This is a genomic window from Bradyrhizobium septentrionale, assembly GCF_011516645.4.
Lineage (GTDB): Bacteria > Pseudomonadota > Alphaproteobacteria > Rhizobiales > Xanthobacteraceae > Bradyrhizobium > Bradyrhizobium septentrionale.
Genome location: NZ_CP088285.1, coordinates 56,399 through 168,625, shown reverse-complemented (window position 1 = coordinate 168,625; position 112,227 = coordinate 56,399). Strand labels below are relative to the sequence as shown.

At 64.8% G+C, this 112,227-nt stretch carries 107 protein-coding genes, 1 other RNA gene and 1 pseudogene (2 of these 109 only partly in view); 68 read left to right on the top strand and 41 right to left on the bottom strand.

Going from position 1 to position 112,227, the window contains the following annotated elements:
* The 5 genes from ftsZ to ligA all read left to right on the top strand — a co-directional run.
* A protein-coding gene (gene ftsZ / locus HAP48_RS02740) for a cell division protein FtsZ (RefSeq protein ID WP_029078899.1) crosses the window boundary here: on the top strand, nt 1-39 show its 3' portion. 1,743 nt of this gene lie to the left of the window's left edge; the window shows 39 of its 1,782 coding nt (coding positions 1,744-1,782); its start codon lies beyond the left edge, outside the window; its stop codon occupies nt 37-39.
* Nucleotides 40-387: 348 nt separating this feature from the next.
* A complete protein-coding gene (gene lpxC, locus HAP48_RS02735; RefSeq protein ID WP_166214961.1) occupies nt 388-1,350 on the top strand; it encodes a UDP-3-O-acyl-N-acetylglucosamine deacetylase in 963 nt (320 codons plus the stop codon).
* 244 nt (nt 1,351-1,594) lie between these two features.
* The gene (locus HAP48_RS02730) at nt 1,595-2,503 is read left to right on the top strand and encodes an outer membrane protein assembly factor BamD (protein WP_420869848.1); all 909 of its coding nucleotides are present in this window, start codon (nt 1,595-1,597) and stop codon (nt 2,501-2,503) included.
* Between the two features lie 13 nt (nt 2,504-2,516).
* Complete coding sequence (gene recN / locus HAP48_RS02725) at nt 2,517-4,187, top strand: DNA repair protein RecN (protein WP_166214963.1); 1,671 nt, start codon at nt 2,517-2,519, stop codon at nt 4,185-4,187.
* Between the two features lie 8 nt (nt 4,188-4,195).
* On the top strand, nt 4,196-6,349 hold the full coding sequence (gene ligA / locus HAP48_RS02720; RefSeq protein ID WP_166214966.1) for an NAD-dependent DNA ligase LigA: 2,154 nt from the start codon (nt 4,196-4,198) through the stop codon (nt 6,347-6,349).
* A 151-nt stretch (nt 6,350-6,500) separates the two neighbouring features.
* On the opposite strand, the pseudogene HAP48_RS02715 reads toward ligA, so the two are convergent.
* Together HAP48_RS02715 and HAP48_RS02710 are read right to left on the bottom strand one after the other, a co-directional pair.
* Nucleotides 6,501-7,793 (bottom strand): annotated as a pseudogene (locus HAP48_RS02715) (multidrug effflux MFS transporter).
* Nucleotides 7,794-8,086: 293 nt separating this feature from the next.
* Nucleotides 8,087-9,916, bottom strand: coding sequence for an aminopeptidase P family protein (locus tag HAP48_RS02710; RefSeq protein WP_166214969.1), 1,830 nt, complete (start codon nt 9,914-9,916; stop codon nt 8,087-8,089).
* A gap of 238 nt (nt 9,917-10,154) precedes the next feature.
* On the opposite strand from HAP48_RS02710, the gene HAP48_RS02705 reads away from it, so the two are divergent.
* Nucleotides 10,155-10,340, top strand: a complete 186-nt coding sequence (locus HAP48_RS02705; RefSeq protein ID WP_166214972.1) for a hypothetical protein — start codon at nt 10,155-10,157, stop codon at nt 10,338-10,340.
* Between the two features lie 7 nt (nt 10,341-10,347).
* Here the strand turns inward: HAP48_RS02705 and HAP48_RS02700 are convergent, their stop codons facing one another.
* The 3 genes from HAP48_RS02700 to HAP48_RS02690 all read right to left on the bottom strand — a co-directional run bounded on the left by HAP48_RS02700 (nt 10,348) and on the right by HAP48_RS02690 (nt 12,086).
* Nucleotides 10,348-10,617 (bottom strand): hypothetical protein, encoded by a 270-nt coding sequence (locus tag HAP48_RS02700; protein ID WP_166214974.1) that lies wholly within the window; start codon nt 10,615-10,617, stop codon nt 10,348-10,350.
* Between the two features lie 79 nt (nt 10,618-10,696).
* Nucleotides 10,697-11,200, bottom strand: coding sequence for a hypothetical protein (locus HAP48_RS02695; RefSeq protein WP_166214976.1), 504 nt, complete (start codon nt 11,198-11,200; stop codon nt 10,697-10,699).
* Between the two features lies 1 nt (nt 11,201).
* Nucleotides 11,202-12,086: a 50S ribosomal protein L11 methyltransferase gene (locus HAP48_RS02690; protein WP_166214978.1), complete on the bottom strand. Its 885-nt coding sequence runs from the start codon at nt 12,084-12,086 to the stop codon at nt 11,202-11,204.
* Nucleotides 12,087-12,259: 173 nt separating this feature from the next.
* Here HAP48_RS02690 and HAP48_RS02685 point away from each other — a divergent pair, with 173 nt between their 5' ends.
* The gene (locus HAP48_RS02685) at nt 12,260-12,424 is read left to right on the top strand and encodes a Flp family type IVb pilin (protein WP_166214980.1); all 165 of its coding nucleotides are present in this window, start codon (nt 12,260-12,262) and stop codon (nt 12,422-12,424) included.
* A 207-nt stretch (nt 12,425-12,631) separates the two neighbouring features.
* Nucleotides 12,632-12,865: a hypothetical protein gene (locus tag HAP48_RS02680; protein WP_166214982.1), complete on the top strand. Its 234-nt coding sequence runs from the start codon at nt 12,632-12,634 to the stop codon at nt 12,863-12,865.
* Nucleotides 12,866-13,009: 144 nt separating this feature from the next.
* Here HAP48_RS02680 and HAP48_RS02675 read toward each other — a convergent pair whose 3' ends face one another.
* The gene (locus HAP48_RS02675) at nt 13,010-14,611 is read right to left on the bottom strand and encodes a phytoene desaturase family protein (RefSeq protein ID WP_166214984.1); all 1,602 of its coding nucleotides are present in this window, start codon (nt 14,609-14,611) and stop codon (nt 13,010-13,012) included.
* Between the two features lie 177 nt (nt 14,612-14,788).
* Between HAP48_RS02675 and HAP48_RS02670 the strand changes: the two genes are divergently transcribed.
* Nucleotides 14,789-17,053: a fused MFS/spermidine synthase gene (locus HAP48_RS02670; RefSeq protein ID WP_166214986.1), complete on the top strand. Its 2,265-nt coding sequence runs from the start codon at nt 14,789-14,791 to the stop codon at nt 17,051-17,053.
* Between the two features lie 17 nt (nt 17,054-17,070).
* Here HAP48_RS02670 and HAP48_RS02665 read toward each other — a convergent pair whose 3' ends face one another.
* Nucleotides 17,071-17,658, bottom strand: coding sequence for a TetR/AcrR family transcriptional regulator (locus tag HAP48_RS02665; RefSeq protein WP_166214988.1), 588 nt, complete (start codon nt 17,656-17,658; stop codon nt 17,071-17,073).
* Between the two features lie 138 nt (nt 17,659-17,796).
* Here HAP48_RS02665 and HAP48_RS02660 point away from each other — a divergent pair, with 138 nt between their 5' ends.
* Nucleotides 17,797-18,357, top strand: a complete 561-nt coding sequence (locus HAP48_RS02660) for a DUF308 domain-containing protein (RefSeq protein ID WP_166214990.1) — start codon at nt 17,797-17,799, stop codon at nt 18,355-18,357.
* Between the two features lie 94 nt (nt 18,358-18,451).
* Here the strand turns inward: HAP48_RS02660 and HAP48_RS02655 are convergent, their stop codons facing one another.
* Both HAP48_RS02655 and HAP48_RS02650 read right to left on the bottom strand, forming a co-directional pair.
* Nucleotides 18,452-19,303 carry an alpha/beta fold hydrolase gene (locus tag HAP48_RS02655; RefSeq protein ID WP_224496890.1) on the bottom strand — a complete coding sequence of 284 codons (852 nt, stop codon included), beginning with the start codon at nt 19,301-19,303 and terminating at the stop codon, nt 18,452-18,454.
* 260 nt (nt 19,304-19,563) lie between these two features.
* Entirely contained in the window at nt 19,564-20,358 is a 795-nt protein-coding gene (locus tag HAP48_RS02650; protein ID WP_166214992.1) for a L,D-transpeptidase, read from the bottom strand.
* Nucleotides 20,359-20,660: 302 nt separating this feature from the next.
* Here HAP48_RS02650 and HAP48_RS02645 point away from each other — a divergent pair, with 302 nt between their 5' ends.
* Complete coding sequence (locus HAP48_RS02645; RefSeq protein ID WP_166214994.1) at nt 20,661-20,990, top strand: hypothetical protein; 330 nt, start codon at nt 20,661-20,663, stop codon at nt 20,988-20,990.
* A gap of 155 nt (nt 20,991-21,145) precedes the next feature.
* On the opposite strand, the gene HAP48_RS02640 is transcribed toward HAP48_RS02645, so the two are convergent.
* From HAP48_RS02640 to HAP48_RS02620, 5 genes are all read right to left on the bottom strand, one after another.
* Nucleotides 21,146-21,907 carry an ABC transporter permease gene (locus HAP48_RS02640; RefSeq protein ID WP_166214996.1) on the bottom strand — a complete coding sequence of 254 codons (762 nt, stop codon included), beginning with the start codon at nt 21,905-21,907 and terminating at the stop codon, nt 21,146-21,148.
* Nucleotides 21,904-22,827: an ABC transporter ATP-binding protein gene (locus tag HAP48_RS02635; protein ID WP_166214999.1), complete on the bottom strand. Its 924-nt coding sequence runs from the start codon at nt 22,825-22,827 to the stop codon at nt 21,904-21,906. Before HAP48_RS02635 ends, HAP48_RS02640 begins: the two co-directional genes overlap by 4 nt.
* Nucleotides 22,828-22,976: 149 nt before the next feature.
* A complete protein-coding gene (locus HAP48_RS02630; RefSeq protein ID WP_175612366.1) occupies nt 22,977-23,657 on the bottom strand; it encodes an OmpA family protein in 681 nt (226 codons plus the stop codon).
* Nucleotides 23,657-24,070, bottom strand: a complete 414-nt coding sequence (locus tag HAP48_RS02625; protein ID WP_029078878.1) for a hypothetical protein — start codon at nt 24,068-24,070, stop codon at nt 23,657-23,659. Before HAP48_RS02625 ends, HAP48_RS02630 begins: the two co-directional genes overlap by 1 nt.
* Nucleotides 24,071-24,146: 76 nt before the next feature.
* Nucleotides 24,147-26,684: an ATP-dependent helicase gene (locus HAP48_RS02620; protein WP_176399256.1), complete on the bottom strand. Its 2,538-nt coding sequence runs from the start codon at nt 26,682-26,684 to the stop codon at nt 24,147-24,149.
* Nucleotides 26,685-26,977: 293 nt separating this feature from the next.
* Between HAP48_RS02620 and HAP48_RS02615 the strand changes: the two genes are divergently transcribed.
* Nucleotides 26,978-27,151, top strand: coding sequence for a DUF1328 domain-containing protein (locus tag HAP48_RS02615; RefSeq protein WP_021077209.1), 174 nt, complete (start codon nt 26,978-26,980; stop codon nt 27,149-27,151).
* A gap of 14 nt (nt 27,152-27,165) precedes the next feature.
* On the opposite strand, the gene HAP48_RS02610 is transcribed toward HAP48_RS02615, so the two are convergent.
* Entirely contained in the window at nt 27,166-27,654 is a 489-nt protein-coding gene (locus HAP48_RS02610; RefSeq protein WP_166217039.1) for a thioesterase family protein, read from the bottom strand.
* A gap of 160 nt (nt 27,655-27,814) precedes the next feature.
* Here HAP48_RS02610 and HAP48_RS02605 point away from each other — a divergent pair, with 160 nt between their 5' ends.
* The 3 genes from HAP48_RS02605 to HAP48_RS02595 all read left to right on the top strand — a co-directional run bounded on the left by HAP48_RS02605 (nt 27,815) and on the right by HAP48_RS02595 (nt 31,303).
* The gene (locus HAP48_RS02605; RefSeq protein ID WP_166215004.1) at nt 27,815-29,239 is read left to right on the top strand and encodes an FAD-binding oxidoreductase; all 1,425 of its coding nucleotides are present in this window, start codon (nt 27,815-27,817) and stop codon (nt 29,237-29,239) included.
* A gap of 159 nt (nt 29,240-29,398) precedes the next feature.
* Nucleotides 29,399-30,754, top strand: a complete 1,356-nt coding sequence (locus HAP48_RS02600; RefSeq protein ID WP_210292786.1) for a Spy/CpxP family protein refolding chaperone — start codon at nt 29,399-29,401, stop codon at nt 30,752-30,754.
* Nucleotides 30,755-30,904: 150 nt separating this feature from the next.
* Nucleotides 30,905-31,303 carry a hypothetical protein gene (locus tag HAP48_RS02595; protein ID WP_166215008.1) on the top strand — a complete coding sequence of 133 codons (399 nt, stop codon included), beginning with the start codon at nt 30,905-30,907 and terminating at the stop codon, nt 31,301-31,303.
* Here the strand turns inward: HAP48_RS02595 and HAP48_RS02590 are convergent.
* From HAP48_RS02590 to HAP48_RS02580, 3 genes are all read right to left on the bottom strand, one after another.
* A complete protein-coding gene (locus HAP48_RS02590) occupies nt 31,300-32,985 on the bottom strand; it encodes a SulP family inorganic anion transporter (RefSeq protein ID WP_166215010.1) in 1,686 nt (561 codons plus the stop codon). The two genes, HAP48_RS02595 and HAP48_RS02590, sit on opposite strands and share 4 nt — an antisense overlap.
* A 93-nt stretch (nt 32,986-33,078) precedes the next feature.
* Entirely contained in the window at nt 33,079-33,810 is a 732-nt protein-coding gene (locus HAP48_RS02585; RefSeq protein ID WP_175612367.1) for a cytochrome c biogenesis CcdA family protein, read from the bottom strand.
* A gap of 754 nt (nt 33,811-34,564) precedes the next feature.
* Nucleotides 34,565-35,311, bottom strand: coding sequence for a FadR/GntR family transcriptional regulator (locus HAP48_RS02580; RefSeq protein ID WP_224496888.1), 747 nt, complete (start codon nt 35,309-35,311; stop codon nt 34,565-34,567).
* 161 nt (nt 35,312-35,472) lie between these two features.
* Here HAP48_RS02580 and HAP48_RS02575 point away from each other — a divergent pair, with 161 nt between their 5' ends.
* The 8 genes from HAP48_RS02575 to HAP48_RS02540 all read left to right on the top strand — a co-directional run bounded on the left by HAP48_RS02575 (nt 35,473) and on the right by HAP48_RS02540 (nt 47,403).
* Entirely contained in the window at nt 35,473-36,504 is a 1,032-nt protein-coding gene (locus tag HAP48_RS02575) for a TRAP transporter substrate-binding protein (protein ID WP_166215016.1), read from the top strand.
* A gap of 9 nt (nt 36,505-36,513) precedes the next feature.
* Nucleotides 36,514-38,370 (top strand): TRAP transporter large permease, encoded by a 1,857-nt coding sequence (locus HAP48_RS02570; protein ID WP_166215018.1) that lies wholly within the window; start codon nt 36,514-36,516, stop codon nt 38,368-38,370.
* A gap of 12 nt (nt 38,371-38,382) precedes the next feature.
* Nucleotides 38,383-39,366: an NAD(P)-dependent oxidoreductase gene (locus tag HAP48_RS02565; RefSeq protein ID WP_166215020.1), complete on the top strand. Its 984-nt coding sequence runs from the start codon at nt 38,383-38,385 to the stop codon at nt 39,364-39,366.
* Between the two features lie 162 nt (nt 39,367-39,528).
* Nucleotides 39,529-40,725, top strand: coding sequence for an ABC transporter substrate-binding protein (locus HAP48_RS02560; RefSeq protein ID WP_224496887.1), 1,197 nt, complete (start codon nt 39,529-39,531; stop codon nt 40,723-40,725).
* A gap of 19 nt (nt 40,726-40,744) precedes the next feature.
* The gene (locus HAP48_RS02555; RefSeq protein ID WP_166215022.1) at nt 40,745-41,602 is read left to right on the top strand and encodes a branched-chain amino acid ABC transporter permease; all 858 of its coding nucleotides are present in this window, start codon (nt 40,745-40,747) and stop codon (nt 41,600-41,602) included.
* Nucleotides 41,602-43,401 carry a branched-chain amino acid ABC transporter ATP-binding protein/permease gene (locus tag HAP48_RS02550; protein WP_166215024.1) on the top strand — a complete coding sequence of 600 codons (1,800 nt, stop codon included), beginning with the start codon at nt 41,602-41,604 and terminating at the stop codon, nt 43,399-43,401. Before HAP48_RS02555 ends, HAP48_RS02550 begins: the two co-directional genes overlap by 1 nt.
* The gene (locus tag HAP48_RS02545; RefSeq protein ID WP_166215026.1) at nt 43,382-44,128 is read left to right on the top strand and encodes an ABC transporter ATP-binding protein; all 747 of its coding nucleotides are present in this window, start codon (nt 43,382-43,384) and stop codon (nt 44,126-44,128) included. The genes HAP48_RS02550 and HAP48_RS02545 overlap by 20 nt, the downstream gene beginning before the upstream one ends.
* Nucleotides 44,129-44,271: 143 nt before the next feature.
* Nucleotides 44,272-47,403: an adenylate/guanylate cyclase domain-containing protein gene (locus HAP48_RS02540; protein ID WP_166215028.1), complete on the top strand. Its 3,132-nt coding sequence runs from the start codon at nt 44,272-44,274 to the stop codon at nt 47,401-47,403.
* Here the strand turns inward: HAP48_RS02540 and HAP48_RS02535 are convergent.
* Both HAP48_RS02535 and HAP48_RS02530 read right to left on the bottom strand, forming a co-directional pair.
* Nucleotides 47,324-47,995, bottom strand: a complete 672-nt coding sequence (locus HAP48_RS02535; RefSeq protein ID WP_166215030.1) for a class I SAM-dependent methyltransferase — start codon at nt 47,993-47,995, stop codon at nt 47,324-47,326. The genes HAP48_RS02540 and HAP48_RS02535 overlap by 80 nt on opposite strands.
* A 13-nt stretch (nt 47,996-48,008) precedes the next feature.
* On the bottom strand, nt 48,009-48,485 hold the full coding sequence (locus tag HAP48_RS02530; RefSeq protein WP_166215032.1) for a hypothetical protein: 477 nt from the start codon (nt 48,483-48,485) through the stop codon (nt 48,009-48,011).
* 207 nt (nt 48,486-48,692) lie between these two features.
* Between HAP48_RS02530 and HAP48_RS02525 the strand changes: the two genes are divergently transcribed.
* Nucleotides 48,693-49,985, top strand: a complete 1,293-nt coding sequence (locus tag HAP48_RS02525; RefSeq protein ID WP_166215034.1) for an MFS transporter — start codon at nt 48,693-48,695, stop codon at nt 49,983-49,985.
* A gap of 105 nt (nt 49,986-50,090) precedes the next feature.
* On the opposite strand, the gene HAP48_RS02520 is transcribed toward HAP48_RS02525, so the two are convergent.
* Nucleotides 50,091-50,705 (bottom strand): TetR/AcrR family transcriptional regulator, encoded by a 615-nt coding sequence (locus tag HAP48_RS02520; RefSeq protein WP_166215037.1) that lies wholly within the window; start codon nt 50,703-50,705, stop codon nt 50,091-50,093.
* A 156-nt stretch (nt 50,706-50,861) separates the two neighbouring features.
* Between HAP48_RS02520 and HAP48_RS02515 the strand changes: the two genes are divergently transcribed.
* Both HAP48_RS02515 and HAP48_RS02510 read left to right on the top strand, forming a co-directional pair.
* Nucleotides 50,862-52,094, top strand: coding sequence for a cytochrome P450 (locus HAP48_RS02515; RefSeq protein ID WP_166215039.1), 1,233 nt, complete (start codon nt 50,862-50,864; stop codon nt 52,092-52,094).
* A 209-nt stretch (nt 52,095-52,303) separates the two neighbouring features.
* Nucleotides 52,304-56,065 carry an AsmA family protein gene (locus tag HAP48_RS02510; RefSeq protein ID WP_166215041.1) on the top strand — a complete coding sequence of 1,254 codons (3,762 nt, stop codon included), beginning with the start codon at nt 52,304-52,306 and terminating at the stop codon, nt 56,063-56,065.
* Nucleotides 56,066-56,229: 164 nt separating this feature from the next.
* Here HAP48_RS02510 and HAP48_RS02505 read toward each other — a convergent pair whose 3' ends face one another.
* The 6 genes from HAP48_RS02505 to ssrA all read right to left on the bottom strand — a co-directional run bounded on the left by HAP48_RS02505 (nt 56,230) and on the right by ssrA (nt 60,020).
* Complete coding sequence (locus HAP48_RS02505) at nt 56,230-56,583, bottom strand: VOC family protein (protein ID WP_166215043.1); 354 nt, start codon at nt 56,581-56,583, stop codon at nt 56,230-56,232.
* Between the two features lie 48 nt (nt 56,584-56,631).
* Entirely contained in the window at nt 56,632-56,907 is a 276-nt protein-coding gene (locus HAP48_RS02500) for a ribbon-helix-helix domain-containing protein (RefSeq protein ID WP_024580116.1), read from the bottom strand.
* A complete protein-coding gene (locus HAP48_RS02495; RefSeq protein WP_166215045.1) occupies nt 56,904-57,092 on the bottom strand; it encodes a DUF4169 family protein in 189 nt (62 codons plus the stop codon). The genes HAP48_RS02500 and HAP48_RS02495 overlap by 4 nt, the downstream gene beginning before the upstream one ends.
* Nucleotides 57,093-57,413: 321 nt before the next feature.
* Nucleotides 57,414-58,829: a class II fumarate hydratase gene (fumC, locus tag HAP48_RS02490; protein ID WP_166215047.1), complete on the bottom strand. Its 1,416-nt coding sequence runs from the start codon at nt 58,827-58,829 to the stop codon at nt 57,414-57,416.
* Nucleotides 58,830-59,004: 175 nt separating this feature from the next.
* Entirely contained in the window at nt 59,005-59,523 is a 519-nt protein-coding gene (locus HAP48_RS02485; RefSeq protein ID WP_029078846.1) for an SspB family protein, read from the bottom strand.
* A gap of 143 nt (nt 59,524-59,666) precedes the next feature.
* Nucleotides 59,667-60,020, bottom strand: a transfer-messenger RNA (tmRNA) gene (ssrA, locus tag HAP48_RS02480).
* A 77-nt stretch (nt 60,021-60,097) separates the two neighbouring features.
* On the opposite strand from ssrA, the gene HAP48_RS02475 reads away from it, so the two are divergent.
* From HAP48_RS02475 to HAP48_RS02420, 12 genes are all read left to right on the top strand, one after another.
* Nucleotides 60,098-60,709, top strand: a complete 612-nt coding sequence (locus tag HAP48_RS02475) for a chromate transporter (protein WP_166215049.1) — start codon at nt 60,098-60,100, stop codon at nt 60,707-60,709.
* Entirely contained in the window at nt 60,706-61,239 is a 534-nt protein-coding gene (locus tag HAP48_RS02470; RefSeq protein WP_029078844.1) for a chromate transporter, read from the top strand. The genes HAP48_RS02475 and HAP48_RS02470 overlap by 4 nt, the downstream gene beginning before the upstream one ends.
* 93 nt (nt 61,240-61,332) lie before the next feature.
* Nucleotides 61,333-61,833: a tripartite tricarboxylate transporter TctB family protein gene (locus tag HAP48_RS02465; protein WP_166215051.1), complete on the top strand. Its 501-nt coding sequence runs from the start codon at nt 61,333-61,335 to the stop codon at nt 61,831-61,833.
* A 7-nt stretch (nt 61,834-61,840) separates the two neighbouring features.
* Nucleotides 61,841-63,403, top strand: a complete 1,563-nt coding sequence (locus HAP48_RS02460; protein ID WP_166215053.1) for a tripartite tricarboxylate transporter permease — start codon at nt 61,841-61,843, stop codon at nt 63,401-63,403.
* Nucleotides 63,404-63,536: 133 nt separating this feature from the next.
* Nucleotides 63,537-64,517: a tripartite tricarboxylate transporter substrate binding protein BugD gene (locus HAP48_RS02455; protein WP_166215055.1), complete on the top strand. Its 981-nt coding sequence runs from the start codon at nt 63,537-63,539 to the stop codon at nt 64,515-64,517.
* 187 nt (nt 64,518-64,704) lie between these two features.
* Nucleotides 64,705-65,499: a thymidylate synthase gene (locus HAP48_RS02450; RefSeq protein WP_166215057.1), complete on the top strand. Its 795-nt coding sequence runs from the start codon at nt 64,705-64,707 to the stop codon at nt 65,497-65,499.
* Between the two features lie 7 nt (nt 65,500-65,506).
* On the top strand, nt 65,507-65,992 hold the full coding sequence (locus HAP48_RS02445; RefSeq protein WP_166215059.1) for a GNAT family N-acetyltransferase: 486 nt from the start codon (nt 65,507-65,509) through the stop codon (nt 65,990-65,992).
* On the top strand, nt 65,992-66,504 hold the full coding sequence (locus tag HAP48_RS02440; RefSeq protein ID WP_166215061.1) for a dihydrofolate reductase: 513 nt from the start codon (nt 65,992-65,994) through the stop codon (nt 66,502-66,504). The genes HAP48_RS02445 and HAP48_RS02440 overlap by 1 nt, the downstream gene beginning before the upstream one ends.
* A gap of 144 nt (nt 66,505-66,648) precedes the next feature.
* Nucleotides 66,649-67,788 (top strand): FtsH protease activity modulator HflK, encoded by a 1,140-nt coding sequence (hflK, locus tag HAP48_RS02435; RefSeq protein ID WP_166215063.1) that lies wholly within the window; start codon nt 66,649-66,651, stop codon nt 67,786-67,788.
* Nucleotides 67,785-68,684, top strand: coding sequence for a protease modulator HflC (hflC, locus tag HAP48_RS02430; protein ID WP_166215065.1), 900 nt, complete (start codon nt 67,785-67,787; stop codon nt 68,682-68,684). The genes hflK and hflC overlap by 4 nt, the downstream gene beginning before the upstream one ends.
* Before the next feature lie 109 nt (nt 68,685-68,793).
* Nucleotides 68,794-68,994 (top strand): DUF2065 domain-containing protein, encoded by a 201-nt coding sequence (locus HAP48_RS02425; RefSeq protein WP_029078835.1) that lies wholly within the window; start codon nt 68,794-68,796, stop codon nt 68,992-68,994.
* Between the two features lie 168 nt (nt 68,995-69,162).
* Complete coding sequence (locus HAP48_RS02420) at nt 69,163-70,665, top strand: Do family serine endopeptidase (RefSeq protein WP_166215067.1); 1,503 nt, start codon at nt 69,163-69,165, stop codon at nt 70,663-70,665.
* Nucleotides 70,666-70,842: 177 nt separating this feature from the next.
* On the opposite strand, the gene serB is transcribed toward HAP48_RS02420, so the two are convergent.
* Nucleotides 70,843-71,748, bottom strand: a complete 906-nt coding sequence (serB, locus tag HAP48_RS02415) for a phosphoserine phosphatase SerB (protein ID WP_166215069.1) — start codon at nt 71,746-71,748, stop codon at nt 70,843-70,845.
* On the opposite strand from serB, the gene miaA reads away from it, so the two are divergent.
* The 8 genes from miaA (at nt 71,747) to ilvC (ending at nt 79,915) form a co-directional block, all read left to right on the top strand.
* Complete coding sequence (miaA, locus tag HAP48_RS02410) at nt 71,747-72,676, top strand: tRNA (adenosine(37)-N6)-dimethylallyltransferase MiaA (RefSeq protein ID WP_166217045.1); 930 nt, start codon at nt 71,747-71,749, stop codon at nt 72,674-72,676. The two genes, serB and miaA, sit on opposite strands and share 2 nt — an antisense overlap.
* Nucleotides 72,677-73,024: 348 nt before the next feature.
* On the top strand, nt 73,025-74,800 hold the full coding sequence (locus HAP48_RS02405) for an acetolactate synthase 3 large subunit (RefSeq protein ID WP_166215071.1): 1,776 nt from the start codon (nt 73,025-73,027) through the stop codon (nt 74,798-74,800).
* 153 nt (nt 74,801-74,953) lie between these two features.
* A complete protein-coding gene (locus HAP48_RS02400; RefSeq protein WP_166215073.1) occupies nt 74,954-75,940 on the top strand; it encodes a threonine dehydratase in 987 nt (328 codons plus the stop codon).
* Between the two features lie 21 nt (nt 75,941-75,961).
* Nucleotides 75,962-76,504: an acetolactate synthase small subunit gene (gene ilvN, locus HAP48_RS02395; RefSeq protein ID WP_016841057.1), complete on the top strand. Its 543-nt coding sequence runs from the start codon at nt 75,962-75,964 to the stop codon at nt 76,502-76,504.
* A gap of 3 nt (nt 76,505-76,507) precedes the next feature.
* Nucleotides 76,508-77,203: a class I SAM-dependent methyltransferase gene (locus tag HAP48_RS02390; RefSeq protein ID WP_166215076.1), complete on the top strand. Its 696-nt coding sequence runs from the start codon at nt 76,508-76,510 to the stop codon at nt 77,201-77,203.
* A gap of 47 nt (nt 77,204-77,250) precedes the next feature.
* Nucleotides 77,251-78,129 (top strand): EamA family transporter, encoded by an 879-nt coding sequence (locus HAP48_RS02385; RefSeq protein ID WP_166215078.1) that lies wholly within the window; start codon nt 77,251-77,253, stop codon nt 78,127-78,129.
* A 7-nt stretch (nt 78,130-78,136) separates the two neighbouring features.
* Nucleotides 78,137-78,745, top strand: a complete 609-nt coding sequence (locus tag HAP48_RS02380) for a LysE family translocator (protein ID WP_166215080.1) — start codon at nt 78,137-78,139, stop codon at nt 78,743-78,745.
* A gap of 150 nt (nt 78,746-78,895) precedes the next feature.
* The gene (gene ilvC, locus HAP48_RS02375; RefSeq protein WP_029078826.1) at nt 78,896-79,915 is read left to right on the top strand and encodes a ketol-acid reductoisomerase; all 1,020 of its coding nucleotides are present in this window, start codon (nt 78,896-78,898) and stop codon (nt 79,913-79,915) included.
* 104 nt (nt 79,916-80,019) lie between these two features.
* Here ilvC and HAP48_RS02370 read toward each other — a convergent pair whose 3' ends face one another.
* Both HAP48_RS02370 and HAP48_RS02365 read right to left on the bottom strand, forming a co-directional pair.
* Nucleotides 80,020-81,126, bottom strand: coding sequence for a DUF2336 domain-containing protein (locus HAP48_RS02370; protein ID WP_166215082.1), 1,107 nt, complete (start codon nt 81,124-81,126; stop codon nt 80,020-80,022).
* A gap of 287 nt (nt 81,127-81,413) precedes the next feature.
* A complete protein-coding gene (locus tag HAP48_RS02365; RefSeq protein WP_166215084.1) occupies nt 81,414-82,433 on the bottom strand; it encodes an adenylate/guanylate cyclase domain-containing protein in 1,020 nt (339 codons plus the stop codon).
* A 140-nt stretch (nt 82,434-82,573) separates the two neighbouring features.
* Between HAP48_RS02365 and HAP48_RS02360 the strand changes: the two genes are divergently transcribed.
* Both HAP48_RS02360 and HAP48_RS02355 read left to right on the top strand, forming a co-directional pair.
* On the top strand, nt 82,574-82,960 hold the full coding sequence (locus HAP48_RS02360) for a lysozyme inhibitor LprI family protein (protein ID WP_224496886.1): 387 nt from the start codon (nt 82,574-82,576) through the stop codon (nt 82,958-82,960).
* 28 nt (nt 82,961-82,988) lie between these two features.
* Entirely contained in the window at nt 82,989-83,222 is a 234-nt protein-coding gene (locus HAP48_RS02355; protein ID WP_166215086.1) for a hypothetical protein, read from the top strand.
* Between the two features lie 22 nt (nt 83,223-83,244).
* Here the strand turns inward: HAP48_RS02355 and HAP48_RS02350 are convergent, their stop codons facing one another.
* Nucleotides 83,245-83,865, bottom strand: coding sequence for a hypothetical protein (locus HAP48_RS02350; protein ID WP_166215088.1), 621 nt, complete (start codon nt 83,863-83,865; stop codon nt 83,245-83,247).
* A 110-nt stretch (nt 83,866-83,975) separates the two neighbouring features.
* Between HAP48_RS02350 and HAP48_RS02345 the strand changes: the two genes are divergently transcribed.
* Together HAP48_RS02345 and HAP48_RS02340 are read left to right on the top strand one after the other, a co-directional pair.
* A complete protein-coding gene (locus tag HAP48_RS02345; RefSeq protein ID WP_166215090.1) occupies nt 83,976-84,689 on the top strand; it encodes a TetR/AcrR family transcriptional regulator in 714 nt (237 codons plus the stop codon).
* A 167-nt stretch (nt 84,690-84,856) separates the two neighbouring features.
* Entirely contained in the window at nt 84,857-86,569 is a 1,713-nt protein-coding gene (locus HAP48_RS02340; protein WP_166215092.1) for a sulfatase-like hydrolase/transferase, read from the top strand.
* Nucleotides 86,570-86,577: 8 nt separating this feature from the next.
* Here HAP48_RS02340 and HAP48_RS02335 read toward each other — a convergent pair whose 3' ends face one another.
* From HAP48_RS02335 to HAP48_RS02325, 3 genes are all read right to left on the bottom strand, one after another.
* A complete protein-coding gene (locus HAP48_RS02335) occupies nt 86,578-88,137 on the bottom strand; it encodes an ABC transporter permease/substrate-binding protein (RefSeq protein WP_166215094.1) in 1,560 nt (519 codons plus the stop codon).
* Complete coding sequence (locus HAP48_RS02330; protein ID WP_166215096.1) at nt 88,134-88,922, bottom strand: ATP-binding cassette domain-containing protein; 789 nt, start codon at nt 88,920-88,922, stop codon at nt 88,134-88,136. The genes HAP48_RS02335 and HAP48_RS02330 overlap by 4 nt, the downstream gene beginning before the upstream one ends.
* Before the next feature lie 157 nt (nt 88,923-89,079).
* Nucleotides 89,080-89,295: a hypothetical protein gene (locus HAP48_RS02325; RefSeq protein WP_166215098.1), complete on the bottom strand. Its 216-nt coding sequence runs from the start codon at nt 89,293-89,295 to the stop codon at nt 89,080-89,082.
* Nucleotides 89,296-89,524: 229 nt separating this feature from the next.
* Here HAP48_RS02325 and HAP48_RS02320 point away from each other — a divergent pair, with 229 nt between their 5' ends.
* The 4 genes from HAP48_RS02320 to HAP48_RS02305 all read left to right on the top strand — a co-directional run bounded on the left by HAP48_RS02320 (nt 89,525) and on the right by HAP48_RS02305 (nt 91,920).
* Nucleotides 89,525-90,361, top strand: a complete 837-nt coding sequence (locus HAP48_RS02320) for a metal-dependent phosphohydrolase (RefSeq protein ID WP_166215100.1) — start codon at nt 89,525-89,527, stop codon at nt 90,359-90,361.
* Between the two features lie 127 nt (nt 90,362-90,488).
* Nucleotides 90,489-91,199, top strand: coding sequence for a hypothetical protein (locus HAP48_RS02315; RefSeq protein WP_224496885.1), 711 nt, complete (start codon nt 90,489-90,491; stop codon nt 91,197-91,199).
* Nucleotides 91,200-91,235: 36 nt separating this feature from the next.
* On the top strand, nt 91,236-91,514 hold the full coding sequence (locus HAP48_RS02310; RefSeq protein WP_166215102.1) for a DUF3551 domain-containing protein: 279 nt from the start codon (nt 91,236-91,238) through the stop codon (nt 91,512-91,514).
* A gap of 118 nt (nt 91,515-91,632) precedes the next feature.
* Nucleotides 91,633-91,920: a DUF3551 domain-containing protein gene (locus tag HAP48_RS02305; protein WP_166215104.1), complete on the top strand. Its 288-nt coding sequence runs from the start codon at nt 91,633-91,635 to the stop codon at nt 91,918-91,920.
* 33 nt (nt 91,921-91,953) lie between these two features.
* On the opposite strand, the gene HAP48_RS02300 is transcribed toward HAP48_RS02305, so the two are convergent.
* On the bottom strand, nt 91,954-92,877 hold the full coding sequence (locus HAP48_RS02300) for a ketopantoate reductase family protein (RefSeq protein ID WP_166215107.1): 924 nt from the start codon (nt 92,875-92,877) through the stop codon (nt 91,954-91,956).
* Nucleotides 92,878-93,063: 186 nt separating this feature from the next.
* Here HAP48_RS02300 and HAP48_RS02295 point away from each other — a divergent pair, with 186 nt between their 5' ends.
* Together HAP48_RS02295 and HAP48_RS02290 are read left to right on the top strand one after the other, a co-directional pair.
* A complete protein-coding gene (locus tag HAP48_RS02295) occupies nt 93,064-93,879 on the top strand; it encodes an ABC transporter ATP-binding protein (protein WP_166215109.1) in 816 nt (271 codons plus the stop codon).
* A complete protein-coding gene (locus HAP48_RS02290) occupies nt 93,879-94,664 on the top strand; it encodes an ABC transporter permease (RefSeq protein WP_166215112.1) in 786 nt (261 codons plus the stop codon). Before HAP48_RS02295 ends, HAP48_RS02290 begins: the two co-directional genes overlap by 1 nt.
* A gap of 495 nt (nt 94,665-95,159) precedes the next feature.
* Here the strand turns inward: HAP48_RS02290 and HAP48_RS02285 are convergent, their stop codons facing one another.
* On the bottom strand, nt 95,160-95,726 hold the full coding sequence (locus HAP48_RS02285) for a GNAT family N-acetyltransferase (protein ID WP_166215114.1): 567 nt from the start codon (nt 95,724-95,726) through the stop codon (nt 95,160-95,162).
* Nucleotides 95,723-96,595, bottom strand: coding sequence for an MmyB family transcriptional regulator (locus HAP48_RS02280; RefSeq protein WP_166217055.1), 873 nt, complete (start codon nt 96,593-96,595; stop codon nt 95,723-95,725). Before HAP48_RS02280 ends, HAP48_RS02285 begins: the two co-directional genes overlap by 4 nt.
* A 92-nt stretch (nt 96,596-96,687) precedes the next feature.
* Here HAP48_RS02280 and HAP48_RS02275 point away from each other — a divergent pair, with 92 nt between their 5' ends.
* The gene (locus HAP48_RS02275) at nt 96,688-97,578 is read left to right on the top strand and encodes an SDR family oxidoreductase (protein WP_166215116.1); all 891 of its coding nucleotides are present in this window, start codon (nt 96,688-96,690) and stop codon (nt 97,576-97,578) included.
* A 59-nt stretch (nt 97,579-97,637) separates the two neighbouring features.
* On the opposite strand, the gene HAP48_RS02270 is transcribed toward HAP48_RS02275, so the two are convergent.
* Both HAP48_RS02270 and HAP48_RS02265 read right to left on the bottom strand, forming a co-directional pair.
* Nucleotides 97,638-98,963 (bottom strand): 4Fe-4S binding protein, encoded by a 1,326-nt coding sequence (locus HAP48_RS02270; RefSeq protein ID WP_166215118.1) that lies wholly within the window; start codon nt 98,961-98,963, stop codon nt 97,638-97,640.
* A 250-nt stretch (nt 98,964-99,213) separates the two neighbouring features.
* Nucleotides 99,214-99,663 (bottom strand): cupin domain-containing protein, encoded by a 450-nt coding sequence (locus HAP48_RS02265; RefSeq protein WP_166215121.1) that lies wholly within the window; start codon nt 99,661-99,663, stop codon nt 99,214-99,216.
* Between the two features lie 178 nt (nt 99,664-99,841).
* Here HAP48_RS02265 and HAP48_RS02260 point away from each other — a divergent pair, with 178 nt between their 5' ends.
* Entirely contained in the window at nt 99,842-100,867 is a 1,026-nt protein-coding gene (locus HAP48_RS02260) for an ABC transporter substrate-binding protein (protein ID WP_166215123.1), read from the top strand.
* A gap of 94 nt (nt 100,868-100,961) precedes the next feature.
* Nucleotides 100,962-101,663: an NUDIX hydrolase gene (locus HAP48_RS02255; RefSeq protein WP_166215125.1), complete on the top strand. Its 702-nt coding sequence runs from the start codon at nt 100,962-100,964 to the stop codon at nt 101,661-101,663.
* Nucleotides 101,664-101,696: 33 nt separating this feature from the next.
* Here the strand turns inward: HAP48_RS02255 and HAP48_RS02250 are convergent, their stop codons facing one another.
* On the bottom strand, nt 101,697-102,248 hold the full coding sequence (locus tag HAP48_RS02250; protein ID WP_166215127.1) for a TetR family transcriptional regulator: 552 nt from the start codon (nt 102,246-102,248) through the stop codon (nt 101,697-101,699).
* Between the two features lie 383 nt (nt 102,249-102,631).
* On the opposite strand from HAP48_RS02250, the gene HAP48_RS02245 reads away from it, so the two are divergent.
* From HAP48_RS02245 to HAP48_RS02205, 9 genes are all read left to right on the top strand, one after another.
* Nucleotides 102,632-103,087 (top strand): hypothetical protein, encoded by a 456-nt coding sequence (locus HAP48_RS02245; RefSeq protein WP_166215129.1) that lies wholly within the window; start codon nt 102,632-102,634, stop codon nt 103,085-103,087.
* 149 nt (nt 103,088-103,236) lie between these two features.
* The gene (locus HAP48_RS02240; protein WP_166215131.1) at nt 103,237-103,995 is read left to right on the top strand and encodes a substrate-binding domain-containing protein; all 759 of its coding nucleotides are present in this window, start codon (nt 103,237-103,239) and stop codon (nt 103,993-103,995) included.
* A gap of 80 nt (nt 103,996-104,075) precedes the next feature.
* The gene (locus HAP48_RS02235; RefSeq protein WP_224496883.1) at nt 104,076-104,870 is read left to right on the top strand and encodes a dienelactone hydrolase family protein; all 795 of its coding nucleotides are present in this window, start codon (nt 104,076-104,078) and stop codon (nt 104,868-104,870) included.
* 226 nt (nt 104,871-105,096) lie between these two features.
* Complete coding sequence (locus HAP48_RS02230; protein WP_166215133.1) at nt 105,097-106,407, top strand: ABC transporter substrate-binding protein; 1,311 nt, start codon at nt 105,097-105,099, stop codon at nt 106,405-106,407.
* A 21-nt stretch (nt 106,408-106,428) separates the two neighbouring features.
* Entirely contained in the window at nt 106,429-107,202 is a 774-nt protein-coding gene (locus HAP48_RS02225) for an ABC transporter ATP-binding protein (protein ID WP_166215135.1), read from the top strand.
* Nucleotides 107,203-107,207: 5 nt separating this feature from the next.
* A complete protein-coding gene (locus tag HAP48_RS02220) occupies nt 107,208-107,912 on the top strand; it encodes an ABC transporter ATP-binding protein (RefSeq protein ID WP_166217061.1) in 705 nt (234 codons plus the stop codon).
* A gap of 225 nt (nt 107,913-108,137) precedes the next feature.
* Nucleotides 108,138-109,019: a branched-chain amino acid ABC transporter permease gene (locus HAP48_RS02215; RefSeq protein ID WP_166215137.1), complete on the top strand. Its 882-nt coding sequence runs from the start codon at nt 108,138-108,140 to the stop codon at nt 109,017-109,019.
* Complete coding sequence (locus HAP48_RS02210; RefSeq protein ID WP_166215139.1) at nt 109,016-110,026, top strand: branched-chain amino acid ABC transporter permease; 1,011 nt, start codon at nt 109,016-109,018, stop codon at nt 110,024-110,026. The genes HAP48_RS02215 and HAP48_RS02210 overlap by 4 nt, the downstream gene beginning before the upstream one ends.
* A complete protein-coding gene (locus tag HAP48_RS02205) occupies nt 109,992-110,936 on the top strand; it encodes a polyphosphate kinase 2 family protein (protein WP_166215141.1) in 945 nt (314 codons plus the stop codon). The genes HAP48_RS02210 and HAP48_RS02205 overlap by 35 nt, the downstream gene beginning before the upstream one ends.
* Nucleotides 110,937-111,155: 219 nt before the next feature.
* Here the strand turns inward: HAP48_RS02205 and HAP48_RS02200 are convergent, their stop codons facing one another.
* Nucleotides 111,156-112,227, bottom strand: the final stretch of a protein-coding gene (locus HAP48_RS02200; RefSeq protein ID WP_166215143.1) for a spermine/spermidine synthase domain-containing protein. 1,166 nt of this gene lie beyond the right edge of the window; 1,072 of the gene's 2,238 nt are visible here — the last part of the coding sequence; the start codon falls outside the window, past its right edge — the gene reads right to left on this strand; it ends in the stop codon at nt 111,156-111,158.

The window sequence follows — 112,227 nt, the reverse complement described above, 5'->3', positions numbered from 1 at the left end:
CTTGATATCCCGGCCTTCCTGCGCCGGCAGGCAAACTGAGATTTGTTACAAGCTTGGCGACAAAGAAGGCCTCGGCGGGGAACCGCCGAGGCCTTCTCCTTTTTGCGGGCAGGCGGTTGTGGTCGCCAAGCAACCAACTGATTTTAAATCATTAATTATTCTTTCGGTGATCAGATGGCCGCGCTTCGAGGGGCGTTTTCGCTGCCGTAATTTGGTTATGCTTGGGCGCGAATGCGGCGGAGATGGGGTAACAATCCGTAAAGAAGCGTGAGTTGGCGCGGTTTAGGAAATCACTATGGTCTGCCGTGACTTGGGGAGCTCAAGCGAGTCGGCCTGGGGAAATTTGGCCACTTGAATTGAGTGAAGTCGGGTAGTGGGCATTATCGAATGAAGTTCAGCCGTCAAACCACGCTTCGGTCGCAAGCCACCGTGACTGGCGTAGGCGTTCATTCTGGTCTTCCTGTCAGTCTCACGTTGGGACCAGCGCCCGTTGATTCGGGTTTTATTTTTGTCCGCACCGGTCTCGACGGTGCCGACCGCGAAGTCGCCGCCACCGCTGACGCTGTGATCGCAACCGAGTTCGCGACGGTGCTGGGTGACCGCGAAGGGCCGCTGGTTTCGACCGCGGAACACGTGCTCGCTGCGCTGCGCGGCATGGGCGTCGACAACGCCACCATCGAAATCGACGGGCAGGAAGTTCCGATCATGGACGGCAGCGCTGCGGCGTTTGTCGCAGCGATCGACCAGGCCGGCATCGTGACCCAGCCCGGCGTCCGCCGCTTCATCCAGGTGCTCAAGCCGGTGCAGGTCAAGATCGGCGACGCGATGGGCGAGCTGCGTCCGTTCGCCGGCGGGTTCCGCGCCGAAGTCGAGATCGAATTCACCAACAAGGTGATTGGCCACCAGACCTTCTCGTTCGACCTTTCGCCGGAAGGCTTCCGCCGCGATGTCGCCCGTGCCCGCACCTTCGGCTGCATGAACGACGTGGCGCGGTTGTGGGGCGCCGGCTTCGCGCTCGGCGCCTCCTTCGACAACACAGTGGTGTTCGACGAGGCCCGCCTGCTCAACACCGAGGGCCTGCGCTATGCCAACGAGTGCGCCCGCCACAAGGTGCTCGACGTGATCGGCGATCTCGCGCTGGCCGGCCTGCCGCTGCTCGGCAGCTACCGTTCGGTCCGGGGCGGTCACAAGCTCAACAACGCGGTGCTGAAGGCGCTGCTCTCCGACCGCAGCGCCTGGCGCGTGGTCGAATCGGAAACCGCCCGGCGGCCGGTCCGTGGCCATGTCGAGGCCGGTGCAAGCACGGTGGGCGGCCTTGTCTCCCCGGCCTATGGTCCGGACGTGTCCTGATCGCCGCAGGCGGTCAGCCCCAATTTCCGTAGTAACCACAGCAGGCTGTGCGCTTCGTCGGGTCGCCTTATTCCGGGCGGAATGGCTTCGTATTCGGTTGGTCCGAGGTCATTTTTCGGCTAAACAGGCCTGCGGTTGCGAGTGACGGCGCCAAAGCCACGGGAAATATTGCATCCATGACCGCGGTTCATGGGTGGAGTGGGGTCGCCGTTAACCGCATCAAAGGCGTCAGGTTTTACAATCCATGTCGGCAATGCGTATGGCGCTCGAACCACGCTCCTCTTCTGACGTCTCCGGCCTGACGAAGGCCGCGCGCACGCTGCGCTTTGCGGCGGGCCTGATCGTGCTGGCATTGCCGCTCTCAGGCTGCGGCACCGGCGCGCTGTGGGACAAGTTCATGGCCAAGGACGATACCTTCGTCGATGAGCCCGCGGACAAGCTCTACAATGAGGGCTTGTACATGATGAACGAGAAGAAGGACCTGAAGGCCGCCTCGAAGAAGTTCGAGGAAGTCGACCGTCAGCACCCCTATTCGGACTGGGCGCGCAAGTCGCTGTTGATGTCGGCCTATTCGTTCTATCAGGCCGGCGACTATGACAGCTGCATCGGCTCGGCCACGCGCTACGTCACGCTGCATCCCGGCAGCCCGGACGCATCCTACGCGCAATACCTGATCGCGGCATCGCATTTCGACCAGATCCCGGACATCTCGCGCGACCAGGGCCGCACGGAGAAGGCGATCGCGGCGCTCGAAGAGGTGGTGCGCAAATATCCGACGTCGGAATACGCCACCCAGGCCAAGGCCAAGATCCAGGCCGCGCGCGACCAGCTCGCCGGCAAGGAAATGGCGGTCGGGCGCTACTACATCGAGAAGCGCGACTTCACTGCCGCGATCAACCGCTTCAAGACCGTGGTCACGCAATACCAGACCACGCGCCACGTCGAGGAGGCGCTGTACCGTCTCACCGAGGCCTATATGGCGATCGGCATCGCCGGCGAGGCACAGACGGCGGCCGCGGTGCTCGGCCACAATTTTCCAGACAGCCGCTGGTACAAGGACGCGTATAATCTAGTAAAGTCCGGAGGTCTCGAGCCGAGCGAGAATCAGGGTTCCTGGATCAGCAGGACCTTCAAGAAGATAGGTCTCGGCTAGGAATTGTCCTCGCATGCTGGCGCGTCTGTCGATCCGTGACATCGTCCTGATCGAACGGCTCGATATCGAATTCTCCCGTGGCCTCGCGGTGCTGACCGGCGAAACCGGCGCAGGCAAATCCATCCTGCTCGATGCCTTTGCGCTGGCGCTTGGCGGCCGCGGCGATGCCGGACTGGTGCGCCATGGCGCCGAGCAGGGCCAGGTCACCGCCACGTTCGATGTCCCGAAGGGGCATCCGGCGGCCAAGATCTTGGCCGAGAACGGCCTCGACGACACCGGTGAGATGATCCTGCGCCGCGTGCAGCTGGCCGACGGCCGCACCCGCGCCTTCATCAACGACCAGGCGATCAGCGTGCAGACCCTGAAGGCGGTCGGCGCCGTTCTGGTCGAGATCCACGGCCAGCACGACGAGCGCGCTCTGGTCGACGCCTCCACCCATCGTCAACTGCTCGACGCCTTCGCCGGCCACGAGAAGGACGTCGCGGCGCTGGAAGCGCTGTGGGATATCAGGCGGACCGCCAATGCCGATCTCGACGAGCATCGCGTCGGCATGGAGCGCGCCGCGCGCGAGGCCGACTATCTGCGCCATGCCTCCCAGGAGCTGAAGGCGTTGGCGCCGAAGGAGGGCGAGGAGACCGAGCTCGCCAACCGCCGTACCACCATGATGCAGGGCGAGAAGGTCGCGACCGATTTGCGCGAGGCGCAGGAGGCGATCGGCGGCTCGCATTCGCCGGTGTCGGCGCTGTCGGCCGCGGTGCGGCGGTTGGAGCGGCGCGCCGCCAATGCGCCCGCCCTGATCGAGCCCGCAGTGAAGGCGATCGACATTGCGATCAATGCGCTGGAAGAGGCCGACCAGCACCTCCATGCCGCGCTGGCGGCGACCGATTTCGATCCGGCCGAGCTCGAGCGCATCGAGGAGCGGTTGTTCGCGCTGCGTGCCGCCTCGCGCAAATATTCGACGCCGGTCGATCTGCTGGCCGCGCTGGCTGCGCAATATGCCGGCGACGTCGCGTTGATCGATGCCGGCGCCGACCAGCTGAAGAAGCTGGAAGCGGCAGCCCGTGAGGCCGACCAGCGCTACGCTGCTTCGGCCGCAAAACTGTCGGCGGCGCGCAGCAAGGCGGCCGAGAAGCTCAACAAGGCCGTCAATGCCGAGCTCGCCCCGCTCAAGCTCGAGCGCGCGAAGTTCATGACCCAGGTCGAGAGCAACGCCGCCGCGCCGGGCCCGCAGGGCATCGACCGCGTCGAGTTCTGGGTCCAGACCAATCCGGGCACCAAGCCGGGACCGATGATGAAGGTCGCCTCCGGCGGCGAGCTGTCGCGCTTCCTGCTGGCCCTCAAGGTCGTGCTGGCCGATCGCGGCTCGGCGCCGACTTTGGTGTTCGACGAGATCGACACCGGCGTCGGAGGCGCGGTGGCGGACGCGATCGGCTCGCGGCTGGCGCGTCTTGCCGGCAAGGTGCAGGTGATGGCGGTGACCCATGCGCCGCAGGTCGCGGCCCGCGCCAGCCAGCATCTCCTGATCTCCAAGGACGCGCTCGACAAGGGCAAGCGCGTCGCCACCCGCGTCAATGCGCTCGCCGCCGACCACCGCCGCGAGGAGATCGCGCGCATGCTGGCCGGCGCCGAGATCACCGCCGAGGCCCGCGCCGCCGCGGAACGGCTGCTCAGGGCGGCGAGCTAGTCGCGCCCATGGCTGTCAAGGCGAAGAAAGCGCTGGTCGACGTCGACAAGCTCACCAAGGCGCAGGCCAAGGTTGAGCTGATGCGGCTTGCGCTCGAGCTCGAAGGCCACGACAAGCGCTACTACCAGAAGGACGCGCCGACCGTATCCGATGCGGCCTATGACGCCTTGCGGCGGCGCCTGGAGGCGATCGAGGCCAAATTCCCCGATCTCGTCACCAAGGACTCGCCGACGCAGACGGTTGGCGCGGCGCCGGCGCGCGGCTTTGCCAAGGTGCAGCATGCCGTTCCGATGCTGTCGCTCGGCAACGCATTCAGCGACGAGGACGTCACCGAGTTCGTCGAACGTATCAGGCGCTTTCTCAAGCTGGATGCCGACCATATTCCGGTGCTGGTCGCCGAGCCGAAGATCGACGGCCTGTCTCTCTCGCTGCGCTACGAAAATGGCGAGCTTGTCCGCGCCGCGACGCGCGGCGACGGCTTCACCGGCGAGGACGTCACCGCCAACGTCCGTACCATCAAGGACATTCCGCACACACTGAAGGGCCGCAACGTTCCGGCAGCCTGCGAAATGCGCGGTGAAGTCTATATGCTCAAGAAGGATTTTCTCGAGCTGAACAAGAAGCAGGCCGCGGCTGACGACACGATCTTTGCCAATCCGCGCAATTCGGCCGCGGGCTCGCTGCGTCAGAAGGACGTGTCGATCACCGCGTCGCGGCCGCTGAAATTCTTCGCCTACACATGGGGCGAGATGAGCGAGCCGCCCGCCGACACCCAGCACGGCATGCTGGAGTGGATGGACAAGGCAGGCTTTGTGGTCAATCCGCTGATCACGCTCTGCGAGAGAGTCGATGATGTCCTGGAATTCTACAACAAGATCGGCGAAGAGCGGGCCTCGCTCGGCTACGACATTGACGGCGTGGTCTACAAGGTCGACCGCCTCGACTGGCAGGAGCGCCTCGGATTCGTGTCGCGCAGCCCGCGCTGGGCAATCGCCCACAAATTTGCAGCCGAGCAGGCGACGACGATTCTCAGGGGTATCGATATCCAGGTGGGACGCACCGGCGCGATGACGCCGGTCGCGCGGCTCGAGCCGGTGACGGTCGGCGGCGTCGTGGTTTCGAATGCGACCCTGCACAACGAGGACTACATCAAGGGCATCGGCAACGACGGAAGTCCGATCCGGGATGGCGTGGATCTCCGGGTCGACGACACCGTCGTCGTGCAGCGCGCCGGCGACGTCATCCCCCAGGTCGTCAGTGTCGTTCTGGACAAGCGGCCGAAGAGTGCAAAGCCTTACAAGTTTCCGGACACCTGCCCGGTGTGCGGCAGCCATGCGATTCGCGAGGAGGGCGAGGCGGTGCGTCGCTGCACCGGTGCGCTCATCTGTCCGGCGCAGGCGGTCGAGCGGCTGAAGCATTTCGTGTCGCGGCTTGCCTTCGACATCGATGGTCTGGGCGAGAAGCAGATCCAGGAATTCTACGAGGACGAGCTGGTGATGTCGCCTGTCGACATCTTCACCCTTCGCGAGCGGGACGGGCGATCGACCAGGAAATTGATGGAGCGCGAGGGCTACGGCGAAACCTCGGTGCGCAATCTGTTCGACGCGATCGATGCTCGCCGCAACATCGAACTGCACCGGCTGATCTTTGCGCTCGGCATTCGCCATGTCGGGGAAGGCAACGCCAAGCTGTTGGCGCGGCACTACCACACGATCGAGAATTTCCGTGAGGCGATGCTGGCCGCCGCCAAGGGCAGCAAGGACGAAGAGAACACCACCGAGGCCTACCAGGACCTCAACGATATCGATGGCATCGGCGAGATCGTCGCAGATGCGGTGGTCGAGTTCTTTGCCGAGCCGCGCAACGTCAAGGCGCTCGGCGAATTGTTGCACCAGATCGAGGTGAAGCCCGCCGAGCAGCCGCGCAAGAGCTCGCCTGTTTCGGACAAGACCGTGGTGTTCACCGGCTCGCTGACGAAATTCACCCGTGACGAAGCCAAGGCGATGGCAGAGCGTCTCGGCGCCAAGGTCGCGGGCTCGGTTTCCAAGAAGACGGATTATGTGGTGGCCGGTGAGGACGCCGGCTCCAAGCTGACCAAGGCGCGCGAGCACGGCGTTGCGGTGCTGACCGAAGACGAGTGGCTGAAGCTGATCGGGGAGTAGGGGCGCGCCGTCACCCCATTCTCAGCTGTCATCACCCGCGAAGGCGGGTGATCCAGTATTCCAGAGACAGTCATTGCTGAGCGGATAGGCCGCGGCGTACTGGATCCCCGCATGCGCGGGGATGACGAGATGAGAGCGGCGCGCGCACGCCTCACATCATCCCGCTCTCATCCTCCTCGGCCTGCGCGATCAGCTCTTCGCTGACCACCACATTCCGCCGCGGCACGATGAAGATCATCGTGCAGGCGCAGGCGATCGAGATTGCGAAGATTGCCGAGGTCAGCGGCAGCGTGGTGGTGGAGTGGCCGCCGAGATAGGCGCCGAATTGCGAGACCAGCGCGCCGATGCCCTGCTGCAGGAAGCCCATCGCGCCGGAGGCGGTGCCGGCGGCGTCGGGGCGGATGCTGATGGCGCCGGCGGTGGAATTGGCCATCACGAAGGCATTGGCGACCATCACGATCATCTGGGTGCCGAACAGCCAGAGCGGAGCCTGGTTCACTCCGGCAAAGCTCCAGATCAGGTTCAACAGGCTGCCGCCGAGCTGCAGCGCGAGGCCGAACCAGATCAATTTCTCCAGCGAGTGCCGCGGCGCGAAGCGCACGCAGAGCAGATTGCCGACGAAATAGCCGAACCCCGTCATCGCGAACCACGCGCCGTACTCGGCGCTGCTGCGGCCCATCTGGGTCACCACGATATAGGGACCGCCGCCGGCGAAGGCGAAGATGATCTACGACGACAATACCTGGCACAGCAGATAGCCGACGAAGGCGCGGTTCGTTATCAGCTTGCCGAGGTCGCCACGAAAGCTCGCGCTGTCGGCGCGGTCACGGCGGGTCTCGGGCAGCGCCAGCGCAATGAAGATCGTGACGGTCAGCGACGCCGCGGTGATGAGATAGAGGATCGCGCGCCAGCCGAATGCGGTCTCCAAGAGGCCGCCGGTCAGCGGGCTCACCATCTGCGCGATCATCAGCGCGGCGACCACGAGGCTGATCATGGCGCCGACCCGCTCGCGCGGATAGAGATCGCGGATGATGGCGCGGCTGATCACCATGCCGCTGGCGCCGCCGAGCGCCTGGAAGAAGCGCGCCGCGATCAGCTGCGGCAGGGTTTCGGCAAACACCGAGCCGATGCCGGCCACCACCATCAGGCCGAGGCCTGCGAGCAGCACCGGGCGGCGGCCGAATCTGTCGGACAGCGGCCCCATGATCAGCTGCGAGAGCGCAATGCCGACCATGTAGAGCGACACCGTCATCTGCGCGATCGAGATGTCGCGGCCGAAATTGGTCGCCAGCACCGGCAGCGCCGGGACCAGCATGTAGAGCGAGATCGGCGCGACGCCCGTCATCACGACGAGCATCAGCAGCATGACCTTCGATGTCGCGATGTTGTCCTTGATGTTGTCTTTGTTGTTGTCGCCGGGCGGCTTGCCCATCACCCCGTGCATTCAGGTCCGATCCAGCATTGTGGAAAGACTGTAGCGTGCCCGTTCGCGCGGAATACGTGTGTTTCGGCATACGCCCATGCGATTTCAGGAGGCGCAGCGATGATGTTTCGTCTCGCGCAATAAGCACACTGTCGTCCTCCGCGAATTCCGCTGTCGTCCTCCGCGAAAGCGGGGGACCCAGTATTCCAGAGGCCGGCGTATTTAAACTGATGGGCCGCGGCGTACTGGATCCCCCGCATGCGCGGGGGATGACACTATGTGTGAGGAAAGGGTGTGCGGTAAGCTCGGCGCCGCTACTTCAGCGCAGCCGTCGCCTCATCCAGCCACAGCTTCGTGGCGTTGTCGTCGAGATGCGGGCGCACCACGCGCGCGACGCGGGCGTGGTAGTCGTTGAGCCAGGCCAACTCGTCTTGGCCCAGCATGCTCACCTCGATCAGGCGGCGATCGATCGGCGCCAGGGTCAGCGTCTCGAAGGCATTGACCGGCTTCTCGGCGCCGGCAATGTCGGTGCCGATCACGAGCTCGAGGTTCTCGATCCTTATACCGTAGGCGTCGGTCTTGTAGTAGCCGGGCTCGTTGGACAGGATCATGCCGCGCTTCAGCGGCGTAGTGCCGAGTTTTGAGATCCGCGCCGGCCCTTCATGCACTGAGAGATAGCTGCCGACGCCGTGGCCGGTGCCGTGCTCGAAATCGATCCCAGCCCGCCAGAGATACTGCCGTGCGAAGCTGTCGAGCTGCGCGCCGGTGGTGCCGTCGGGGAAGATCGCGCGGGCGATCGCGATATGACCGCGCAGCACCCGGGTGAAGCGGTCGCGCATCTCGTCGCTCGGTTTGCCGATCGCGATGGTGCGGGTGACGTCAGTGGTGCCGTCCTGATATTGAGCGCCGGAATCGATCAGCAGGAGGTCGCCGGGCGCGATGCGGCGGTTGCTCTTGCGCGTCACGCGGTAATGCACGATGGCGCCGTTCGGCCCGGTGCCGGCGATGGTCGGGAACGAGACGTCCTTCAGCGCGCCGGTCTGGCGGCGGAATGTCTCCAGCGCCTCGACGGTGTCGATCTCGGTGAGGTGGCCTGTGGGCGCCTCACGGTCGATCCAGGCGAGGAAGCGCGTCAGCGCCACCGCGTCGCGCTGATGCGCCGTGCGCGTGCCCTCGATCTCGGTGATGTTCTTCACCGCCTTCAGCAGGCTGACCGGGTCGTTGCCGCGCACCGGCTTGCCACCGGCGCCCGCGATCAGGCGGCTCAGCGCGTCGGCTGCGGTCGCGCTGTCCAGCGCGATCGAGGCGCCGCGCTTGGCGAGTTCGGTGAGTTTCGGTGCCAGCGCCGCCGGCTCCTCGACATCGGCGGATTGCTCGAGATGGTCGCGCACAGAGTTCGACAGCTTGCGGTGATCGATGAACACCAGCGGCCGGCCGTCCTTCGGCACCAGCGCGTAGGACAGAGGCAGCGGCGTATGCGAGACGTCGGCGCCGCGGATGTTGAAGGCCCAGGCCACCGCGTGGCTGTCGGAGAGCACCAGCGCGTCGACGCCGAGCTTGTTGATCTCGAGCCGGATCCGCTTGAGCTTCTCGGCCTCGATCTCACCGGAAAACTGCGCGCCGTGGATGCTGACCGGGCCGAGCGGCGGTGCCGGCCGCTCGCTCCAGATCGCATCGACCGGGTTGCGGTCGACCGCGACCAGCTCGGCGCCGGCCTTGGTGCAGGCCGCCGCCAGCCGTTCCGCTGCCGCAGAAGTGTGCAGCCAGGGGTCAAATCCTAGGCGGTCGCCGGCTGAAAGGTGCCGCGTCAGCCAGTGTTCCGGCGGCGGCTCGACCAGCGGCTCGACCTGCCAGGCCTTGGCGTCGACCTGCTTGCCGGCCTGCAGCGTGTAGCGGCCGTCGACGAACAGGGCGGCCTGCTTGCTCAGCACGATCGCGAGCCCGGCCGATCCGGTGAAGCCGGTCAGCCAGGCGAGCCGCTCCTCGGACGCCGCAACATACTCATTCTGCTGCTGGTCGGCGCGCGGAACCACAAACCCGGTCAGCTTGCGCCGCGCCAGCTCCTCGCGCAGCGCGCTCAAGCGCGCGGTCAGCGCCACGCCGCCTTCAGGCTCTTCGAACGTCTGGAAATGGGCTTCGAACATCGCTGTCGCACTCTCTTCAGATGGCGCATGATCTTCGCGCAAACGCGGCGCCTTTGTCGCGCCGGAAAGCCGGTTGTCCACCTTGCGCCACGCGGTCAGGCCTGACCATTATTTTGGCATAACTTATGCTTGAATCGTGGCATAGTAGAAATGACCGGACGATGTCTACTGCGCGTCCTTGGTCAAGCGTACGGGGGGTGTCCAGGAGTGTCTCAACTCAACGGTGAGGAGATGCACGATGCCTGCATTCACGTTTGAGAAGATTTCGCCGCCGGTCCCCCGCGGACCGGTCGCGCCGATCGAACAGAAGCAGCGTGGGGTCATCGTCCAGATGCTCGACCGTTTCGTCGAGGCGCGCGCCAGGCGTGCAGCCAGTCAGGACAAGGCCGAGACTCCCGACCGCGATCCTCCGCCGTCCAAATAGCTCTCCTTCAATCATCGTGACGTTGACCGAGGTACACGCCCCGGTCCCGGTCTTCGTACTCCAGAGGATATGATCCGCTGGGCCAGCCACGCTCGCGACCGTCACTGCGTACCGGCGGCCGGCTGTCATGACGCCCGGTTGGATAACCGCGATAGGGTTCGCCGGCGCGGCTGCGGTCGCCGACGGGGCGGATGCCGGCGCCTTGGGCGTTGGCGACCGCCGCAGACGCGACAGCGAAGATCGCCGCGATGATGAAAGCGCAAGTGGGACGTTTCATGCGGACGGTCTCCTTCGCAGAGATCACGAACAGGATCGCGGACCAACGCTTGATGATGCCTGCCGTTGCAAGGGTCTGACTATTCCAGGTCGGACACCTTCGCCACGGTCACGTTGACGACCCTGGTGCCGTCGAGCTCGCGCACGATCCGCTCATCGGGCCCGACGAACCCCAGATCGAACTCGCGCTCCGCCGTCACCAGCGTGATTCGCTGACCGACGATGACGACGACGGTCATGTCGAGCGTCTCGCCGGACAGCGCCCACTCCCTCAGCTCGTTGCGGAATGGCTCCCTGCGCCAGGCGTCCGGGAAGCCCGGATCGCATCTGACCTCGAGACCGTCGTCCGATGTGGTCAGGACAAGCTTCGACCGGGAGGGCTTCCAGTGCTCCTCCAGGAGCTCGTTGACGAGCCAGACGCAGCTGAACGAGCGGCATTCCGCCGGCCGGCTCGGGTAGATCCGGCAGCCGCGCCCCGGCTTGCAATGCGCGCACCATGCGTTGGCAAGCTTCGCCAGTTCCTCGATCGCCATCACCTTGCAGCAGAGCGTGCAGTCGCCGCACTGTCTGCCGGTCGCGGTCATGTCACCTCACCGAGCGCAGCAGCAGGCTGCTCCAGCCCTCGATTCTGAGATGCCGCAGCGGCACCAGCCCGCGGGCGCGATAGGCGGCGATGACAGCCGGCGCCTGGTGGGTCAGCAGGCCGGAGAGGATGACCTGTGCCGACGCGGCGAGGTGGCGGGCCATCGGCCCCGCCAGCTGGCGCAGCGGATTGGCCAGGATGTTGGCGAGCACCAGATCGAACGGCCCATCCCCGGCAAAGCGCGGCGACGCAAAGCCGGTGGCGCGGATCACATCGACCAGATGACCTGCGCCGTTCAGCCGGGCGTTCTCCGCGGCGACCTGGACGGACGGCGGGTCGATATCGCTGGCCAGCACCCGGCCGTGCAGCGCCTTGGCGGCGGCAATCCCCAGCACGCCGGTTCCGGTGCCGAGGTCGAGCACCCGCCGGGGCTGATACGCCTTCAGAACGTGGTCGAGCAGCAGCAGGCAGCCGCGCGTGGTGCCGTGATGGCCGGTGCCGAAGGCGAGCGCCGCCTCGATCTCGATCCCGAGCTTGTTGGGCGGAATTCTGTGCCGGTCATGCTGGCCGTGGACGATGAAGCGCCCGGCCGCGACCGGGACAAGGTCCTCCAGGCTGGCCTTGACCCAGTCCTTTGCCTCAACAACATCAAAGACTAAAGTCTCTGCGACATCCTGCCGCACCACCTGTCCGATCAGCTCGCGCAGCAAGGATTGGTCCGGCGGCTCGGCAAAATGGACGGTGACGTCCCAGCGGCCGTCCGGCCGCTCGAAGGCTGCAAAGGCCGCCTGATCCTCGAAAAACAACTCGGAAAGCGCGTCGACCACGCGTTTTGCGGTCGGTTCGTCTGACAGGGTGATGCTGGCGCGGTGTGTGGATGGGGTCATCGGAGGCCGGTAGCGCGGTTTTTGTTAAAATTTCAAGCGGGATTCATTCGAATATCGCGAGAATTGATAGGTTCCCGGTTCAGACAACCTTAGATGTTACCGTACTAGTACTGGTTCCGGCAGCGGAACCTCTCCCGCTGCTCCAAGGCATCACAACCAAGGGCAGGGCTGCAATGAAGGCTTTTATCGTTAAGTTCTTGAAGAACGAATCCGGCGCGACGGCCATCGAATACGGACTGATTGCGACCGGCATTGCCATCGCCATCATCGCTGCGGTGAATGGCGTCGGCACGGCGCTGAGCGGGACCTTCAACTCGATCAGCGGTTCCCTGAAGTAATTGCGCAGACGGCGTTCTCGAGCAAACACCGGGCAACGACGCCCGGTGTTTTCTTTTGGGCAGTCGTCCACAGAGCCATACACGACTTGCCAACAGGATATGCGGGGCGTTGTGGCCGGGTTGTCAGCCGCTGCTGCACAGCCGGTCTGGTAGTGTCTCAGTTTGAAATTTCGTCGGCTTCGCGCTGCTTCGCAAGGGAGGGGCTGCATGACTGACCAAGAGAAGACGCTGCTGGTCGCCTTGGTGAAGATGGTCGACCAGTATCTCGATGAATACAAGGGCCAAGTAGACAGCCTATCAATGTCTGCCGGCGAGCACGCAATAGAAGCGCTCGCGGAATTTGGCTTGATGGAAAATATCAACACCCGCTTTGGCCGGTGGACGGAAGCGGGCCACAAATTCCGAGCAGAGGCCCAAGGTTGGCCCAAAAATTCAAACTGAGACACTACCGCTGCTGCACAGCCAATCCACCGGGATGTCCACCGGCTTTCCCACGCAAGGCGCCGCCGGTTGCCCACAACCAACCCACAGCTTCTCAACAGACCTGTCCACAGCTTGCCCCCACCGCGCGGTCCGTCATCCGCCCTATGCGAACAGCGCGCGATGGTCGGCCAGGATGGCGCGGGCGGCGTTGTGGCCGGGGGCGCCGGTGACGCCGCCGCCGGGATGGGCGCCGGAACCGCAATGGTAGAGGCCGCGGAGCGGGCCGCGGTAGTCGGCATGGCCGAGCATCGGACGCGCCGAGAACAGCTGGTTCAGCGTCAGCGCGCCGTGAAAGATGTCGCCGCCGAGGAGGCCAAACTGCCGCTCCAGATCGAGCGGCGACAGCATCTGGCGGCCGACCACGGCGGCCGCGAAGCCGGGCGCGTAGCTGTCGACGGTTGCGATCATCAGATCGGCGACCTCCTCGCGATGGTCGTCCCAGGATTTTCCGTCCGGCAGTTGCGGCGCGACGTGCTGGCAGAACAGGCTCGCGACATGCTGGTCCGGCGGGCTCAGCGAGTCGTCGAGCGTCGAGGGGATCAGCACCTCGACGACGGGTGCGCGGCTCCAGCCGAAGTCGCGCGCATCGCGCCAGGCGCGATCCATGTAGCCGAGACTTGGCGCGATGATGATTCCAGCGGTGAGGTGATCGCCGGGGCCGGGCAGCGCGGTGAATGAGGGCAGGGCGCTGAGCGCCACGTTCATCCTGAATGTGCCGGAACCATTCTGCCACCGCGAGATGCGCGCGAGGAATTCGGATGCCAGCGCGCCTGCCGGCACCAGGCGCGTGTACAGCAGTTTTGGATTGACGTTCGAGACGACGTATCTGGCGCGGATGGTCTCGCCATTGTCGAGGATGACGCCAGTCGCGCGATCCTTCTCGACGATCACCTCGCGCACGCCGGCTTCGGTCTCGATCTCGACGCGATGGCCGCGTGCGGCGCGCGCCATCGCCTGGGTGATCGCGCCCATGCCGCCGATCGCGTGGCCCCAGACCCCCTTCTTGCCGTTCACCTCGCCAAACGCATGATGCAGCATCACATAGGCCGAGCCTGCGGCGTAGGGGCTGGCATAGTTGCCGACGATGGCGTCGAAGCCGAACAGTGCCTTGACGAGATCACTCTCGAAACGCTCGTCGAGCATCTCGCCGGCCGAGCGCGTGAACAGATCGAGCAGATCGCGCTGCTGCTCGAGCGACAGCCGCCGCAGGATGTTGGCGGTGCCGAGCGCGTTGAAGGCCTCGCTCATCGCGCTGATGCCAAAGCCCTCGACGAGGTTCGGCGGCGCGCGCAGCACGAATTGCCGCAGCACGTCGGCGATGGCTTCGAGTTCCCCGGAGAACACGCCGATTGCAGCCGCGTCGTGCTGGCTGAGCTTCGCGACCGATTGCTCGGTGCGGCCTTCGCCGGTCAGCAAATAGCTGCCGTCGGGCGCGGGGAGGAAGTTCTGGGCGCGGCGCTCGACGATCTTGAGGCCATGATCGGCAAGTTTCAGGTCAGACATAATCTGCGGGTTGAGCAAACTCACCGTGTAGGCGGCAACCGAATTGCGGAAGCCCGGACAGAACTCCTCGGTGACGGCGGCGCCGCCGACCACCTTGCGGCGTTCCACAACCTTCACCCGCAACCCCGCCATCGCAAGATAGGCCGCGCAGGTGAGGCCGTTGTGTCCCGCACCGATGATGACGACGTCCGTTTCGTTCATGTCCGCTTCAACAAGGTGTGACTATAGCGTTGATTGGCGCCGCAGCGCCGCGTCGTCAAGTCCGCGTGACCGCGGTTTCTTGTCCGTGATACTGCCTTATGCTCAATTCTCCTCCTCCGGTGCGCTGCCGCCGGACCGTCCGCCTCCGGCGCCCGCCGGGTCCATGCCGGAGCTTTCATGACATCTGAGCCGTCCGCCTCGCGAAACCGGCTGGTGCTGGTCGTCTATACCGCCGCGATCTTCGTCAGCGCCCTGTTGCTGTTCTCGGTGCAGCCGCTGTTCACCAAGATGGTGCTGCCGCGGCTCGGCGGCTCGCCGGCGGTGTGGTCGGTGGCGATGGTGTTCTTCCAGTCGCTGCTGCTCGGCGGCTATGCCTATGCGCATCTGCTGATGAAGCTGAACAGCCGCATCGTGCCGATCGTGGTGCATCTGGTGCTGCTCGTCATTGCGTTGCTGACGTTGCCGCTGTCGATCAAGAGCGGCTGGGGCGAGCCGCCGACTTCGGGCTATGCGATCTGGCTGCTCGGCCTGTTCGTGGTCTCGATCGGCCTGCCGTTCTTCGCGCTCGCCGCCAACAATCCGCTGCTGCAGGCCTGGTTCGTGCGCACCGGCCACCCCAATGGCCCCGACCCGTATTTTCTTTACGCCTCCTCGAACATCGGCAGCTTCCTGGCGCTGTTGTCCTATCCGGTGCTGCTCGAGCCGATGTTCACGTTGCGCACCCAGAACCTGATCTGGACCGGCGGCTATGGTCTCTTGATCGTTCTGATCGCGGGTTGCGGCCTGCTGCTGTTGCGATCGCCGGCCAATGCCGGCGCGCTCAACATGCCGGCCGATGATGCCAACGCGCCGGCGCCGTCCTGGCCGCAGCGGGCGCGCTGGATCTTCCTCGCCGCCGTGCCCTCCGGCCTCTTGATCGCGGTGACCGCGCATATCTCGACTGACGTCGCCGCGGCGCCCCTGCTGTGGGTGCTGCCGCTGTCGCTGTATCTCTTGACCTGGGTGCTGGTGTTCCAGTCGCGGCCGCTGCTGCCGCACAAATGGATGCTGCTGGCGCAGCCGCTGGCGATCGCCGGCGTCGTGATCCTGCTCGCGGTCGGCGGCGAGCAGAACCTGCTGCTCACGCTCGGCGGCCATCAGCTCTGCTTCTTCATCATCGCGATGGCTTGTCACGGCGAGCTCGCGCGCACCCGCCCGGCCGCGAAATACCTCACCGGCTTCTATGTCGCGCTGTCGTTCGGCGGGATGGTCGGTGGCTTGTTCGCGGGGCTTATTGCGCCTTTTACTTTCTCGTGGGTCGCCGAATATCCGATCCTTCTGGCGCTCGCGGCGCTGTGCCGGCCGCCCGGCCGCGCCGAGCGGCTGCCGCGCTGGAGCGCCTGGTACTGGCCGTTCCTCGCGGTGCTGGCGGTGGCGCTGATCGCGCCGAGCTATTCGGCCGGCGACATCTTCAACTGGTTCGACGACCGCAGGGTCTGGGTGATCGGCGCCGTCGGCGTGGCCTCGGCGCTATTGGCGCTCGCGCTGAACGCCAATCGCTGGAAGATCTTTGCCACCGTCGTCGTCGCGCTGGTGGTGCTGCGCGCCTATCCGTCCGATGACGGCCGCGTCGAAACCGTGCGCAGCTTCTTCGGCGTGCACAAGATCGTGGTGACGCCGAACGGGCAGTATCACGTGCTGATGCACGGCACCACGATCCACGGCGCCGAGAAGTTCAGGAACGACGACGGCACGCCGGTCACCGGGCGGCCGGAGCCGATCAGCTACTATCACAAGGACGGCGGCATCGGGCAGGCGATCACGGCGATCCGCGAGCGCAAGGGCGCGCCGTTGAAGGTCGCGGTGATCGGGCTCGGCTCGGGGACGCTGACCTGCGCATCACAGCCCGGCGACGACTGGCGCTTCTTCGAGATCGACCAGTCGATGGTCGACACCGCGCGCGACCCGAAATACTTCACCTACATCCAGAACTGCGAGCCGAACCTGAAGCCCGTGATCGGCGATGCGCGGCTGACCTTCGCCAAGGAGCCGGACGGCGTCTACGATCTCATCATCGTCGACGCCTATTCGTCGGACGCGATCCCGATCCATCTCGCCACCGAGGAGGCGATGGCGATCTACAAGCAGAAGCTGGCGCCGCAGGGCGCGGTCGTGATGCACGTCTCCAACCGTCACCTCGAACTCGCCAGCGTCGTGGTCGGCATCGCCGACGCCAACGACATGAAGAGCTGGGTCTACAGCGAGGATTCCGGCCGCGATAACGAGTACATCTTCTCGACCTCGGTGGTGGTCTCGGCGCGCGAGGAGGCCGATGTCGGCAAGCTCGCATCGTCGGATGTCTGGACCGAGACCGAAGCCGACGAGAAGCAGCGGGTCTGGACCGACGATTATTCGAACGTGCTGGGTGCGGTGTACCGCCGCCTGCGCGACGGCGAGCAGTAGGCTTGATCGGTCTTGCCCTAGCGATCCGCTACCAGCAGCTTCGCGATCTGGGAGTTGACTATTGCGACGAACAGCTCGGGATCGTTGAAAGCCCGCGCAGAGAGCATTGCGCCGTGGACCGATGCCATCAGCATTTGAGCCTCATCTTCCGGCCGCTTGTTCAAGTGGAACAAATGCTGCTCTGCGCCGGCCTGCAGCACCGACGTCAGCCATCTCGCCAGATCATGGAAATGAGCCCGGACGCGTGAAGCGACCTCGTCCGGCAACATCGGCATCTCGCCGGCAAGCATCGCGCAGACGCAGAAGGGCAGCGAGGCATCCCGAATGCACGTCTGCCAGAAGTTCAGATAAGACCGCAGCTGTTCGGCCGGGCTCGAGAACTGCTCTTGGAGAGACTTCAGGCCCAGCTCCGCCTGCCGCCTGTAGCGGTCCACCAGCACCGACACCAGTTCAGCCTTGGTCGGAAAGTGATGGTGAATGCTCGCCTTCCTGATGCCGATCGCATCCGCAATGTCGGCATAGCTGAACGCGTTGTAGCCTCCCGCGACGATGAGAGACTGGGCGACGTTGAGAATTTTTTCTGAGGTCGAAATCGTCGGGTTCATAATGGCGCCTACCTTCCAGTAGGTAAGCTTGTCAAGCTATCCCAGCTCTCCCGTCCCACACAAGAAGGTGTCCGGGCGTCGGATTGACTCAAAAGGCATATCTACCTACTAGTAGGAAGGTAAGCGTGGAGCCAGTCAATGCAACAAAGTCACCTTTCGACCCAATCCTCCTGGTTGCGATCGTATTATCTCGGGCGCGGCATATTCTCGATCGCCTGGGTTGCCGCCGCCGTTCTGTTCAGCGGACGACCCGGCGTCACCGCGTTTCTGCTCGTGATCTACCCGGCATGGGACGCCATCGCCAATCTGGCCGACGCCCGGGTCAATGGCGGCCTGCAGGCCAACCCATCCCAGGCATTGAACGTCGCGGTCAGCACGGTAACGGCGCTCGCCGTGATTGTGGCGGTTAGCCACAGCACATATGCCGTGCTGGCCGTGTTCGGAGTCTGGGCGATACTTGCGGGTCTGCTGCAGCTGTACACGGGAGCAAGGCGCTGGCGTCATTACGGTGCGCAATGGGCAATGATCCTGAGCGGCGCGCAGTCGGCCCTCGCCGGTGGCTACATGATCAGCCAATCCATTGGCACCGTCGCGCCAACGATTTTGGACGTCGCTCCCTATGCGGGGTTCGGCGCGTTCTACTTCCTGGTGTCCGCAATCTGGCTCGTTGCGACAGCCTATCGCAACGCGCATGCGTAAGAGCGGCCTCGTCGCATCAGAGAGCACGCAGGCACTGGAGCTTCGGTTCTGATTGAATCAGAACCGAGGCTCCAGCTGGCCGTTCGACCGCCCGTTACCTGTCGTCGGCTGTCGCCGCAGCCTTCTCCTTGTCCGGGCTTGACGCTGCGAGCAGCGGCATCGTCGGCGTGCTCTCGGCATTGTCCTCGTCGAGGAATTGCTCGACCCCGGCCTGGATCGACGACTTGGCGCTGTCGGGGCCGCGGTCGCTGAGGTCGTTGTGCTGGAATTCGGTTCGTACCACCTTGATGCCGAGCCGGGCGCAGGTCTCGTCGTCGGGCACGACGCCCGGATCGGCCTTGAACACCGGGTCCCTGGAGCGGAACGAGAGGATCTTGATCTTGCCGTCGGTGATGAAGGGGACGCGCAGATTGTCCAGCGTCACGACCTTCTTGACCAAATCGGGATGCTGCTTGGCGAAGAACATCGAGATGTCGCCGCCGTTCGAATGGCCGATCAGCGTCAGCTGGCGATAGTTTGCGTTCGGATAGAGCTTCTTGAGCTCGTCGATCGCATACATGATGTTGAAGACGCCGCGATTGTATTGCATGCGGCGGCCGACATATTCCTCGCCGACCTTGGTCACCATCGGCGCATCGCTGTCGAGATCATGCTGGATGCTGACCACGAGGTAGCCGCGCGACGCGAACAGATTGGTGAGGAACGAATACTCGGTGTTCTTGACGGTGTTGCCGTGGCTCAGGATCGCGACCGGCAATTCGATCATCTCGGCCATCGCCTGCATCTGCCGGTCGCGACGGACCGCCACCTCGACCGTGACGTTGCGGTCGTCGCGCAGCACGTCATGGAACGTCAGCATCGTGTGACGGATCGCCCATCGGTCCATCGTGAAATAGCCGGCCATCGCCACGACGCACAGGCAAAGGACAATGAAGCCCCGTTTCATTTCGACCTCTGATACTGCCTACGTGACCCGCGCTTCTCGCCCTGATGTCGTCAGGTACTCCGCGTGAATCGGCCTCCAGAGGCCAAGGCGGGCGCTATTGCCGCCGAATATCGGGCTAATTTTACAATCAGATGACGACGCGACGACGGGCCACGGCGGCCGACGATGCGGGCGCTTTGCAGCGGTCACAAGCGGGTGAGGGGATCGTGAACTGACGGCGCGCGGCGTGCGGCGCCGTCAGTGGATCAGGAGACTGCGTCTCAGTCCTGATAGTTGTTGCCGTAGAAGCCGCGCTGCTGCTGCTGGTAGGACGGCCGCGGCTGGTAATTGCCCTGCGGCGCCGGCGCGTAGCCCTGGTTGCCGTAGTATTGTTGCTGGCCATAGCCCTGCGCGTCGTAGACGCGGCGGCTTGACGGCGGCGCCGGGTAGCGCTGCGCAGTCGAACTGCCGTCGGCCGGATAGATGAAGCCGTCATCGGCGCGGGCCTGCGCCGGATATTCGCGCGGCTGCGGCGTCAGCACGACGGGGTCGCCGGCGGCAGCGGTGCCGTATTGCTCGTCTTGCTGCGGCGCGCGGCGGGCGACGGCGGTGCCGTTGCGCCCACGCGGATTGCGCGCCAGTGCGACCTGGGATGAGCCGGTCAGCGTCACCGTGGTGTTGAGCACGCCTTGCTTCTGGACCAGCGCGTAGAGCGTCGTTGCGTTGTCGCGCGACAGCCGCACGCAGCCATGCGAGGCCGGCGAGCCGAGCCGGTTCACCGAGTCCGTGCCGTGAATCGCGTGTCCGATCTTGGTGAAGAAGATCGAGTGCGGCATCGGCGCGTCGTCGAATTCCTTGGAGTAGTGGTCCTCTTCCATGCGGAAGGCGCGGAAGCTGCCGTTCGGCGTCTCGCGCGAGGGGATGCCGGTCGAGACCGGCCAGTGATAGCGCGCGACGCCGTCGACCGCGACGGTCATCTGCTGGTTGTCCTTGTCGATGGTGATATCGACCTTGGCCTGCGCGGCGCCGGCCGCAAAAAGCATCACGGAAGTGAACGCAATGAGGAACGAACGCATTTTACCTTTGGCCTCCAGGCCTGATCGCGATGCCGCGGCTCTCCGTCCCCGGCAACCAATATGCACGGAATCCGAACTTGGTTCCAGTCGCGGACCCAGGCCATCGTTAAGCGCCATCGTTAATCCCGCGCACGGCGCAAACAAGGCCGAAGCCGGGCCTGCCGGTCGCGGCGGCCTGACTTTTTCGCGAGCGGGCCGCGACGATGCCAGCAATTGGCCGCCAACACGCAACCATCTGGCCGCATGGGCGTTTCACAATCCCGCCCCGGCGGCGCGATCGCGCCGAGCTTCAAGGAATCCAGATGAACAACACCAAGGTTAAGACCGCGGCCGTCGTCCCCGCCGGCCTCTCCGCGCGGATCCTGCTTGCGGCCGCAGCCCTCGCTTTGGCGCTGGTGGCAGTCCCCCATGCCGGCCATGCCCAGGGCATCGTCCGTGGCGCCCATGAGGGTGCCTATGAGGGCAACCGGGTCGCCGGCCCGGTCGGCGGCGTGGTCGGTGGCGCCGTCGGCGCCGGTGTTGGCGGCGCCATGGGCGCGGTCAAAGGTGTGTTCGGCATTCCGGATCGCGGCTACCGCCGCGGTCACCGCTGCCGCGGCTATTACCGCCACGGCCATTTCCATTGTTATTGAGACGGTGACCGTCATTCCGGGGCATGCGACTTGTCCGCCGAAGCTCGAAGAGCGAAGGCGGAAGCATGAACCCGGAATCTCGAGATTCCCCGATGCGCGATTGCGCATCTGAGGTTCGCGCTAAGGCGCGCCCCGGAATGACTTGCTTTCGCAAGTCAGTTCTTCAGCCCATAGCCAGTCCTGAAGATCCACGCCACGATGGCCATGCAGGCCACCAGGAATCCCACGGTCATGCCGAGACTCAGCGCCACGCTGACATCGGCGATCTCGTAGAAGCTCCAGCGGAAGCCGGAGATCAGGTAGACCACGGGATTGAGCAGCGTGATGGTGCGCCAGCCCGACGGCAGCATGTTCACCGAATAAAAGCTGCCGCCGAGGAAGGTCAGCGGCGTCACCACCAGCATCGGGATCATCTGCAGCTTCTCGAAGCCGTCGGCCCAGATGCCGATGATGAAGCCGAACAGGCTGAAGGTGACGGCGGTCAGCACCAGGAAGGTCAGCATCCAGACCGGATGCTGGATATGCAAAGGCACAAAAAGTCCGGCGGTCGCCAGGATGATCAGGCCGAGGATGATCGACTTGGTGGCGGCGGCGCCGACATAGCCGATCACGATCTCGAAATAGGAGATCGGCGCCGACAGGATCTCGTAGATCGTGCCGACGAATTTCGGGAAGTAGATGCCGAACGAGGCGTTGGAGATGCTCTGCGTCAGCACCGACAGCATCACGAGCCCCGGCACGATGAAGGTGCCGTAGCTGACGCCCTCGACCTGGGTGATGCGCGAGCCGATCGCGGCGCCGAACACCACGAAATACAGCGAGGTCGAGACGACAGGCGAGACGATGCTCTGCAGCAGCGTGCGCCAGGTGCGCGCCATTTCGAACAGATAGATAGCCCGGATTGCGCGGTAGTTCATGGCGCCCTCACGATGCTGACGAAGATGTCTTCGAGGGAGCTCTGCCTGGTATCGAGATCGGAGATGCGGACGCCGGCATTGCGGAGGTCGCTGAGCAGGCTGGTGATGCCGGTGCGGTCACCCTTGGTGTCGTAGTCATAGGTCACCGCGCGGCCGTCGTCGGACAATTCGAGATGGTAGGCGGCAAGCGCGGGCGGAACGGCGTCGAGCTTGCTCTGCAGATGCAGCGTCAGCTGCTTCTTGCCAAGCTTCTGCATCAAGGTCGCCTTGTCCTCGATCAGGATGATCTCGCCCTTGTTGATGACCCCGATGCGGTCGGCCATCTCCTCGGCTTCCTCGATGTAGTGCGTGGTCAGGATGATGGTGACGCCGGCAGCCTGCAGCGTGCGAACCACTTCCCACATGCCCTTGCGCAATTCGACGTCGACGCCGGCGGTGGGCTCGTCGAGGAACAGGATCTGCGGCTCGTGCGACAGCGCCTTGGCGATCATCACACGGCGTTTCATGCCGCCGGACAGCGTGATGATCTTGTCGTCCTTCTTGTCCCACAGCGACAGGTCGCGCAGCACCTTCTCGATATGGGCGGGATTCTTCGGCTTGCCGAACAGGCCGCGGCTGAAGCTGACGGTCGCCCAGACCGATTCGAACGCGTCGGTGTGCAGTTCCTGCGGAACCAGCCCGATCATCGACCGCGCCGCGCGATAGTCGCCGATGATGTCGTGGCCGCCGATCGTGATGCGGCCCTCGCTCGGATTGGCGATGCCGCAGATGATGCTGATCAGCGTGGTCTTGCCGGCGCCGTTCGGCCCGAGCAGCGCGAAGATCTCGCCACGGTTGATATCAAGATTGATGCCCTTCAGCGCCTTGAAGCCGGAGCCGTAGGTCTTCGAAAGATTGGATACGGAAATGATCGGCGACATGAAGGATCGAAAGCGTGAGGGAGGGGCGCGCGCGGATTGGGGCCCGGGCGGGGCGGGATGCGGGTCAAGCGCAGATAGGAACGCATATTCCGTTCCGCAATCACCCGGCAGCGCAGAAACTTATTCTGCGGCGTGGCGGAAAAGCCGCGCTAGTGCCTCTTGGCTGGCTTCGCCGGCTTCTTGGCGGCTGCCGCCGGCGCCGGGTGCGCGGGCGGCTCGTCGGCGACTTTCGCGACCAGCATGATCTGCAGTTGGTTGTTGACCGGCGCGTTGGGGCGGGCGGGGTCGAGCAACTGCTCTTCGCCGAGCCCGACCGATTGCAGGCGCTTCGGCGCGATCTTGAAGGTGTTGACCAGGATGTCGCGGATCGCGTCTGCGCGCCGCTGGCTCAGCAGCACGTTGTTGTCGCGCCGTCCGGTCGATTCGATGTGGCCGACGATCAGGAATGTGTAGGGCAACAGCGAGGAATGCGTCAGCGCATCGGCGATCCGTCCGACCGTCTGATACGATTCCGGCATCACGATCGGCGTGTCGACGTCGAACGCGATGTCGGCGTTGAACGCCGGCAGCTTGGTCAGGTCGGGAGCGATCGGCGGACGCTTTTGCGGCGGCGGCTCGTTCTTCAATCGTGACTTCGATCGTTCGAGCGTCTGCTGGCGCAGCGCGGTGACATCGATCGCGGCGTCGGTCTCGAAATGATTGAGCTTGGCGATGACGTCGTCGCGCGTCACCGCGGTCTGCGCCTGCGCGAGCGGCGCCGCCAGCAGCGTCAGCGCGCCGAGCAGGCCCAACAGGCCAAGATCGCGCAACAGGAGCGTCGACCGCCGCATCATTGATACCCCGCGTCATTGATCGCCTGGGCGCAATTGCGGCTGACGCCCTTGGCTGCGACGAGGCAGGGCACCGCCTTGCTGGTCTCCTTGGTCGAGCCGTTGCAGACCTTGACGATCTCGCGGGTGCAGGCGTTTGCCACCGTTACGCGCGCCGCGATCCGCTTCTGGATCGTATCGAGTGTGGAGAAGTACGTCTCCTTGCACTGCGGCGATATCACGTCGCGGTTGCGCGACAGGCACTCCTTGAGGCGAGTGGCGTCGAGATTGACGCCGCGGCAGTTGGCGGTGATGTCAGCGCCGCAGGCCTTGGCGAGCTGCGCGGCCGAATCGCCAAAGCTCATCGTCTCCGCGACCGCCAGCGACGGCGCAGTCAACGCGATGACAAAAAGGAAAAACCCTCCCCGGACCATGGGGCCATCTCAACCCGTGAATTCAACTGGGGTCAAGAGCTACGAACAGGGAAGGCCGCCAAGGAAGGCAGCTATGTCACACCCGTTCCACAAAGCTGTCGACCACCTTCTTCTCGCCGGCCTTTTCGAAGGCGATGGTCAGCTTGTTGCCGTCGATCTTCACCACATGGCCGTAGCCGAATTTCTGGTGAAACACCCGGTCCTCCAGCGAGAATTCCGATACCGTGCCGGTGGATTTCGCCACCAGCTCGCCTTCGATCACCATGGGGCCGCGCTTGCTGCGATTGAAGCCGCCCGAGGAGCCATCGCTCCGCGAACCTGAAAATGACGATTGCCGCTCCTCGAAGCCGCCGCCGCTGCGCCCCCCGCCGCCGCGGCCGCGGTTGGCCTGGGCGCGCTGCCAGCCCGGGGTCGAGTAGCTCGAGCCGAATGATTCGAGGTTGTCGAAGCGCGAGGCGCCATAGCCGCCGCTGCCGCCCCAGCCCGAGCCGCCCTTGGATTCGGTGATCTCGACATTGTGCGCCGGCAACTCGTCGAGGAAGCGCGAGGGGATCGTGGTCGACCAGGTGCCATGGATGCGGCGGTTGGTGGCGAAATAGATCTTGGCGCGGCGGCGGGCGCGGGTCAGCCCGACATGGGCGAGGCGGCGCTCCTCCTCGAGCCCGGCGCGGCCCTGTTCATCCAGCGTGCGCTGGCTCGGGAACAGGCCTTCCTCCCAGCCCGGCAGGAACACGTTGTCGAACTCCAGGCCCTTGGCCGAATGCAGCGTCATCAGCGACACCGCCTCGTCGCCGGCTTCGCCGTCGCGGTCCATCACCAGCGAGATATGTTCGAGAAACCCTTGCAGGTTCTCGAATTCCTCCATCGAACGCACCAGCTCCTTGAGGTTGTCCAGGCGGCCTGCGGCGTCAGCCGAGCGGTCCTTCTGCCACATCTCGGTATAGCCGCTCTCGTCGAGCACGATCTCGGCGAGCTCGGTATGCGAGACAACCTCGCGCTGGGCGCGCCAGCGGTCGAACTGCATGACGAGATCGCGCAGCGAGCCGCGCGCCTTCGGTTTCAGCTCGTCGGTGTCGACCACGGCGCGCGCCGCCTCGAACAGCGGAATGCGGCGCTTGCGGGCATGGTCGTGCAGCAGCTGCACGGTGGCGTCGCCGAGGCCCCGTTTGGGCACGTTGACGATACGCTCGAAGGCGAGATCGTCGGCCGGCGAGTTGATGGTGCGCAGATAGGCCAGCGCATCGCGGATTTCGGCGCGCTCATAGAATCGGGGGCCGCCGATCACGCGATAGGGCAGGCCGAGCGTGACGAAGCGGTCTTCGAACTCGCGCATCTGGAACGAGGCGCGCACCAGGATGGCGACGTCGTTGAGGTTTTCGCCCGCGCGCTGCAACTCCTCGAGCTCCTCGCCGATCGCGCGCGCTTCCTCTTCCGAATCCCAGGAGCCGGTGACGGTGACCTTCTCGCCGTCGACATCCTCGGTGCGCAGCGTCTTGCCGAGCCGGCCTTCATTATGCGCGATCAGATGCGAGGCCGCGGCCAGGATGTGGCCGGTGGAGCGGTAGTTGCGCTCGAGCCGGATCACCTTGGCGCCGGGAAAATCGTGGTCGAAGCGCAGGATGTTGTCGACCTCGGCGCCGCGCCAGCCATAGATCGACTGGTCGTCGTCGCCGACGCAGCAGATGTTCTTGAGCGGCGCAGAGGGAGCGGCCAGCGCGGGCTGTGCGCTTGCTGCTTGCTTTGCGGCCGCATCATCGATCGGACCCGGAATCACCGCCGACAGCGGCAGGCCGGGCTGCGACGGCGCCTGCGACAGCAGCCGCAGCCACAGATACTGCGCGACGTTGGTGTCCTGATATTCGTCGACCAGGATGAACTTGAAGCGGTTCTGGTACTGCCGGAGCACATCGGGGTTCTCGCGGAACAGCCTGATGTTCTCGAGCAGCAGGTCGCCGAAATCGGCGGCGTTGAGGATCTTCAGCCGCTCCTGATAGGTCGCGTAGATCTTGCCGCCCTTGCCGTTGCCGAACGAGGCGGCCTCGCCCGACGGCACCTGCGACGGCGACAGCCCGCGGTTCTTCCAACTGTCGATCAGGCCGGCCAGCATCCGCGCCGGCCAGCGCTTGTCGTCGATGTTCTCGGCCTGCAGCAGCTGCTTGAGCAGCCGCACCTGGTCGTCGACGTCGAGCACCGTGAAGTTGGACTTGAGCTGCACCAGCTCGGCATGGATGCGCAGGATGCGGCCGCCGATCGAGTGGAAGGTGCCGAGCCACGGCATGCCCTCGACCGCCTGGCCCAGCATCTGGCCGAGCCGCAGCTTCATCTCGCGTGCCGCCTTGTTGGTGAAGGTCACCGACAGGATCTCGTGCGGCCGCGCGCGGCTCTGGCTCAGGATATGCGCGATGCGCGTGGTCAGCACCCGCGTCTTGCCGGTGCCGGCGCCGGCGAGCACCAGCACGGGGCCGTCGAGCGTCTCGACCGCCTCGCGCTGCTCCGGATTGAGGCCGTGGAGATATTGCGGACCGGCAGCCGCCCGCGCACGCGCGGCGATGCCCCCAGCCACCGGCTGGTGCTCGGGAACGCCGTGAGGGGGCAATTTGCTCGGCTCGGTCATCAGCGAATCGTCTCGGCCCCACGATGGCACCGTGGGACGGTGAAGGGGAGCCTTCTTAACAGGGATTGAGGGGCATATAGGGCCTGATCGGCCGTTTTGACAGGTTTTATCGCGGCTGCTTGGAACGGTTTCGGCAGCAGCGCACAACCGGCCTGGTTCCTGAAATCGGCGAAAATTTCGCGGTTTCGCGGTCAGGAACCAGCGTTTCCCCGCAGGATTGTTTCAACAAGTTCGGCGCCGGGCAGAGGTCCGCGCCGGCAAAACGAGCAAGGAAACGAAGCGGAGGTTTGATCATGCTGAGCTGGGTCGTCACATTCCTGGTCATCGCCCTGATCGCCGGCATTCTGGGCTTCGGCGGCATCGCCGGCGCCTCGATCGAAATCGCCAAGGCGATCTTCTTCATCGCCATCATCCTGTTCCTGGTGTCGGCGGTGGTCGGATTGGCGCGCGGCCGCACGCGAGTTTAGCGAAGCGCCAAAATCTACTTCGCCGAGGGCATCGCCACGTTGCGGCCGATGCCCTCGGGACGCGGTACGCCCGCATAGCTCTCCACGATCGCCCGGGCGCGTGCCTGGATGTCAGGCGGAAACGGCGCCACCTTGCGCGCCTCCATGTCGATGTGCAGCGTGAGGTTTTCCGAGGTCGCCGAGAGCCAGCCCTCGGTGGCGTGGCGCAGTTCCTCGAAGGTGTGCAGCCGCTTCTCGTCGGCGCCGAGCAGGAAGACCGAGACCTGCACGGGATCGCCGAGATGAATCTCCCGCAAATAACGGACGTGGCACTCGGCGGTGAAGGTCGAGCAGTGGCGCGCCTTCATGTAGGCCGGCCCGATGCCGAGCTGCAGCCACATCTCGTCGATGGCGCGGTCGAACATCACGTTGTAGTAGGCCATGTTGAGGTGGCCGTTGTAATCGATCCATTGCGGCTCGATCTGCATCAACGAGGATTTGAACGGGGCCGGCGGGATCGGCATCTCGCTCGCGGCAGTCACTGACGTCATGATCCATCCCTGGTCTGTTGGCGTTCGAGCATGAGCTTTTCTGTGACTCCGGCGGCCACTTTTTCAAGTCCGGCTCTCTTGACCCCTTATACAAGCTTTGCCACGGTCGGCTAAAGCCGGGAGGAAATTTGACGTGGCGACAACGATTTCGAGCAATTTGACGGGACCTGAGCCGCAGGCCCTGAAGCGCGCGATCGACGCGCTGGCGGCACGGTTCGGCAACCGGCTCGTCACGTCTTTGGCCGTGCGCGAACAGCACGCCCATACCACCACATGGCTGCCGAACCAGCCGCCGGATGCGGTGGTGATGGCGCAGGAGACGGCTGACATTCAGGACGTGGTACGGATCTGCGCCGCAAATCGGGTGCCTGTCATCGCGTTCGGCACCGGAACCTCGCTCGAGGGCCAGGTCAATGCGCCGGCGGGCGGCGTCTGCATCGATCTGCGCGACATGAACAAGGTGCTCGAGGTGCATGCCGAGGATCTCGACTGCGTGATCCAGCCCGGCGTGACCCGGAAGGCGCTCAACGAGCATCTGCGCGATCAGGGCCTGTTCTTTCCGATCGATCCCGGCGCCGACGCCTCGCTCGGCGGCATGACCTCCACCCGCGCCTCCGGCACCAACGCGGTGCGCTACGGCACCATGCGCGAGAACGTGCTGGCGCTGAAGGTGGTGCGCGGCGACGGCGAGATCATCACCACAGGCACGCGGGCCAAGAAGTCGTCGGCCGGCTACGATCTCACCCATCTGTTCATCGGCGCCGAAGGCACGCTCGGCATCATCTCCGAGCTTACCATCAAGCTGCGCGGCATTCCCGAAACGATCGCAGCCGCCGCCTGTTCGTTCGAGACGGTGCGCGGCGCCTGCCAGGCGACCATCCTCGCGATCCAGACCGGCATCCCGGTCGCCCGGATCGAGCTGCTCAACGCCGAGCAGGTGAAGGCCTGCAACAGTTATTCGAAACTGTCGCTGCCGGAGACGCCGCTGCTGCTGCTGGAATTCCACGGCAGCGAGGTCGAGGTCGCCGAGCAGTCGAAGAATTTCCGCGACATCGCCGCCGAATGCGGCGGCGGCGACTTCTCCTGGACCACCAAGCCGGAAGACCGCACCAGGCTGTGGCAGGCCCGGCACGACGCCTACTGGTCGGTCAAGGCGCTGCGTCCCGGCGACCGCATCGGCGTCGTCGCGACCGACGTCTGCGTGCCGATCTCGCGGCTTGCCGACTGCGTCACCGAGACCGAGGACGATCTGAAGCGGCTCAATCTGCTGTCGCCGATCGTCGGCCATGTCGGCGACGGCAATTTCCACTGCTCGCTGGTCTGCGACATCGACAACAAGGACGAGATGGCGCGTGGCGAGGAGTTCATGCATCGCCTTGTCGAACGCGCGCAATCGATGGGCGGCACTTGCACCGGCGAGCACGGCATCGGCCAGGGCAAGCAGAAATATCTGAAGGCCGAGCTCGGGGTGGAGGCGCTCGACGCGATGCGGGCGCTGAAGCAGGCGCTCGATCCGCAGAACATCTTCAATCCCGGAAAGATCGTCCCCGCCGCCTGAGGCTTCATTACTCAGCAGCGCAGTATCCGCGAGCGGTTGCGCGCCGCGATCGCGCGGAACTTTTCGGTCCGTCCGGCGTCTTTCCTGTGCCGTAGTGTATTGGTGCGGAGCGAGACAGAAGTGATCGGACGAGCAATCGGAATTGTAGGAATTGCGGTCATGATCGTTGCCATGGCGCTGTCGGGCGACGCGATCGCCCGCGGCGGCGGACACGGTGGCGGCCATGGAGGAGGCCATGGTGGCGGTCACGGGCACGGCGGTGGCCATGGACATGGTGGTGGCCATGGATATGGCGGTGGTCATCGACATGGCGGGCATGGCTTCGGCCACATGCATTTCGGCGGCAGCCATCATGGCGGGTTCGGCCGTTCGCACGCGATCCCGCGATCAGGCTTCGCCGGCCATGGCGCGTTCGCGTCGCGCGGGGCGGCCAATTTCGGCCAGCGCGGCAACATGCGCAATGCGTTCAACTCGCTGTCGCGCAACGGCGCATTGCGCAACGGCCGGCTGTTGAGCAACCCGGCGGCGCGTGCGCAGATCGCCGCGGCCGCGGCGCTCGCCGGCTGGCACGGCGGGACGGTTGCCAGCGGCTGGTGGCAGCATTCGGGCGGCGGCTATGGCTGGGTCGGCCCGCTGTTCTGGCCGTTCGCCTACAACGACATCTATGACTACGCGGTCTGGGGCGACGATCTCGGATTCTGGGGCTACGGCTATCCGGACATCTATGCCGGCATCTTCGGTCCCTATGGTTATGACGATCTCAGGAGCTATCTGCCCGATCGCAGGCCGGGCCGCCGATATCGCGGCGGCGGGCGGATCGAAGAGATGTGCGGCAATGACAGCCGCTCGATCGCCGGCCTGCCGGTGGATCAGATCGCGGATACCGTGCAGCCGACCGAGGCGCAGTTGGCTGCGCTCGGCGAACTCGGCGAAGCGTCGCTTGCCGCCGCCCGCACCATTCGGGCGGCATGTCCTGCGCAGGTGGTGTTGACCGCGCCGAACCGCCTCGCCGCCATGCAGCAGCGGATCGAAGCGATGGTGACGGCAGTCGCAACCGTCAGGCCGCCGCTGGAAAAATTCTACGGCCTGCTCGACGACGAGCAGAAGGCGCGGTTCAACGCGCTCGCCGACAACCAGCGCAAGGACGCCGCGGCGCGCGATCCCAAAGGTGATCAGAACGCGGCGGTCGCCCGGAACTGCGGCGCTGCGCAGGGTGCCGCGCAGGATTGGCCGACGAGCGAGATCCAGGCCCGGATGCAGCTCAACGACGCTCAGCGCGCAGCGCTCCAGGCGCTGCAGGACACCAGCGCCGATGCAGCCCGCAAACTGAAGGCGGCGTGCCAGGCCAACGAGGCAATGACCCCGCCGGCGCGTCTCGCCTCCGTTGCCAAGCGGCTCGACGTCATGCTGCAGGCCGTCAAGGATGTCCGCGCCGCGCTTGAGAGTTTCTACGCCACCCTCAGTGACGAGCAAAAAGCGCAGTTCGAGGCGATCGGGCCGCAACGATCGGCTTGATGCGCGTGTGACATCACATCACTTGCCGGATCGACTGCTCCGGTGTGGCCATGATGCCATAGCGCGCATCTCGCTTTGCGCCCGGAGGACTCTGCGGTTCACAGGTTGTGCCAAGGCCAGCTATGCTCGCCGCGCTTTCGGGGTACGGCGATGTGGATGTTCAGCAAGGCCAAGCGCAAAGACATCTGGGATGATCCCGTCGAGCAGCCGCTCGGCGATATCGAGGCTGCGCAGCGGATCCGCGCGATCTGCCGCGATGCCGCCGGCTGCGCCGAGGCGGTCGGCGCGCCCGACAAGCGTTCGCCGAACAAGCATCAGGTCGAGCGTGAGCGCTACGAGCGTGCCGCCAGGACCGCGATGGAGATCGCGATGAAGATAACCGACGAGATGATGCGGGATTCCGCGGTGCGCGAGATCGTCAGCCTCTGCATGAAGGCCAACAACATCAAGACGGGGCGGGCACTGTTCCGCGCCATCCACACCAATTCCATCAAGGCGGACGTCCTGAGGGAGCATCCGACGCTCGAGGGCGAGCCGTCGCCAGGCTAGCTCGGGCCCAGCGTCCGCACCGCTTCATCGACGCTGCGGAAGACGTGATCCCGCGGCAGAACCGCGTAGAGATCGAAGCGCTCGAACGCGTCCTGCGCGCGCGTGGATTCGAGCCGCGCCACCGCCACCGTCACGCCGTCATCGCGGCATTCGCGAAACAGATCGCGCAGCGCCTGCGCCGCCGTAAAATCGATCTCGATCATGCCGCTGGCCTCGATCACCAGCAGAAGCGGCTTCGGCGTCGCCGTGCCGATGGTCTTGAGCACGTCGCTGTGAAAGCCTTCCGCGTTGAGGAACGACAGCGGCGCCTGCAGGCCGACGACGGCAATGCCGGGCTTGCGCTCGCCGGTGACGTGCGGACCCGTCGGCCACCAGATCGTGGTGCCCGATACGTGGACGAATTCCACCAGCTGGCCCCGCGTCGTGGTCCAGATGCCGTGCAGCAGCGACAGTGCGATGCCGACCGCGACGCCTTGCTCGATCGGCAGCACGATGATCGCGGCGGCCGTCGCCAGCACCAGCAGGAATTCGTAAAACGACTGGCGGAAGATCGCGACGATCTGTTTCACGCGGATGATGCGCAGCGCCACGAACAGCAGCACGCCGCCGAGCGCAGCGTCAGGCACGTGTTTTAGCAGCGTCGCGCCGAAGGCGAGCAGCGCGAGCACGATTGTCGCGGCGAACAGCCCGGCGAGCTGCGTGCGTCCGCCGGTCTCCGAGACGATGCCGGTGCGCGGCGGACTGGCGTTGACGGGGAAGGCGCCGAACAGGCCGGACAAGAGGCTGCCGGCACCGGCGCCGAGGAAGTCGCGATCGACGTCGGCCGGCTTGTCCGGATCCGACAGAAACGAACGCGTCGTCGCCGCGGTCTGCACCATGACCACGATGGCGATCAGGATTGCCAGCGACAACAGTTTGATCCATCGCTCCGGTGCGATGTCCGGAAATGACGGCTTCGGCAGCGACCCCGGCACGATGCCGACCACCTTGACGCCCTTGCTTTCGAGATGGCCGGCGATCACGGCAATGGTGGCCACGACAAGGCCGATCAACGCGCCTGGAATGCGCGCGCTGATCTTCTCCGATCCCGCGACCAGCGCCAGCACGCCGAGGCCGATCGCCAGCGTATAGAAATTTGTTTGGCCGATCTCTGCAGCGAGAACCCCGAGCTTGTACAGCGTCGGCCCGTCCGGCGTGGTCAGGCCGAGCACGCCCGGCAGTTGCGAGACCAGGATGTGGACGGAGATGCCGGCGAGGAAGCCGACTGTGACCGGCGTCGACAGCAGATTGGCGACCCAGCCGAGCTTGAACAGGCCGCCGGCGATCATGATCGCGCCGACCATCAGCGCCAGTGCCATCGCCAGCGACTGATAGTCGGGCGAGCCGGCGGTCGCCATCAGCGCGAGGCCGGCCGCGAAGATCGGCGTGATCGTGGAATCGGCGCCGCAGGACAGGTAGCGGTTGGCCCCGAGCATCGCAAAGCCGAGCGAGCCCGCCATGAAGGCAAAGAAGCCGATCTGCGGCGAGAAGCCGCCAAGCCGCGCGGTCGCCATCTGCTCCGGGATCGCGATCGCGGCAAGCGTCAGCCCGGCGATCAGGTCGCCGGGCAGGTCGCTCGGCCGGAACGCTTTAAGCGAACGGAAGACCGGCCAGCTGGCGCGTGTCGGATGATCCTGGCCCATCGGTCTCCCACGTGGATTGCCGCGATTTTTGAATATTCGGACATCGCGAAGCCAATAGCCAGCGGACAGGGGCCTGTGCAGGCGCGAAGCGCATCAGCCGATGTATTGCAGCGCCGGAAAAGTCTCCAGCAGCCAGACGCTGACGTTGGAGACCGCACCGGTCAGGAAGCCGATGCCGGTGACCACCATCAGCACGCCCATCACGCGCTCGACGGTGTCGAGATGGCGCTTCATCCGCGCGAACAGCGAGGAGAAATGCTTGATCATGAAGGCGGCGAGCAGGAAGGGGATGCCGAGCCCGGCGGAATACACCGCGAGCAGGCCGGCGCCCTTCGTCACCGTGGCCTCCGAAGCCGCAATCGAGAGGATCGCCGCCAGGATCGGTCCGATGCAGGGCGTCCAGCCGAACGCGAACGCAAGGCCCATGACATAGGCGCCCCACAGCCCGACCGGCTTGGGCGCGGTCATGCGGCCCTCGCGCATCAAGAGGCCGATCCGGGTGATGCCGAGGAAGTGCAGGCCCATGATGATGATGACGATGCCGGCCAGGATCGAGAGCTCGGCCGACCAGGCGCGCACCAGCCCGCCGACCAGGGAGGCGCTGGCGCCGAGCGCGACGAACACCGTGGAGAACCCGAGCACGAACATCAGCGCCGCCATCATCACCGCGCGCTTGGAGGCCGCGGTGGCGCCGTCCTGGTTGACCTGCTCGATGGTCGCACCGGTCAGGTAGATCAAATAGGGCGGCACCAGCGGCAGCACGCAGGGCGACAGGAAGCTGACCAGACCGGCGATCAGGGCTGCCGGGATCGAGACGTCGTGCATCAATGAAACCTTCGAAGAATAGTCCCTCTGTCTTGGCGTCTGCGCCGCCAACAATCCAGAAGTTTCGTCACCGATACCTTCAACTATGGTCACAGGACCGTGTCCGGGCGCACCGGTGGGCATTGGAACGGCACCTCGGTGGCGTACTCGAAAGCGCGCGAAGGTTTGCCAGCTCGCGGAAAATGGCGCTATCGTTCGCGGATTGCGCGGCTGGTCGGACGATGGCGTGATGCGAGGGCGGTGACAAGCAAGCCCAGTCTCGCCGGGGAGAGCACGAAGTAAGCCGTAACCCATCGCGCAGGGAAAGCCGGAGTGTTTCCGGTTACACCTGTGGTCCTACCCCCCGAGCTTTCTACCCATTGCTCGGGGCCCATGGGTGCGATCGGCACCCGGCTTTCCCTGCGCCCTCTGCAAAAGGAGGGCGAAACGAGATGCAAAGCTCGGACGATTCATGTCGCGAGAACGCGAAGCTGTGTCCCCACCCACACTGTCATCGCCCGGCTCGCCGCCTCCGCTAAAGCTACGGCGCGCCCGAGCATCTAGGCCTCGTCGAAGCCTTGGCGTAGACGGGACCGGGCGATCCAGTACGCCGCGGCCCCTCGGCTCAAGCACTAGCGTCTCTGGAATACTGAATCGCCCGGTCGAGCCGGGCGATAACGCCGAGCAAGTTGTTTGACAGGTTGAAATCGAGAACCATCCTCGTGGTCGTCCCTGCTTTCGCAGGGACGACGATGGGGAGAGAGTTGTGCGCTCATCACCGCTTGCGCGCGCCTTTGCCCGCCGGCGTCTCGAACTCGCGGCCGCGAATCCGCACCAGATCGTCGGCCGAATTCGTCAGCAGCACTTCCGTCGCCGCGCGCGCCGCCTCGGCCTCGCCGGCCGCAATCGCATCCAGCACAGCGCGGTGCTCGCGCAGCGCGCGCGGGCGGTGCGAGCCGGGTGCGGCGATCGTAAAACTCTGGCGCAGCGTGATCTCGAACATCTGTGCGATCGGCCAGAAGAACTCGTTGCGGGTCGCAAAATAGATCGCCTGGTGGAACATGATGTCGGCGGCGACGAAGTCCTCGTTGGTCTTGGCCGCGTCCATGCCGTCGCAGCCGGCGCGAATGCGGGCGATGTCGTCCGCCTCGGCATGGGTCGCCGCCAGCGCTGCGGCGGCGGGCTCGACTGCGGCGCGCAGCTGGAACAGCTTGGCCAGATAGCGATCGATCTCCGCGGTCTCGAGGTGCCAGCGCAGCACGTCGGGATCGAGCTGGTTCCACTGCTCGGGCGGCCGCACCCGCGTGCCGCTCTTGGGGCGCGACTCGATCAATCCCTTGCCGGTCAGGGTGCGGATCGCCTCGCGCACCACGGTGCGGCTGACGTCCATCATCTCGCAGATCTGCATCTCCGGCGGGAGCGTCTCGCCGACGCCGATATCGCCGCGCACGATGCTGCTGCCGACGCGGTCGGTGACCTGGCTGTGCATGCTCCGACGCAATGCGTTGGATGTCTGGAACATCGGAAGCCTCGCTGCGGTTGGTGCCTGCGCCGCCGCCGCGCCGCGCTCTTGCACAACCGTATCTGATTTGTCATACATTATGACAAATAGGCTGCCAAGCTCACGCCGTTCAGGCGGGCGGCCAACACAATAACGATCCGTTCCTGGGGAGGAGCACCATCATGACGACGAACCGGGTCAGCCGCCGCATTGTGCTGCGATCGTCGGTCACGGCCGCGGCATGGCTTGCCGCCGCGCCCGCCATCGTCGGCCGCGCCGAGGCCGCGACCCTGAAGATGCGATGCTCGTCGTCGCTGCCGAACGATCCCAAATACGCCAACGGCCGCGTCTACTACGACAATCTGGTCAAGAGCCTGAAGGCGAACGGGCTCGGCGAGCAGATCGACGTCACCTTCTTCCCCGACAACCAGCTCGGCCAGGAGATCGACGTCATCAACTCGGTCAAGCTCGGGGTGATCGACCTGATGGTGTCGGGCTCGTCGATTTCGGCGAATCTGGTGCCGCTGGTCGGCACCTTCGACCTCGGCTACCTCTTCACCAGCTATCAGCAGCAGACCAAGGCGTTCGACGCCGGCGCGGCCAAGCCGATCGAGGATGCGCTGCTCAAGGGCGCCAGCATCCATATCATCGGCTGGGCCTATAATTTCGGCGCGCGCAGCGTGCTGGCGAAGAAGCCGGTGAAGACGCCGGAAGATCTCGCCGGGTTGAAGATCCGCACGCTGCCCAATCCGATCATCACCGAATGCCTGCGGCTGATGGGTGCTGCGGCGACGCCGCTGGCGTTCGGCGAGATCTATACGGCGCTGCAGGCCGGCGTGCTCGACGGGCTCGAGCACGATCCGCCGACCATCCTCGCCAGCAAGTTCTACGAAACGTCGAAGCACTATGCGCTGACCCAGCACATCTTCTCGCCGCTCGCGGTCTATTTCAGCGACACCAGCTTCAACCGCATGGTCCCCAAGCTGCGCGAGGGCTTCCTCGACGCGGCGAGCAAGGCCGCGATCGATACCCGCGCGCACGGCCTTGCGGTGGAGAAGGAGGCGCTGGCGACCTTGGCGGAGAAGGGCGTCACCGTCGTCGAATGCGACAAGGAGGCGTTCCGCAAGCGCGTGCTGCCGCAGACCGACAATTTCATCAAGGCGCGGCCCGAGGCGAAGGCCGTTGTCGATCTGATCCGCGCCACCCAGGCCTGAGGTCGGCGCATGTCGGTCGCCGCAGTCGCGCCCAGAAGCAGCGCTGAGCGGATCACGGCGCCGCTGCTCGCCGTCAGCGATGCGATCGCCGCGATGCTGCTGGCTGCTGATCTTGTGGTGGTCTGCGCGTCGGTGCTGGCGCGCTTCCTGTTCAACGCGCCGGTCGAGTGGTCCGACGACGTCGCCCGCGGCCTGATGGTCGGTTCGAGCTTCTTCGGCGCGGCCAGCGCGCTGGCACGCAGCGAGAATCTCGGCGTCGCCTTCTTCGTCGACATGCTGCCGCCGGGCGTGCGGCGGGTCGTCGATGCGGTCGGTGCGCTGCTTGCCGCCATCATCGCCTTCACCGTTGCGTTCAACGCCATCAAGATGGGCTGGCTCACCACCGGCCAGACCTCCGGCTCCGGCCTGCCGCTGGAATGGACGTTCTATCCGATGGGCGTCGGCGCTTCGTTCATGACGGTCTTCGCGTTCGAGACGTTCTGTAGCCGCCCGCTCCGCGACATGGTGGCCGGCATCGTCGCGACGGCCGTCATCGTCGGCCTCTATCTGGCCTGGGATGCGCTGGCGCCGTCGTCCGTGCCGTCGTCGCAGGCGCTGATGCTGGTCGGCTTCTTCCTCACGCTGTTCGGCGGACTGCCGATCGGCTTTGCGCTGGCGCTGGCGGCGCTGATCTTCATCTGGGTGGAGGGCACGCTGCCCGGCGTGATCTTTGCCCAACAGATGGCGCGCGGCATCGACAATTTCGTGCTGCTGGCGATCCCGTTCTTCATCCTGGTCGGCTATTTGATGGAAGCCAACGGCATGTCGGTCCGGCTGATCGAGCTGCTGCAGCGTGCGGTCGGGCGCATGCGCGGCGGGCTTAATGTCGTGATGGTGATGTCGATGGTGCTGTTCTCAGGCATCTCCGGCTCGAAGATGGCCGATGTCGCCGCGGTCGGTTCGGTGTTGATCCCCGCGGCGCGCCGCTCGCGGCAGAATCCGGGCGGGGCCGTAGCGCTGCTCGCGGCTTCCGCTGTGATGGCGGAGACCATTCCGCCCTGCATCAATTTGATCATCCTCGGCTTCGTCGCCAATCTCTCGATCGGCGGACTGTTCGTCGCCGGCATGCTGCCGGCCGCGCTGATGGCGCTGGCGCTGATCGCGGTCTCGATCATTTTCGGCAAGCGTCCCGCCGCGAATGTGGAGGCGGAGCCGCGCGCCGCGGTGTCGGGACTGTGGACCGGCGCGATCGCCTCGGTTGGGCTGATCTTCATGATCTTCTTCGGCTTCAAGAGCGGCTTCGCCACCGCGACCGAAATCTCGGCCTTTGCGGCGGTCTACGCCATCGCCGTCGGCAGCCTGTTGTTCCGCGAGCTCGGCGCGAAGAGCCTCGCGCACTGCTTCGTGCAGTCAGCTGTTCGTTCGGGGCTGGTGCTGTTCATCGTTGCCGCCGCACAGTCGCTGGCCTTCATCCTGACGCTGCAGCAGGTGCCGCACGCGGTCGGCGACCTCATGCTGGCGATCTCGGGCAGCCATGGCGTCTGGCTGTTCATGCTGCTGTCGATCGCGGTGCTGGTGGTGATGGGCTCGGTGCTGGAGGGCGCCGCGGCGCTGATCATCTTCGGGCCGCTGCTGCTGCCGGTCGCCGTCAAGCTCGGCATCGATCCCCTGCATTTCGGCGTCGTGCTGGTGATCGCGATGGGGCTCGGGCTCTTTGCTCCGCCACTTGGCCTTGGGCTCTACGGCGCCTGCCTGATCGGCAATGTGCCGATCGAGCAGACCGTGAAGCCTATCGCTGGGTATCTCGGCCTGCTGTTGCTGTGCCTGCTGGTGATCGCCTTTGTGCCCGCGATCAGTACGGCCTTGCCGCATGCGCTTGGATATTAGGGGAAGATAAGCGTGAAGGTACTGCTCGCACACACCCCGCAAATGCGCCGCGACTATTACGGCGAGCGCAGCCTGAACGGCCTGCGCGCCGTCGCCGACGTCAGGCTGCACGAGGGGGACGAGGCGCTCGATGCGGCTGCGCTGGTCAAGGCGTCGGCCGATGTCGACATCATCGTCGCCGATCGCATGACGCAGGGGCCCGGCGAAATCTTCCCGCTTCTGCCGAAGCTCTGCGCCTTCGTGCGCTGTGCGGTCGATATCCGCAACATCGACGTCGGCGCGGCATCCGCGGCCGGCGTGCTCGTGACGCAGGCAAGTGCCGGGTTCGTGCAGTCGGTCGCCGAGCTCGCGCTCGGCTTCATGGTCGATCTGTCGCGCGGCGTCTCACGGGCGACCGCGGACTACCATGCGGGCAGGGCGCCCGAGGTCGCGATGGGCCGCCAGCTTGCGGGAAGCACAATCGGCATCATCGGCTATGGCAGCATCGGGCGCTATCTTGCCGGGATCGCAAAAGCGCTCGGGATGAACGTGCTGGTCGCCGATCCCTTCGTGACGCCAGATGATGCCGCGATCCGGCATCTGCCGCTCGACGATCTCCTGGCAAGCGCCGACTATGTCGTCTGTCTCGCGATTGCCAACGCAGAGACCGAGAATTTGATCGGGCAAGCCGCATTGGCGCGGATGCAGAAGCATGCATTCTTCATCAACCTGTCACGCGGCAACCTGGTCGATGAGGCGGCGCTGGCGGCCGCACTACGCGATGGCCGCATTGCCGGCGCGGCGATCGATGTCGGCCGTGCGCCCGACCAGATGCCGACGCCGGAGCTCGCGAAGCTGCGCAATGTGATCGCAACGCCGCATGTCGGCGGCCTGACCCCGCAGGCGATCGAGCATCAATCCTCGGAAACCGTGCGCCAGGTCGCGAAGATCATTGCCGGCGAGATACCTGTCGGCGCTGTCAATGCCGAGCGCTGGACGCGGCGGCCGCGGCCATGAAAGTTCGACTGATCCCAATGCCGTCCGCGGGGCTGGACAAGACCTTTACATCCAGCTCAAACTTGATCCTGCAAAACCGCGGCCCCCGAGCGCGCGGACAATCAATCAACGGACGTCCCGCAGCAAACGACGGGCGCCGAGAGGGAAACAGGGAGGCATCACATGGCCATTTCACGCCGTGACGTTTTATTGGGCAGCGCCGGCGCATTGGGCGCCGCATCATTCTCCTTCCCGGCTCCCGCGATCGCACAATCGGAACCGATCAAGATCGGTTGTCTCGCGGCAATCACCGGCCCGAGCTCGGCGCCGACCGTCGGCTTCAACCGCGGCGTCAATTTCGCGGTCGACGCCATCAACGGCGCCGGCGGGGTGAAAGGCCGCAAGATCGAGCTGGTGATGCGCGACACCCAGGGCGATCCGACCAAGGCGGTCAACGCCACCCAGGAGTTGATCAGCCAGGCCAAGGTTCATGCGATCTGGGGCCCGCTGAATTCGGGCGAGGCGCTGGCGACGACGCCGATCATGGCGCGCGCCAAGATGCCCGACCTGCACCCCTGCGTCGTCGAGACCCTGATCGATCCGGTCAAGTTCCCCAATGCGTTCCGCATCGCGCCGTCGAACAATCAATGGGACGATGCCGTGCGCAATTACTGCCTGAAGATCCTCAAGGTGAAGAAGGTCGCCGTGATCGGCGACACCACCGGCTATGGCGTCACCGCGGTCGGCGCGTCGGTCGCGGCCTTCAAGAAGGACGGCGCCGAGGTGGCCTATCAGGCCAATATCGACGCCACCCAGCCCGACATGACGCCGGACATGCTGCGCGCCAAGAATGCCGGCGCCGAGGCGATCGTGGTGTGGAGCGTCTCGACCGGCATGGAGGCGCGCATGTTCAACACCCGCGCCGCGATGAACTGGGACGTTCCCTTTGTCGGGCATCCCTCGATGGCCTCTGGCGAGCTTGCGAGCCTGGTTGCAAAGCCGGAGAACTGGAAGAAGGTCTATGCGATCGGCTACAAGAGCTGCAGCTATGACGGCGCCGGCAAGCTGCCGGCGAAAAGTGCGGACCTGGTCGCGCGCCTGACCAAGGCCAATGTCGCGCTGAACGACACGCTGCTGTGGTGGATCGCGGGCGGCATCGATTGCATCGAGCTGATCGCCAAGGCGGTCGCGGAAAGCGGCTCGACCGACAGCGCCGGCATCATCAGCTACTGGAATTCGCTGTCGACCTATCCCGGCTATTTCGGCAATTACCGCTTCTCGCCGAGCCAGCATAACGGCTATTTGACCGAAGAGATCGTGATGTCGGAAGCCTCGACCGCCAAGGACGGCACCTTCGCGCTGGCGCCGGGGTACACATAGCAGGGCGAGGGCGCAGCCGATGCTGGCCTCGATCCTTGCATCCGGTCTCGCGGCGGGCGCGATCTACGCGCTGGTCGGCGTCACCTACAACACAATGTTCTCGACCTCGCGGGTGATGAGCTTCACTGCCGGCCAGCTTGCGATGCTGGGCGGCGTGTTCGGCTCGATGTTCACGCTGAAGCTCGGGCTGCCGATCGCCGTCGGCTTCGTGCTGACGCTGCTCTGCTGTGCCGTGATCGGGATCATCACTGAATTCGTTGCGGTGCGGCCGGTGCTCAAGAGCCTCGACCAGCATCTTTACGTGCTCTCGACCCTGGCGGTCGCGCTGATGATCCAGCAGGTCACGGCGATCAAATGGGGCACCGAGCCGCAGCCGTTCCCGCGCATCGTAGGATTCGGCGAGGGCGTGCTTGATGAAAAGTTCTGGCTGCCGGTCGCCGCCTGCGCCGTCACCATCATCGGCCTTGAATATCTCTACCGCCGCACGCTGGTCGGCCGCGCCTTCCTCGCGATCGCGGAGGACAATTTCGCGGCACGGGCGCTCGGCCTGCCTGAGCGCAATCTGCGCGTCGCGAGCTATGCGCTCGCCGGCGTGGTCGGAGGCATCGCCGGATTTTCCGGCGGGCAGCTGCTGCTCGCCTTCTTCGCAAATGGCGCGCTGTTGAATTTCTACGGCTTCGTGCCGGTGGCGCTCGGCGGGCTCGGTAACAACCGAGGCGCGATCATCGGCGGGCTGGCGCTCGGCCTGTTCCAGCAGGCGGCGAACTTCCTGGTCGGCGGCATCTTCTCCTCGGTCGCGGTGTTCACGCTGTTCATCGTGGTGCTGCTCGCGGCGCCCCAGGGGCTGTTCGGCGCCTCGACCGCGCGGAGGGTGTGATGACGTCGGTCGCCGCCGCTCCGTCCCGAATCGAGAGCGGCGCATGGCGCGCCGCGCTGCCGCACCTCCTGCCGTTCCTCGGCATTCTCGTGCTGGCCTTGCTGCTGCCTTTCGTCAGCAATGATTACTGGGTGCTGATCGGCACCCGCGCGGCGATCTACTGGGTGCTGGTGTCGGGCCTCAACCTGGTGGTCGGCTTTGCCGGCCATCTTGCGATCGGCTATGTCGCGCTGCTGACGCTCGGCGCCTACACCACCAGCGTGCTGGTCGCCGGCAATGTGATGCCGGTGATTCCGGTGTTTGCCGCTTTGCCGGTCGCAGGCCTCATCGGCGCGATCTTCGGCGTGATCGTCGGCCTGCCGGCCCTGCGCCTGCGCACCTTCTACTTTGCGATGTCGACGTTGGGCTTTGCGACCATCGTGACCCAGATCGCGCTGGCCTGGCAGAGCGTGACCGGCGGCGGCATCGGCATTGCCGGACCGGAATTCCCGGCGCCGTTCAACACACCGTGGGGGTTCTACGGCCTCTGTATCGCTTTCGCGGTCATCACCACCTGGATGAGCGCCAATGTCGCGCGCAGCCGCTTCGGCCGGGCGCTGATCGCGGTGCGCGATGCCGAGGTGGCCGCCGAAGCCAGCGGCATCTCCAAGCCGAAGATGCTGATCGCGATCTTCCTGTTCGCTGGGGCGCTGGCGGCGATCGCCGGCGGATTGTTCGCGACCTTGCAGACCTACATCACGCCCGACGCGTTCACCTTCGATCTCTCGGTGCTGTTCTTCATCGCGATCCTGATCGGGGGCCGCGGCTCGATCCTCGGCCCGATGCTCGGCACCATTATCCTGACCATCCTGCCCGAGATCGCGGCGCCGCTCGCGGCGTGGTCGACCTTCCTCTATGCGGTGCTGCTGCTCGTGATCGTGCTGGTGATGCCGGGCGGCATCGCGGCGCTGCTCGATTTCCGCAACCGCAGTCCGCTTGCCAGCAACCGCGCCATCGTGCCGCGCCCGGCCGCGCTCGCCGCCATCGTGCGCCGGCGCGACGGCGGCAAGACGCTGCAGCTGCGCGGCATCGCGCTGAGCTTCGGCAATGTGAAGGCGATCGACGGTCTCGACCTCGACGTCGCGCCCGGGCAGATCCATGGCCTGATCGGGCCGAACGGCAGCGGCAAGACCACGACGCTGAACGTGATCTCGGGCTACTATGCCGCGAAGGCCGGCAGCATGACGCTCGGCGATGCGGTGCTTACCGCGGGCCAGCCGGTGATGCGGGCCGCCTGCGGCATCGCGCGCACCTTCCAGACCCCGCGCGTGATCGGCGAAGCCTCGGTGCTGGAGAACGTCATGATCGGCGGCTCGATCGAGGGCAGGGCCAATTTCGTCGAGGCGATGCTGGCGCTGCCGCGCAACGGTGCCGATGAACGTCTGCTCGCCGCCAAGGCGCGGGCACTGCTCGGCGTGGTTGGCCTCGAGGCGCTTGCCGATGTGCGCGCCGACCGTCTGCAGCACAGCGAGCTGCGCTTCATCGAGATCGCGCGGGCGCTGATGCTCGATCCGGATTTCCTGCTGCTCGACGAGCCGGCGGCGGGCCTCTCCAATGACGAGATCGGGCGGCTCGCGATCCTGATCAAGGCGGTCTGCGCCCGCGGCACCGGTGTGCTGCTGGTCGAGCACCATGCCGATCTGATCTTCGACATCTGCCACCAGGTCACCGTGCTCAATCTCGGCCGCACGCTGGCGGCGGGAACGCCGGCGGAGATCCGTGTCCACAAGGAGGTCGTCAGTGCCTATCTCGGCGGCTGAACCCCTGCTTAACGTGTGCGCGCTGGAATCCGGCTACGGCAAGATCCGCGTGCTGCACGGCATCGACCTGACGATCGCCGCGGGCGAGGTGGTGGCGCTGCTCGGTCCGAACGGCGCCGGCAAGACCACGCTGCTGCGCGCGATGTCGGGACTGTTGCCGGTCACGGCCGGGCAGGTCCGGTTCGGCGGACGCGACATGACCAACGCCACGCCGCGCGATGCCGCGCGTGCCGGGCTGGTGCACGTGATCGAGGGACATCGTGTGTTCACGCAGATCTCGGTCACCGACAATCTGCTGCTCGCCGGCTACGACCTGCCGCGCGCCGAACGGACTGTACGCATCGAAGAGGCGTTGGCGTTCTTCCCCGAGATCGCCGAGAAGCGCCATGAGCGCGGCGGCGCGTTGTCGGGCGGACAGCAGCAGATGCTGACCGTGGCGCAAGGCCTGGTTCGCCGCCCCCGGCTCCTGATGCTGGACGAGCCCTCGGCCGGACTGTCGCCGGTGCTGGTCGATCGTGTCCTCAATGTGATCGGCCGGCTGCGGGAGCAGGGCACCTCGGTGCTGCTGGTCGAACAATTGCTGGAGAAGGCGCTGGCCTGTGCCGACCGGGTCTACGCGCTGGTGCAGGGGGCGATCGCGCTGGAGGCGCCGACCGGCGAAAGTGACCTCGCGCACAGGCTCGAGCGCGCCTATTTCGGCTATGAAAGCTACGCGCTGGGTGCTTGAGCCCGCCTTACCCCGTGTGCTCAAAGGTAAGACTTGGCGCCGGACACCGATTCTGGCTTCATGAGGCCTCATGCGGCCGGCCCCCCGATTGTGTTAGGATGTGCCGGAGCCTGTAAACGGACGGGATCGGGAAGGTGGTGTGAATGCTGTGCCCGGCCTGTCAAGCCGAGACCCTGACCGAAGATGGCGTCTGCCGGTCGTGCGGGCTGAATTTTTCTGCCGTCTGCCCGAATTGCCGGCACCCCAATCTCGAGGCGGCGCGATTTTGCGGCGCCTGTGGTGAGCGTCTCGACCAGGCCCAGACGGTTGGCGAACGCAAGGTCGTCACCGTGATGTTTGCCGACATCGTCGGCTCCACCGAGCTGATCGGCGACAACGATCCCGAGCTTGCGCTCGATCGCCTGCCGCCCGCGCTGGCGCGGATGGGTCATGCGGTCCAGCAGTTTCACGGCACCATCATGCGCAGCATGGGCGACGGATTGATGGTGATCTTCGGTATTCCGCACGCCCAGGAAGACCATGCGCTGCGCGCCTGCCAGGCCGCGCTCGCCATGATGCAGTCGTCGCGGGACAACGGCATCGTGCTGCGCGTCGGCATCCATTCCGGCGAAATCGTCGCGGGCGTGCCCGACAAATTCACCAAGGAACAGAGCGTCTACGGCGCCGCCGTGCATCTGGCGAGCCGGCTCGAGCATATGGCCCAGCCCGGCGACATTTGCGTCACGGAGTCGACGTTCAAGCTGGTGCAGGCATCTTGCGATGCGCGTGCCCTGGGCCATCAGAACGTGAAGGGATTTCCGCGGCCTATCGGCGTCTACCGGCTGGTCGGCATGAAGCCGTCTCGCGCGCCGTTCCGCGATGCCGTCGTCGGCACCTATCGGGGGCGCGATGCCGAGCTTGCCATCCTCCAGGAGGCATTCGCCGGAGCCGAGCAGGGCGCCGGCAAGGTGATCGGAATTTCGGCGCCGCCAGGCCTCGGCAAGAGCCGCCTGTGCTTCGAACTTGCCCGCAGCGTCAAGGAACGCCTTGTGCCGGTGCAGGAGGCAAGCGCATCGCCCTACGACCATTCCGGTCCGCTGCAGCCGCTGCTGGAATTTTTCCGCAACTTCTTCCGGATCGCCTCGAGCGACGATGCGGAGACGGCGCGCGCCAAGGTCGCGGCGCGGATCGAGTCCTCGGTCCCTCACTTGATGGAAGACGTCGCGTTGCTCGCCGATTTTCTCGGCATCCGCGACACCCAATCGCCGGCGCCTGCGCTGGATCCAAAGACGCGGCATACGCGGCTCGTCAATCTCGTCGCAAGCCTCGTACGTGATGGCACGCGCACGCCGTCGGTGATCATCATCGAGGACATCCACTGGCTCGACGAGGCGAGCATCGAATTCGTCTCGGCGCTGGTGAATGTCGCGCAGGTCAGCCGCGCGCTGATCATTCTCACGTACCGGCCGACCTATCATGCGCCCTGGCAGGAGGGTCCGGGATTCCACGAAATCCGGCTCGACGAACTGCGTGACGAGGATGTCTCCGCGCTGATCAGCGACATGATCGGCGATCATCCATCCACGGCCGCAATTTCCGACCGCATCGTCGAACGAAGCGGCGGGAATCCGTTCTTCGCGGAGGAGTTGGTCCGTTCGCTGATAGACAGTGGCGATCTGACCGGCCGGCCCGGCGAATACGAGATGTCCGGGCAGGCATCGCCCGAGACGCTGCCGGCTACGGTCCAGACTGTGATTGGTGCACGCATCGACCGTCTCGCGCCGATGGACAAGGAAGTGCTGCAGGTCGGCGCCACGATCGGGCGGGAATTCCCGTTTTCAGTGCTGGCCGAAGTGGCACGCGCAAGCTACCACGATCTCGTCGGCATACTCGGCCGGTTGTCGCATCTCGAGTTGATCCAGGAGGTCGCCAGCGAGATCGAGCACGATCGATACGCGTTCCGCCATCCGCTGATCCAGGAGGTCGCCTATGCGATGCAGCTGCGCACCCGCCGCGTCGAACTGCATCAAGCGGTCGCGAGCGCGCTCGAGCGATTCTACCATAACCGGCTCGGCGAATACGCCAATCTGATCGCGTATCATTTCGAATCGGCCAAGGATTTCGGATCCGCGGCCAACTATCTGGCCCGTTCGGCGAGCTGGATCGGCACGACCAATTCGCGGCTGGGGATGAAGTCGTGGCTCAAGGTTCGGCTGTTGCTGCAATCGTTGCCGCGCTCACCGGAAACCGATCGGCTGCGCATGCACGCATCCGGTCAAGTGTTGATCCTTGGCTGGCGCGAAGGTATCAGCGCCGAAGAGGCTGCCCCGTTCTTCCGCGAGGCGTTGGCTGCCGCGCGGGACCTCAAGGACTCGCTCTGGGAGGTCCTGCTGCTCGCCGCCTTTGGCCGGGTCTCCGCCGGTACGGGCTCGGCGGACGAATATGTGAGGCAGCTGCTGGAGGCGATCGAGGTCTCCGAGGACCCGAGCATCAGGACGATGATGCAGGTGTTCCTGTGTCAGGCCTACGGCTATGCCGGCAAGCTTCGGGAAGCACTTGCGGCCGGCGAGACCGCGCTCAAGCACATTGCGAGCATCGAGAAGGCCCACGAAGCGCCGCTCGGCTTCAATGTGGAACGATGGGTTGAGGGTCTGCATGCGCGGTTGCTGGCGCGGACGGGCAGTTTCGATGTTGCGCGAGAGAGAATCGCCAAACTGGTCGCCAGCGAGAGCGGCCATCCCGATCCGGCGGTCCTGTTCATTCCGCATCATGCCGGAGTCGAGATGGCCTGGCTGACGCGGGACGAAAACCTTGCCGATCTTCACAGCCTGCGTATCGAGGAGATCGCCAGGAGAAACGACACACCCTATGTCGCGGTTTATGCGAGCGTCTGCCGCGGACTGGCGCTGTCGCTGGCGGGGGAACACGTTGCGGCGATCCAGAAGATTGAATCGGCGATCCGGCTCGCGCGGGAGGCTTTCGCCGGCCTCGAATATGAAAGCGACATGCTGGCATTCCTCGCCGAAATTCATCTGAGGAGCAACAGCCTGGCCGCGGCCTTCGGCGCCGCTGAACAGGGGATCGCGGTCGCGAGGGAGCGGCGGGCGAGGCTCGCCGAATGCCGCTCGACGCTGGTGCTGGCGCATGTGGTAAACGCGGATAGCTTGCGCTACCCGCAGTACCGGTTGAGCGAGCTGCTTGCGCGGGCCCGGCTTCTCATCGAGGAGACCGGCGCCTCACCCTATGAACGCCTGTTCCCGGTCGTGCAGTCGTCGTCCTGCGGACAAGAAGCGTGAATTCGGGCATGCCGTAATCGGCGACCGTTTCGACGTGACCGAACTGCTTGCAAAACCGGATCCAGCGCTCCGGCGCGATCCGATAAAGCCCGGTTTCGGCGCGCCCTTCGTCACGCGGCAGCATGAAGTTGACGGCGAAGCCGATCCGGCTGTGGGCCGCAAGATCGGTGAGAATCGCCTCGACATACGTTTCCCACGCCGCGACCGGATGACCGAGCCGGACGTTGAATATCCCGCTTGCCAGAGAATAGTCGGCGAGTGCGCCGCACTGCGAACCCTCGGCGAACACGGCCTGCGTGTTGCCGGCCCAGCGGGCGCGGGCGGCCGCGATCATCGCCGGCGAAATGTCGATGCCGCGATAGGTCACCTCGGCATCGCCGTGCCGCATTGCCAGGAACTCCAGCAGCGCGCCATAGCCGCAGCCGAAATCGTTCAGGCTGAATGGCTGCCCGAAATCGCACAGCTTCACGAGCTGCACGAAGCGCAGATACTGCGAGAGCACGTTCGGCCAGTCGACCCCGAGCGGGGTCGGGCCGTGACGCTCCAGTGTTCCTGAATAATAGTCGCGAACCTTGGCGTGCGGATCGAGCATCGCCGAGGTCAGGTCACTTCTTGCGCGCGCCGGCCTTCGGGCGGTCGGCGTTGATCATTGGCATCGAGATCGTGATAAAAACCAGAGAGGAAAAATTGAAGACGCGATCGCCTGAGGTCACCTTCACGACTCCCTTCGGAGACTCCGCCGGGTGCGAGGTAAAGTGCACCGACAACGGCCTGCTGCTCTCGAGATTGCCCTGCAGCGATGCGATGATCTGATCGTGTCCACTCAGCTTCGTTGCCTTGCCGTCGACCGACGCACCCGTCTTCTTCAGCAGGCCCAGAAATTTGAAAAACCCCTTGCGATCCGCATCGCCAACCGGCGCAATATTGAGCAACTTGAAGGACGTCTCCAGCGTATGTTGCGACGAGAAGACCTTGAACTCCTTCTGAAACTGGACCATTTCGGTCAGGGCTTCGCCAATAAGCCGGGAATTCATCTGTTGCAGAACGTCGGGGACGTAACTGTCGGCAACCAACCCACCCATTGTATTCCTCCTGAAAAGGCCATGATAACCCGCTTCGCGGCTTCCGGCTAGCTGTGAGCGGATGGCTATCCGATGGTACAACCACCGGTTTGCTCCGCTGTCTATGAATTGCTTCACAGAATTGACCGTGCATGATGCAAAGGCAATGCTTTTCGTGATCCGCCCCGTCCGGTTGGCTTCTTATCCATCCCATTCCACAGTGTTACCATGCGACTCCCCTTTTACTACGGCTGGATCATCGTCGCGGTGACCTTCGTTACCATGGCGATTGGCGTCAACGCGCGCACCGCGTTCTCGCTGTTCTATCCGCCGATCATCTCCGAGTTCGGCTGGGAGCGTGGTGTCACGGCGGGGGCATTCTCGTTCGGCTTCGTCGCCTCGGCGATCGCAAGCCCGCTGATCGGCCGGCTGATGGACCGCAGCGGTCCGCGCGCGGTGATGGAGCTTGGCGTGCTGCTGATGGGCTCCGGGCTGCTGCTGGCGCCGCTGACCACGCAACCTTGGCACCTCTATCTCACGATCGGCGTGCTGGTCGGCTCCGGCAGCGTCTGCCTCGGCTATTCCGGCCAGTCGCTGTTCGTACCGAACTGGTTCATCCGCCGCCGCGGGCTCGCGATCGGGCTCGCCTTCGCCGGCGTCGGCATCGGCTCGGTGACCCTGCTGCCGTGGGTGCAGCACATGATCGAGCAGACCGGCTGGCGCACCGCCTGCACCGCCATGGGAGTCGTGGTGCTGGTCGCGCTGGCGCCGATCAATTTGCTGCTGCACAAGCGGCCGGAGGACATTGGCCTGCAGCCGGACGGCGATGCCGCGCCGACGGCGACATCGGCCAGACCGGCATCGAACATCGTCGATCCGGTGTGGGCCGGCACCGACTGGACGCTGTCGCGGGCGCTGCGCACCGCGCGGTTCTGGTGGATCGCGATCGGCTATTTCTGCGGGCTGTACATCTGGTATGCGGTGCAGGTGCACCAGACCAAATTCCTGCTCGACATCGGCTTCAGCTCCAATGTCGGGGTTTGGGCACTCGGCGTCGTCAGCCTGCTCGGCATTCCCGGCCAGATCTGGCTCGGGCATCTCTCCGATCGTGTCGGCCGTGAATGGGTCTGGGCGATCGCCTGCTTCGGCTTCGTGATCTGCTTTGCCGCGCTGGCCGCGCTGAAATACTGGCCGAGCATGGCGCTGATCTATCTGATGGTCTTCACCCAGGGCGCGCTCGGCTACGGCCTGACATCGGTGATGGGGCCGGTGGTGCTGGAGATCTTCCAGGGCAGGCATTACGGCAGCATTTTCGGTACCGTGATGCTGGCGGCGCTGGCCGGCGGGGCCGCTGGTCCCTGGATCACCGGCCAGCTCTATGATCTGTCGGGCAGCTATACGAGCGCGTTCCTGCTCGGGATCGCCGTCAGCCTGCTGTCCGCCTTCGCGATCTGGCAGGCGTCGCCCGGCAAGGTGCGCGCGGTCGCCGGACAGGTGCACAAGATCGCAGGCGCGGCCTGAGCCTGCAGCCGTTTCCGTTCCGATGGAATCAGAACGGGGGCTCCAGATTCTTGTTTTGACGCGTTTTCTTCACGCGAACCGGTAGCCACTTCGCTCGAAAACGCTCTAGCGGGCGGACGAAACGCCGATCGCCCGCTGCAGATCGGTGATCGCGCGCAGGAAGCTGTCCGCCGGCGTGGTCTCCGGATCGATCAGGCGGTGCAGCCGGAAACCGTCCTCCAGCGCCAGCACGATCGCGCCGGTCCATTCCGGGTTGAGCGCGCCGTTCCGGCCGCCATTCTTCACCGTGGCGGTGACGATATCCGCGATCAGCTTGCGCCGCGCGCGCAGCCGCTTTGCCAGTTCGGGCCGCCGCTTTTCGGCGCGTGCGACAAACAGGATCATCTCCATGTGCAGGAGCGGGGAGCGGCCGAGCGGGTCCTGTCGGCTGCGATCCATGGTGCGGAGCGCCTCGAGGAAGTCGGCAAGGTTCTGGTGTTGGGCCAGCAGGTCGAGACATCGCCGGATCGATTGCTCGACGTGATCCTCGAGCATCGCGATGATCAACTCGTCCTTGCTCTTGAAGTTCGAATAGAAGGCGCCGCGGGTGAATCCCGCCGCGGCCGCGATCGCCTCGATGCTGGCGCCGCCGATTCCCTGTTCCTCGAACACCCGCGCCGCCGCCTCGAACAGCTTCTCGCAGGTGTCGTCCCGTGTCGGTCTGGTTCGAACCCTTGACATCGGCGCATTTTAGGGCACAATGCAACTCGATACAAGAGTGTATCGAGTTGCATTTGACGGAATCAGAATAGCCGCACCCGTGATGGTGCGGTCTTGAGGATGACACCAAGGCGCGCCAGTGTGCAGACACCGGTGCAGCGAACGAACGAGGTCACCATGAACGAGCAAGTTCAGCCGGCCAGCGGCGAGCCGCTTTTCAATCCACTCGCGCCCGAATTCATTCGCAACCCCTATCCGTATTACGAGCGGTTGCGCCGTCTCGACCCGATGCATGTCAATGTGCACGGCGCCTTCGTCGCCAGCCGTCACGCGGAGGCGAGCCTCGTGCTGCGCGACAAGCGGTTCGGCAAGGATTTTGCCGAGCGCAGCATCCGCCGTTACGGCCCGAAGATCCTGGAGGAGCCGGTCTTCCGCAGCATGAGCCACTGGATGCTGCAGCAGGACCCGCCCGACCACACCCGCCTGCGCGGCCTTGTCGTCAAGGCCTTCACCGCGCGACGCGTGGAGGACATGCGCCCCCGCATCCAGCACGTCGTCGACGAGACGCTCGACCGCATCATCCCGCAGGGCAGGATGGACCTGATCGAGGATTTTGCTTTCCGCCTCCCGGTGACGATCATCTGCGACATGCTCGGCATCCCCGAGGAGCACCGCGAAGCCTTCTACAGCGGCTCGCGCGACGGCGGCCGCATCCTCGAGCCGGTGCCGCTGACGCCCGAGGAGATCAAGCAGGGCAACGCCGCCAATGCGATGGCGGCGATGTATTTCCATCAGCTGTTCGAGCTGCGCCGCAAGCAGCCCGGCGACGACCTCACCACGCAGCTAGTGCAGGCGGAAGAGGACGGCCAGAAGCTCACCAATGAGGAGCTGACCGGCAACATCATCCTGCTGTTCGGCGCCGGCCATGAGACGACCGTGAACCTGATCGGCAACGGCCTGCTGGCGCTCTATCGCAACCCGGACCAGCTCGCGCTGCTGAAAGCCAATCCCGGCCTGATCACCAACGCGATCGAGGAGTTCCTGCGCTACGATTCCTCGGTGCAGCTGACCGGCCGCGTCGCGCTGGAGGATATCGAGGATCTCGGCGGCAAGCGCATCCCGAAGGGCGAGAGCGTGCTGTGCCTGTTGGGCTCGGCCAATCACGATCCGGCCATTTACCCCGATCACCCCGAAAAGCTCGACATCCAGCGGCCGAACGTGAAGCCGCTGTCGTTCGGCGGCGGCATCCATTTCTGCCTCGGCGCCCAGCTGGCGCGGATCGAGGCCGAGGTCGCGATCTCGACCCTGTTGCGGCGAATCCCGGATCTGCGGCTCGATGACGCGGAAAACCCGGAGTGGCGGCCGACCTTCGTGCTGCGCGGGCTGAAGCGGCTGCCGACGAGCTGGTGACAACCCGGATTTGCGGCAGGACGGCGATCCTGCCGCAATGGCCGGCGTGCACGCACGCGTGAGCGATAATCCACCTTCGCCTGACGTCGCCGCGGTAAAGCCGCTGTGACTTCGCCATACTTGTCTCTATATTTGGGCTGCTCCGGCCAAGGTTGGCCAACGGTTCAGCATCAGCAGGCTGCCGCGGAGCTGGCTCAAAGGGAGACACCGTGCAGACGACGCTGCTCGGACTGGCAATTGCCTTCATCCTTGCACTGGTCGCCGCGCTGGTCGGTCCGTATTTCGTCGACTGGAACCAGTTCAGGCCGCAGTTCGAGGCGGAGGCGAGCAAGATCATCGGCGCGCCGGTCCGCGTCGCCGGCAATCTCGACGCGCGTCTGCTGCCGGCCCCCTCGCTGCGGTTGAAAACCGTCAGCGTCGGCGGCGCAAACGACGTCGGCAAGGTCCGCGCCGCCAGCCTCGACGTCGAGTTCAGCCTGAGCTCGCTGATGCGTGCCGAGTGGCGGGCGACCGAGCTCACCGTCAATGGCGTGTCGCTGGATCTCGGGCTCGATCCGAAGGGACGGGTCGACTGGTCGCCGTCGAGCGGCACCTTCAACCTGGCTTCGCTGGCGATCGACCGCCTCAATCTGACCGGCCGCATCGCGCTGCATGACGCCGCGAGCCACGGCACGCTCGAGCTCAACGACGTCGCCTTCAGCGGTGATGTCCGCTCGCTGGCCGGCGCGATCCGCGGCGACGGCAACTTCATGTTCGACGGCAACCGCTACCCGTTTCGGATCTCGTCCGGCCAAACTCCTGATGGCAACGGCATTCGCATGCACTTCAACATCGATCCCGGGCAGCGGCCGGTCTCGGCCGATCTCGACGGCATCCTGAGCTTCGAGGCGCGTGCGCCGCGCTTCGAAGGGGCCGTGGTGCTGGCTGGCACGCCGGGCCAACGCGGCGGCGATGGGCCGCCGTGGCGGATCGCTGCCAAGCTGAAATCGGATTACTCGGCCGCCCGCCTCGACCAGGTCGAGGTGAGCTATGGCGCCGAGGACCGCGCGCTGAAGCTTGCGGGTAACGGCGATCTGCGTTTCGGCGCATCGCCGCTGCTGCGCGCCTCGCTCACCGCGCGGCAGCTCGACGGTGACAAGTTCGCCGCCAAGGATAGCAACAACGGCAATGTCGAGCCGGTGCGGGTGCTGCCGGCGATGCGCGCGGTCCTGGCGGGCTTGCCACAAATCCCGATTCCGGCGCAGCTCGAGCTGGCGTCCGAGCAGATCATGCTCGGCGGTCGTCCCTTGCAGGATATCTCGGCAGAGCTGCAATCGGATGCGAAATCCTGGACGGTGCGCCGGCTGGAATTTCGCGCCCCGGGCTCGACCCGGGTCTCGATGAGCGGCGCCAGCGCGCAAGCCGGAGTTGCCAACAGCTTCAAGACCGGGCTCAACATCGAATCGTCCGATCCCGACGCGCTGATGACCTGGCTGCAGGGGCGGGGCGATATTGCCTATCGCAACCAGAAGCCGCTACGGCTGCGCGGCGACGTCACGGTGTCCCCGGCCGGTTTTGCGATCGATGCGATGAAGGCGGAGATCGACGGCGGCACGGTCGAGGGCCGCGTTGCGGTCGCGCATCGCGAGGCAACCAGCGGATCGAAGGTCGAGGCGCAGTTGAAGGCGGAGCGGCTCGATCTCGATGCGACCGCTTCCTTCATCCGCGCGCTGGCCGGACCGCAAGCCGAATGGCCCGACGAGGCGCAGCTGTCGCTCGATGTCGGGCGCGCGATCTCCTCCGGGCAGGAATTGCGGCCGCTGCTGGCGAAGGTCGCCTATACTCCGAAGGATATCGTGCTCGAGCGCGTGAAGGTCGGACAGCCCGATAATTTCACGCTCGACGGCAGCGGCAATTTCGACCGCGCCAATGCGACCGGCAAGCTCACGGTCGATGCGACAGCTGCGTCGCTTGGCCGGCTTGCCGCTGTCGTGCAGCCGTTGGCGCCGGCGCTCGCCGCGCGGCTCGGCGTGCTGCGCGCGGATGCCGGCCCCGTCCGCGCCAGGCTTGCGCTCGACCTCGGCAAGGGCAAGGCGGCCGATCGCGTCAGCGCGCGTGCGGCGCTCGATCTCGACACGCCGCAGCTCAAGGGCAATACGGTGATTTCGGCGACGCCCCAGGTCGCTGCGATCCGTGCGCTGGATTTCGACGCGCTGACCCGTAGCGATGTTGCCGCCGAGGCAAGATTCTCCACCGGCGAGGGCAATGTCTTGCTCGCGCTGCTCGGGCTTGACCGCGCGGTCGCAGCCGGCGCGGGCCCGGTGCAGATCGAGGGCACGGTGAGCGGCGCGTGGCGTGCACAATTGCGGCTCAAGGTCAGGCTCTGGGGTGCGGGGCTCGACGCCGACGCTGACGGGACCGCGGAACCGTGGGCCAGAGAAGCCACCAAGGAAGCCAGCAAGGAAGCCACCAAGGAGCCCGCCAGGGACGCCAAATCGAGCGTCAGCCTGCGCGTCCGCAGCGCCGACATCAGTCCGCTGCTCAATCTGAAATCATCCGACCCGGTCGCAAGCATCCGCCTGTCGTCGCGTGTGACGCTCGCAGGCGACCGGCTGACCTTCGATGATCTCGACAGCATCGTTGCCGGTTCGCGGCTGCGTGGCCGCCTCGCGCTGACGCTTGCCGATCAGAAGAGCGTCGAAGGTGAAATCGGCCTCGATCGGATCACGCTGGCGCCGATATTCGCGACTGTGATCGGTGCCGCCGGGCACGATGCGACGGAGCCGCTCGGTGCGGGGCTCACCGGAGCCTGGCGCGGCAAGGTCACGTTCGAAGCGCTGCATGGCCTGCTGCCAGGCGGCGCCGAGCTGCAGCCGGTCAGCGGCACCATCAGGTCGGACGGACAGTCGCTGACCTTCGACGGCATCAAGGGCAAGATCGGCGGCGGCGAAGCGACCGCCACCATCGATGTGCGACAGGGCGGCAGCGGACTAGCGCTCAATGCAAACGTGCAGCTGTCGGGCGTCGACGCTTCGGCCTTGCGCTACCGCAGTCTCGCGATGCCCAAGGGACGCGCCTCGATGCAGATGACGCTGTTGACGCAGGGCCGCAGCGCCGCGGCCTTGACGGGCGCGTTGTCCGGCAGCGGCACCGTGACGCTGGAGGGGTTGAACCTTCCGGGTCTCGATCCGCGCGCATTCGACACAGCGATCCGCGCCAGCGATTCCGGGCAGGCGACCGACGACACGCGGTTGAGGCAGATCGTCGAACCCGTGCTCGCAGCCGGTGCGCTGTCGATCGCCTCGGCGCAAATTCCCTTCAACATCCGCGACGGCCGCATCCGCGTCGCGGCCACCACGCTTGCGGCCAACGGCGCCAACGCCATCGTGTCCGGCGGCTACGACATTCCGGCCGACCAGGCCGACATCCGCGCCGCACTGGCATCGACGCAGGTTGGCACGGCCACTAGCCGCCCGGAAATCCAGCTGCTTGCGGTCGGCACCCCTGATGGATTGTCGCGCAGCATCGACATTGCGGCGCTGTCGTCATGGCTTGCGGTGCGCGCGATCGATCGCGAGACCAAGCGGCTCGACGCGATCGAGCGCGGCGAACCGGTGCCGCCACCGATCCCGGCGGCTGTTCCGCCACCGGCCGGGCCGGCGCCGGATGCGTCCAACCCTTCCGCGATGTCTCCTGCGGACGCGCTGGTGCCCGGCCGCGATCCGCGCCGTGTGCCGGCGAAGCCGAAGATCGTGGCGCCAAGACCGTCAATCACCCCGTCGATCATCCCGCCGATCGTGCCGCCGGTCGCCACCGCGCCCTCTGTCGTGCCGCCTGCGCCGGTTGCGAGCCAGCCGCAGGTTGCGCCGCTGCCGCCGCCGATCGAGGTCAAGCCGCTGCCCGGCGCAGTCAGGCCGAAGCCGCTACGGCCGCCGCTGTCGCTGACGCCGCAGGTTGCCAATCCGCCACCGCGGCCGGCGTTGCAGAACTAGAGCATGATCCGGAAAAGTGCGAAGCGGTTTTCCGAGAAGATCATGCTCAAACAAGGGCCAAGTGCGATAACAATTCAACCAACCTTCATCGCGCTCTAGAAGCGCTTTCAAGCGAAGTTGAATGCCGGTTCGCGTGACGAAAACGCGTCAAGCGACGCGCTGGCTTACGATTGGTGCTGGAGAATATTGATCAGCCTGCCGAAGGGATCGCGGACGAAGAAGCGCCGCACGCCCCACGGCTCGTCGGTCGGTCCGTATTCGATCGCAACCCCCGCCGCCTGCATGCGCCGCAGCGCCTCAGCGAGATCATCGACCTCAATCGAAAGATCGGGCACCGGCATGCCCGAGCCACCTTCGGACGCGAAGCTGATTTGAACCTGCATCGTTTCGGATGAGCCGTAAGTCGCAACCCAACCGAAATCCATCAGCGACTCGAGGCCAAGGATGTCCCGATAGAACGACTTCGCCGCCGCGATGTCTGACGCGGCAACGTTCGCGACGATGCGATTGACCTTCATGCTGAAGCTCGCTCAGCGAGCGACCGTCTGCGACGGTCGGAGAGGTCGTCAGGCCTGCTGACGCGTGTCGACCTGTTGCGGCCTGACATCCGTCGGCACGGCCGGCGTGGCGCGCGAGCGGAAGTAGTCGAGCACGAACAGCCGGATCGCCGAGGACAGATTGCCCTGCTGACGGTTGTTGTCGATCTCGCCGACCAATTCCGACAGCGTCATGTTCCGCAGTCCGGAAATTTCCTTCATGCCGTTCCAAAAGGCTTCTTCGAGGCTGACGCTGGTCTTGTGCCCGGCGACGACGATCGAGCGCTTAACAACGGGAGACTTCATGATGCGTCTCCGCTTTCGATGCGATGCTGATCGAGTTGTCGCGCGCTACGCTCGTCGAGAAATTCGTCGCGTGTGCGTTCGGACTTGGTGCGACCGAATAGCGCACGATTGGCTTCGGCCTGCTTTGCCGCTTGTTCGCGCTCACCGCGCTTCTTGAATCGTTTCAGGTTGACCACGTCGCCCATGCTCGTCGTCCTTATCGTCCCCACAGCGGACTTGGTGATGCATCGTGACGAAAGCAAGAGCGATCGCGCTGCGCGCCCGGTTCGATATTCATCCCGAATCCCCATTTGATGCCTCTGATAGCATCAAAGAATCCGTTTCGCTCTGCGAAAACTAGACGTCTGTACCACGCGCCAGCGCAGGGCTGATAGGTAAGCAGCCTTAGTCTTTAGGCGTTATGATTCATAATTATATCACGCGCGCTGACCGTAATTATCCGGACATTGCGCGAGCTGCGCGTATCGGGCGGGCGAGCACCGAAGGGGCGCTCGCCCGTGCTCGCTTTAGCCCGGGTGTGTCATTTTGTCCGGCTGCACGAGGCGATCAAATTCATCTGCGGAAACAAATCCAAGCCGCAAAGCCTCTTCCTTCAACGTCGTTCCGCGCGCGTGCGCCGTCTTGGCGACCTTGGCCGCATTGTCGTAACCGATCTTCGGCGCGAGCGCCGTCACCAGCATCAGCGAGCGCTGCATCAGTTCGTTGATGCGCTTTTCGTCGGCGCGTATTCCGACAACGCAATGCTCAGTAAATGAGCGGACAACATCAGACAGCAGTTGAATGGAATTTATCATACAATATGCCAAAACGGGCTTGTACACGTTCAGCTCGAAATGGCCCTGGCTGCCGGCGACGGTGATCGTGGTCTGATTGCCGAACACCTGGCAGCAGACCATGGTCATGGCTTCGCACTGGGTCGGGTTGACCTTGCCCGGCATGATCGACGAGCCCGGCTCGTTCTCGGGCAGGATCAATTCGCCGAGGCCGGAGCGCGGGCCGGAGCCGAGGAAGCGGATGTCGTTGGCGATCTTGAACAGGCCGGTCGCCACCGAATTGATTGCGCCGTGCACCAGCACATAGGCGTCGTTGGAAGCCAGCGCCTCGAACTTGTTTGCCGCGCTGGTGAACGGCAGCTTGGTGATCTCGGCGACATGCCTCGCGAAAGCGCCGGCGAATTCCGGCTTCGAGTTGAGGCCGGTGCCGACGGCGGTGCCGCCCTGCGCCAGCGGAAACAGCTCCTTCACCGCAACGTGCAGCCGCGCGATGCCGCTCTCGACCTGCGCGGCGTAGCCGGAGAATTCCTGGCCGAGCGTCAGCGGTGTTGCGTCCTGGGTATGCGTGCGTCCGATCTTGACGATCTTGGCGAACGTCTCCTGCTTCTGGTGCAGCGCCTGATGCAACTCGGTGAGGGAGGGGATCAGGTCGGCGATGATGCGGCTTGCGGCTGCGATGTGCATCGCGGTCGGAAACGAGTCGTTCGACGACTGGCTCATGTTGACGTGATCGTTCGGATGGATCGGCTGCTTGGCGCCGAGCTCGCCGCCGAGCATCTGGTTGGCGCGGTTGGCGATCACCTCGTTCACATTCATGTTGGTCTGCGTGCCCGAACCGGTCTGAAACACGACCAGCGGAAAATGATCGTCGAGCTTGCCGTCGATCACTTCCTTGGCGGCGCTGATGATGGCGTCGGCGAGGCGTGCATCGAGCTGGCCGAGGTCGCGATTGGTTTCGGCCGCCGCGAGCTTGACGATACCGAGCGCGTGGATGATCGCGATCGGCATCCGGTCGTGGCCGATCTTGAAATTCTGCCGCGAGCGTTCGGTCTGCGCGCCCCAGTAGCGATCGGCGGGGACGTCGATCGGACCGAAGCTGTCGGTCTCGCTGCGGCTGGCGGCGCTGGATGGTGTCGTCGATTGAGCCATGGATGCTCTCCGTTGCGTCATCAGAACGTGAACCAGCGCGGCGCCGGTTCTCCCGCGCGGCGACCCGATGCGTCGGCGCGGAGGCACGTTCATGCCGAAGATAATCCGGGATGACGATCGGTCATCCCGGTCCTGGCAGGCATCCTACAAGGTCGCGGAGCGATCGGTGTTTAGATTATTTCTTGCGGAAACGATCGAGACGCACGACCTCGGCGCCTTCGCTGGGCTTCGCGGGCTCCTGCTCGGTCTCGGCCGTCTCGGTCTCGACCGCCGCGCGGGCGGCAGGCGCGGGGAGGGGAGAAGCCGGCGCCGTGGCGGGCGGCTCTTCGGACAACGCGTCCGAGACATCGAATCGCAGATCGAACGGCGCGGACGGATCGAGGAAGCGCGTCACCGCGGCAAACGGCACGGTCAGCCGCTCCGGAATGCCGCCGAACGAAAGGCCGACCTCGAAGCGATCCTCGGTGACCACCAGATCCCAGAACTGGTGCTGCAGGATGATCGTCATCTCTTCCGGATATTGCGCGAGCAGCCGCGTCGACAGCTTCACGCCGTCGCCATGCGACAGGAAGGTGATGTAGAAATGGTGCTCGCCCGGCAGGCCATGTTCGGCGGCGTCGGACAACACCCGGCGCAGCACCCCGCGCAGCGCATCGCGCGCCAGCACGTCATATCGGATGTGATCGGTCGCCATCGTAATCCTGTCGCTTCGAAAATTGGCCGGTAGGCATCGCCGGACCGTCCGACTCGCCCTTTTGGCCATGCTACCCCGCCGGGAGCCGGAAATCAGCAGGGTGGGTGGCTGAAATACGGGCGCACGCCCGATCGGAAAAATAAAGTGGAGGCTTCTGTTGCCAGGTGCCTCCGAACCCCGCCTAACGGAGCTTAACCCGTTAGGACTTTAAGATGGTCTTTCAAACTGCGTTACGCAGCCTGAGCAACCGGAGCAAAGTTGTCGTTGGCAACTATTGCATTAGCCCGATAACGGCGGAACCATACCGAGAAAAAACACGCCCTTTACGCCCTCGTCGATCCTATTTCGCCCCCGCCAAAAGCCACCCATGATGGGTTTTGGTGGAGGCGCCGGGTACCGCCCCCGGGTCCGAATGGTTTATTGCGACGGCCATTTATTTCCATAGCCGGCGAACCGGCACCGCCAATATAGGCGGCGCGGACGGAGAAAAACAGAGCCGATTCAGGCTTGTTCAGGTGTGAAAACACGCCGATTTGGCTTGGCCGGGGTCCGCCAGCCGCTTTAGATTTCGCGCATGCCCCCGGAATCCCCGCCGGTCGCCGCCCCAGCGCCGGCTCCCTCCACGCCATCGCCGCCCCACCAGCCCGGCCTGCTCGAGCTGTTCCTGGCCTTTGCCAAGATGTCGCTGGCCGGTTTTGGCGGGGTTTTGGTCTGGGCCCGGCGCTCGATCGTCGAGCATCACCGCTGGATGACGGCGGAGGAGTTCAACGAGACCTTCGCGCTGTGCCATTTCCTGCCAGGTCCGAACATCGTCAACCTGTCGGTCGTGTTCGGCGCACGGTTTCGCGGCGTTGCCGGCGGGCTCGCGGCCTTCGCCGGGCTGGTCGGCCCGCCGATGGTGATCGCGACCGTCCTTGCCGCGCTCTACGCCCGCTACGGCGATATCGACGTCCTGGGCCGGACGCTCGCCGGCGTGGCCTGTGCCGCGGTCGGGCTGCTGTTCGCCGTCGTCCTCAAGATGATGATGCCGCTGTTGCAGCGGCGCGATGTCACAGGCCTGGTCATTCTGGCGGCGGTTTTCGTCGCGATCGGACTGATCCGGTGGCCGCTGCAGATCGTGCTGCTGGTGGCGATCCCGCACAGCATTGCGATCACGATCCTGACACGCCGCATGGTGAAGGCATGAGCCCGGAGCCCAACCCGATCGCGGCGCTGCTCTGGACCTTCGGCCTGATGTCGCTGTTTGCGGTCGGCGGGGCCAATTCGGCTATACCCGAAATGCACCGTGCAGCCGTCGACGTCCATCACTGGCTGACCGACAAGCAGTTCGCCGACGTGTTCGCGATCTCGCAGCTCTCGCCGGGGCCGAACGTGCTGATCGTGACGCTGATAGGCTATTCTGTCGCAGGCGTCGCCGGGGCGTTGGCCGCAACGGTGGCGATGTGTGGGCCGACCGCTTTGCTTGCCTATTATGTAAGCCGTTTCCTCGATCGCTCGCGCGGTGCACGCTGGCCGGCGATCATTCAGGCGGCACTGGTTCCGCTGTCGATCGGCCTGATGGCCGCCTCCGGCCTGATCGTGGCGCAGACATCAGACCAAAGTTGGATCGCGGTTCTGATCACCATTGTCGCGGCAGCGCTTGCGTTTGCGACGCGGATCAACCCCTTGTGGATGTTGCTTGCCGGCGGCCTCTTGGGTTTTGCTGGCGTTATCTGACGAAAATCGCTAGCAAGGCTTGCGGTCAACGCACCGCAAGCAAAGCCATTCAATCAAAACGGGCGGGACAGCCCTGACGGGGGAAGCGAAGTCATGAGCGATACGCCGAGCGAGGCGCCGGTCAAATCGATCTTGCCGAAATGGGTACGCGGTCCGCAGGACTTTGTCGGCGGTCTCGCCATGATGGCGGTGGCGCTGTTTGCCTTGTGGGCCTCGAGCGATTTGCAAGGCATGCATGGATTTTCGTTCGGCGCCGGAACCGCGCCGCGCATGTTTGCCGTGCTGCTGTTGCTGCTCGGCGGCGCCGTCGCGCTGATGGGACTCCTGCAGGACGGCCCGCATATCGCGGCCTATTCCTGGCGCGGCCCGCTGTTCGTATCCGCGGCCATCGTGTTCTTCGCCGTGGCGATCCGTCCGCTCGGGCTCGTCGTCTCGGCCTTTGCCGCCTTCCTCATCGCAGCGCTTGGCTCGCATGAGACAAGATGGATCGAAGCGATCATCGTCGGCGGCTGTCTGACGCTCGGCTGCGCGCTGCTGTTTCCTTATGTGCTGGGACTTCCAATGCCGATGTTCCCGCGTTTCCTGATTCAGTGAGGGCGAAATGGAGCTGTTTGCCAATCTCGCCCACGGTTTCGGTGTGGTGTTTCAGATCACCTGGTGGTCTCCCTCGTGGCTCTTCGGCCTGTCGGTCCCGATTTCGATCAATATTCTTATGTGCCTGATTGGCGCACTGGTCGGCACGCTGGTCGGCGTGCTGCCGGGCATCGGCACCATCGCCACCGTCGCGATGCTGCTGCCGATCACCTTCGGCCTGCCGCCGGTCGGTGCGCTGATCATGCTCGCCGGCATCTATTACGGCGCGCAATATGGCGGTTCGACCACCTCGATCCTGGTCAATATTCCGGGTGAGGCGACCTCCGTGGTCACCGCGCTCGACGGCCACCAGATGGCCAAGCAAGGCCGCGCCGGCCCGGCGCTGGCGATCGCCGCGATCGGCTCGTTCTTCGCCGGCTGCGTCGCGACCGTGCTGATCGCCGTGCTCGGCGCGCCGCTGACCAAGCTCGCGCTGGCATTCGGCCCGGCCGAATATTTCTCGCTGATGGTGCTCGGCCTGATCTTTGCGGTGGTGCTCGCCAAGGGCTCGGTGCTGAAGGCGATCGCGATGATCGTGTTGGGCCTGTTGCTGTCGATGGTCGGCTCCGACATCGAGACCGGCGCCTCGCGCATGGCCTTCAACATCCCCGAGCTCGCCGACGGCCTCGGCTTTGCCACCGTGGCGATGGGCGTGTTCGGCTTCGCGGAGATCATCCGCAACCTCGACCACGGCGCGGAGATGAGCCGCGATCTGGTGCAGCAGAAGATCGCCGGTCTGATGCCGACCAGGAAGGACCTGATCGATTCCACGCCTGCGATCCTGCGCGGCACGGTGCTCGGCTCGATCCTCGGCATCCTGCCGGGCGGCGGCGCCGTGATCGCGTCGTTCGCGGCCTATACGCTCGAGAAGAAGCTGGCGAAAAATCCATCGCGGTTCGGCCGCGGCGCGATCGAGGGCGTGGCGGCGCCGGAAAGCGCCAACAACGCCGCGGCGCAGACCTCGTTCATCCCGCTGCTCACCCTCGGCATCCCGCCGAATGCGGTGATGGCGCTGATGGTCGGCGCGATGACCATTCATGGCATCGTGCCGGGTCCCCAGGTGATGCAGAAGCAGCCCGATCTGGTCTGGGGCATGATCGCCTCGATGTGGATCGGCAATCTGATGCTGATCATCATCAACCTGCCGCTGGTCGGCATCTGGGTCCGTCTGCTGCGCGTGCCGTACCGGCTGATGTTCCCCTCGATCGTGATCTTCTGTGCGATCGGCATCTATTCGGTGAACAACGCGCCGGTCGACGTCGTCCTCGCAGGCGCGTTCGGCCTGGTCGGCTACTGGCTGATCAAGCACGATTTCGAGCCGGCGCCGCTGCTGCTCGGCATGGTGCTCGGCCCGCTGATGGAGGAGAACCTGCGTCGTGCACTCTTGATCTCGCGCGGCGACTGGAGCGTGTTCCTGTCGCGGCCGCTATCGGCGGTGCTGCTGGCGATCGCGGCAGGCCTGCTGGTGCTTGCCGTGCTGCCGAGCTTGCGTGCCAAGCGCGACGAAGTGTTCGTGGAGTCCGAGGGCTGAGCGTACTGCCGGCCCTGCGTCGGCGCGCCGCAGGCGGAAGTCCAATCGACACTCGATGTCGTCTCGTGAAATGAAAATGCTGGCCGATTTGGCCGGCATTTTTATTGGTCAAACGTTCCCGGGAGGATTCGAAATGATCTCCATTCGCTCGCTTGCGGGCGCATGCCTTTCGGCATTTGCCGCACTGAGCGCCGCAGCCGTGCCGGCGTCCGCGCAGAGCTACCCGACCCGCACCATCACCATGATCGTGCCGTTCGCAGCCGGCGGTCCGACCGACGTCATCTCGCGCATCGTCACCGCGAATATGGCGCCGACCTTGGGACAGAGCATCGTGATCGAGAACGTGGTCGGCGCCGGCGGCACCACCGCGACGACGCGCGCCGCGCGTGCCGCCAATGACGGCTATACGCTGGTTACCGGGCATATGGGCACGCACGCCGCCTCGGTGCCGCTCTACCCGAAGCTGGCCTATCACCCGGAAAAGGATTTCGAGCCCATCGCGCTGCTCGCCGGCACGCCGATCCTGATCCTCGCCCGCAAGGATTTTCCGCCGAAGGATCTCAAGGAATTCGTCGCCTATGTGAAGGCCAATGCCGAGAAGATCAACGCCGCGCATGCCGGCATTGGCTCGGTCTCCCACGTGTCCTGCGAGCTCTTGAACTCGATCCTCGGCGTCAAACCGGTCGGCGTGCCCTTCAACGGCACAGGACCTGCGATGAACGCGCTGGTCGCCGGTCAGGTCGATTACATGTGCGACCAGATCGTCAACGCGGTGCCGCAGATCAATGCCGGCACCATCAAGGCCTACGCGATCGCGACCCCCGAGCGCAATCCGTCGCTGCCTAACGTCCCGACCACGGCGGAGGCCGGCCTGCCGGATTTCCAGGCCCAGGCCTGGAACGCGATCTTCGCGCCGAAGGGAACCTCGCCCGCCATCATCGCCACCCTGAATGCGGCGGTCATCAAGGCGCTCGACGACGAGACCGTCCGCAAGCGCCTGCTTGAGCTCGGCAGCGTGATCCCGGCGCCCGCCAACCGCACCCCGGAGGCGCTGGCGACCCTCGTCAAGAGCGAGATCGCGAAATGGACGCCGGTGCTCAAGCCGGCCTCTTAATGCAACGCGATCAAGTGGATAGGCAAGGGATGGGCGAGAGGCGGAACGTGAGTTCCGCCTCTTGCCGTTTGCCGCAGGAGTGTTCACTTTTCAGGGTATAATCGGTGCATGCAGCCGAATCGGCATGTCGACCGGCAGCCCCGGCCGCTAGATTGCCGCTCCGCCCAGAGAGCCTGAAACCAACGCCATGAACCAGTATCACGACCTGCTCGAACGCATCCTCGCCGACGGCGCGGAGAAGCACGACCGCACCGGCACCGGCACGCTGTCGATCTTCGGCCACCAGATGCGCTTCAATTTGTCGGCCGGCTTCCCGATGCTCACCACCAAGCGGCTGCCGCTGAAGGCGATCGTGCATGAGCTGTTGTGGTTCCTCGCCGGCGACACCAACATCAAATATCTCAACGACAACGGCGTCACGATCTGGGACGAATGGGCCGACGCCAATGGCGATCTCGGCCCGGTCTACGGCTCGCAATGGCGCTCGTGGCCGGCGCCCGATGGCCGCAGCATCGACCAGATCGCCAATTTAATCGAGATGATCAAGCGCAATCCGGATTCGCGGCGGCTGATCGTCAGCGCCTGGAATCCGGCCGAGGTCGACAAGATGGCGCTGCCGCCGTGCCATTGCCTGTTCCAGTTCTATGTCGCCAACGGCAAATTGTCCTGCCAGCTCTATCAGCGCTCCGGCGACGTCTTCCTCGGGGTGCCCTTCAACATCGCGTCCTATGCGCTCTTGACCATGATGGTGGCGCAGGTCACCGGGCTGAAGCCCGGCGATTTCGTGCACTCGCTCGGCGATGCGCATCTCTACTCGAACCACCTCGAGCAGGCGCGCCTGCAGCTGACGCGGCCGACACGGCCGCTGCCGACGATGGCGATCAATCCGGACGTGAAGGATATCTTCGCTTTCCGCTACGAGGACTTCAAACTCGAAGGTTACGACCCGCATCCGCACATCAAGGCTGAAGTCGCGGTCTGAGGGGCTAATGTCGCTGACCATCCGCCGCGCGCGGCCCGATGAGGCCGGACTGGTGTTCTCGCTGGTCCGCGAGCTCGCCGACTACGAAAAGCTTCTGCATGAGGTCCACGCCAGCGAGGCCGATATCGCCGAAGCGCTGTTCGGCGCGAACCCGCGGCTTTATTGCGACATCGCGGAATGGAACGGCGAGCCGGCCGGCTTCGCGGTCTGGTTCGTCAATTTCTCGACCTTCGCCGGCCGCCACGGCATCTATCTCGAAGACCTGTTCGTGCGCCCGGCGCTGCGCGGCAACGGCATCGGCAAGGCGCTCCTGGTGCATCTGGCGAAGCAATGCCTCGCCAATGGCGGGGCGCGCCTGCAATGGGCGGTGCTCGACTGGAACGCGCCGTCGATCGCGTTCTACAAGTCGCTCGGCGCCGAGATGATGGACGAATGGACGATCTGCCGCGTCTCCGGTCCGGCGCTGTCGGCGCTCGCGGAAGGGACACGCTGATGGAGATCGTGCTGGTCGTTGCGGTCGCCGAGAACGGCGTGATCGGGAGCGGCAACGCCATTCCGTGGCGGCTCAAATCCGACCAGCAGCGCCTCAAGGCGATCACGCTGAACAAGCCCGTCGTGATGGGACGCAAGACCTTCGAATCCCTGCGCAGGCCGCTGCCGGGGCGCACCAACATCGTGGTGACGCGCGATGCGAACTACCGCGCGCGCGGCGCCATCGTCACGACGTCGTTCGAAAACGCCCGCGCCATTGCGCTTGGTGACGCGCTGCGGCGTTTCGCCACTGAGATCGCGATCATCGGCGGCGCGGAAATTTACGCGCAGTGGATGGGTGTGGCGGATCGCTTGGAGATCACCGAGGTTCACGCCAGGCCGGACGGCGATACGCGGTTCGACAAAATCGATGCGGGGCAGTGGGACGAGGTCGCGCGCGTGCGAAATCCGGCAGGTCCGGACGACAGCGTCGACTTCTCCTATGTGACATATCGTCGGCGCAGCCAACGTTAACTAATGTTTGCATTGACAATTATGGCCCGGCGCATAGCTCGTCCGGCGAGGAAGCTTGCGTTGTAAGGGCCCTAGCGGTCCCCTATAACCGGGCCGGACATTCGAGGCCGGGCGTCCCGTCCGGACTTGCTGAGGAGATGTTTGATGCCGTGGAAAAATCAAGGCGGGGGGCCGTGGGGCTCGGGTCCGAAAGGGCCGTGGGGCACCGGTCCGCAGTCAGCCGGGCCGAGACCGCCGGATCTTGAGGATCTGCTGCGGCGCGGCCAGGACCGGCTGCAGCAGTGGCTGCCCGGCGGGCATTTCAGCGGCATGGGCGTCGCCCTGGTGCTGGTCGCCGCGCTGGCGATCTGGTTCGCGACCGGCATCTTCCGCGTGCAGTCCGAAGAGCTCGGCGTCGTCCTGCGCTTCGGCAAGTATGTCCGCGATGCGCAGCCGGGCCTGCGCTATCACCTGCCATATCCGATCGAGACAGTGCTGCTGCCGAAGGCGCTGCGCGTCAACACGATCTCGATCGGCATGACCCTGATCGACGATCCCGCTCGCCGCGGCCGCACCATGCGTGACGTGCCGGAGGAGAGCCTGATGCTGACCGGCGACGAAAACATCGTCGACGTCGACTTCACCGTGCTGTGGCGCATCAAGCCGGGCGGGGCCGGCGCCTACCTGTTCAACATCCAGAATCCCGAAGGCACCGTGAAGGCGGTTGCCGAAAGCGCGATGCGTGAGGTGATCGGCCGCTCGCAGATCCAGCCGATCCTGACCGGGGCGCGCAACGTCACCGAACAGAACGTCCAGGAGCTGATGCAGAAGACGCTCGACAGCTACAGCGCGGGCATCCAGATCACCCAGGTGCAGATGCAGAAGGTCGATCCGCCGGCGCAGGTGATCGACGCATTCCGCGACGTCCAGGCGGCGCGCGCCGACCTCGAGCGCAAGCAGAACGAGGCGCAGACCTACGCCAACCGGATCGTCCCGGAAGCGCGTGGTCGTTCCGCCCAGATCCTGCAGGCCGCCGAAGGTTACAAGGAGCAGGCGGTCGCCGAGGCCAGGGGCCAGAGCGCGCGCTTCCTCAAAGTCTATGAAGAGTACAAGAAGGCACCCGACGTGACGCGCGAGCGCATCTATCTGGAGACCATGGAAAAAGTGCTCGGCAGCTCCGAGAAGCTGGTCTATGACGGCAGCCAGGGCCAGAACATCGTGCCCTATCTGCCGCTCGGCGAACTGACGCCGCGGCGTCCGGCGCCAGCACCGGCCACGACCGGCCAGCAGGGAGCCACCCGATGAGGTCCCCTGTCACCGGCATTGTGTCCCTGATCATTCTCTTCATCGTTCTTGCCGTCGGCTACAGCTCGGTGTTCACCGTGCAGCAGACCGAGCAGACCATCGTCCTGCGGTTCGGCGAGCCGGTCGACGTCGTCACCGAACCCGGGCTGCACTTCAAGGCGCCGTGGAACTCGGTGATCAACGTCGACAAGCGCATCCTCGATCTCGAAAACCCGTCGCAGGAGGTGATCGCCTCCGACCAGAAGCGGCTGGTGGTCGACGCCTTCGCGCGCTATCGCATCAAGAATGCGCTGCGCTACTACACCAGCGTCGGCTCGATCCAGGCCGCCAATCTGCAGCTGACCACGCTGCTCAACGCCTCGTTGCGCCGCGTGCTCGGTGAGGTCAACTTCATCACGGTGGTGCGTGACGAACGCGAGCGGCTGATGTCGCGGATCCGCGAGCAGCTCGACAAGGAGGCTGACGGATACGGCATCGAGGTCGTCGACGTCAGGATCCGCCGCGCCGATTTGCCGGAGCAGAACAGCCAGGCGGTCTACGACCGGATGAAGACCGAGCGTCAGCGCGAGGCGGCCGAGTTCCGTGCCCAGGGTGACCAGAAGGCGCAGGAGATCCGCTCGAAGGCCGATCGCGAAGCAACCGTGATCGTTGCCGAGGCGAACTCCACCGCGGAGCAAACCCGCGGTGCCGGCGATGCCGAGCGCAACCGCCTGTTCGCCGAGGCCTACGGCAAGGACAAGGACTTCTTCGCATTCTATCGCTCGATGACGGCCTACGAGAACAGCCTCAAGTCCGGCGACACGCGTTTCCTGTTGCGGCCGGACTCTGAATTCTTCAGATATTTCGGCAGCGCCAACGGCAGGCAGCCTGAGGCGGCCGCCGCGCCGAAACAGTAACCTCACGACTTGAACTTCACGGCGTGAACATCATGATTTGGCGGCGATGCGGACAACGCGTCGCCGCTACTCAAACAACAACAAGCATCGAGCGGGAGGCTGCCATCCGATGAAGTCCATAGCGTTCGGCGACTTCCTCATCGGTCTGGGAATCCTGTTCGTGCTCGAAGGCATCCTGTTCGCGGCAAGTCCCGCCTGGATGCGCCGGGCGATGAAGAGTGCGCTGGCGACACCCGACAATTTGCTACGCATCGTCGGCATCGGTTCGGCGGTCGCCGGCCTGGTCCTGATCTGGGCGGTGCGACGCTGAGCGTTGCATGTTCCGTCGCGCCGATCGTGCCGGAATGAACATAATCGTGAGCCTCTTGCGGCCGGTTTTTCGCCGAAATATCCGGCTGAGATGCTTGCGCCGCCCGCCCGTTCGGGCGCACTCTGTAACCAGCTGATTTCGAACCCGTTTGCCTGGAGAACTTCCGACATGACCGCTGCCAGACCAGCCCTGAGCCGTCGCCTCCGCATGATGGGAGCCGCGGTCTCGATCGGTGCTGCGAGCATGCTGAGCTCTGTGCCGGCGTTCGCGCGTGGTCCCGAAAGCATCGCCGACACTGCCGAGAAGGTGATCGACGCCGTCGTCAATATCTCGACGTCGCAGACCATCGAGGCCAACAAAGGCAGCGGCGCGATGCCGCAGCTGCCGCCGGGCTCGCCGTTCGAGGAATTCTTCGACGACTTCTTCAAGAACCGCCGCGGGCCGCCCGGCAAGGGCGGCGACAAGAGCGGCGAGTTCCAGCCGCGCAAGACCAACTCGCTCGGCTCGGGCTTCATCGTCGACACCGCGGGCATCGTCGTCACCAACAACCACGTCATCGCCGATGCCGACGAGATCAACGTCATCCTCAACGACGGCACCAAGATCAAGGCCGAGCTGGTCGGCGTCGACAAGAAGACCGACCTTGCGGTCCTGAAGTTCAAGCCGCCGAAGCCGCTCGTCGCGGTCAAGTTCGGCGACAGCGACAAGATCCGTCTCGGCGACTGGGTGGTAGCGATCGGCAACCCGTTCAGCCTCGGCGGCACGGTCACCGCGGGCATCGTCTCGGCCAAGAACCGCGACATCAGCCAGGGGCCGTATGACAGCTACATCCAGACCGACGCCGCCATCAATCGCGGCAATTCCGGCGGCCCGCTGTTCAACCTCGAAGGCGAGGTGATCGGCGTCAACACGCTGATCATCTCCCCGACCGGCGGTTCGATCGGCCTCGGTTTCGCCGTGCCGTCGAAGACCGTGGCAGGCGTCGTCGACCAGTTGCAGAAGTTCGGCGAGCTGCGTCGTGGCTGGCTCGGCGTCCGCATCCAGCAGGTCACCGACGAGATCGCCGACAGCCTCAACATCAAGCCGGCGCGTGGAGCGCTGGTCGCCGGCGTCGACGACAAGGGCCCGGCCAAGCCGGCCGGCATCGAGCCCGGCGACGTCGTCGTCAAGTTCGACGGCAAGGACGTCAAGGACCCGAAGGATCTGTCGCGCATCGTCGCCGACACCGCGGTCGGCAAGGAAGTCGACGTCGTCATCATCCGCAAGGGCAATGAGGAGACCCGCAAGGTCACGCTCGGCCGGCTTGAGGACACCGACAAGGTTCAGCAGGTCAACGCCAAGTCGAAGGACGACACCGCCGAGAAGCCGGTGACCCAAAAGGCGCTCGGTCTCGACCTCGCGGCGCTGAGCAAGGATTTGCGCACCAAATACAAGATCAAGGACAGCGTGAAGGGCGTCGTCGTCACCGGTGTCGACAGCAACTCGGATGCGGCCGAGAAGCGGCTGTCGGCCGGCGATGTCATCGTCGAGGTGGCGCAGGAGGCGGTGGCAAGCGCCGCCGACATCAAGAAGCGCGTCGACCAGCTGAAGAAGGACGGCAAGAAGTCCGTGCTGCTGCTGGTCTCCAACGGCGACGGCGAGTTGCGGTTCGTCGCGCTCGGCGTCCAGTAACGGCGCGCGCTGACGCCTCATCCTCACTGTCATCCCCCGCGAAAGCGGGGGATCCAGTACGCCGCGGCCGCTCTTGTTGAGGAAGTGGGCAACGGCTTTCCTAGATTAGCCGGCATCGGTGGCTATGGGTCCCGGCTCCGTGCGCAAGCGCGCACTCGGCCGGGACGACGCCGAGGATCACCCCGCCGCGAACTCGTCCCGCCGATAGCCCTGCGCGTACAACAGCGCGGTGAGATCGCCGTGGTCGATCCGCACCGCGGCTGCGGCGGCGACCGCCGGCTTGGCGTGATAGGCGACGCCGAGACCGGCGGCCTGGATCATGCCGAGATCGTTGGCGCCGTCGCCCACCACCAGCGTGTCAATATCGTCGAGGTCGAAGGATTCGGTGAGCTCGATCAGGGTGGCGAGCTTGGTTGCGCGCCCAAGGATCGGCTCGACCACTTCCCCGGTCAGTTTGCCGTTCTCGACCTGCAGCTGGTTGGCGCGGTTCTCCTGGAAACCGACCTTGGCCGCGACCACGCTGGTGAACAGGGTGAAGCCGCCCGAGATCAGGCAGGTATAGGCGCCGTGCGCGCGCATGGTCATGACGAGGTCGCGTCCGCCCGGGGTCAGCGTGATGCGCTTCTCCAGCACCTCGTCGACCACGTTGACCGGCAGGCCCTTGAGCAGCGCCACCCGCTCGCGCAGCGCCGACTCGAACTCGATCTCGCCGCGCATCGCCCGCTCGGTGATATCAGCGACATGGGCTTTCAGCCCGGCGAAGTCGGCGAGCTCGTCGATGCATTCCTGGCCGATCATGGTGGAATCCATGTCGGCCAGAAAAAGCTTCTTGCGCCGGCCGATCCGAGGCTGCACGACAACGTCGATCGGCAGGTCGCCGCGGGCCTGGCGCAGGCGCTGCTCGATTGCCTTGATGTCGTCCCTGCCGGCGTCCTGGCTCTCAAAGGGAATGTCGACGGCGACTTCGTTGAACAGCCACTGCGCCGGGCCGGGTGAGGGCAGCACGGCCCGCGCACCATCGACGATCGTGGAGTCGAGCGCGGGGCTTGCGGGATTGCAGATCAGCGTGGCAACGAGGGACATGCAGGCGCATTCGGGATTGTTGGACAAGGCAGTGCTTATCGCAGGGCCGACCGCCAGCGGCAAGTCGGCCTTGGCGCTCGCGCTCGCGCAGCGCACCGGCGGGGTCGTGATCAACACCGACTCCATGCAGGTCTATCGCGATCTGAGAATCATCACCGCGCGGCCGACGGCGGGCGAGGAAGCGCTGGTTCCGCATCGGCTCTACGGCCATGTCGACGCCGGCGTGAATTTCTCCGCCGGCGCCTGGGTGGCCGACGCGGCCAGGGTGCTCGCCGAAGCGCGCGCGGACAAACGCCTGCCGATCTTCATCGGCGGCTCGGGCCTGTATTTCAAGGCACTGACGCGCGGGCTGTCGGCGGTGCCGCCGATCCCGACCGAGGTGCGCGACCGCGTCCGCGCCAGGCTCGAGCAGCACGGTGTCGCGGCGCTGCATGCCGAGCTTGCCGAGCGCGATCCGGTGTCGGCCGAACGGCTGAAGCCGCGCGACCGCACCCGTATCGCGCGCGCACTCGAGGTCGTCGAGGCCACCGGCCGCCCGCTGCCGGACTGGCATCGCGAGGGCCTGCCGCCGCTGCTGCCGCCGGGCCAATTCCACGCGCTGTTTCTCGCGCCGGAGCGCGATTGGCTCTATGCGCGGATCGACGCGCGGTTCGGCGCGATGCTCGATGCCGGCGCGCTCGACGAGGTCGCCGCATTGGCGGCGCGCGGGCTTGATCCGCTGCTGCCGGCCATGAAGGCGCACGGCGTGCCGGCGCTGATCCGGCACCTGAAGGGGGAGATCAGCCGGGAGGAGGCCGCCGAGATCGGCCGCGCCGACACCCGCCATTACGCCAAGCGCCAGTTCACCTGGTTCCGCCACCAGCTCCCGGAATTCGAATGGGTCGCGCCCGAGGCGGCGAAGGAGTGGCTGGAGGAACGGATCCCGTAACCCCGTAGCCGCCCGTCTGCCATGCGCGTTGCGCCGCGCAAAAATGCTCGCCGAACGGCTGGAACCCCGTTACACTCCAAAAATCGCGAAAGTGCTTGCCTTGCCTTGACAATCGGGCTTTGGCCGCTATGTTCGCGCAACCTTTGGGAAGACTGGGTCGTATCGTGCGCAACATTATTACCAAACTCCTTATCGCCGTCGTACCCAGGCACACCGCCCGGGATGGCTAGCGGCCATCCAAATTCGGGCGGTGTGCATGGGGCCTCTGGGGCCCCTTTTTATTGCCCGAAACCGAACTGACGAGAACTGACAAAAGCCGCGCAAAAACAAGCGCATCCGGAGCGAACCATGACCGACAAGAGCCACGATCCCAATCAGATGACCGGCGCCGCGATGATCGTGCGCGCGCTCATCGATCACGGCGTGCAGCATGTCTTCGGCTATCCCGGCGGCGCGGTGCTTCCGATCTATGACGAGATTTTCCAGCAGAGCGAGGTCGAGCACATCCTGGTCCGCCACGAGCAGGGCGCCGGCCATGCCGCCGAGGGCTATGCGCGCTCGACCGGCAAGCCCGGCGTGGTGCTGGTGACGTCGGGCCCCGGCGCCACCAACATGGTGACGCCGCTGACCGACGCGCTGATGGATTCGATCCCGCTGGTCTGCATCACCGGCCAGGTGCCGACCCATCTGATCGGCAACGACGCCTTCCAGGAGTGCGACACGGTCGGCATCACGCGGCCCTGCACCAAGCACAACTGGCTGGTGCGCGACGTCAACGACCTCGCCAAGGTGCTGCACGAGGCCTTCTACGTCGCCACCACCGGCCGGCCCGGCCCGGTTGTGGTCGACGTGCCTAAGGACGTGCAGTTCGCGACCGGCACCTATCATCCGCCGCGCAAGTCGGACGTGCACATCTCCTACACGCCGCGCGTGAAGGGCGATGCGACCCAGATCCGCAAGGCGGTGGCGCTGCTCGCCAATGCCAAACGTCCGGTGATCTATTCCGGCGGCGGCGTGATCAATTCGGGCTCCGAGGCCTCGCAACTGCTGCGCCAGCTGGTGGAGGCGACCGGCTTCCCGATCACCTCGACCCTGATGGGGCTGGGCGCCTATCCGGCGTCGGGGCCGAACTGGCTCGGTATGCTGGGTATGCACGGCACCTACGAAGCCAACATGACCATGCATGATTGCGACGTCATGCTGTGCGTCGGCGCGCGCTTCGACGACCGCATCACCGGCCGCACCGACGCGTTCTCGCCGGGCTCGAAGAAGATCCACATCGATATCGACCCGTCCTCGATCAACAAGAACATCCGCGTCGACGTGCCGATCATCGGCGACGCCGGCAACATTCTCGGCGACTTGCTGCAGGTGTTCAAGGCGGAAGCCAAAAAGCCCGACATCAAGGCGTGGTGGCAGCAGATCGCGCAATGGCGCGCGCGCAAGTCGCTGTCCTACAGGAAGAACAACGATATCATCCTGCCGCAATATGCGATCCAGCGCCTGTTCGAGCTGACCCGCGGCAAGGATACCTACATCACGACCGAAGTCGGTCAGCACCAGATGTGGGCCGCGCAGTTCTTCGGCTTCGAGGAGCCGCACCGCTGGATGACCTCCGGCGGTCTCGGCACCATGGGCTACGGCCTGCCGGCCGCGGTCGGCGTCCAGGTGGCGCATCCGGACAGCCTGGTGATCGACATCGCCGGCGACGCCTCGGTGCAGATGACGATCCAGGAGATGTCGACGGCGGTCCAGTTCGAGCTGCCGATCAAGATCTTCATCCTGAACAACCAGTACATGGGCATGGTGCGGCAGTGGCAGCAGCTATTGCACGGCAACCGTCTGTCGCATTCGTACTCGGAGGCGCTGCCTGATTTCGTCAAGCTCGCCGACGCCTATGGCTGCGTCGGCCTGCAGGCGACCAAGCCCGGCGATCTCGACGGCGCGATCAAGGAGATGATTGCGATCAAGCGCCCGGTGCTGTTCGACTGTCGCGTCGCCGCGCTGGAGAATTGCTTCCCGATGATCCCGTCGGGCAAGGCGCATAACGAAATGCTGCTGCCGGAAGAAGCCACCGATGAGGCCACCGCGAGGGCCTTCTCCGGCGGCAAGGCGCTGGTGTGATGATGCGTGACACAAACTTCACTGTCATCGCCCGGCTCGACCGGGCGATCCAGTACGCCGCGGCGTCTCGATTGTTCTCGGGCGTCTCTGGAATACTGGATCCCCGCATTCGCGGGGATGACAGCCGAGAGAACAGAGCGACTGGAAGGCAAGATGTTTGACCTCAACGAGCTCGAGCGCGCGCACAAGATCGTCGGCACCGCGGTGCCGGCGACGCCTGCGCATGCCTGGCCGCTGCTGGCTGAACGGCTCGGCACCGAGGTCGTGGTCAAGCATGAGAACCACACCCCGACTGGCGCCTTCAAGGTGCGCGGCGGGCTGGTCTATCTCGAACGTCTGAAGCGCGAGCGGCCCGATGTGCCCGGCATCATCTCGGCGACGCGCGGCAATCACGGTCAGAGCCTGGCGTTTGCCGCGGGCCGTCACGGCGTGCCGGCCGTAATCTATGTGCCGCGTGGCAACTCGGTCGAGAAGAACCGCGCCATGCACGCGTTCGGCGCCGAGCTGGTCGAGCATGGCGACGACTTCCAGGCGGCGCGGGAAGAGGCCGAGCGCCGTGCCCAGTTCGCCGGCCTGCACATGGTGCCGTCGTTCCACCCGGACCTGGTGCTGGGCGTTGCGACCTACGCGCTCGAACTGTTCCGCACCGCGCCCGATCTCGACATTCTCTACGTGCCGATCGGGCAGGGCTCCGGCATCTCGGGCTGCATCATGGCGCGCGACCTGCTCGGGCTGAAGACCGAGATCGTCGGCGTGCAGTCGACCGAGGCGCCGTCCTACGCGCTGTCGCTTGCGGCCGGAAAGATCGTGACCACCGAGACGAGCAACACGCTTGCCGACGGCATGGCGACGCGGATTCCCGATGCGGATGCGTTCGCCCTGATCCGCAAGGGCGCCTCCCGCATCGTGCAGGTCACCGACGACGAGGTCGCCCAGGCGATCCGCGCCTACTGGACCGACACTCATAATCTCGCAGAAGGCGCAGGTGCTGCGGCGCTTGCGGCTGCGCTGCGGGAAAAGACCAGGCTCGCCGGCAAGCGGGTCGGCCTGATCCTGAGCGGCGGCAATATCGATTTCGATCTGTTCCGGACCTGGATCGGGACGGATGCCGCGCCGGCCGCCCAGCGGGCGGTGGCGTGAAAAGCATGTAAGGGGACGACCATGAACCAGCCCGCATCCGCCTACTTCCTCGAAGAGCGTCACGATCCCAACGAGACGCACACGCTGTCGGTGCTCGTGCAGAACGAGCCCGGCGTGCTCGCGCGCGTGATCGGGTTGTTCTCCGGCCGCGGCTACAACATCGAGAGCCTCACGGTCTCGGAGACCGAGAGCCAGAAACATCTCTCGCGGATCACGATCGTCACCACGGGCACGCCGATGGTGATCCAGCAGATCAAGCATCAGCTCGACCGCATGATCCCGGTCTACCGCGTCGTCGACATGACGCTGACCGGCAGCTCGATCGAGCGCGAGCTTGCGATGGTCAAGGTGAGGGGCGGTGGCGATCACCGCGTCGAGGCGCTGCGGCTGGCGGATGCGTTCCGCGCCCGGGTGATCGACGCCACGACCGAGAGCTTCGTGTTCGAGATCACGGGCAACTCGTCCAAGATCAGTCAGTTCATCGACCTGATGCGCCCGCTGGGGCTGGTCGAGGTGTCACGAACCGGGGTGGCCGCGATCACGCGCGGGCCGGAAGGGATGTGAATCATGTTGGCGCGCGACTGGTACTACACGCAACGGCGGCAGGTCGGTCTCGATACCGCGGTGGCCTCGATCTATGACGTCAGCGAGGACAGCGATGTCCGTGCCCGTCAGGCGCTGACCATGCTCGGCGCCAAGCCGGGCTGGCGGATCGCCGATATCGGCTGCGGCAACGGCGTGCTGGCGACCGAAGCGGCGCTGCTGGGCGCCGAGGTTGACGCCATCGACATCTCGCCGGCGATGATCGGGCTCGCCGAAATCTATGCGCGCGACCGCAAGGCGAAGATCCGGACCCAGCCGGCCGGCCTGTTGTCTTTCGCCTATCAGCCGAATTCCTACGATCTGATCGTCAGCGAGTTCACGCTGCATCATTTGCCCGACTTCTGGAAGGCGGTGGCGCTGTCGCGGATCTTCAACGCGCTGAAGCCCGGCGCCAACTTCTATCTGCGCGACATGGTGTTCGTCAGCATGCCCGACGGCGTCGATCGCGATGTCGAAGGGTGGGCCGATTTCTCGATCAAGAACCACGATTTCGAGCGCGAAAGCGTGATCACCCACATGCGCGACGAATATTCGACCTTCGGCTGGGTGATGGAGCGCATGCTGACCGAGACCGGTTTCACGCTGGTCTCCGTCGATTACCACGCGCCGCTGCACGGTACCTACCTGCTGCGCAAACCGATGCCGGACCAACAGATCTAGATCCCAACCGAAATCCCGACCGAAACGGAAGCAAAAGAAGAACAACAATGAAGCCGGCCGATGTTGGCATCGCCGTCATGGTCGCGGTGATCTGGGGGCTTGCGTTCGTCGCAAGCCGGATCGCGCTCGATGAGCTGCCGCCCGAATTGATGACGGCGCTGCGCTTCGGCATCGCGGCCCTGCCGTGCCTGTTGCTGCGCAAGCCGCGCCAGGTCTCGTGGCTGCTCCTGATCGGAATCAGCCTCACCTTGTTCCTCGGCCAGTTCCTTGCGCAGTCGATCGCAATCGCCCACGGCGTGCCGGTCGGGCTCACCAGCGTGATCGTGCAGAGCCAGGCGCTGTTCACCATCGGCTTTGCCGCGCTGTTGTTCGGCGAACTGCCGTCGCGGTCGCAGACCGCCGGCATCGCCATCGCAGCGATCGGCCTGCTGATGATCTGCGGCACCGTCGGCTACGATTTCAGCGTCACCGCCTTTGCCATCCTGATGATCTCGCCGGTCTCGTTCGCAATCGGAAACCTGTTGCTGCGGCCGGCGCAGGGCGCGCGGATGTTCGATTTGTTCGCATGGCTTTGCCTGTGCGCGGCGGTCCCGTTGTTCGGCCTGTCGCTGCTGACGCTGGGCGCCAAGCCGATCTGGCAGTCGCTGTCGCATCTGTCGCCGGCCGGCATTGTCTCCATGCTGTTTGTCGGCGCCATTTCCACCAGCATCGCCTACTGGCTGTGGGGCCGGCTGCTGCGAGATTATCCGGCGGCGCAGGTGGTGCCGTTCGCACTGCTGGTGCCGTTCGTCGGCTCAGCCGCTTCGAGCATCGTGTTCGGCGAGAAGTTCGGGCCGCTGCGGCTGGCCGGCATGGTCACTGTCATCGCCGGCATCGCCGTGATGCTGCTGTCGAAGCGGCCAAAAGCTCTGCCGAAAGTCGCGTGAGGGCACCATGTCGAATTCGCTGCTATTCGCCTTTGTCGTGTTCGCGGTCGTGATGTTCTTCACGCCGGGCCCCAACAACATCATGCTGCTGTCGTCGGGGCTGACCTATGGCTTCCGCCGCACCGTGCCGCACATCGTCGGCATCACGGTCGGCTTCGCCTTCATGGTCGGGGCGGTCGGGGTCGGGTTAGGGGCGGTCTTCATCGCCTATCCGGTGCTGCAGACGATCCTGAAATATGGCGGCGTCGCCTACCTGGTCTATCTCGCCGCCGTCATCGCCATGGCCGAGCCGCCCTCGGCGGACAAGGACGACAAGGGCGGCCGCGGCCCGATGACGTTCTGGGGCGCGGCCATGTTCCAGTGGATCAACGCCAAGGGCTGGGTGATGGTGATCGGCACCATCACGGCCTATGCGGCGATCGCTGCCTTTCCGTGGAACATCGCGATCCAGGTCGGCCTGAGCCTGATCCTGGGGACGGTGTCCTGCATCGTCTGGGCCTTGTTCGGCACCGCGCTGCGGCCGATCCTGACCTCGCCCCGGGCGATCCGTGCCTTCAACGTAGTCATGGCCATCCTGCTCCTGGCCTCGCTCTACCCGGTCTTCATGGACGCATGATGCCGCACCGCGGCATGCGAGATGGGGGTTTCCCCTGAGGGGGAAAATGCTCTAGACAACGCCGGAAATTCGCGGGCGCCCGGCGGTTCTGACCTTCCGAAAGCCTGATTCATCGGCCGATTTTGGCCCCCTTCAAACGAGGAAACCACGATGCGAGTTTACTACGATCGCGATGCCGACCTGAACCTGATCAAGGGCAAGAAGGTTGTCATCGTCGGCTATGGCAGCCAGGGCCACGCCCATGCGCTGAACCTGAAGGATTCCGGTGTCAAGGAAGTCGCCATTGCGTTGCGCAAGGGCTCGGCCTCGGCCAAGAAGGCGGAAGCCGCCGGCTTCAAGGTGATGGAAGTCGCCGAGGCCGCCAAGTGGGCCGACCTCGTCATGATGCTGACCCCGGACGAGCTGCAAGGCGACATCTATCGCGAGCACCTGCACGACAACATGAAGAAGGGCGCGGCGCTGGTGTTCGCCCACGGCCTCAACGTGCACTTCAACCTGCTCGATCCGCGTGCCGACCTCGACGTGCTGATGATCGCGCCGAAGGGCCCCGGCCACACCGTGCGCTCGGAATATCAGCGCGGCGGCGGCGTGCCCTGCCTGATCGCGATCGCCAAGGATTCCTCGGGCAATGCCCATGACCTCGGCCTCAGCTACGCCTCGGCGATCGGCGGCGGCCGCGCCGGCATCATCGAGACCACCTTCAAGGAAGAGTGCGAGACCGACCTGTTCGGCGAGCAGGTTGTGCTCTGCGGCGGCCTGGTCGAGCTGATCAAGGGCGGCTACGAGACGCTGGTCGAGGCCGGCTATGCGCCCGAGATGGCCTATTTCGAGTGCCTGCACGAAGTGAAGCTGATCGTCGACCTGATCTATGAAGGCGGCATCGCCAACATGAACTACTCGATCTCCAACACCGCCGAATACGGCGAGTACGTCACCGGTCCGCGCATCGTCACGGCCGAGACCAAGGCGGAGATGAAGCGCGTGCTCGCCGACATCCAGGGCGGCAAGTTCGCCCGCGACTGGATGCTGGAGAACAAGGTCAACCAGACCTCGTTCAAGGCGACCCGTGCCAAGCTCGCCCAGCACCCGATCGAGGAAGTCGGCGCCAAGCTGCGCGACATGATGCCCTGGATCAAGAAGGGCGCGCTGGTCGACAAGACCAAGAACTAAGGCTGAATTTGCCGGGCGAGCGCGGTTCGCTTGCCCTGCACGCCAAAACAAAAGGGTGGGCGCGTTGCCCACCCTTTTTCTTTGTCACGAAGACGGCAGGGACGTTAACCGGCCGCCACCGGCTGCTTCTCGATCCTGTTGTGCAGCTGCCAGAACCGCACGGTGCGCTGTGCAGTCTCCAGCGACAGCCGCCGGTAATCGCGCTGCGCGATCTCGAGCGTTGCGTTGTCGATCGAATGCGGCAGCGGCCGCTTGCGCAGGATGCTTTCGACCGTCGGCCAGTTCAGCCGCGCCGAGCGGCACGGGATCAGGATCAGGTCGGAGCGCAGCCCGAGCATCAGGCGCTCGATCATCGCGATCGGCATGTCGTTGAGCACGGCGAGCGCGACCGTGACCTCGTCGAACTTGCCGGATTCGGCGAATTTGAAGACGGCCGCGTCATCGAGCTCGTTCAGCTGCTTCATCAGCTTGACCAGCTCTTCGGCGATGCCGTAGTTGCGGCGCGGAGCGGCGGCCTCTTCCTGCGCGATGTCGTTCAGCACCTGGCTGATCTCCTCGCGCGCCCTGGGCGACGCGATCGCGAGCAGGCGGGCGCGCACCGTATCCTTGGCGCGCTGCAGCAGGTCGCGCAGCAGCTTGGCCGGAATGTCGATGCGCAGCCCGAGGATCTCGACCAGCTCGTCGTCGCCTTCGGCGCGGGCGACGATCGAGGAATAGCCGTTGTCGGAGAACTGCGCGCCGGCGTTGTTGGCGAGACGCCGGATCACTCTGTCTTCGCCGCGGTCGATGATCACGTCGGTGACGGAGGCGGGCAGGTTTTCCCGCGCCGAGATCGCGAACAGATGGTCCTGTCCCTTGCTGCTCGCGATCTCGCGCAGTGCGTCGCTTGAGAGGCGGCTGGAGTGGGTCAGTACGTCGCCCGCGACGCCGATGTCGTCGTCCCAGGCGAGGTGCTGAATCACCTCAAACGGCGCATAGTCGAGCGGCGCGAGCCGCTTGCTGAGCTCGGCCCGCGCCCGCGTCTCGACGCGCGCGACGAGCAGGCAGAGCACGTCGTCGAACACCTTGACCTGTTCATCGTTGAGGCGGTCGCCGTCGTTCAGGAACAGATCGGTGACCTGCCGCAGCGTCTGCACGCGTTTGGCGGATGTTCCGTCCCGGACCGCATCTTCGAGTTCGGCAATAATCGATTGTGACGCCTGTTGCGCCATCGATGGGCAACCTTGTTTTTGTTGAATGACACCTGTCTGCACCATGCAGGGCGCGGTCTTACACGTGCGTTAAGGTGGAACCCGGTGCAAATACGGGTGCATCGCATCCTTAACGGGGCGCGACCGGACACGATGCAATTTTCGCTTTCGACGGAGCCGTCGGAGCTAGAGCTTCGGTTCTGATTGAATCAGAACCGAAGTTCCAGCTTCTTGTCTTGACGCGTTTTCTTCACGCGAACCGGTGCCCGCTTCGCTCGAAAACGCTCTAATGCGCATTAAGGGATTATTTAGGACGACGCACGCCGCGCGACGGCAAAGATGTCGATCGATGCGGCGCGCCCGCGCAATTGCGTCGAGCCGAGCGGCTCGATGACGAAATCCTGCTCTGAAGGTAGCAGGCGAAGCAGCTCGCCCGAGATCAGCAGCGGCCGGCTAGTCTCCTTGCAATGCGCCTGCAGCCGCGCCGTGACGTTCACGGTGTCGCCGAAATAGGCGATCTGCCGCCGCGACACCCCGCATTCGCTGACCACGACCGGGCCGGCGTGCATTCCGGCCCGAAACGCGGGCACCACGCCGAACTCCTTGCGATACTGACCGGCCCGCCTGGCAAGGCGGTCCTCGATCGCAAACACGCAGTCGAGATAACGCCGCGAGGTCTTGCCCGCGCCGGCCGGCCACGTCACGATGACCTCGTCGCCGACATAGGCGTGAATCTCGCCGCCATGCGCCACGATGGCGTCGTCGATGTCGCAGAAGAAGCGCGTCAATAGCTCCTGCACGCGCAGCTCGCCCATCGCCTCCGCCAGCGACGTCGAGCCGACGAGGTCGAGAAACAGCAGCACGCGGTCCTCGCGCACCGGCCGGCGATAGCGTCCGAGCACGACGTTGAGCAGCGTCCGCCCGCCGATCATCCGGACCAGCTCGTAGATTGTCGTGATCGGGATCGACATCAAGAGGCCGACGCCGATGATCTTCAGGAAGGTGTCGCGAATCCACTTCGCCTCCAGCCCATGCCCGTACAGAACGATCTCCAGCACGACCGCGGCGACTGCGACGATGGCGGTCAGAATGACGGAGCGGCCGATCAACTCGACGATGAGCGGCCGCCGCCGCAGCCAGCCGCCGCGCGCGACCAGATAGAGATGCGACGCCCAGACGATCAGGGAGATGGCGGCGCCCTCGAGGGCGCTGCGCGAATAGTTCGCGATCGAGGCCTCGTCGGACTCATCGAAGGCGTAGCGGAACAGTCCGCCGACGAGCAGACCGAACACGGCCAGAACGATCGCAGGCGTTACCGCGCGCCGCATGGTCCCTCCACCTCCATGAAATATCCTGCGCGGATCGGGAAGGCTAGCGGTTGCACGGTGCGGTCGGGGGTGAACGGGATACGCTGCAGCGGCACTAATGTATGGTTCGATCGCGGGATCGATCGGAAAGGGACGGCGGCATGAAAACGGTGTTTAAGCTAAGGCCTCTGATCACGGCCGTGTTCGTCACCGCCCTCGCATCAGCGGCTCACGCCGGCGACCAGGGCGATCCCGAGCAGTCGTGCGACGGCAACACCTTCCAGATGGTCGAATGCCTCAAGGCCAAGACCGCGCGATGGGACAAGCGGATGAACGTCGCCTATCAGCAGGCGCTGAAGGATGCCGCCGGCGACAAGCAGCGCGAACAGCTCCGCACCGCGCAACGGCTGTGGATCCAGTACCGTGACGCCAACTGCCTGTATTACGACCTCGGCGAGGGCACCATCGCCCGCCTCGATGCCGGCGAATGCATGCGCAGCATGACCGAGACCCGGGCAAAGGAACTGGAGAATCTTGGCCATCAGTGAGCCATGTTCCGGAGTCACGACCGCGGTCATGAGCCACGGAAAAAGCCAGGACGAACTGACCCAGCTTGCGGAGGAGGCGCTGCGCGCCCAGCCCGGCTGCGAGACCGCGCGCGTGCCGGCGGTCGCCGCGCTGCCCGATGCACAGATCGGGCGCAACTGGGAGATCCCGAACGTCGTGCTCGGCGACAGCTTGATCAGTGACGTCGATCGCGCGGTGCTGTCGGTTCATCGCCAGCTCGGCCGCAAGTTTCACCTTGTGTGAGGGGACCTGATCCGGTCGTGCCTCAGCTCGCCTGTGCCCGACGCGGCGCGGGCCGCGCGGCCATGCTGAGCATCCTGAGCGCGAACACGACGGCAAGCGGCACCAGGAACAGCGCGTAAAGCGGCATCTCCGGAATCCGCTTGCCGAACGAGACCATGAACTGCAGCAGCAGATAATAGCCGCCGACCAGGTGCAGCGTGCGCCAGGCGCGCGGGCCCAGCATCGCAGCCGTGCGATCGAACGAGGTCGCTGTCAGCGCGATAATGACGAGATAGCCGATGCCGCCGAAGATGTAGGAGACAACAGAGATCGCGGCCGCGAAGCCTGCCGGATCGAGCACCGCAAACGCGGCGATCGCAACCGCATGGATGGCGTGCGAGGCCGCGAAGGTGACGCCGAGGTAGCGGCGATTGCGGCGCTGCCAGTGCGTCCAGGCGTTCGGCCAGAGCTGCGCCAGCGCGGCCGCCGAGAAGGCGAGGCAGAACAACAGCAGCGAGGTCCGCGCCGTGAAGCGGATCACCATCCGCACGCCCTCGACCTCGAACTGCCGCATCGCGGCGATCCAGATCGAAAGGCCGATCAGGGTCAGCGTGAGCAGGCCGAACAGCCGCCAGCCTTCGAACCAGTTCCGACCCGTCGCCATATCCCGCCTCCCGCTGTTGATGTAATCATCAGTTACATTTTGCGATCGGGTGCGGTCAATCCGTGTAATCATTGCTTACATTCACAAGCGGGTGATGCTAGAGGTGCGCCATGCGCCGTCCTGCCAAGAGTTCCCCCAGCAGCCCGCCTGCCGGAGGCCGGTCGCCCAAGCCCCGTCCAGCGCGGGCGCCGGCGGCCAAGCCCTACCACCACGGCGACCTCCGCCGGGTCCTGATCGACGCCGCCATGCAACTGGTCGGCGAGGGTGGGCCCGAGGCGGTCAACGTGCGCGAGGCCGCCCGCCGCGCCGGGGTCTCGCCGGGGGCGCCGTTCCGGCATTTCCCGAGCCGGGACGCCCTGATGAACGCGGTGGCGGAGGAGGCGCAGCGCCGCTTCCGCGCCGAGATCGGGGCGGCGCTGGCCGAGGCGCCGCCAAGCGATCCGCTCGGCCGCTTCCGCAGCCTCGGGATCGCCTATCTGCGCTGGGCGATGAAGAACCCGACCCATTTCGAGATCATCTCAAGCCGCCGCTTCTTCGACCACGACCGCTCGGCTGGCGTCTCCAGCGACAATGCCGAACTGATCGGCCTGACCGAGCGCACGCTGGCGGAGGCATTTGCGGCCGGTCAGCTCGCCGCGCACGACCTCAAGCAGGTCCAGATCGCCGGCCGCGCGCTGGTCTATGGCTTTGCGCGGATGCACATCGACGGTCACTTGCCGCGCTGGGGCGTCGGCGAAACAGAGGTCGACCAGATGGCCGCTGACATCGTCGATCTCTTCATTGCCGGCATCGCGGGACGCGCAGCACCTGCGGCCAAGGTCTAAGGCCCGCGCTGCCTGATGCGGCAAGCCGGGCGGGCAAATTCATTGCGCGTTCATGACGATTCAACTACGATTTTGTGACACGGCGCAGACACCGGCTGTGCGGTGTGCCTCCTGGCCATTGCCAGCCAAGGCCGTGCCATTGCGCCGGGTTGTATTGCGTCCCGTCCATGGCGCCCGCGCCTCAGCAAAACTCTTCCGTTGCCGCGCTCGCCGGCGGTCTCGCCGCGCTCGGCATCTGGCGCTTGATGGCGGTCGCCGCACCGCATCTCGGCGCGCTGATCGTGATGCTGCGGACCGAGACCGATTTCGGCTCGCGGTTCTGCTTCCTGCTCACCTGGGGAATTCTCAACTTCCTGTTCATCGCGCTGCTGCGCCGGCCGGCGCTGTCGGGCGCGCTGTCGCTGACGCTGGTCGTGGTGCTGGTGCTGCTGTCGCGGTTCAAGCACGACGTGGTGCAGATGACCGCGAACTTCGTCGACCTGATGGTGATCGACCGCGACACCGCGTCGTTCCTGCTCACGATCTTCCCGAACCTGCGCTGGTCGATCATCGGCGCCGGCCTCGTCACGCTGCCCTTGATGTACGCGTTGTGGTGGCTCGATCCGTTCCGCATCCGCCGCCTGCCGGCCGCGGCCGCTTGCCTCGCCTGCACCGCGGCGCTCTCCGGCTATGCCTTCGCCTGGCCGGATGAAGCCTGGCGCGGCTATTACGACGACGGCTATCTGTCGAAATTCGCGCGCTCCGGCGTGACTGCGGTGTCCGACTTCGTCACCTACGGCTTCATGGAGTCGGATCCAACCGCGAGCGAGCAGCTCAAGGTGCCGCTGGTCGACGCCTGCCATCCCGCCGGGCGGCGGCCGAACATCATCATGATCCATGATGAATCGAGCTTCGACATCCGTGCCGCCTCCGGCATCAAGGTGCCGCCGGGCTATGGCAGCCAGTTCAAGTCCTATGACGGCGTCGAGCGCAAGTTCCTCGCCGAGAGCAATGGCGGGCCGAGCTGGTTTACCGAGTACAACGTGCTGGCGGGATTGTCGTCGCGCTCGTTCGGCCGGTTCTCCTATTTCGTCACCCGCATCGCATCCGGCCGGGTCGCGCGCGGCCTGCCGCTGGCGCTGCGCCGCTGCGGCTATGACACGCTCTCGCTGTATCCGGCGTTCGGCGCCTTCATGAGCGCGCGCAACTTCCAGACCACGACCGGCATCCAGCAGTTCTACGACGCGCATGATTTGCATGCCAAGGACGTCGAGCCCGACAGCTTCTTCTACGACAAGGCGCTGAAGCTGATGGCGGAGCAGAAGACATCGACCACGCCGCTGTTCACCTTCGTCTATCTCGCCGCCAACCATTTCCCGTGGGAGACCAAGTTCCGTCCGGACCTGCTGCCGTCATGGAAGCGGCCGGGCAATTCGCCGTCGGTCGACGAATATCTGCGCCGGCAGGCGATGAGCGCCACTGACTACGCCGGCTTCGTCGCGGCGTTGAAGAAGAAGTTCCCGGCGCAGCCGTTCCTGATCGTGCGCTATGGCGATCATCAGCCGGAGTTCTCGCCGCAGCTGCTCGATCCCAAGCTCGACGAGGCGGGCATCGGCAAGAAGCTGATGGATTACGATCCGCGCTACTACGCGACATATTACGCGATCGACGCCGTCAACTTCGAACCGGTGAAGAGCCCGGCGGTGATGGACACGATCGACGCCGCCTATCTGCCGCTGGTGATCCAGGAGGCCGCTGGTATTCCGCTCGATCCGTCGTTCGAGGAGCAGAAGGCCATCATGCTTCGCTGCAACGGCGCGTTCTATTCCTGCAAGGACGGCGCAGAAGCGCGCCGCTTCAACCGCATGTTGATCGACGCCGGGATCATCAAGGGACTTTAGCGATCCTACTATTTTCCCCCGACCTTCTCCCACAGCCAGCGCGCCACGACGTCGGGCGACGATGATGCGTCGTTGCCCGACGCACGCAGATTTGCCTCGCGCATCTGGGCGATGCCGATCTTGCCGAGCAGCGGCCGCAGCGCGGCCTTGAAGGCCTCGTCGTCGCGCCGCTTTGGCGACAGCAGCACGATCGCGTCATAGGGCGGGATGGCGTGCCTGTCGTCCGCGAGCGTGACCAGGTCGTATTTCGCGATCAGCCCGTCGCTGGTGTAACCGGCGATGACGTCGACCTCGCCGGAGGCGACGGCGGCGTACATGAAATCCGGCTGCATCTGGCGCTGGGCGCGGAACGTTAGCCCGTAGGCCTTCTGGATGCCGGCCCATTCCGGCCGCGAGAAGAATTCATAGTCGCCGGCGATCGACATCGCTGGAGCGCGCGACGCCAGATCGGCGATTGAGTGAATACCGAGCTGATCGGCGCGCGTCTTGGGCATCACCAGCGCATAGGCATTCTCGAAGCCGAGCTCGCCGAACAGCGTGATGTCCTGCTTCGCCAGCGTCGTCTTGAGCTCGCCCAGCAGCTCGGCGCGCGGCTTGATATCGGGGTGGTGGAACTGGTTGGCCCACAGCGTGCCGGAATAGTCGATGTAGACATCGATATCGCCGGATGCGAGCGCGTCGAAGATCACGTTGGAGCCGAGGCCGGCGCGGGTCGTGGCCGAAAGGCCGGCCGCCTGCAGCCGCTGCGTGATCAACGCCGACAGCACATATTGCTCGGTAAAGGTCTTGGCGCCGACGACGTAGCGCGCATGCGGACGCGCGATCGCCGGAACCAGCATTGCCGCGATCAGGGCGGCGATGCCGAGCCCGCCGAGCGCGGTCCGGATCCGGCTGCGGTTGCGCAATCCGTTCTCGATCAGCGCCAGCAACTGGTCGACGACAAGCGCGAGCACGGCCGCGGCGAAGCAGCCGAACAGCACGAACACCCAGTTCTGGGTCTGCAGTCCTGCGAAAATGTAATTACCGAGGCTGGTCTGGCCGATCGGCGTCGACAATGTCGCGGTGCCGATCACCCACACCGCCGCGGTGCGGATGCCCGCCATCATCACCGGCAGCGCCAGCGGCAGCTCGACCATGGTGAGCGATTGCCGCGGCGTCATGCCGACGCCCTGGGCGGCCTCCAACACGGCGGGGTCGACGCCCGACAGTCCGGTGATGGTGTTGCGCAACACCGGCAGCATCGAATAGAGCGCAAGCGCCAGCACCGCGGGCAGGAAGCCGAAGGCGGAAAAGCTGAAGCCGAGCCAGGCCGCCGTCAGCGCGGCGAGCGCCAGCAGCAGCGGATAGAACAGCGCAAGCAGCGCAAGACCGGGCACGGTCTGCACGATGCTGGCAAGCCCGAGCAGCGCGGTGCGCAGCACCGGCCGGTTGCGGGCGATGATCGCGAGCGGCAGGCTGATCAGAAGCCCGAGCGCCAGCGCGGCCACGCTGACCCGCACATGATTGCCGAGATAGTCGGGCAGGTGGGCAAGCGCCTCGCTCCAGCGCGGATCGGTTGACAGGCTCATGCCGTGCCGTCCCGCGGCAGCAATGCGCCCAGTCGCTCGGCCTGTCGCCGCGGCGTGCGCATGAGTTCGCCGACATAGCCGTCGGTGCTGGCTGTGAGCTCAGCCGGCGTGCCCAGCGCAAGCAGCCTGCCGCCGTGCATCACCGCGACACGATCGGCGAGCAGCAACGCCTCGGTCATGTCGTGGGTGATCATGACCGTGGTCAGGCCGAGCTCGCGGTGCAGGGTTCGATAGTCGTCGCCGAGCGCGTCGCGGGTCAGCGGATCGAGCGCGCCGAACGGCTCGTCCATCAGCACGATGCGCGGCTTCGCAGCCAGCGCACGCGCGACGCCGACGCGTTGCCGCTGGCCGCCGGACAGCTCGTGCGGCAGACGGTCGCGATATTGTGAGCGGTCGAGCCGCACGAGGTCGAGCAGCTCGTCGATCCGCGCCGAGATCTCCGGCTGCGGCCAGCCGAGAAGTTTTGGCGTGATGCCGATATTGCCGGCGACGGTGAGATGCGGAAACAGCCCGCCGCTCTGGAAGACATAGCCGATGCGGCGCCGCAGCAGGATCGGGTCGATGCGGCTGACGTCCTCGCCCTCGACGGCGATCTTGCCGCGGTCGACTTCGATCAGCCGGTTGGCGAGCCGGAGCAGAGTCGTCTTGCCGGAGCCCGAGCCGCCGACAACGGCCAGGAATTCACCCTCGGCCACGTCAAGCGAGACGTCGTCGACCGCCACCACGCGACCATCGTCAAAACTCTTGCCGACATGCGCGTAGGCAATCAGCGGCGTTGCGGGCATTCCAGTGCAACCTCATGTCTCACTATCGTGAACGACAGTGATAGCCCATAAAACGGACTTTGACTTGAGGCGCAGGCGGCTGCGCTGCGTGGTCTCGCAAGCTGTTCCAGTCGGGCAGCTGAAGTGGATCAGCCCCCTTGGGGGCTGTGAGCATACATCACACTTCGTTCTTGGGTACGTATTTGCCCATGATGCACTTATAACTCTGCAGGTGCCATTCGTGATACGGCCCCTTGGCGAGCCAGTCGGCGATGCCGATCTGCGCATTCACTGCGCAGGCTCCCATGGTGATGCCGGATTGGTCACTGGTGGTAACGACCTTTTCCATACAGAGCTGAGAATTGCAGAGGATGGCGACGAGCGTAACGAGCATGATAGCCTTTATCGGTGGGGTTAACCCGGTCTGTACCGACTCATGCAGGGTTCATGCCACTATCAGCAGCCTTGACCTCGCGACCGGCCAGACCGGGAAAGTACGGCTGGAGCGAATCACCGCGTCCGCCAGCGCGTAGCCGCACGCGCGCAGATACGCTATAGTTGCTGCCCAACTACGACGTGAGATCGGGGCCAGCGAGGGACGTTGCGCGGTCGGGGCTGCATCGATGATGACGTTACCTGAGTTGGCGGCAGGTGCTTTGGAGAAGTTTCTCGCAACGCATGTGAGCCGCACCTTTGGAGCTTCGCAGGCGCGCTTCGGCGAACTGCTGCCGGCCGCCGCTCGCATCGCGCTGGAATGCATCGGCAACAGCGATGCGCTCTATCACAATGTCGAACATACGATGCTGGTCACGCTGGCCGGGCACGACATCATCCGCGGCCGCGCGCTGCACACCCACGTCACCGCCGAGGACTACACCCACACGATCATCGCCTGCCTGACCCACGACATCGGCTATGTACGCGGCCTTCTGAAGGGCGATGGTCCGGACGGCTACGTCATCGATGCCTCCGGCAAGAAGGTGGTGCTGCCGCGCGGCTCGTCGGATGCCGGCCTGATGCCGTATCATGTCGACCGCTCCAAGTTGTACGTGCTTGATCGACTCGAGGCCGTGCTTCCGCTCGATCGCGAGCGCGTCGCGCGGAACATCGAGGGGACGCGGTTTCCGGCGCCCGAAGGCCGGCAATATGACGATGAGGCGGCGATCGTCCGGGCGGCAGATTTCATCGGGCAGCTCGGCGATCCCAACTACATCAGGAAGGCCAACGCGCTCTATCACGAGTTCGAGGAAGTCGGCATCAACCGTCAGCTCGGCTATGAATCGCCGGCCGATATCGTCGATCGCTATCCGCAATTTTACTGGAACATGGTTGCGCCGCACATCCAGGGCGCCATCAACTGCCTGAACATGACGGCAAGCGGCCGCCAGTGGATCGCGAACCTCTACAGCAACGTGTTCCGCGCCGAGCGCGAGGTCACGCTGTCCGGCCCGCAGATCTGACGCCAAGCGCTCGCGGGCCGCGGCCTTTCAGCACGGGTCGCCCTGTATTCCCCCATCGGTTGTGGGGCGTCCACATTTAGGCCTGCTTCATCGTTGCACAGTCCGTTGAAATCGGCGACCTTGCGCCATGGGCTTCTCCAACGACCGTGTTCTCGACCGCTTCAGCATGATCTCCCGTTTCGCTCAATTGATTGCGACTGTCATCGTCTGCTGGCCTGCGCTCGCGCTTGCCGCCGGGCCGGTCTACGACGTCGATCTCTACGCGCTGATGTCGGGCAGCTGTCGCAATGTCACCGTCGCGGGCCGCAGCTATAGCTGCAAGGCGGTGGCCTATTTCCACACCTTGCGCGGCCGTTCCGAATTCACCGTGGTGCTCGACGATCCCGCCGACAAGAGCCACATCATCTCGTTCTCCGGCGAGAGCACCGAGCGCACCCAGGACAATCTGTTCGAGCTCGCGGTCGACCGCATGCTGCTGAAGTCGAGCGACCGCCCGCGCGTCGACGGCCTGCCGGTGCCGCTGGTCGAGATGTCGACGGGCTCTTGTCGCCAGGTCGGAAGCTTCATCACGCGGCAGGTGTCCACCATCACCTGCGCCGCCACCGACCAGAACGGCAAGAAGTACGAACTGAGCTTCGAGTCGGATGGCTCGCCGATGACGCTGCGCCGGTTGCGCCAATCGACGCTGCCGTCCGAACGGCAACGGGCGCGCCAGATCGCGCAGCTCGAATGCCGTCTCAAGGCGCGCGCCGCGCAAGTGCTGCCGCGGGACACGACGGCCTTCATGATCCGCTGTCTTGGCGAAGACGACAGCAAGCCGGTGGACGGCCAGCGATAATGCCCGGCGCTCCGGATCAGGCGTGAGGAGAACGCGATGCGCATGAAATTCACCATCGCCGCCGCCCTTGTCACCGCGGTCCTTGGCGTGTGCATTGCCGGGCCTGCCGCCGCACAAAGGTACGATCCGTACTATCCGGTGTGCATGGAAGTCTATGAGGGCAGGATGACGCCCGAGTACATCGATTGCAGCTTCACATCGCTTCCGCAGTGCCAGGCAACGGCCTCCGGGCGATCGGCGACATGCTCGGTCAATCCCTTCTACAAGGGTCCAAAAACAGAGCCGAAGAAGGGGCAGCGCCAACGCACGGAGTAGCGCGCCCGGGCAGGGTGTATTGTTCGCCCGTGACGGCCCGCATGCGGACGCTTCGCCGGTGCTGTTGACACACCTCCGGCAGTTGCGTGGAAACCTTCCGGACGACAAGGAGAGACCGATGCGCCTGAAATTGTTCGCGATCGCCGCATGCGCGGTCGCCGCTTTTGGTGGTGTACTTGCGGAACCTGCCGCCGGGCAGGCCTATGATCCGAACTATCCCGTGTGCATGCATGTCTATGGCGGCCGGTTCGGCGGAAACTACATCGATTGCAGCTTCACCTCGATCCCGCAGTGCCAGGCGAGCGCATCGGGCCGTGGCGCAATGTGCTCGGTGAATCCGTTTTTCGCGCCGCAACCGCCTCCGAAGCGCCGGGCGCATCGCGGACGGCATCATCGCGGTTACTGACGCAGGCCGGCAGATTTCAGTCCTGCTGGGATCTCAGGTCGGCGCGCCCATCGCATAGGGCTTGAGCACCGCATAGAGCATGTCGTGCGTCGGCGTCGCCACGCCGAGCTTGCGGCCGAGCTCGACCACCTTGCCGTTCAGCCAGGGCAGTTCGAGCCGGTTGCCGCGTTCCAGATCGAGCGCCATCGAGGCCTTCATGGCCGGCGGCGCGTGTCCGATGAAGGCGAGCACCTTCTCCAGCGCATCCGGCGGCAGCTTGACGCCGCTGGCATGGGCGACGGCAATAATCTCCTCGCAGGCCGACACGAAGAACGGGCGCAAATCGGGATCGTCGCGCAGCCTGCCGATCGGCAGCCGCGTGACCGCGGTCATGCCGGCATTGGTGGCAAGGCCTACGAACTTCATCCAGAGCTCGGTGTTGATCGCTTCGCTCAGCGTCGCGTCGAAGCCGGCCTTCAGGCAGAGCTCGAGCAGCGCCTTGCCGCGCGGTGTGATCCGGCCGTCGAGCTCGCCGAAGATCATGCGCATGAAGGTGCCGACCTGGTTGATCACGCCGGGCTTGATGATCGAGGCTGAGATCTGCGCGACGCCACCCATCACGGCGTTCGGTCCGAGGATCGGAATCAGCCGGTCCGGCGCGTCGATGCCGTTCTGCAGCGGGATCACGGCGGTGTCGGGACCGACCATCGGCTTGATGTGCGCCCCGGCGCTTTCGACGTCCCACAGCTTGACGCAGAACAGCACGATATCGACCGGTCCGACGCTTGCCGGATCGTCGGTCGCCTGGGTGGGGACCAGATGGGTTTCGCCGCGGCCGCCCTGAACCTTCAGCCCCTCGCTCCGCATCGCGGCCAGATGGGCGCCGCGCGCGATAAAGGTGACGTCGGCGCCGGCATGCGCGAGCGCCGCACCAAAGCCACCGCCGACACCTCCGGCGCCTACCACTGCGATCCGCATGTTTTTCTCCTTGTCATCGCGTTGGCCCGTAGCCTCGGCGATGTCAGAACAATTCTCAACCCGTCTTGCCGTGAAAACTGCGTGAGCGCGGCCGCATTGGCGCGTCCTGCGCCGTCTTCCTGCGTTGAACTTGCCTCCCCAAACCGCTAAGCCATCTTGCATAGTTCGGGAGGCAGTGCAGTGGGGATGACGGAGCCGACGGCGGTCGCGCTTGACAATGCGACGGTGGCGTTTCGGTTGGCGGATGGACGCGTCTATACCGCGGTCGAGCAGGCCAATCTTGCGGTGGCGCATGGCGAGTTCGTCGCCATTGTCGGCCCGACCGGATGCGGAAAGTCGACGCTGCTCAATGTCACCGCGGGGCTTCTGAAACCCGCCGCCGGGTCGGCGCGGATCTTCGACAAGCCGCTCGCCGGCCTCAACCGCGACGCCGGCTACTTGTTCCAGGCCGATGCGCTATTCCCGTGGAAGACCGCGATCGACAATGTCGCGATCGGGCTTGAGATATCGGGCACGCCGCGCACCGAGGCGCTCGCGCGCGCGCAGAAATGGCTCGTTGCGGTCGGGCTCGGTGCCTTTGCGGGCCGCTATCCGCATATGCTGTCGGGCGGCCAGCGCAAGCGCGTCGCGCTGGCGCAGGTGCTGATCCGCGATCCGAAGATCCTGCTGATGGACGAGCCGTTCGGCCCGCTCGACGCCCAGACCCGGCAGATCATGGGCAATCTGCTGCTGGAATTGTGGAGCGCCGACCGCAAGGCGGTGCTGTTCGTCACCCACGATCTCGAGGAGGCGATCGCGTTGGCCGACCGCGTCGTGATCATGTCGGCAGGTCCGTCTGCGCGCATCATCGGCGACTGGCGCATCACGCTGCCGCGGCCGCGCGACATCTCTGAAGTCAGGATGGAGAAGGATTTCCATGCCCTGCACCGCGAGATCTGGTGCGTGCTGAAGGACGAGGTGATGACGGGCTATGTCCAGTCGACGCAGGCGGGGGCCGCCTGATGTCGCGCGTCACGCTATTGTTCCTGCAGGTCCTGGTCGCCGTCGTTACGCTGGCGCTGTGGCAGCTCTTTGCCACCGTGCCGGTGTTCGGCAAGGTGCTGCTGCCGCCATTCTTCTTCTCCAATCCGGTCGACGTCTTCAGCCAAATTGTAAAGTGGTTCTCGAGCGGGGTGATCTGGAAGCATCTTGCGATCACGCTGTGGGAATCGATCCTCGCTTTCCTGATCGGCTCGGCCGGCGGCATCCTGGTCGGCTTCTGGTTCGCGCGGCAGCCGCGCGTCGCCGCGGTGTTCGATCCCTATGTGAAGATGGTCAATGCGCTGCCGCGCGTCGTGCTGGCGCCGATTTTCGCGCTGTGGTTCGGGCTCGGCGTCTCGTCCAAGGTCGCGCTCGGCGTGACGCTCGTGTTCTTCATCGTGTTCTTCAACGTCTATCAGGGCGTCAAGGAGGTTCCGACCACGGTGCTCGACAATGGCCGCATGCTCGGCATGAACGAGCGGCAGCTGATGCGCCACGTCTACTGGCCCTCGGCGCTGTCCTGGATGTTCTCCTCGCTGCACACGTCGGTCGGCTTTGCGGTGGTCGGCGCGGTGGTCGGCGAATATCTCGGCTCCGCGGCTGGCCTCGGCTATCTGATCCAGCAGGCCGAGGGCGTGTTCGACGTCGCCGGCGTGTTCGCCGGCATGTTCGTGCTGTCGGCCTTCGTCATCCTGATCGACATGGCAGTGACGGCGGTGGAGAAGCGGCTTCTGGTTTGGCGGCCGACGGCGGTATCGCGGGACTAACCGTCATTGCAATCAAAGAGGCCGCCAACGAAGGCGGCCTCTACGCGTTCTGGGTCCGAAACCGTCAGGTCTTGTATCCCTGGCTGTGGCACCACCACGAAATGCCATTGGTATCGTGGCCAAACTTCAGAAAGGATTCCCTACATTCGTTGAAGTTGTGGAAACGTTTGACGCCCTCTGGCCAGCAAACGACCGGCGTAGGATTGGGCCAGCTACTGGAGACGGAGCAGGCTGCTCCCGAGGTTGCCTGCCTAGCGGGGGCGGGTTTGTTCTCGGCATTTGCGGGGGCAATCGACAAGATCGCGACAGCTAGGCCCGCGAGGAGTAACGAGGCTTTCATGGCTATCTTCTCCCAAATCCCACCGTGGCTCGGTGGTGCGTCACTATACTACAGGTCGTACGGCAGGAGCGGTTCAATTCGCGTTTCGCGTTGTGAAATGCGGCGACGATCATCTCTGTTCGTCTGCCGCGTGCAGTTGAAAAGATCTGCGCTACTCATCGACGCGGCGGCTCGGCCGTGCCAGGCCAGTCATTGCGTTTCAAGCGATAGAGCGCCTGTCGCCGGAGCGGGTCCGATTCCTTGACGCGCGGATGGTCAAAATCGTCGGCCGGGTAGTGCGACATCCCCAATCTGGACATGACGCGAAGAGAGCGCGTGTTGTGGTCGCTCGCATGCGCGACAATCTCGGGTAGACCCAGCTCTCGGAAGCCAAATTCAAGCGCCTTGCGACCTGCCTCGGTGGCGAGCCCCTGTCCCCAACATGCCCGTGCCAGACGCCAGCCAACTTCCACGGTGGGCGTGAAGTGGGCCGGGAAATTGACAACCAGCAGTCCGACCGCGCCGACAAAAGTCCCGGAAGGGCTCAATTCCACGGCCCACATGCAGAACCCATGGGTTGATTGATGCTCGATCTGGAAATCAACCCAGGCATCGCTGGATTCTCGTGTCGGGAGAGGGCGCAGATGTTGCATGACGGCGGGGTCTGCTGACATCTCCGCAAATCGAGCCCTATCGGTCTCTCGCCATGTTTGCAACGTCAGTCGGTGCGTGGATAATCTCATTCAATCGACCACGCGCGCTCGTGCTCCGGCGCGGCCTCCATCAACCCACGAATCTTCTCCGCCACCTCCGGGTCGACAGGATTGTAGACGATCATGCTGAGGTCGGGCCGGCCATCGACCGCGAACGCCGAATATTCGAACTTGACCGGGCCCAGGATCGGGTGCCGGAGCTGCTTGATGCCCTCGCCATGGGCCCGCACGTCGTTGTCGCGCCACAGCGCCGCGAATTCGGGGCTCAGCCGGCAGAGCTCATCGACGAACGGTTGCACCTCGGCGGCAGCTCCGGCGCGCGCCGCGTCCACCCTGAAGGCGCCGACGACGAAGCGCGCCACGCTTGCCCAGTCGTGCTGCGCGGCGCGGGCGCGCGGATCGAGGAACATGAAGCGCAACACGTTGCGCTCGCGCGGCGGCAGCGATCCATAGTCCGTCAGCATCACGGTCGCCGCCCGGTTCCAGGCGACGATGTCCCATGTCGCGGTCCTGATCACGGCGGGGATCGGCAGCAACGCGTCGAGCACGCGCTGCAATCGCGGCGTCACACCTTCGCTTCTGTGGTAGCGCACCTCGGGCGTGCGGCCGAGGCCGAGCAGGAACAGATGCTCGCGCTCGACATCGGTCAGCATCAGCGCACGCGCGATGCGGTCCAGCACATCCGCCGAGGGCGCGCCGCCGCGGCCCTGTTCGAGCCACGTGTACCAGGTCGCTGAGATGTTGGCGCGCTGCGCCACTTCCTCGCGGCGCAGGCCCGGCGTGCGCCGCCGCTCCGGAGGAAAGCCGAACGTCGCGGGATCGAGCTTGCTGCGGCGGTCCTTCAGATAGGCGCCGAGCAGGTTCTCTTGCAGGTTCTCTTGGGCGAGCCGCTCGCTCATCGTGTTAGTCATTATACCATGATAAAGTCACTACTTTACCACGATAGCGCGGCGACCCAGATTTGTCTCCAGCAAAACCTGGAGACTTGCTGATGCGCGTGTTTGTTACTGGAGCGACCGGCTGGGTCGGCTCGGCCGTCACTGACGATCTGATTGCCGCCGGCCATCAGGTGCTAGGCATGACCCGTTCGGACAAGGGCGCAGAAGCGCTCGCCGCCGCCGGCGCCAAGGTTCACTACGGAACGCTGGAGGATCTCGACAGCCTCAGAAGCGGCGCCGCGCAGGCGGATGCGGTGATCCACTGCGCCTTCAACCACGATTTTTCGAAGTTCGCAGAGAATTCCGAGCACGACCGGCGCGCCATCGAGACGCTCGGCGCCGTGCTCGAAGGCTCGAACCGTCCGCTGATCACGACGTCGGGCGTTGCGACCATGGCGCAGGGCCGCGTGGCCACCGAGGAGGACGCGCCGCATCCGCCTTCGCCCGCTTTGCCGCGCATGACCGAAGCGGCCACCACAGCGGTGGCGGCGCGCGGCGTGCGCGCCGGCGTCGTCCGGCTTGCGCCGTCTGTGCACGGCCATGGCGATCACGGCTTCGTGCCGCGCCTCATCGCCATTGCGCGTGAGAAAGGGGTCTCCGCCTATGTCGGCGAAGGGCTCAATCGCTGGCCGGGCGTGCATCGTCTTGATGCGGCCCGGCTCTATCGTCTCGCGCTCGAACGCGGCGTCGAAGGCGGCCCGTTCCATGCGATCGCCGACGAGGGCGTGCCGTTCAGGGCGATCGCCGAGGTGATCGCGCGGCGCCTGAACATTCCCCTGGTGTCGAAGTCGCCGGAGGAAGCGGTCGCGCATTTCGGCTTCCTGGGCAGGTTTGCCGGCGCCGACGTGCCAGCCTCGAGTGCGCGGACGCGGTCGCGGCTCGACTGGCAGCCGCAGCAGCCCGGGCTGATCGCCGACATCGATCACCCCGCCTATTTCGCGTAGCAAGCAGAGCAGGGTGGGTTACGCCTCGCTAACCCACCCTGCGCAGCTACGCACCTCACTCACAGCGGAAAGCACCGCATGTAGGCTGCGAACAATTTCTCATCGCTGTAGCTCACCAACTCTGCGTCGATCGCGTCGGCAAGTTCGACGTCGCGGTTTTGCACGCTCAGCCATGCTTTTGTATCGGCGGTAACAAACAAGCCAGCCTCTCCCACATGCCGTCCCGGCACCACCTGGAGATCCCTACCCTTGATCGTGACCGTCATATCCAGCGCGCTCGCCCCGGTGAAGCGCAGATGCGTCACGAGGTCGAGGCCGCGCGCCCTGCCGCGCTGAAATGCGAGCGAGAGCGAAAAGATGTAGGCCTGGATGCTGCCGGTATGGCGGCCGGAGGTGACATGCTGAACCTTCTTGTGCGGAAAGCGCCGCGTCACCGTGTCCTCGGCGTCAGTATCCGGGATCACATAGACGAACTCGTCCTTGGCGATCAGCGGTTGCACCACGTCGGCGAAATGGCCGTCGCGATCGCTGAGGAAAGGCCCGATCACGTCTTCGCCGGCCGGGCAGGCTGAGATGCAATAGGCCGCCTTGTAGCCCGGCTTGAACGACAGCGATTGCCAGACATTCAGCGTCTCGGTGCGGGGAACGCGGGCGCGATAATCCCTGGCGTCCTTTGCATCCGCGACCTTCTCCACCCACTGCGCGAAGTTGCCGAGAAAGTCGTGATAGTTGTGGGTGTGGCAGGACAGGAAATCGAAGCCGCCGTCCGGCTTGATGGCGCCGACCGGGCAAGCGGCGACGCACAGTTTGCATTCCAGGCAGGGATTGTAGTCGATCGGCTGGTCGTAGGCATCCGCCTCGCATCCGAGCAGGATCGTGCCGAGCAGGACAAAGCTGCCGAATTTCGGATGGATGACGCTGCGGTGGATTCCCATGCGTCCCAAACCTGCTTCGATCGCGATCGGCTTGTGCTGGACCATCATGATCCTGGGCAGGTCCATCTCCATCGGGAAGGCGGCGACCGAATTGCAGGACGGGATGCCGTGCTCGTCGAGCGCGCGAACGATCGCGCGCGCGGTCTCGTTGACGTGATCGTAGGTGCTGTGGAATTCCTCATTGGCAACCGAGCGCGACGGCGAGCGCACCGGCTCGCGGTTCATGTGGCAGGCGATCGCGAGCAGCGAGCGCGTCCGGCCATAGACCTTTCGGATGAAGTCCTGCTGCTGCGCGATTGCCGCCCGGTCGAACTCGATGATGCCGACATCGTCGGCGCCGCACTCCCGCGCGATCCGCTTGATGAGTTCCGAAGGAACCGGGACGTCGTGGACGTGCCGGCTGCCGCGAGCGCGCACAGCCCTGACCGTGGGGTGATCGTCCAGGCTCATGGTTCCGGCTCTCTATAAAATGACAATCATCATATTATGGAGCGGCCTGATCTGTGGCAAGTGAATTATCTGTCAATGGTCATGTGATGGAATCGCTGTTAGCGAGACCGTCATGGCCGGGCTTGTCCCGGCCATCCACGTCTTTCTTCACGTAGAAACGAAGACGTGGATGCCCGGGACAAGCCCGGGCATGACGAGTTCGTGGGGACATTGAGACGCGTCATTCGGCGCGCATTCGCGCGACCCCACCTCAGTCCAGCAACTTCGTATCATCAGGCGCCTGCGGCGGCGTCTTGATCGCGATCGCCTTGATGGCGCGGCCGTTCGGCTTGGTGCCGCCGTGCGGCGTGCCCTTCGGGATCACGATCAGATCGCCCGGCTTCACCGTCACTTCCTTGTCGCCGAGCCAGACCGTGCCGGTGCCTTCGAGCACGAACTGCATCTCGTTGGTGTTGGGGTGCAGGTGCTTCGGCACATTGCCGTCCTGGATCGAGACAGTGGCACCGTCGGCCGAGACGAACATCTTGGAGCGGAAGCCGACCTTGTTGGCGTCGCCGAGCTTGTCGCCCTCCATCTCGCCGGTGTGAATGACCTGCGCCGTGATGCTCTCGGCCGCGAGCGCCGGCCGCAGCACATGGGTGATGCCACAGCCGGCGGCGAAGGCGGCGCCGATCGACAGCGCGGTTGCAATCCGATTCATGAAGACCTCCCTTGGTGTTTCCTTGAAGTATTCTTGAGACTTCGCTTGGTGCTTCTTCGGCGTTTCCTTGTATCCGCGATGCTATGCCGCCGCCGCAGGCTTGACCAGCTGTCGGAAAGTCGCCTTCTCAAGCCGCTCCGGCTCCTCTATCTTGCCGGCCGGTCGAACGGAGGACGTCATGAACAAACTGCTTGGCAAGCTTGCCGGAACGCTGCTGGCGCTGACCCTGTCCACGGTCCTTGCCGCGGCGCAAAGCAAGATCACCATCGCGGTCGGCGGCGGCGCCTGCCTGTGCTATCTGCCCACCGTGCTGGCCAAGCAGCTCGGCGAATATGACAAGGCCGGCCTTGCAGTCGAGCTAGTCGACCTCAAGGGCGGCTCGGATGCGCTCAAGGCCGTGCTCGGCGGCAGCGCCGATGTCGTCTCCGGCTATTTCGACCATTGCGTCAATATCGCCGCCAAGAAGCAGGAGATGCAGGCCTTCGTGGTCTATGACCGCTATCCCGGCCTCGTGCTGGTGGTCTCGCCGAAGCACACCGCTGAGATCAATTCGATCAAGGATCTCGCCGGCAAGAAGGTCGGCGTCAGCGCGCCGGGCTCGTCGACCGACTTCTTCCTGAAATATCTCTTGAAGAAGAACGGCCTCGATCCGGCGGGTACCGCCGTGATCGGCGTCGGCCTCGGCGCGACCGCAGTGGCCGCGATGGAGCAGGGCCAGATCGATGCCGCCGTGATGCTCGATCCCTCCGTCACCGTGCTGCAGGGCAGCCACGCCGATCTCAAGATCCTCAGCGACACCCGCACCCAGCATGATACGCTTGCGGTGTTCGGCGGCGAATATCCCGGCGGCGCGCTCTATTCGACCACCGCCTGGGTTAACGGCCACGAGAAGGAGGTGCAGGCGCTGACCAATGCGATCATGGCGACGCTGGCCTGGATCCATTCGCATTCCGCCGAGGACATCATGGCCAAGATGCCGGAGGAGCTCGTCGGCAAGAACAAGGAGCAATATCTGGCCGCGCTGAAGAACACCATCCCGATGTATTCGGAAACCGGCAAGATGGACCCCAAGGGTGCGGAAGCCGTGCTCGCGGTGTTCAGCGAAGGCTCGCCGGAGGTGGCGAAGGCCGGCATCGACGTCACCAAGACCTACACCAACAAATACGTCGATCAAGCCAAGAAGACGACTGGAAGCGCGAAGTAAGGCATGATCCGCAAAAGTGTGAAGCGGTTTTGCTCGCGACAAGCGCGATGCGTTTGCGCGGAGATCATGCCAAGAAACATATGTGGTGCGTGACATGCAGTCTCCGCTCATCTGTCGCGTCACCGCGCTCGACCTCGCATTGCAGCGGCGTCCCTGGCCGTTCGCGGACCAGCGGCGCGCCGAGATCGACGCGCATTTCGCCGAGCAGCAGCGGCTGAACCCGAAATTGTGGAACGGCCGCGTCCTGCTCGGGCGCGATCCGGTGTTTGCCGCCGAACGACTCAGCGCGAGCTATTTCGAGACCGACTTCGCGAGCTTTCTGGCCTGGCGCGACTGGGGCTTTCCGGACACTGAGATCTTCAACGGCTTCGGCATGGGCGCGCTGCTTGCCAGCGACGGCGCCTTTGTGTGTGGGGTGATGGGCCAGCACACCGCGAATGCCGGCCGGATCTATTTCCCGTCCGGCACGCCCGATCTCGACGACATCAGGGGCGAGACGGTCGATATCGCCGGCAGCGTGATGCGGGAGCTCGAGGAGGAGACCGGTCTCACCGCGGCGGATTGCCATGCCGATACCGACTGGCACTGCATCTACACCGGCGTTGCGCTGGCGATGATGCAGATCCTGCGCGTCGACATGCCAGCGGACGCGCTGCGTGAGCGGATCGAGGCCAATCTCGCGCGGCAGGAGCATCCGGAGCTTGCCGGCATCCATCTGGTGCGCAGCCGCGCCGATCTCACCGCCGCAATGCCGCGTTTCGTCACCGCGTTCATCGAAACGCAGCTTCTCGCCTAGGCGTCGTCTCCGCGGGGTCTGGATCGCAATCTGCTATTTCCCTTGCCGCGCGCTCTCGAGCAGCTTCATGCAGGCGTCGAGGCAGGCTGCGGCAATCGTCCGGCCGAGGGGACCCGGCTTCTTGTTCAACAGCCGATGCATCACCACGCCGTGCAGCATCATCATGATCGGATAGGCGATGTGCGCGGCCCTGCTTTCGTCGACACCGGCGCGGACGATATGGGTGGTGTATCGTTCGATCTCGACGGCCTGCGCACCCGTTGTGACGCGCTCCATCCAGCCGCGCCCGTAGAGCAATTCATAATCGCGGGGGTGGGTGGTGCCGAACTCGAGATGTCGTACGCAGGTGTCCTGAAAGTCGCGGGATTTTGCGAGGTAGGCCGAGAAGCGCTGAAAGGCCAGCGTGCGCAACGCCGTCAGCAACGCCTCCCGGTCGGCGTAGTAGCTATAGACCGTCGGCGTCGTGGTGGCTGCTTCCGCCGCCACGCCGCGGATCGTCACGGCCTCCTCGCCGCCCGACTGCCACAGCGTGTCGGCGGCCTTCAAGATCCTGTGAGGCAGCTCCGGATCGGCGGTTCTCGGCATCGGCCCTCTTGCTTCTACAACGTATAAATTATACATCGTCTAAATAATAGACCCGTCCCCAGGAGCAAGCAAATGGCCCTTTCCCCGAAACTGACGGACACCATGTACAAGCTCACCGGCGAAGCACCCGTGAACACGCGCGATTTCGTGAAGCTCCATGCCGCCGAATTCAAGTAGCATGGACCGGCGCTTTGATGCGCTCGGCACGGACCGCAAGGGAGTCCGACCGTTGAGGCGCCCGGATGGTCTGCTTTGGACCGAGGCCGTGCAAAGGCTCGGCCGACCGAAATTCCAGCGCAATAATCTGCCCGCGGTCACGCTCTGTCGTCGGTCTGGCGCAAGGCGTATCGGGGCAATCCGACGCGGGCAATCCAATGAGACCTATGAGGGAAGGGCAGGCGCTTCTGGCACGCTTCGTTCTGCTGCTCTTGTTGAGCGGCTGTGGAGAAGCGGCGGACCAGTTGGCGGAGCAGGAGTGTCGTTCTTCGGATGCCCGCAGTTCGGTACTCAAGGTATTTTCGGACGATCAAAATAATAAGCTGGTGACTTTTACTCTCAAATACTCGAGTTCGCTTGACGCAATGATGAGTGCTGCGAAATCGGAAACTGAAAAATCGACGATTTTGGACGGTGCAAAGAAAAGCGCTGTCTACAGCCTGGATGGCACGATACTCGTGAAGTCAAGGGACAAGGCAACGCGAGAAGTCACGTGCATTGCGATCCTGTCGGTCAGCGTTTTGGACACGAGCGCGGAAAAAGAAATAGAATTTAGAGTGAAGCAAACGGCCGGCGGACCGCCGCTCGTTGTAGTCAGTCCTTTTCTTTTCTCAGTGGACTAGTCCCGAACCCCCGAGCGGCCATGCTCTGTGTTCGGTCTGGCGCCCGCTTCTGATGGAGGAGCCGACCGACAGGCCGGCGAGTGTCGGCACCAAACCTTGTCGGTCAGCCCGGCAATGCTAGTTTCGCCTCAGTAAGCAAGGAAGATGCAATGATCGAGCAACCCACCACCGCCGCGGCATCGGCGCCGGCAATCTCCGACACCCCCGCAACGATCAAGGTCATCATTTCCGGCGGTTTCGCCGCGGTCTACCGGGAAGTGCTGCCCGAATTCGAGCGAAGCACCGGCATCAGGGTGGAAACCGGATCCGGCGCGTCGGAAGGCACCGGTCCGAAAACGATCAGGCATCAGCTTGCCAACGGCATCAAAGCGGACGTGGTGATCCTGTCGCGCGAGGGACTTCGAAAGCTCAACGAAGACGGGCGGATTCGTGCGGGATCCGAAGCCGGATTGGCGACGGCGCCTCTGGCCGCCGCGGTTCGGGCAGGCTCGCCCAAGCCGGATATCGGCAATGCTATCGCGCTCACGAAAGCCTTGATCGACGCAGGCCAGATCGTGGCGCCAAGCAGCACGAGCGGACAATATTTCCGCGACAAGGTTTTCCCAAAGCTGAACTTGCCGGCCTCGGTCAGGCTCACCCTCGAGGCGCGTGGCACTGAAGCGGCCGAAGCGCTCAGGGCAGGCAAGGCAAATCTTTCGATCGGCCCGACCAGCGAACTGGTTCAAGAGCCCGGCATTGAATTGGTCGGTCTGCTACCCCCAGATCTTCAGCTTGTCCAAACCTTCACAGCCGCTGTGGTCAGCGACTCCAAGGCGGCGGAAGCAGCCAGGCGCCTGATCGATTTTCTGTCCTCGGACACCGAAATTTTACTCGCGGCAATCAAGCGGGCCGGCATGGAGCGGCCCTAGCGAGCACCGCCTGCACAGCCTAGCGCTGGAATCGTTGGCATGCCAATGTGGTGTTGTGCCAAACCCGCAGGAGGTCAAACATGCGAACAAGCATAATGGGAGCACTTTGCGCCATCGCAATGGTCGCGAGCGCACACGCAGCGGTGAAGGAAGAGCCGGTCACATACACCGACGGCGAGACCACGATGAAGGGCTTCGTCGTCTACGACGACGCGACCCAGGCCAAGCGGCCCGGCATCATCATGGTGCACGAATGGTGGGGGATCACCCCGCATATCCATAATGAGGCGCGGAAGTTCGCGGAGCAAGGCTACACGGCCTTCATCGCGGACATGTATGGCGATGCCAAGAGCGCCGACAACCCGAAGGACGCCGGCGCGCTCTCGGGATCGGTGATGAAGAACCCGAAGGTGATGGAGCAGCGCTTCAACGCCGCGCGCGAGCAACTCGCCAAGCAGGCCTCGGTCAATCCGCAGCGGATCGGCGCCGTCGGTTACTGCTTCGGCGGCGCGGTGGTGCTGAACATGGCGCGCACCGGTGCCGATCTTGCCGCCGTTGCGGGCTTTCACGCGTCACTCGGCCTCAACACGCCCGCGCCGGCGCCCGGAACGGTCAAGGCGAAAATCCTGATTCTGAACGGCGCGGACGACCCGTTCGTAAAGCGCGAGCAGTACGATGCGCTGAAGAAGGATTTCGACGCAGCGAAGGCCGATTACCGGATCATCGAGTATCCCGGCGCGGTGCATGCGTTCACCAACCCCGAAGCCACCGAGCTCGGCAAGAAGTTCAATTTGCCGCTCAGATACGACGCCAAGGCCGATCAGGAATCGAAGGCCGAAGCCGCCAAGCTGTTCGCCGCAAGCCTGCAAAAGTGAACCAGAAGGCCACCCACAGGGTGGCCTTTTTGATTTGAGGCCAAAGCGGCCGCAGGTTTGATGTGCACCCGCGTCGGCGCCGCGCGTCCGCGACGCTCCGCCGAAAGTTTACGCAGGCCTGCGCCGTGCGGACGCAGCCATCGCGCTTGACATCATCGGCCGCTCCCCCTGTGATAGGGCGGCACGACAACAAAAAATGCAGTGCACAATCTCTGGGGAGGGATTCATGCCGGTCAGGAGGGCTGCCCGCTGGCTCGCGGGTCTGTCGGTCGCGGTTGCGGTGCTGGGCTTCGCTGACGCCGCACATGCGCAGGACAAGAAAATCAAGATCGGCGTGATCTTCGATCTGACCGGCCCGCTCGCCGGCGGCGGCTCCGAGCTGCAATATACCGGCGTCAAGATCATGCTCGACCATTACGTCAAGACCGGCGTCGAGGGCTACAAGGTCGAGGCCGTCTACGCCGACGCGCAGAGCAAGCCCGACATCGCCATCAACGAGGCCGTCCGCCTGCTCGAGCAGGAGAAGGTCGACCTGGTGATGGGCTTCTTCTCCTCGGCGCAATGCGTGCCGGTCTCGGCCCGGGTCGAGCAGATGAAGAGGTTCATGTGGATCACGACCTGCATCTCCTCGGGCGTGTTCGACGGCAAGAACTATAAATATGTGTTCCGTCCGCAGGCCGCCGGCAACCAGTACGGCATGATGACGACCGACTTCATCGCGCAATATTCGATGTCCAAGTTCGGCAAGGAGCCGAAGGACCTCCGCGTCGCGATCATCCATGAGGACGGCGCCTATGGCGTCGACGTCGCCAAGGGCAACGAGGCCGGCGCCAAGAAGGCCGGTTTCAATATCGTGCTCAAGGAGGGCTATTCGGCGACCGCGCCCGATTTGTCGGCGCTGGTCACCAAGCTGAAGCGGGCCAAGCCCGACGTGATCTTCCACACCGGCTACAATCCGGACATCACCCTGTTATTCCGCCAGGCCCGCGAGCAGGGGCTGAAGTTCGGCGCCATCGTCGGCCATGGCGCGGGCTATGGCGTCTACGAGAAGCTCAAGGAAGGCCTCGGCGCCGACGCCAACTATCTCTTCAACACCGACCCGATCTCGATCTGGCTCGCCAACCAGAAGGGCATGGATACGAAACTTCCGCCGGTCATCAAGATGGTCGGCGAGGAATTCGACAAGCTCAAGCCGGGTGTGCCGATCCGCTCCGCCCATGTCGGCATCGGTGCGTCCAACGCTTACGTGTTCTTCGACGACGTGCTGCCGCGCGCGATCAAGAAGTATGGCGGCGTCGATCCGGACGCGCTGCGCAAGGCCGCGCTCGACACCGACATTCCCGAGGGCGGCACCATGCTCGGCTACGGCGTGAAATTCTTCGGCGAGGGCGAGCAGTACGCCGGGCAGAACGCGCGCTCGTTCCCGGTGGTGCTGCAATATATCGACGACAAATCCTATGTGGTGTGGCCGAAGAGCCAGATGCAGCGCGAGACCGAGCTGCCGCTGCCGGCCGGCACCACATACAGCTACAAATAGTTCGCTCGCGAAAGGGACGCCGTGCTCGCCGTCGAAGGCCTGGTCAAGCGGTTTGGCGGCTTTCGCGCCGTCAACAACGTCTCGTTCCGCGTCGCGCAGGGCGAGATCCTCGGCCTGATCGGCCCGAACGGGTCCGGCAAGAGCACGATCTTCAACATGCTGTCGGGCACCTTGCCGCCGACCGAGGGCTCGATCCTGTTCGACGGCCGCGAAATCGCGGGGCTCGCCCCGCATCGGATCATCGTCGGCGGCATCGGCCGCACCTTTCAGATCCCGCGGCCGTTCCACCGCCTCAGCATTTTCGAGAATGTCGTGCTTGCCGGCTTCTACGGCCAGGGCCGTCACAGCCGCGCCAAGGCCGAGGAGGCCGCCGAACGTGCGCTGGCGATGGTTGGGCTGCCGACCGACCGCCACAGCAGCGTCGAGGGCCTCGGCGCGGCCGGGTTGAAGAAGCTCGAACTGGCAAAAGCGCTCGCCACCGGCCCGAAACTCCTGCTGGCGGATGAAAGCCTCGGCGGCCTCGACGAGACCGAGATGGACCAGGCCGCCGACATGCTGCGCCGGATCCGCGACGAGCTCGGCATCACCATCATCTGGGTTGAGCACATCATGGGCGTGTTGATGCGCGTGGTCGACCGTGTGATGGTGCTCGATCACGGCGAGAAGATCGCCGAAGGCTTGCCGGCCGATGTCGCCGGCAATCCGCGCGTGATCGAGGTTTATCTCGGCACCGATGCCGACGCGAGCCTGGCGGCCGCCGTCGCCGAGCAGGCGCGCCGCCGGATCGGGGCATGAGCGGCATGCTGGAACTGAAATCGATCGATGCAGGTTATGGCAGCTTCCAGGCGCTGTTCGACGTCAGCCTCGACGTCCGGGCGGGCGAGGCGGTCGGCGTGATCGGCCCGAACGGCGCCGGCAAGACCACCCTGATGCGCGTGATCTCGGGATTGATCCGCCCGATCCGGGGCACCATCGCGATGGAAGGCACCGACGTCGTCGCGACGCCGCCGCATCGCATCGTCAGCCTCGGGATTGCGCATGTGCCGGAAAATCGCCGGCTGTTTCCGCGGCTCACGGTAGCCGACAATCTGAAGATGGGCGCCTACATGCCGGGCGCCCGCGCGCAATACGCCGAGCGGCTCGACTTCGTGTTCGAGCTGTTTCCGCGCATGAAGGAGCGGCAGCACCAGATGGCCGGCACGATGTCGGGCGGCGAGCAGCAGATGTGCGCGATCGGCCGCGCCCTGATGTCGAACCCGAAACTGCTGCTGCTCGACGAGCCGTCGGCCGGGCTTGCGCCGGTCGTGGTGCAGCAGGTGTTCGAACTGGTCAAGCGCATCCGCGCCAGCGGGCTGACGGTGTTGATCGTCGAGCAGAACGTGCAGCAGGTGCTGCGCGTGGTCGACCGCGCCTATCTGCTGGAAGCGGGCAGCATCCGCGCCGCCGGGACAGCAGCGGAGCTCGCGGCAAGCGACACCATCAAGCAGGCGTATTTGGGGGTATAGGGGATGATGTTCGTGGAACGAGCAGGCCCATTCATACAGTCACCCGTCATCCCCGGACGAACGCGCGTGCGTTCGCTCGGGAGGTGCGCGCTCTTGCGCGCCTCGAAGGATGAATCGGCCACAGACGGGCCGTGTATCCTTCGAGGCTCGCTCCGCTCGCACCTCAGGATGACGGTTGCGCTAATTCAGCTAAATGACGGCGACCCGGCCTAAGACAGAGCAGCCATGCAATCCTTCCTCAACATCTTCGACATCTACCTGCTGGAGGCTGTGATCAACGGCATCCTGCTCGGCGGCGTGCTGGCGCTGCTGGCGCTCGGGCTCAACCTGATCTTCGGCGTCATCGACGTCACCTGGATCTGCTACGCCGAGCTCGTGATGATCGGCATGTACGGCATGTATTACCTCGTGCAGTATTATCATTTGCCGTACTGGGCGGCGGCGCCGCTCGTCATCCTGCTGGTGGCGCTGCTGGGGGCCGCGCTGCATTTCCTGGTGATCGCGCCCTTGCTGACCGCGCCGCCGATCAACCAGCTGCTCGCCACCGGCGGTGTGCTGTTCATCCTGCAGAGCTTTGCCACCGTCGCCTTCGGCATCGATTTCCGCAATCTCGGCATCCGCCTGCCGGTGCTGGCGCTCGGCGAGATGAATTTCAGCTACGCGCGACTATTGTCGTTCGGCGCGGCGCTGGTCGGCATGATCGGCGTCTATCTGTTCCTGACCCGCACCTTCACCGGCACCGCTATCCGCGCCATCGCGCAGGACCGCCAGATCATGCCGCTGATGGGCGTCGATCCCAGGCGCATCTATCTCGTCACCTCGGCGATCGGCGGCGGGCTCGCCGGCCTCGCCGCCTGCCTCCTGGTGCTGCAATATGACGTGCATCCGTTCGTCGGCCTGTCGTTCGGGCCGATCACCTTCCTGATCTGCGTGCTCGGCGGGCTCGGCAATTTCATCGGCGGCTTCATCGCCGCCTTCGTGTTCGCCGAGATCATCTCGCTCGGCGGCCTGTTCTCCGATCTCGAATGGGGCTACGTGCTGGCTTTCGCCTTCTTCATCGTCATGATGTTCATCCGGCCCGCGGGCCTTTTGGCGAGGCGCTCGTGAATAGCAAGCTCGCCTTCTGGGTCATCGCGCTGATTGCGCTGGTCGCGCTGCCCTTCGTGCACCGCGATCCCTATCATCTGCACGTGCTGGTGCTGATCCTGATCTGGTCGTTCGCCTACACCTCATGGTCGATCATGGGCCGCTTCGGTCTGGTCTCGCTCGGCCATGGCGGCTTCATGGGCATCGGCGCCTATGTTACCGCGCTGCTCTGGAACCACCTCGGCGTCTCGCCCTGGATCGGCATTCCCCTGAGCATGGCAACTGCGGGTGTGCTCGCGCTGATCGTCGCCTATCCCTGCTTCCGCTTCCGCATCACCGGGCATTATTTCGTGCTGGTGACCTTGGCGCTGTCGGGCATCGTGCTCCAGGTCATCACCGCAACCCGCGACTATACCGGCGGATCGCTCGGCTACACGCCGCAGCGTGCCCCGAGCGGCAAGGGCCTGCTCGCGCTGCAGTTCGACGACAAGATCACCTGGTACCTGATCGCACTCGCGGTCTGGGTTCTGGGCCTCGTGATCTGGCGCGCGATCGACCGCAGCATGATCCGCCACGCCATGGAGGCAATCTCGGAGGATGAAGACGCCGCCGCCGCGGCCGGCGTCAACGTCACCGCGGAGAAGCTCAAGATCACCCTGATCAGCGCACTGATGACCGCGCTCGCTGGCGCGCTCTACTGCCAGTACCAGATGTTCATCTCGCCGGACACGGTGAGCGGCATCGCAGTCTCCTTGCAGATGGTGTTCGCGGCGATCGTCGGCGGCGTCTATGTCGCGCTCGGACCCACGGTCGGCGCGGTCATCACCATCGTGCTGGCCGAGGTGCTGCGCATCGGCTTCGGCACCAAGGCGGTCGGCTGGGACAATCTGGTCTATGGCGTGCTGCTGGTGCTTTTCATCATCTTCCTGCCCAAGGGCATTCTTGGTAGCGTGATCGACCTGGTTAAATCGCCACGCAAGCCGTCGAGAGGTCATGAGCAACAAACCGCCCCCATCGCTCGCCGATGAACTGAAACCCTACGTCGCGCCGTTCCGCTTCGACGGTTCGAGCGAGTTTCATCTCAAATCGTATCCGACCGCCGAGAAGGGCGGTATCGACAAGGACGCCGGCGGCAAGATCATCGAGGCCAACCGCAAGCGGCTCAACGACTACCAGGAGAAGCTCTACGCCCAGGACCGCTGGTCGTTGCTGCTGATCTTCCAGGGCATGGACGCCGCCGGCAAGGATTCGGCGATCAAGAGCGTGTTCGAGGGCGTCAACCCGCAGGGCTGCGAGGTCTCCTCCTTCAAGCAGCCGTCGACGAAAGAACTCGACCACGACTTCATGTGGCGGGCCATGATCGCGCTGCCGGAGCGCGGCCGCATCGGCATCTTCAACCGCTCCTACTACGAGGAGTGTCTCGTGGTGCGGGTGCACGCCGACGTGCTCGCCAAGCAGAAGATTCCGAAGCGCCTCGTCACCAAGAACATCTGGCGCGAGCGTTTTGAGGATATCGCCGCGATCGAGCGCTATCTGTCGCGCAACGGCACCATGATCCTGAAATTCTTCCTTAACGTCTCCAAGGAAGAGCAGCGCCAGCGCTTCCTCGCCCGGCTCGAGGAGCCGGCCAAGAACTGGAAGTTCTCGATGGCCGACATCTCCGAGCGCGCGCTGTGGGCGAAATATCAGGCCGCCTATCAGGACATGATCCACCACACCGCGACCAAGGAGTCGCCCTGGCACATCGTGCCCGCCGACCACAAATGGTTCGCCCGCGTCGTGATCGGCTCGACCATCGTCAATGCGCTCGACCGACTCGAGCTGAAATTCCCCGAGGTCGACAAGGCCGACTTAAGCGAATTCAAGCGCGTCCGCGCGGCGCTGGAGGCGGAAGGCAAGGGCGGCGCGGCTGAGAAGAAGGTGGCTGTGAAGAAGTAGCGCGCGTCGTCAGCGTTCGCGCCGCCATCACGTGAGGTGAGCGAGCCGGTCGGGCTCCCTCTCCCGCTTGCGGGGGAGGGCCGGGGTGGGGGTATCGCCGCGAATCCCATCGTGGAGAGAGCCCCCACCCGCCGCGCTACGCGCGTCGGCCTCCCCCGCAAGCGGGAGAGGCGAGACCAGTTTGCGGTCCGACTGCTTCAATCAAAAATCTTTCGCGCTTTAGCCCTTGCGCGACGGCATCCACGCGGACAGGAGATAGAACCCGATCGCCACGATGAGGAGATAACGGAAACCGAGTAGCGTCGAGCAGGCCTCGGCGAGGCCGCCGATGACCGATCCCGCGATGTTCGAGCCGAACGCCTGGTCGGGATTGGGCTCGTCGCGGAAGGTGCGGGCGAAGATCACGCCGGCGAAGAACATCGGGCCGAGCGCCAGCGCGCAGGGAATCACATAGCGCCAGACGAGGCCGCCGCTCAGGAAGGTGTCGAGCGGCACCAGCACCGCGACCGCCAGCAGCGCCAGCAGCCCAGCATAATGCAGCACCAGCCGGGTCGACGGCACCCTGATCACATAGAGATTGGCGGCGAGGATCAGCAGCAGCGCGGTGAAGAACACCGCGGAGTTGACCAGCCAGGTGCTGCCGAACAGCAGCGCCATCTGCACCACGGCCTTGGTTTCCAGCAGCATGAAGGCCGCGCCGAGGAAGAACATCCGGTTGTTGGGCCTCCAGACGCCCTTCGGCTTGAACAGATAGACGAGGCCAAGCCCGAGCACGCCGAGCAGGATCATCGAGCGAACGGTCAGGTCGGGGATCAGCCTGCCGCTGACATAGAGGAACGGCCAGTCGTCGCTGGTCGGTTGCGCGGCGCCTGCATTGTCGACCACCAGTTTCGCCGGCGCCAGCGGCACCCAGTCGCCGTGCTTGGCGGCTGTCTTGTCTTGCGCCTTGACCTGTACCCTGTCCTGCGGCTTGTCGAAGCCGTCGACCGAAAGGTTCTCCGGCGGCAGGCTGTTCAGCCAGAACTGGCCGCGGTCGCGGAACGCGGTGGAGATGCGCGGATTGCAGCCCGCGATGATGGTGGTAAAGCCGACCGCCTCCGACGATGTCAGCGTTTCCTTGTAGGGCAGCGGCAGCACCAGCGGATCGCAGCCGAACACCTGTTTCGCCATCGCTGCGACGCGTTGCACGATCCAGCCCTGGCGGTAGTAATTGTACATCACGAAGATGCCGTCCGGCTTCAGCACGCGGCGGACGTCCTGGAACGCCTGTTCGGTGAACAGATAGCTTTCG

Bases quoted from the DNA above. Each gene is read 5' to 3' on its own strand.
- lpxC (WP_166214961.1), top strand. From the start codon at position 388: ATGAAGTTCAGCCGTCAAACCACGCTTCGGTCGCAAGCCACCGTGACT.
- HAP48_RS02730 (WP_420869848.1), top strand. From the start codon at position 1,595: ATGTCGGCAATGCGTATGGCGCTCGAACCACGCTCCTCTTCTGACGTC.
- recN (WP_166214963.1), top strand. From the start codon at position 2,517: ATGCTGGCGCGTCTGTCGATCCGTGACATCGTCCTGATCGAACGGCTC.
- ligA (WP_166214966.1), top strand. From the start codon at position 4,196: ATGGCTGTCAAGGCGAAGAAAGCGCTGGTCGACGTCGACAAGCTCACC.
- HAP48_RS02710 (WP_166214969.1), bottom strand. From the start codon at position 9,916: ATGTTCGAAGCCCATTTCCAGACGTTCGAAGAGCCTGAAGGCGGCGTG.
- HAP48_RS02705 (WP_166214972.1), top strand. From the start codon at position 10,155: ATGCCTGCATTCACGTTTGAGAAGATTTCGCCGCCGGTCCCCCGCGGA.
- HAP48_RS02700 (WP_166214974.1), bottom strand. From the start codon at position 10,617: ATGAAACGTCCCACTTGCGCTTTCATCATCGCGGCGATCTTCGCTGTC.
- HAP48_RS02695 (WP_166214976.1), bottom strand. From the start codon at position 11,200: ATGACCGCGACCGGCAGACAGTGCGGCGACTGCACGCTCTGCTGCAAG.
- HAP48_RS02690 (WP_166214978.1), bottom strand. From the start codon at position 12,086: ATGACCCCATCCACACACCGCGCCAGCATCACCCTGTCAGACGAACCG.
- HAP48_RS02685 (WP_166214980.1), top strand. From the start codon at position 12,260: ATGAAGGCTTTTATCGTTAAGTTCTTGAAGAACGAATCCGGCGCGACG.
- HAP48_RS02680 (WP_166214982.1), top strand. From the start codon at position 12,632: ATGACTGACCAAGAGAAGACGCTGCTGGTCGCCTTGGTGAAGATGGTC.
- HAP48_RS02675 (WP_166214984.1), bottom strand. From the start codon at position 14,611: ATGAACGAAACGGACGTCGTCATCATCGGTGCGGGACACAACGGCCTC.
- HAP48_RS02670 (WP_166214986.1), top strand. From the start codon at position 14,789: ATGACATCTGAGCCGTCCGCCTCGCGAAACCGGCTGGTGCTGGTCGTC.
- HAP48_RS02665 (WP_166214988.1), bottom strand. From the start codon at position 17,658: ATGAACCCGACGATTTCGACCTCAGAAAAAATTCTCAACGTCGCCCAG.
- HAP48_RS02660 (WP_166214990.1), top strand. From the start codon at position 17,797: ATGCAACAAAGTCACCTTTCGACCCAATCCTCCTGGTTGCGATCGTAT.
- HAP48_RS02655 (WP_224496890.1), bottom strand. From the start codon at position 19,303: ATGAAACGGGGCTTCATTGTCCTTTGCCTGTGCGTCGTGGCGATGGCC.
- HAP48_RS02650 (WP_166214992.1), bottom strand. From the start codon at position 20,358: ATGCGTTCGTTCCTCATTGCGTTCACTTCCGTGATGCTTTTTGCGGCC.
- HAP48_RS02645 (WP_166214994.1), top strand. From the start codon at position 20,661: ATGAACAACACCAAGGTTAAGACCGCGGCCGTCGTCCCCGCCGGCCTC.
- HAP48_RS02640 (WP_166214996.1), bottom strand. From the start codon at position 21,907: ATGAACTACCGCGCAATCCGGGCTATCTATCTGTTCGAAATGGCGCGC.
- HAP48_RS02635 (WP_166214999.1), bottom strand. From the start codon at position 22,827: ATGTCGCCGATCATTTCCGTATCCAATCTTTCGAAGACCTACGGCTCC.
- HAP48_RS02630 (WP_175612366.1), bottom strand. From the start codon at position 23,657: ATGCGGCGGTCGACGCTCCTGTTGCGCGATCTTGGCCTGTTGGGCCTG.
- HAP48_RS02625 (WP_029078878.1), bottom strand. From the start codon at position 24,070: ATGGTCCGGGGAGGGTTTTTCCTTTTTGTCATCGCGTTGACTGCGCCG.
- HAP48_RS02620 (WP_176399256.1), bottom strand. From the start codon at position 26,684: ATGACCGAGCCGAGCAAATTGCCCCCTCACGGCGTTCCCGAGCACCAG.
- HAP48_RS02615 (WP_021077209.1), top strand. From the start codon at position 26,978: ATGCTGAGCTGGGTCGTCACATTCCTGGTCATCGCCCTGATCGCCGGC.
- HAP48_RS02610 (WP_166217039.1), bottom strand. From the start codon at position 27,654: ATGCCGATCCCGCCGGCCCCGTTCAAATCCTCGTTGATGCAGATCGAG.
- HAP48_RS02600 (WP_210292786.1), top strand. From the start codon at position 29,399: ATGATCGTTGCCATGGCGCTGTCGGGCGACGCGATCGCCCGCGGCGGC.
- HAP48_RS02595 (WP_166215008.1), top strand. From the start codon at position 30,905: ATGTGGATGTTCAGCAAGGCCAAGCGCAAAGACATCTGGGATGATCCC.
- HAP48_RS02590 (WP_166215010.1), bottom strand. From the start codon at position 32,985: ATGGGCCAGGATCATCCGACACGCGCCAGCTGGCCGGTCTTCCGTTCG.
- HAP48_RS02585 (WP_175612367.1), bottom strand. From the start codon at position 33,810: ATGCACGACGTCTCGATCCCGGCAGCCCTGATCGCCGGTCTGGTCAGC.
- HAP48_RS02580 (WP_224496888.1), bottom strand. From the start codon at position 35,311: ATGTTCCAGACATCCAACGCATTGCGTCGGAGCATGCACAGCCAGGTC.
- HAP48_RS02575 (WP_166215016.1), top strand. From the start codon at position 35,473: ATGACGACGAACCGGGTCAGCCGCCGCATTGTGCTGCGATCGTCGGTC.
- HAP48_RS02570 (WP_166215018.1), top strand. From the start codon at position 36,514: ATGTCGGTCGCCGCAGTCGCGCCCAGAAGCAGCGCTGAGCGGATCACG.
- HAP48_RS02560 (WP_224496887.1), top strand. From the start codon at position 39,529: ATGGCCATTTCACGCCGTGACGTTTTATTGGGCAGCGCCGGCGCATTG.
- HAP48_RS02555 (WP_166215022.1), top strand. From the start codon at position 40,745: ATGCTGGCCTCGATCCTTGCATCCGGTCTCGCGGCGGGCGCGATCTAC.
- HAP48_RS02550 (WP_166215024.1), top strand. From the start codon at position 41,602: ATGACGTCGGTCGCCGCCGCTCCGTCCCGAATCGAGAGCGGCGCATGG.
- HAP48_RS02540 (WP_166215028.1), top strand. From the start codon at position 44,272: ATGCTGTGCCCGGCCTGTCAAGCCGAGACCCTGACCGAAGATGGCGTC.
- HAP48_RS02535 (WP_166215030.1), bottom strand. From the start codon at position 47,995: ATGCTCGATCCGCACGCCAAGGTTCGCGACTATTATTCAGGAACACTG.
- HAP48_RS02530 (WP_166215032.1), bottom strand. From the start codon at position 48,485: ATGGGTGGGTTGGTTGCCGACAGTTACGTCCCCGACGTTCTGCAACAG.
- HAP48_RS02525 (WP_166215034.1), top strand. From the start codon at position 48,693: ATGCGACTCCCCTTTTACTACGGCTGGATCATCGTCGCGGTGACCTTC.
- HAP48_RS02520 (WP_166215037.1), bottom strand. From the start codon at position 50,705: ATGTCAAGGGTTCGAACCAGACCGACACGGGACGACACCTGCGAGAAG.
- HAP48_RS02515 (WP_166215039.1), top strand. From the start codon at position 50,862: ATGAACGAGCAAGTTCAGCCGGCCAGCGGCGAGCCGCTTTTCAATCCA.
- HAP48_RS02505 (WP_166215043.1), bottom strand. From the start codon at position 56,583: ATGAAGGTCAATCGCATCGTCGCGAACGTTGCCGCGTCAGACATCGCG.
- HAP48_RS02500 (WP_024580116.1), bottom strand. From the start codon at position 56,907: ATGAAGTCTCCCGTTGTTAAGCGCTCGATCGTCGTCGCCGGGCACAAG.
- HAP48_RS02495 (WP_166215045.1), bottom strand. From the start codon at position 57,092: ATGGGCGACGTGGTCAACCTGAAACGATTCAAGAAGCGCGGTGAGCGC.
- fumC (WP_166215047.1), bottom strand. From the start codon at position 58,829: ATGGCTCAATCGACGACACCATCCAGCGCCGCCAGCCGCAGCGAGACC.
- HAP48_RS02485 (WP_029078846.1), bottom strand. From the start codon at position 59,523: ATGGCGACCGATCACATCCGATATGACGTGCTGGCGCGCGATGCGCTG.
- HAP48_RS02475 (WP_166215049.1), top strand. From the start codon at position 60,098: ATGCCCCCGGAATCCCCGCCGGTCGCCGCCCCAGCGCCGGCTCCCTCC.
- HAP48_RS02470 (WP_029078844.1), top strand. From the start codon at position 60,706: ATGAGCCCGGAGCCCAACCCGATCGCGGCGCTGCTCTGGACCTTCGGC.
- HAP48_RS02465 (WP_166215051.1), top strand. From the start codon at position 61,333: ATGAGCGATACGCCGAGCGAGGCGCCGGTCAAATCGATCTTGCCGAAA.
- HAP48_RS02460 (WP_166215053.1), top strand. From the start codon at position 61,841: ATGGAGCTGTTTGCCAATCTCGCCCACGGTTTCGGTGTGGTGTTTCAG.
- HAP48_RS02455 (WP_166215055.1), top strand. From the start codon at position 63,537: ATGATCTCCATTCGCTCGCTTGCGGGCGCATGCCTTTCGGCATTTGCC.
- HAP48_RS02450 (WP_166215057.1), top strand. From the start codon at position 64,705: ATGAACCAGTATCACGACCTGCTCGAACGCATCCTCGCCGACGGCGCG.
- HAP48_RS02445 (WP_166215059.1), top strand. From the start codon at position 65,507: ATGTCGCTGACCATCCGCCGCGCGCGGCCCGATGAGGCCGGACTGGTG.
- HAP48_RS02440 (WP_166215061.1), top strand. From the start codon at position 65,992: ATGGAGATCGTGCTGGTCGTTGCGGTCGCCGAGAACGGCGTGATCGGG.
- hflK (WP_166215063.1), top strand. From the start codon at position 66,649: ATGCCGTGGAAAAATCAAGGCGGGGGGCCGTGGGGCTCGGGTCCGAAA.
- hflC (WP_166215065.1), top strand. From the start codon at position 67,785: ATGAGGTCCCCTGTCACCGGCATTGTGTCCCTGATCATTCTCTTCATC.
- HAP48_RS02425 (WP_029078835.1), top strand. From the start codon at position 68,794: ATGAAGTCCATAGCGTTCGGCGACTTCCTCATCGGTCTGGGAATCCTG.
- HAP48_RS02420 (WP_166215067.1), top strand. From the start codon at position 69,163: ATGACCGCTGCCAGACCAGCCCTGAGCCGTCGCCTCCGCATGATGGGA.
- miaA (WP_166217045.1), top strand. From the start codon at position 71,747: ATGCAGGCGCATTCGGGATTGTTGGACAAGGCAGTGCTTATCGCAGGG.
- serB (WP_166215069.1), bottom strand. From the start codon at position 71,748: ATGTCCCTCGTTGCCACGCTGATCTGCAATCCCGCAAGCCCCGCGCTC.
- HAP48_RS02405 (WP_166215071.1), top strand. From the start codon at position 73,025: ATGACCGACAAGAGCCACGATCCCAATCAGATGACCGGCGCCGCGATG.
- HAP48_RS02400 (WP_166215073.1), top strand. From the start codon at position 74,954: ATGTTTGACCTCAACGAGCTCGAGCGCGCGCACAAGATCGTCGGCACC.
- ilvN (WP_016841057.1), top strand. From the start codon at position 75,962: ATGAACCAGCCCGCATCCGCCTACTTCCTCGAAGAGCGTCACGATCCC.
- HAP48_RS02390 (WP_166215076.1), top strand. From the start codon at position 76,508: ATGTTGGCGCGCGACTGGTACTACACGCAACGGCGGCAGGTCGGTCTC.
- HAP48_RS02385 (WP_166215078.1), top strand. From the start codon at position 77,251: ATGAAGCCGGCCGATGTTGGCATCGCCGTCATGGTCGCGGTGATCTGG.
- HAP48_RS02380 (WP_166215080.1), top strand. From the start codon at position 78,137: ATGTCGAATTCGCTGCTATTCGCCTTTGTCGTGTTCGCGGTCGTGATG.
- ilvC (WP_029078826.1), top strand. From the start codon at position 78,896: ATGCGAGTTTACTACGATCGCGATGCCGACCTGAACCTGATCAAGGGC.
- HAP48_RS02370 (WP_166215082.1), bottom strand. From the start codon at position 81,126: ATGGCGCAACAGGCGTCACAATCGATTATTGCCGAACTCGAAGATGCG.
- HAP48_RS02365 (WP_166215084.1), bottom strand. From the start codon at position 82,433: ATGCGGCGCGCGGTAACGCCTGCGATCGTTCTGGCCGTGTTCGGTCTG.
- HAP48_RS02360 (WP_224496886.1), top strand. From the start codon at position 82,574: ATGAAAACGGTGTTTAAGCTAAGGCCTCTGATCACGGCCGTGTTCGTC.
- HAP48_RS02355 (WP_166215086.1), top strand. From the start codon at position 82,989: ATGAGCCACGGAAAAAGCCAGGACGAACTGACCCAGCTTGCGGAGGAG.
- HAP48_RS02350 (WP_166215088.1), bottom strand. From the start codon at position 83,865: ATGGCGACGGGTCGGAACTGGTTCGAAGGCTGGCGGCTGTTCGGCCTG.
- HAP48_RS02345 (WP_166215090.1), top strand. From the start codon at position 83,976: ATGCGCCGTCCTGCCAAGAGTTCCCCCAGCAGCCCGCCTGCCGGAGGC.
- HAP48_RS02340 (WP_166215092.1), top strand. From the start codon at position 84,857: ATGGCGCCCGCGCCTCAGCAAAACTCTTCCGTTGCCGCGCTCGCCGGC.
- HAP48_RS02335 (WP_166215094.1), bottom strand. From the start codon at position 88,137: ATGAGCCTGTCAACCGATCCGCGCTGGAGCGAGGCGCTTGCCCACCTG.
- HAP48_RS02330 (WP_166215096.1), bottom strand. From the start codon at position 88,922: ATGCCCGCAACGCCGCTGATTGCCTACGCGCATGTCGGCAAGAGTTTT.
- HAP48_RS02325 (WP_166215098.1), bottom strand. From the start codon at position 89,295: ATGCTCGTTACGCTCGTCGCCATCCTCTGCAATTCTCAGCTCTGTATG.
- HAP48_RS02320 (WP_166215100.1), top strand. From the start codon at position 89,525: ATGATGACGTTACCTGAGTTGGCGGCAGGTGCTTTGGAGAAGTTTCTC.
- HAP48_RS02315 (WP_224496885.1), top strand. From the start codon at position 90,489: ATGGGCTTCTCCAACGACCGTGTTCTCGACCGCTTCAGCATGATCTCC.
- HAP48_RS02310 (WP_166215102.1), top strand. From the start codon at position 91,236: ATGCGCATGAAATTCACCATCGCCGCCGCCCTTGTCACCGCGGTCCTT.
- HAP48_RS02305 (WP_166215104.1), top strand. From the start codon at position 91,633: ATGCGCCTGAAATTGTTCGCGATCGCCGCATGCGCGGTCGCCGCTTTT.
- HAP48_RS02300 (WP_166215107.1), bottom strand. From the start codon at position 92,877: ATGCGGATCGCAGTGGTAGGCGCCGGAGGTGTCGGCGGTGGCTTTGGT.
- HAP48_RS02295 (WP_166215109.1), top strand. From the start codon at position 93,064: ATGACGGAGCCGACGGCGGTCGCGCTTGACAATGCGACGGTGGCGTTT.
- HAP48_RS02290 (WP_166215112.1), top strand. From the start codon at position 93,879: ATGTCGCGCGTCACGCTATTGTTCCTGCAGGTCCTGGTCGCCGTCGTT.
- HAP48_RS02285 (WP_166215114.1), bottom strand. From the start codon at position 95,726: ATGAGATTATCCACGCACCGACTGACGTTGCAAACATGGCGAGAGACC.
- HAP48_RS02280 (WP_166217055.1), bottom strand. From the start codon at position 96,595: ATGAGCGAGCGGCTCGCCCAAGAGAACCTGCAAGAGAACCTGCTCGGC.
- HAP48_RS02275 (WP_166215116.1), top strand. From the start codon at position 96,688: ATGCGCGTGTTTGTTACTGGAGCGACCGGCTGGGTCGGCTCGGCCGTC.
- HAP48_RS02270 (WP_166215118.1), bottom strand. From the start codon at position 98,963: ATGAGCCTGGACGATCACCCCACGGTCAGGGCTGTGCGCGCTCGCGGC.
- HAP48_RS02265 (WP_166215121.1), bottom strand. From the start codon at position 99,663: ATGAATCGGATTGCAACCGCGCTGTCGATCGGCGCCGCCTTCGCCGCC.
- HAP48_RS02260 (WP_166215123.1), top strand. From the start codon at position 99,842: ATGAACAAACTGCTTGGCAAGCTTGCCGGAACGCTGCTGGCGCTGACC.
- HAP48_RS02255 (WP_166215125.1), top strand. From the start codon at position 100,962: ATGCAGTCTCCGCTCATCTGTCGCGTCACCGCGCTCGACCTCGCATTG.
- HAP48_RS02250 (WP_166215127.1), bottom strand. From the start codon at position 102,248: ATGCCGAGAACCGCCGATCCGGAGCTGCCTCACAGGATCTTGAAGGCC.
- HAP48_RS02245 (WP_166215129.1), top strand. From the start codon at position 102,632: ATGAGGGAAGGGCAGGCGCTTCTGGCACGCTTCGTTCTGCTGCTCTTG.
- HAP48_RS02240 (WP_166215131.1), top strand. From the start codon at position 103,237: ATGATCGAGCAACCCACCACCGCCGCGGCATCGGCGCCGGCAATCTCC.
- HAP48_RS02235 (WP_224496883.1), top strand. From the start codon at position 104,076: ATGCGAACAAGCATAATGGGAGCACTTTGCGCCATCGCAATGGTCGCG.
- HAP48_RS02230 (WP_166215133.1), top strand. From the start codon at position 105,097: ATGCCGGTCAGGAGGGCTGCCCGCTGGCTCGCGGGTCTGTCGGTCGCG.
- HAP48_RS02220 (WP_166217061.1), top strand. From the start codon at position 107,208: ATGCTGGAACTGAAATCGATCGATGCAGGTTATGGCAGCTTCCAGGCG.
- HAP48_RS02215 (WP_166215137.1), top strand. From the start codon at position 108,138: ATGCAATCCTTCCTCAACATCTTCGACATCTACCTGCTGGAGGCTGTG.
- HAP48_RS02205 (WP_166215141.1), top strand. From the start codon at position 109,992: ATGAGCAACAAACCGCCCCCATCGCTCGCCGATGAACTGAAACCCTAC.